The 113652-nt window shown below is 72.0% G+C and carries 105 protein-coding genes and 3 pseudogenes (2 of these 108 running past the window's edge); 61 read left to right on the top strand and 47 right to left on the bottom strand.

The features are described from left to right. Nucleotides 1–68 carry the 3' end of a pirin family protein gene (locus HTV45_RS00705; RefSeq protein WP_215203563.1) on the top strand. It extends 904 nt beyond the left edge of the window, so 68 of the gene's 972 nt are visible here — the last part of the coding sequence; its start codon lies off the left edge, out of view; its stop codon occupies nt 66–68. A 33-nt stretch (nt 69–101) separates the two neighbouring features. Here HTV45_RS00705 and HTV45_RS35140 read toward each other — a convergent pair whose 3' ends face one another. Beyond that, nucleotides 102–293, bottom strand: coding sequence for a helix-turn-helix domain-containing protein (locus tag HTV45_RS35140; protein WP_368860762.1), 192 nt, complete (start codon nt 291–293; stop codon nt 102–104). Between the two features lie 62 nt (nt 294–355). Between HTV45_RS35140 and HTV45_RS00695 the strand changes: the two genes are divergently transcribed. Further along, nucleotides 356–904, top strand: coding sequence for a TetR/AcrR family transcriptional regulator (locus HTV45_RS00695; protein WP_215203562.1), 549 nt, complete (start codon nt 356–358; stop codon nt 902–904). A 25-nt stretch (nt 905–929) separates the two neighbouring features. Continuing rightward, nucleotides 930–3098, top strand: coding sequence for an MMPL family transporter (locus tag HTV45_RS00690; protein WP_215203561.1), 2169 nt, complete (start codon nt 930–932; stop codon nt 3096–3098). A gap of 133 nt (nt 3099–3231) precedes the next feature. On the opposite strand, the gene HTV45_RS00685 is transcribed toward HTV45_RS00690, so the two are convergent. Continuing rightward, nucleotides 3232–4062, bottom strand: a complete 831-nt coding sequence (locus HTV45_RS00685; RefSeq protein ID WP_215203560.1) for an alpha/beta fold hydrolase — start codon at nt 4060–4062, stop codon at nt 3232–3234. A 174-nt stretch (nt 4063–4236) separates the two neighbouring features. Between HTV45_RS00685 and HTV45_RS00680 the strand changes: the two genes are divergently transcribed. From HTV45_RS00680 to HTV45_RS00670, 3 genes are all read left to right on the top strand, one after another. Continuing rightward, nucleotides 4237–4839: a DUF998 domain-containing protein gene (locus tag HTV45_RS00680; RefSeq protein ID WP_215203559.1), complete on the top strand. Its 603-nt coding sequence runs from the start codon at nt 4237–4239 to the stop codon at nt 4837–4839. 91 nt (nt 4840–4930) lie between these two features. Continuing rightward, nucleotides 4931–5254 carry a helix-turn-helix transcriptional regulator gene (locus HTV45_RS00675; RefSeq protein WP_215203558.1) on the top strand — a complete coding sequence of 108 codons (324 nt, stop codon included), beginning with the start codon at nt 4931–4933 and terminating at the stop codon, nt 5252–5254. Beyond that, nucleotides 5220–5606 carry a VOC family protein gene (locus tag HTV45_RS00670; protein ID WP_215203557.1) on the top strand — a complete coding sequence of 129 codons (387 nt, stop codon included), beginning with the start codon at nt 5220–5222 and terminating at the stop codon, nt 5604–5606. The genes HTV45_RS00675 and HTV45_RS00670 overlap by 35 nt, the downstream gene beginning before the upstream one ends. 276 nt (nt 5607–5882) lie before the next feature. On the opposite strand, the gene HTV45_RS00665 is transcribed toward HTV45_RS00670, so the two are convergent. After that, the gene (locus HTV45_RS00665) at nt 5883–6122 is read right to left on the bottom strand and encodes a hypothetical protein (RefSeq protein ID WP_215203556.1); all 240 of its coding nucleotides are present in this window, start codon (nt 6120–6122) and stop codon (nt 5883–5885) included. A gap of 318 nt (nt 6123–6440) precedes the next feature. Here HTV45_RS00665 and HTV45_RS00660 point away from each other — a divergent pair, with 318 nt between their 5' ends. Genes HTV45_RS00660 through HTV45_RS00640 form a run of 5 tightly spaced genes read left to right on the top strand, consistent with a single transcriptional unit; the run spans nt 6441 to nt 19177 of the window. Further along, nucleotides 6441–7295, top strand: coding sequence for a DUF4132 domain-containing protein (locus HTV45_RS00660; protein ID WP_215203555.1), 855 nt, complete (start codon nt 6441–6443; stop codon nt 7293–7295). Then, on the top strand, nt 7292–12355 hold the full coding sequence (locus HTV45_RS00655) for a hypothetical protein (RefSeq protein WP_215203554.1): 5064 nt from the start codon (nt 7292–7294) through the stop codon (nt 12353–12355). The genes HTV45_RS00660 and HTV45_RS00655 overlap by 4 nt, the downstream gene beginning before the upstream one ends. Before the next feature lie 35 nt (nt 12356–12390). Then, entirely contained in the window at nt 12391–13560 is a 1170-nt protein-coding gene (locus tag HTV45_RS00650; RefSeq protein ID WP_215203754.1) for an AAA family ATPase, read from the top strand. A gap of 5 nt (nt 13561–13565) precedes the next feature. Then, complete coding sequence (locus HTV45_RS00645; RefSeq protein ID WP_215203553.1) at nt 13566–17384, top strand: DUF5682 family protein; 3819 nt, start codon at nt 13566–13568, stop codon at nt 17382–17384. Further along, on the top strand, nt 17381–19177 hold the full coding sequence (locus HTV45_RS00640; RefSeq protein WP_215203552.1) for a hypothetical protein: 1797 nt from the start codon (nt 17381–17383) through the stop codon (nt 19175–19177). Before HTV45_RS00645 ends, HTV45_RS00640 begins: the two co-directional genes overlap by 4 nt. Before the next feature lie 132 nt (nt 19178–19309). On the opposite strand, the gene HTV45_RS00635 is transcribed toward HTV45_RS00640, so the two are convergent. Further along, entirely contained in the window at nt 19310–21004 is a 1695-nt protein-coding gene (locus tag HTV45_RS00635) for an ABC-F family ATP-binding cassette domain-containing protein (protein WP_215203551.1), read from the bottom strand. Between the two features lie 256 nt (nt 21005–21260). Here HTV45_RS00635 and HTV45_RS00630 point away from each other — a divergent pair, with 256 nt between their 5' ends. The 6 genes from HTV45_RS00630 (at nt 21261) to HTV45_RS00605 (ending at nt 26351) form a co-directional block, all read left to right on the top strand. After that, on the top strand, nt 21261–21692 hold the full coding sequence (locus HTV45_RS00630; protein ID WP_215203550.1) for a DUF2809 domain-containing protein: 432 nt from the start codon (nt 21261–21263) through the stop codon (nt 21690–21692). 155 nt (nt 21693–21847) lie between these two features. Continuing rightward, on the top strand, nt 21848–23029 hold the full coding sequence (locus tag HTV45_RS00625) for an NAD(P)/FAD-dependent oxidoreductase (protein ID WP_215203549.1): 1182 nt from the start codon (nt 21848–21850) through the stop codon (nt 23027–23029). A gap of 78 nt (nt 23030–23107) precedes the next feature. After that, nucleotides 23108–23323, top strand: a complete 216-nt coding sequence (locus HTV45_RS00620) for a hypothetical protein (protein WP_215203548.1) — start codon at nt 23108–23110, stop codon at nt 23321–23323. A 43-nt stretch (nt 23324–23366) separates the two neighbouring features. Further along, nucleotides 23367–23861, top strand: a complete 495-nt coding sequence (locus HTV45_RS00615; RefSeq protein ID WP_215203547.1) for an NUDIX hydrolase — start codon at nt 23367–23369, stop codon at nt 23859–23861. 490 nt (nt 23862–24351) lie between these two features. Next, nucleotides 24352–25242 (top strand): DMT family transporter, encoded by an 891-nt coding sequence (locus tag HTV45_RS00610; RefSeq protein WP_215203753.1) that lies wholly within the window; start codon nt 24352–24354, stop codon nt 25240–25242. 35 nt (nt 25243–25277) lie between these two features. Then, nucleotides 25278–26351, top strand: a complete 1074-nt coding sequence (locus tag HTV45_RS00605) for a P1 family peptidase (RefSeq protein WP_215203546.1) — start codon at nt 25278–25280, stop codon at nt 26349–26351. A 49-nt stretch (nt 26352–26400) separates the two neighbouring features. On the opposite strand, the gene HTV45_RS00600 is transcribed toward HTV45_RS00605, so the two are convergent. Next, a complete protein-coding gene (locus tag HTV45_RS00600) occupies nt 26401–27219 on the bottom strand; it encodes a trans-aconitate 2-methyltransferase (RefSeq protein WP_215203545.1) in 819 nt (272 codons plus the stop codon). Nucleotides 27220–27365: 146 nt separating this feature from the next. Here HTV45_RS00600 and HTV45_RS00595 point away from each other — a divergent pair, with 146 nt between their 5' ends. After that, nucleotides 27366–27806: an OsmC family protein gene (locus tag HTV45_RS00595; RefSeq protein ID WP_215203544.1), complete on the top strand. Its 441-nt coding sequence runs from the start codon at nt 27366–27368 to the stop codon at nt 27804–27806. Nucleotides 27807–27936: 130 nt separating this feature from the next. Here the strand turns inward: HTV45_RS00595 and HTV45_RS00590 are convergent, their stop codons facing one another. After that, a complete protein-coding gene (locus tag HTV45_RS00590; RefSeq protein WP_215203543.1) occupies nt 27937–28779 on the bottom strand; it encodes a hypothetical protein in 843 nt (280 codons plus the stop codon). A gap of 239 nt (nt 28780–29018) precedes the next feature. Here HTV45_RS00590 and HTV45_RS00585 point away from each other — a divergent pair, with 239 nt between their 5' ends. Beyond that, nucleotides 29019–30545 carry an MFS transporter gene (locus HTV45_RS00585; protein WP_215203542.1) on the top strand — a complete coding sequence of 509 codons (1527 nt, stop codon included), beginning with the start codon at nt 29019–29021 and terminating at the stop codon, nt 30543–30545. Between the two features lie 352 nt (nt 30546–30897). Here the strand turns inward: HTV45_RS00585 and HTV45_RS00580 are convergent, their stop codons facing one another. After that, nucleotides 30898–31515: a TOPRIM nucleotidyl transferase/hydrolase domain-containing protein gene (locus HTV45_RS00580; protein ID WP_215203541.1), complete on the bottom strand. Its 618-nt coding sequence runs from the start codon at nt 31513–31515 to the stop codon at nt 30898–30900. 214 nt (nt 31516–31729) lie between these two features. Between HTV45_RS00580 and HTV45_RS00575 the strand changes: the two genes are divergently transcribed. Next, complete coding sequence (locus HTV45_RS00575; protein ID WP_215203540.1) at nt 31730–32620, top strand: trans-aconitate 2-methyltransferase; 891 nt, start codon at nt 31730–31732, stop codon at nt 32618–32620. A gap of 17 nt (nt 32621–32637) precedes the next feature. Here HTV45_RS00575 and HTV45_RS00570 read toward each other — a convergent pair whose 3' ends face one another. The 6 genes from HTV45_RS00570 to HTV45_RS00545 all read right to left on the bottom strand — a co-directional run bounded on the left by HTV45_RS00570 (nt 32638) and on the right by HTV45_RS00545 (nt 37368). Further along, on the bottom strand, nt 32638–33171 hold the full coding sequence (locus HTV45_RS00570; protein WP_215203539.1) for a DoxX family protein: 534 nt from the start codon (nt 33169–33171) through the stop codon (nt 32638–32640). Next, nucleotides 33168–33527, bottom strand: a complete 360-nt coding sequence (locus HTV45_RS00565) for a hypothetical protein (RefSeq protein WP_215203538.1) — start codon at nt 33525–33527, stop codon at nt 33168–33170. The genes HTV45_RS00570 and HTV45_RS00565 overlap by 4 nt, the downstream gene beginning before the upstream one ends. Further along, on the bottom strand, nt 33524–34387 hold the full coding sequence (locus HTV45_RS00560) for an extradiol ring-cleavage dioxygenase (protein WP_215203537.1): 864 nt from the start codon (nt 34385–34387) through the stop codon (nt 33524–33526). The genes HTV45_RS00565 and HTV45_RS00560 overlap by 4 nt, the downstream gene beginning before the upstream one ends. 1 nt (nt 34388) lies before the next feature. Continuing rightward, nucleotides 34389–35228, bottom strand: a complete 840-nt coding sequence (locus HTV45_RS00555) for a citryl-CoA lyase (protein ID WP_215203536.1) — start codon at nt 35226–35228, stop codon at nt 34389–34391. Between the two features lie 59 nt (nt 35229–35287). Next, on the bottom strand, nt 35288–36472 hold the full coding sequence (locus HTV45_RS00550; RefSeq protein WP_215203535.1) for a CaiB/BaiF CoA-transferase family protein: 1185 nt from the start codon (nt 36470–36472) through the stop codon (nt 35288–35290). A 92-nt stretch (nt 36473–36564) separates the two neighbouring features. Then, complete coding sequence (locus HTV45_RS00545) at nt 36565–37368, bottom strand: IclR family transcriptional regulator C-terminal domain-containing protein (RefSeq protein ID WP_308308931.1); 804 nt, start codon at nt 37366–37368, stop codon at nt 36565–36567. A gap of 243 nt (nt 37369–37611) precedes the next feature. Here HTV45_RS00545 and HTV45_RS00540 point away from each other — a divergent pair, with 243 nt between their 5' ends. From HTV45_RS00540 to HTV45_RS00525, 4 genes are all read left to right on the top strand, one after another. Continuing rightward, nucleotides 37612–39078, top strand: coding sequence for an amidohydrolase family protein (locus HTV45_RS00540; RefSeq protein ID WP_215203534.1), 1467 nt, complete (start codon nt 37612–37614; stop codon nt 39076–39078). 153 nt (nt 39079–39231) lie between these two features. Beyond that, nucleotides 39232–39396 carry a 50S ribosomal protein L33 gene (gene rpmG, locus HTV45_RS00535; RefSeq protein WP_215203533.1) on the top strand — a complete coding sequence of 55 codons (165 nt, stop codon included), beginning with the start codon at nt 39232–39234 and terminating at the stop codon, nt 39394–39396. A gap of 48 nt (nt 39397–39444) precedes the next feature. Beyond that, a complete protein-coding gene (gene ykgO / locus HTV45_RS00530) occupies nt 39445–39567 on the top strand; it encodes a type B 50S ribosomal protein L36 (RefSeq protein WP_019525784.1) in 123 nt (40 codons plus the stop codon). 142 nt (nt 39568–39709) lie between these two features. Beyond that, on the top strand, nt 39710–40774 hold the full coding sequence (locus tag HTV45_RS00525) for an NAD(+)/NADH kinase (RefSeq protein WP_215203532.1): 1065 nt from the start codon (nt 39710–39712) through the stop codon (nt 40772–40774). Here the strand turns inward: HTV45_RS00525 and HTV45_RS00520 are convergent. From HTV45_RS00520 to HTV45_RS00490, 7 genes are all read right to left on the bottom strand, one after another. Further along, nucleotides 40707–41123 carry a nuclear transport factor 2 family protein gene (locus HTV45_RS00520; protein WP_308308927.1) on the bottom strand — a complete coding sequence of 139 codons (417 nt, stop codon included), beginning with the start codon at nt 41121–41123 and terminating at the stop codon, nt 40707–40709. The genes HTV45_RS00525 and HTV45_RS00520 overlap by 68 nt on opposite strands. Nucleotides 41124–41156: 33 nt before the next feature. Then, nucleotides 41157–42698, bottom strand: a complete 1542-nt coding sequence (locus HTV45_RS00515) for an FAD-dependent oxidoreductase (RefSeq protein WP_215203531.1) — start codon at nt 42696–42698, stop codon at nt 41157–41159. A 50-nt stretch (nt 42699–42748) separates the two neighbouring features. Next, nucleotides 42749–43663, bottom strand: coding sequence for a diiron oxygenase (locus tag HTV45_RS00510; RefSeq protein ID WP_215203530.1), 915 nt, complete (start codon nt 43661–43663; stop codon nt 42749–42751). A gap of 279 nt (nt 43664–43942) precedes the next feature. Beyond that, nucleotides 43943–45511, bottom strand: coding sequence for a mucoidy inhibitor MuiA family protein (locus tag HTV45_RS00505; RefSeq protein ID WP_215203529.1), 1569 nt, complete (start codon nt 45509–45511; stop codon nt 43943–43945). Between the two features lie 7 nt (nt 45512–45518). Then, entirely contained in the window at nt 45519–47564 is a 2046-nt protein-coding gene (locus HTV45_RS00500; RefSeq protein ID WP_215203528.1) for a DUF4139 domain-containing protein, read from the bottom strand. A gap of 186 nt (nt 47565–47750) precedes the next feature. Continuing rightward, nucleotides 47751–48035: a hypothetical protein gene (locus tag HTV45_RS00495; RefSeq protein WP_215203527.1), complete on the bottom strand. Its 285-nt coding sequence runs from the start codon at nt 48033–48035 to the stop codon at nt 47751–47753. Nucleotides 48036–48967: 932 nt separating this feature from the next. After that, on the bottom strand, nt 48968–49381 hold the full coding sequence (locus tag HTV45_RS00490) for a DUF4190 domain-containing protein (RefSeq protein WP_215203526.1): 414 nt from the start codon (nt 49379–49381) through the stop codon (nt 48968–48970). A 207-nt stretch (nt 49382–49588) separates the two neighbouring features. Between HTV45_RS00490 and HTV45_RS00485 the strand changes: the two genes are divergently transcribed. Then, nucleotides 49589–49978: an ASCH domain-containing protein gene (locus HTV45_RS00485; RefSeq protein WP_215203525.1), complete on the top strand. Its 390-nt coding sequence runs from the start codon at nt 49589–49591 to the stop codon at nt 49976–49978. A gap of 71 nt (nt 49979–50049) precedes the next feature. Here the strand turns inward: HTV45_RS00485 and HTV45_RS00480 are convergent, their stop codons facing one another. Continuing rightward, nucleotides 50050–50511 (bottom strand): DoxX family protein, encoded by a 462-nt coding sequence (locus tag HTV45_RS00480; protein WP_215203524.1) that lies wholly within the window; start codon nt 50509–50511, stop codon nt 50050–50052. Nucleotides 50512–50722: 211 nt separating this feature from the next. On the opposite strand from HTV45_RS00480, the gene HTV45_RS00475 reads away from it, so the two are divergent. From HTV45_RS00475 to HTV45_RS00440, 8 genes are all read left to right on the top strand, one after another. After that, nucleotides 50723–52663: a glycoside hydrolase family 5 protein gene (locus tag HTV45_RS00475; protein ID WP_251690859.1), complete on the top strand. Its 1941-nt coding sequence runs from the start codon at nt 50723–50725 to the stop codon at nt 52661–52663. A 127-nt stretch (nt 52664–52790) separates the two neighbouring features. Next, entirely contained in the window at nt 52791–53864 is a 1074-nt protein-coding gene (locus tag HTV45_RS00470; RefSeq protein WP_215203523.1) for a hypothetical protein, read from the top strand. 27 nt (nt 53865–53891) lie between these two features. Next, nucleotides 53892–54143, top strand: a complete 252-nt coding sequence (locus HTV45_RS00465; protein ID WP_215203522.1) for a hypothetical protein — start codon at nt 53892–53894, stop codon at nt 54141–54143. A 95-nt stretch (nt 54144–54238) separates the two neighbouring features. After that, nucleotides 54239–55297 carry a DUF3533 domain-containing protein gene (locus HTV45_RS00460; RefSeq protein WP_215203521.1) on the top strand — a complete coding sequence of 353 codons (1059 nt, stop codon included), beginning with the start codon at nt 54239–54241 and terminating at the stop codon, nt 55295–55297. Between the two features lie 271 nt (nt 55298–55568). Next, nucleotides 55569–58424 (top strand): lectin, encoded by a 2856-nt coding sequence (locus HTV45_RS00455; RefSeq protein ID WP_308308923.1) that lies wholly within the window; start codon nt 55569–55571, stop codon nt 58422–58424. A gap of 18 nt (nt 58425–58442) precedes the next feature. Further along, entirely contained in the window at nt 58443–60209 is a 1767-nt protein-coding gene (locus HTV45_RS00450) for a lectin (protein WP_215203520.1), read from the top strand. 275 nt (nt 60210–60484) lie between these two features. Next, the gene (locus tag HTV45_RS00445; protein ID WP_215203519.1) at nt 60485–60934 is read left to right on the top strand and encodes an SRPBCC family protein; all 450 of its coding nucleotides are present in this window, start codon (nt 60485–60487) and stop codon (nt 60932–60934) included. A gap of 258 nt (nt 60935–61192) precedes the next feature. After that, nucleotides 61193–61435, top strand: coding sequence for a DUF6411 family protein (locus HTV45_RS00440; RefSeq protein ID WP_215203518.1), 243 nt, complete (start codon nt 61193–61195; stop codon nt 61433–61435). A 610-nt stretch (nt 61436–62045) separates the two neighbouring features. On the opposite strand, the gene aztA is transcribed toward HTV45_RS00440, so the two are convergent. Further along, nucleotides 62046–62789 (bottom strand): zinc ABC transporter ATP-binding protein AztA, encoded by a 744-nt coding sequence (gene aztA / locus HTV45_RS00435; protein WP_215203517.1) that lies wholly within the window; start codon nt 62787–62789, stop codon nt 62046–62048. A gap of 16 nt (nt 62790–62805) precedes the next feature. Here aztA and aztB point away from each other — a divergent pair, with 16 nt between their 5' ends. From aztB to HTV45_RS00410, 5 genes are all read left to right on the top strand, one after another. After that, nucleotides 62806–63660 (top strand): zinc ABC transporter permease AztB, encoded by an 855-nt coding sequence (gene aztB, locus HTV45_RS00430; RefSeq protein WP_215203516.1) that lies wholly within the window; start codon nt 62806–62808, stop codon nt 63658–63660. A gap of 15 nt (nt 63661–63675) precedes the next feature. After that, nucleotides 63676–64923, top strand: a complete 1248-nt coding sequence (locus HTV45_RS00425) for a hypothetical protein (RefSeq protein WP_215203515.1) — start codon at nt 63676–63678, stop codon at nt 64921–64923. Further along, nucleotides 64920–65885 (top strand): zinc ABC transporter substrate-binding protein AztC, encoded by a 966-nt coding sequence (gene aztC, locus HTV45_RS00420; protein WP_215203514.1) that lies wholly within the window; start codon nt 64920–64922, stop codon nt 65883–65885. The genes HTV45_RS00425 and aztC overlap by 4 nt, the downstream gene beginning before the upstream one ends. A gap of 98 nt (nt 65886–65983) precedes the next feature. Further along, nucleotides 65984–67195 carry a zinc metallochaperone AztD gene (gene aztD / locus HTV45_RS00415; protein ID WP_215203513.1) on the top strand — a complete coding sequence of 404 codons (1212 nt, stop codon included), beginning with the start codon at nt 65984–65986 and terminating at the stop codon, nt 67193–67195. 307 nt (nt 67196–67502) lie between these two features. Beyond that, nucleotides 67503–67868 (top strand): transglycosylase family protein, encoded by a 366-nt coding sequence (locus HTV45_RS00410; RefSeq protein ID WP_215203512.1) that lies wholly within the window; start codon nt 67503–67505, stop codon nt 67866–67868. A 42-nt stretch (nt 67869–67910) separates the two neighbouring features. Here HTV45_RS00410 and HTV45_RS00405 read toward each other — a convergent pair whose 3' ends face one another. Further along, nucleotides 67911–68306 (bottom strand): RidA family protein, encoded by a 396-nt coding sequence (locus HTV45_RS00405; RefSeq protein WP_215203749.1) that lies wholly within the window; start codon nt 68304–68306, stop codon nt 67911–67913. A gap of 136 nt (nt 68307–68442) precedes the next feature. On the opposite strand from HTV45_RS00405, the gene HTV45_RS00400 reads away from it, so the two are divergent. Further along, nucleotides 68443–69426: a YafY family protein gene (locus HTV45_RS00400; protein ID WP_215203511.1), complete on the top strand. Its 984-nt coding sequence runs from the start codon at nt 68443–68445 to the stop codon at nt 69424–69426. A 155-nt stretch (nt 69427–69581) separates the two neighbouring features. Beyond that, nucleotides 69582–70055, top strand: coding sequence for an SRPBCC family protein (locus HTV45_RS00395; protein ID WP_215203510.1), 474 nt, complete (start codon nt 69582–69584; stop codon nt 70053–70055). 65 nt (nt 70056–70120) lie between these two features. Here the strand turns inward: HTV45_RS00395 and HTV45_RS00390 are convergent, their stop codons facing one another. The 4 genes from HTV45_RS00390 to HTV45_RS00375 form a co-directional block, all read right to left on the bottom strand. Further along, nucleotides 70121–70627 carry an N-acetyltransferase gene (locus HTV45_RS00390; RefSeq protein ID WP_215203509.1) on the bottom strand — a complete coding sequence of 169 codons (507 nt, stop codon included), beginning with the start codon at nt 70625–70627 and terminating at the stop codon, nt 70121–70123. 130 nt (nt 70628–70757) lie between these two features. Beyond that, nucleotides 70758–71588: an ammonia-dependent NAD(+) synthetase gene (gene nadE, locus HTV45_RS00385; RefSeq protein WP_308308920.1), complete on the bottom strand. Its 831-nt coding sequence runs from the start codon at nt 71586–71588 to the stop codon at nt 70758–70760. 103 nt (nt 71589–71691) lie between these two features. After that, nucleotides 71692–72507, bottom strand: a complete 816-nt coding sequence (locus HTV45_RS00380) for a hypothetical protein (RefSeq protein ID WP_308308919.1) — start codon at nt 72505–72507, stop codon at nt 71692–71694. Then, nucleotides 72504–73136, bottom strand: coding sequence for an ABC transporter ATP-binding protein (locus HTV45_RS00375; RefSeq protein ID WP_215203508.1), 633 nt, complete (start codon nt 73134–73136; stop codon nt 72504–72506). Before HTV45_RS00375 ends, HTV45_RS00380 begins: the two co-directional genes overlap by 4 nt. A gap of 511 nt (nt 73137–73647) precedes the next feature. On the opposite strand from HTV45_RS00375, the gene HTV45_RS00370 reads away from it, so the two are divergent. Beyond that, the gene (locus HTV45_RS00370; RefSeq protein ID WP_215203507.1) at nt 73648–74823 is read left to right on the top strand and encodes a PP2C family protein-serine/threonine phosphatase; all 1176 of its coding nucleotides are present in this window, start codon (nt 73648–73650) and stop codon (nt 74821–74823) included. A 292-nt stretch (nt 74824–75115) separates the two neighbouring features. Next, nucleotides 75116–75679, top strand: a complete 564-nt coding sequence (locus tag HTV45_RS00365) for a dihydrofolate reductase family protein (RefSeq protein WP_215203506.1) — start codon at nt 75116–75118, stop codon at nt 75677–75679. A gap of 147 nt (nt 75680–75826) precedes the next feature. On the opposite strand, the gene HTV45_RS00360 is transcribed toward HTV45_RS00365, so the two are convergent. Together HTV45_RS00360 and HTV45_RS00355 are read right to left on the bottom strand one after the other, a co-directional pair. Beyond that, complete coding sequence (locus HTV45_RS00360) at nt 75827–77371, bottom strand: fused MFS/spermidine synthase (protein ID WP_215203505.1); 1545 nt, start codon at nt 77369–77371, stop codon at nt 75827–75829. Between the two features lie 115 nt (nt 77372–77486). After that, complete coding sequence (locus HTV45_RS00355; RefSeq protein ID WP_215203504.1) at nt 77487–78353, bottom strand: hypothetical protein; 867 nt, start codon at nt 78351–78353, stop codon at nt 77487–77489. Nucleotides 78354–78700: 347 nt separating this feature from the next. Between HTV45_RS00355 and HTV45_RS00350 the strand changes: the two genes are divergently transcribed. The 4 genes from HTV45_RS00350 to HTV45_RS00335 all read left to right on the top strand — a co-directional run bounded on the left by HTV45_RS00350 (nt 78701) and on the right by HTV45_RS00335 (nt 83817). Continuing rightward, nucleotides 78701–80527 carry a glycoside hydrolase family 3 protein gene (locus HTV45_RS00350; RefSeq protein WP_215203503.1) on the top strand — a complete coding sequence of 609 codons (1827 nt, stop codon included), beginning with the start codon at nt 78701–78703 and terminating at the stop codon, nt 80525–80527. A 190-nt stretch (nt 80528–80717) separates the two neighbouring features. Next, nucleotides 80718–82058, top strand: coding sequence for a radical SAM protein (locus HTV45_RS00345; protein WP_251690855.1), 1341 nt, complete (start codon nt 80718–80720; stop codon nt 82056–82058). Continuing rightward, the gene (locus HTV45_RS00340) at nt 82055–83068 is read left to right on the top strand and encodes an aminotransferase class I/II-fold pyridoxal phosphate-dependent enzyme (protein ID WP_215203501.1); all 1014 of its coding nucleotides are present in this window, start codon (nt 82055–82057) and stop codon (nt 83066–83068) included. The genes HTV45_RS00345 and HTV45_RS00340 overlap by 4 nt, the downstream gene beginning before the upstream one ends. Next, entirely contained in the window at nt 83065–83817 is a 753-nt protein-coding gene (locus tag HTV45_RS00335; RefSeq protein WP_215203500.1) for a bifunctional 2-polyprenyl-6-hydroxyphenol methylase/3-demethylubiquinol 3-O-methyltransferase UbiG, read from the top strand. Before HTV45_RS00340 ends, HTV45_RS00335 begins: the two co-directional genes overlap by 4 nt. 247 nt (nt 83818–84064) lie before the next feature. Here the strand turns inward: HTV45_RS00335 and HTV45_RS00330 are convergent, their stop codons facing one another. Then, complete coding sequence (locus tag HTV45_RS00330) at nt 84065–84547, bottom strand: Asp23/Gls24 family envelope stress response protein (protein WP_215203499.1); 483 nt, start codon at nt 84545–84547, stop codon at nt 84065–84067. A gap of 203 nt (nt 84548–84750) precedes the next feature. Here HTV45_RS00330 and HTV45_RS35135 point away from each other — a divergent pair, with 203 nt between their 5' ends. The 3 genes from HTV45_RS35135 to HTV45_RS00320 all read left to right on the top strand — a co-directional run bounded on the left by HTV45_RS35135 (nt 84751) and on the right by HTV45_RS00320 (nt 87134). Beyond that, the gene (locus HTV45_RS35135) at nt 84751–84885 is read left to right on the top strand and encodes a DUF6069 family protein (RefSeq protein WP_368860764.1); all 135 of its coding nucleotides are present in this window, start codon (nt 84751–84753) and stop codon (nt 84883–84885) included. A 93-nt stretch (nt 84886–84978) separates the two neighbouring features. After that, nucleotides 84979–85557 carry a GNAT family N-acetyltransferase gene (locus tag HTV45_RS00325; protein ID WP_215203498.1) on the top strand — a complete coding sequence of 193 codons (579 nt, stop codon included), beginning with the start codon at nt 84979–84981 and terminating at the stop codon, nt 85555–85557. 707 nt (nt 85558–86264) lie between these two features. Continuing rightward, nucleotides 86265–87134, top strand: coding sequence for a GyrI-like domain-containing protein (locus HTV45_RS00320; RefSeq protein WP_215203497.1), 870 nt, complete (start codon nt 86265–86267; stop codon nt 87132–87134). Between the two features lie 256 nt (nt 87135–87390). On the opposite strand, the gene HTV45_RS00315 is transcribed toward HTV45_RS00320, so the two are convergent. After that, on the bottom strand, nt 87391–87990 hold the full coding sequence (locus HTV45_RS00315; protein WP_215203496.1) for a lytic transglycosylase domain-containing protein: 600 nt from the start codon (nt 87988–87990) through the stop codon (nt 87391–87393). Nucleotides 87991–88454: 464 nt separating this feature from the next. Between HTV45_RS00315 and HTV45_RS00310 the strand changes: the two genes are divergently transcribed. Further along, on the top strand, nt 88455–89060 hold the full coding sequence (locus HTV45_RS00310; protein ID WP_215203495.1) for a GPP34 family phosphoprotein: 606 nt from the start codon (nt 88455–88457) through the stop codon (nt 89058–89060). A 238-nt stretch (nt 89061–89298) separates the two neighbouring features. Then, a complete protein-coding gene (locus tag HTV45_RS00305; RefSeq protein WP_215203494.1) occupies nt 89299–90324 on the top strand; it encodes an alcohol dehydrogenase catalytic domain-containing protein in 1026 nt (341 codons plus the stop codon). Between the two features lie 126 nt (nt 90325–90450). On the opposite strand, the gene HTV45_RS00300 is transcribed toward HTV45_RS00305, so the two are convergent. The 3 genes from HTV45_RS00300 to HTV45_RS00290 form a co-directional block, all read right to left on the bottom strand. Then, nucleotides 90451–91371 (bottom strand): LysR family transcriptional regulator, encoded by a 921-nt coding sequence (locus HTV45_RS00300; RefSeq protein ID WP_308308916.1) that lies wholly within the window; start codon nt 91369–91371, stop codon nt 90451–90453. A 294-nt stretch (nt 91372–91665) separates the two neighbouring features. After that, nucleotides 91666–92604, bottom strand: a complete 939-nt coding sequence (locus HTV45_RS00295) for a sigma-70 family RNA polymerase sigma factor (protein WP_215203492.1) — start codon at nt 92602–92604, stop codon at nt 91666–91668. Between the two features lie 10 nt (nt 92605–92614). Continuing rightward, complete coding sequence (locus HTV45_RS00290) at nt 92615–93805, bottom strand: NAD(P)/FAD-dependent oxidoreductase (RefSeq protein ID WP_215203491.1); 1191 nt, start codon at nt 93803–93805, stop codon at nt 92615–92617. A 483-nt stretch (nt 93806–94288) separates the two neighbouring features. Here HTV45_RS00290 and HTV45_RS00285 point away from each other — a divergent pair, with 483 nt between their 5' ends. After that, nucleotides 94289–94954, top strand: a complete 666-nt coding sequence (locus HTV45_RS00285) for a maleylpyruvate isomerase family mycothiol-dependent enzyme (protein WP_215203490.1) — start codon at nt 94289–94291, stop codon at nt 94952–94954. Between the two features lie 267 nt (nt 94955–95221). Here HTV45_RS00285 and HTV45_RS00280 read toward each other — a convergent pair whose 3' ends face one another. Next, nucleotides 95222–95578 carry an STAS domain-containing protein gene (locus tag HTV45_RS00280; RefSeq protein ID WP_251690853.1) on the bottom strand — a complete coding sequence of 119 codons (357 nt, stop codon included), beginning with the start codon at nt 95576–95578 and terminating at the stop codon, nt 95222–95224. A gap of 136 nt (nt 95579–95714) precedes the next feature. Between HTV45_RS00280 and HTV45_RS00275 the strand changes: the two genes are divergently transcribed. After that, nucleotides 95715–96074 (top strand): helix-turn-helix domain-containing protein, encoded by a 360-nt coding sequence (locus HTV45_RS00275; RefSeq protein WP_215203488.1) that lies wholly within the window; start codon nt 95715–95717, stop codon nt 96072–96074. A 753-nt stretch (nt 96075–96827) separates the two neighbouring features. On the opposite strand, the gene HTV45_RS00270 is transcribed toward HTV45_RS00275, so the two are convergent. Next, nucleotides 96828–97700, bottom strand: a complete 873-nt coding sequence (locus tag HTV45_RS00270) for an SGNH/GDSL hydrolase family protein (RefSeq protein ID WP_215203487.1) — start codon at nt 97698–97700, stop codon at nt 96828–96830. Between the two features lie 253 nt (nt 97701–97953). Between HTV45_RS00270 and HTV45_RS00265 the strand changes: the two genes are divergently transcribed. Continuing rightward, nucleotides 97954–98511: a TetR family transcriptional regulator gene (locus HTV45_RS00265; RefSeq protein WP_215203486.1), complete on the top strand. Its 558-nt coding sequence runs from the start codon at nt 97954–97956 to the stop codon at nt 98509–98511. 152 nt (nt 98512–98663) lie between these two features. On the opposite strand, the gene HTV45_RS00260 is transcribed toward HTV45_RS00265, so the two are convergent. Next, a complete protein-coding gene (locus HTV45_RS00260; RefSeq protein WP_215203485.1) occupies nt 98664–99092 on the bottom strand; it encodes a nuclear transport factor 2 family protein in 429 nt (142 codons plus the stop codon). 94 nt (nt 99093–99186) lie between these two features. On the opposite strand from HTV45_RS00260, the gene HTV45_RS00255 reads away from it, so the two are divergent. Further along, nucleotides 99187–99756, top strand: a complete 570-nt coding sequence (locus HTV45_RS00255; RefSeq protein ID WP_215203484.1) for a PadR family transcriptional regulator — start codon at nt 99187–99189, stop codon at nt 99754–99756. Continuing rightward, nucleotides 99743–100558, top strand: a complete 816-nt coding sequence (locus HTV45_RS00250) for an SGNH/GDSL hydrolase family protein (protein ID WP_215203483.1) — start codon at nt 99743–99745, stop codon at nt 100556–100558. The genes HTV45_RS00255 and HTV45_RS00250 overlap by 14 nt, the downstream gene beginning before the upstream one ends. Before the next feature lie 323 nt (nt 100559–100881). Here HTV45_RS00250 and HTV45_RS00245 read toward each other — a convergent pair whose 3' ends face one another. Next, a complete protein-coding gene (locus HTV45_RS00245) occupies nt 100882–101466 on the bottom strand; it encodes a transcriptional regulator (RefSeq protein WP_215203482.1) in 585 nt (194 codons plus the stop codon). A 72-nt stretch (nt 101467–101538) separates the two neighbouring features. Between HTV45_RS00245 and HTV45_RS00240 the strand changes: the two genes are divergently transcribed. Next, complete coding sequence (locus HTV45_RS00240; protein WP_215203481.1) at nt 101539–102117, top strand: dienelactone hydrolase family protein; 579 nt, start codon at nt 101539–101541, stop codon at nt 102115–102117. Between the two features lie 271 nt (nt 102118–102388). Here the strand turns inward: HTV45_RS00240 and HTV45_RS00235 are convergent, their stop codons facing one another. Further along, the gene (locus HTV45_RS00235; protein WP_215203480.1) at nt 102389–102868 is read right to left on the bottom strand and encodes a GNAT family N-acetyltransferase; all 480 of its coding nucleotides are present in this window, start codon (nt 102866–102868) and stop codon (nt 102389–102391) included. 203 nt (nt 102869–103071) lie between these two features. Further along, nucleotides 103072–103518 (bottom strand): DUF1772 domain-containing protein, encoded by a 447-nt coding sequence (locus tag HTV45_RS00230; protein ID WP_215203479.1) that lies wholly within the window; start codon nt 103516–103518, stop codon nt 103072–103074. A 91-nt stretch (nt 103519–103609) separates the two neighbouring features. Here HTV45_RS00230 and HTV45_RS00225 point away from each other — a divergent pair, with 91 nt between their 5' ends. Further along, nucleotides 103610–104188 (top strand): TetR/AcrR family transcriptional regulator, encoded by a 579-nt coding sequence (locus HTV45_RS00225; protein WP_215203478.1) that lies wholly within the window; start codon nt 103610–103612, stop codon nt 104186–104188. 674 nt (nt 104189–104862) lie between these two features. Next, a complete protein-coding gene (locus HTV45_RS00220; protein ID WP_215203477.1) occupies nt 104863–106353 on the top strand; it encodes a hypothetical protein in 1491 nt (496 codons plus the stop codon). Nucleotides 106354–106518: 165 nt separating this feature from the next. Here HTV45_RS00220 and HTV45_RS33830 read toward each other — a convergent pair. The 6 genes and pseudogenes from HTV45_RS33830 to HTV45_RS33820 all read right to left on the bottom strand — a co-directional run. Then, nucleotides 106519–106614 (bottom strand): annotated as a pseudogene (locus HTV45_RS33830) (IS5/IS1182 family transposase); the annotation flags it as partial. Nucleotides 106615–106719: 105 nt separating this feature from the next. Further along, nucleotides 106720–106779 (bottom strand): annotated as a pseudogene (locus HTV45_RS33825) (hypothetical protein); the annotation flags it as partial. Between the two features lie 82 nt (nt 106780–106861). Continuing rightward, complete coding sequence (locus HTV45_RS00210; protein WP_215203476.1) at nt 106862–107572, bottom strand: bifunctional 2-polyprenyl-6-hydroxyphenol methylase/3-demethylubiquinol 3-O-methyltransferase UbiG; 711 nt, start codon at nt 107570–107572, stop codon at nt 106862–106864. Between the two features lie 377 nt (nt 107573–107949). Then, nucleotides 107950–109941 carry an ABC transporter ATP-binding protein gene (locus HTV45_RS00205; protein WP_308308912.1) on the bottom strand — a complete coding sequence of 664 codons (1992 nt, stop codon included), beginning with the start codon at nt 109939–109941 and terminating at the stop codon, nt 107950–107952. 823 nt (nt 109942–110764) lie between these two features. Continuing rightward, on the bottom strand, nt 110765–110932 hold the full coding sequence (locus HTV45_RS35130; protein WP_368860763.1) for a hypothetical protein: 168 nt from the start codon (nt 110930–110932) through the stop codon (nt 110765–110767). 130 nt (nt 110933–111062) lie between these two features. Then, nucleotides 111063–111289: pseudogene (locus HTV45_RS33820) on the bottom strand (hypothetical protein); the annotation flags it as partial. A gap of 291 nt (nt 111290–111580) precedes the next feature. Here HTV45_RS33820 and HTV45_RS00200 point away from each other — a divergent pair. Continuing rightward, nucleotides 111581–112522 carry a helix-turn-helix domain-containing protein gene (locus HTV45_RS00200; RefSeq protein ID WP_215203746.1) on the top strand — a complete coding sequence of 314 codons (942 nt, stop codon included), beginning with the start codon at nt 111581–111583 and terminating at the stop codon, nt 112520–112522. A 358-nt stretch (nt 112523–112880) separates the two neighbouring features. On the opposite strand, the gene HTV45_RS00195 is transcribed toward HTV45_RS00200, so the two are convergent. Further along, nucleotides 112881–113066, bottom strand: a complete 186-nt coding sequence (locus HTV45_RS00195) for a hypothetical protein (protein ID WP_215203475.1) — start codon at nt 113064–113066, stop codon at nt 112881–112883. On the opposite strand from HTV45_RS00195, the gene HTV45_RS00190 reads away from it, so the two are divergent. Beyond that, nucleotides 113065–113652: the 5' portion of a hypothetical protein gene (locus HTV45_RS00190; RefSeq protein WP_215203474.1), read on the top strand. The gene runs 30 nt beyond the window's last position; 588 of the gene's 618 nt are visible here — the first part of the coding sequence; its start codon is at nt 113065–113067; its stop codon lies off the right edge, out of view. The two genes, HTV45_RS00195 and HTV45_RS00190, sit on opposite strands and share 2 nt — an antisense overlap.

The raw sequence follows: 113652 nt of genomic DNA, 5'->3' as shown, positions 1-113652 counted from the left end.
ACGGGGCTCCGCTGCCCGCGCCCGAGCTGCCGAACGCACCCTTGAAGCCGCGAGGCAGGGCGCGCTGAGGCAGCGCAACCCGGATGCCGGGCCGCGGGGTTTCACGCCGAGGGCGGCCGCTGTCGTGCCTGGTTCCGGAACTGCGCGGGCGATGAACCGGCCACCCGGCGGAACGCGGTGCTGAACGCGCTCTCGGACAGGTGGCCGGTGGACCGTGCCGGCTCGGAGACCGACGCGGTGCCGCGGGCCAGGGCGTCGCGTGCGAGGCTCGTGCGCCAGGAGAAGTGACGCACGCCATAGCGACCGGGCTGTCCGATCGGTCAGAACTGACCGATCGGACAGTTACGGTGGGGGAATGGCACGCTCCGCCTCCGCCATGCGCGGGCAGATCCTCAAGTCGGCACTGCGGCTGTTCTCCGTGCACGGCTTCCGTGGCACCTCATTGCAGGACATCGCCTCGGACGTGGGCTGCTCGAAGGCGTCGCTCCTCTACCACTTCGCCGGCAAGGAGAAGATCCTCACCGAGCTGCTGACCCCGACTCAGGACGCCCTCGCCGAGCTGCTCGGCCGCGTGGCCGGGCTGACGGGCGGTCGGCTGGTGGAGGAGACCGTCGTCGGCTACGTCGATGTGACGCTGCGGTTCCGCCGCGAGATCCGGCTCCTCTTCGAGGACATCACCGAGATGTCCTGTCACCAGGACCTCAACGTCATGGAGTTGGCGGACGGCCTGCTGGACGCGCTGGCCGGCCGCTCGCAGCGGGCGCCGGCCCGGGTGGCGGCGTGGATGGTGCTCGGCGCCGTCTTCATCACCAGTGCCGCCGACGGCGAGGTGGCGCCCGACGAGGTGCTGCGCGCCGAGATGATCCGCAGCGCGCTGCGGACGCTTGACCACACTCCCAGTTGACCCCTCACGGAAAGACCCCTCCTCCATGGCGACCTTGCTCTACCGGCTCGGGCGGTTCTCCTTCCGCAGAAGAGGCCGAATAGCCGCGGTCTGGCTGCTCCTGCTGACCCTCCTGGGTGTCGGAGCCGCCACCCTGATGAGCCCGACCAGCGACAAGTTCTCCATGCCGGGCACCGAGTCGCAGCGGGCGCTGGACGATCTCGACCGGCAGTTCCCCCAGGCCGGCGGAGCCACCGGCACCATCGTCGTCGTCGCGCCCGAGGGCGCCGAACTGGCCCCCGCGGCCGTCGCGCCCCTGGTGAAGGAAGCCTCCGGGCTCGACGGAGTCACCGCCGCCATGGACCCGTTCCGGACCGGCGCCGTCTCCCCGGACGGCCGCTACGCACTGATCCAGGTGCAGTTCGACAAGGCCGCCGACGAGGTCACCGACGAACAGAAGTCGGCCTACGAGGCGGTCGGTGCCGACACCGAGGGCCTGCGGGTCGCACACGGCGGCGAGGTCATGGGCGGAGAGGTGGAGATCGGCTCCACCGAGGCGCTCGGAGTCCTGGTCGCCGCCGTGGTCCTGGTCATCACCTTCGGTTCGCTGGTCGCCGCCGGCATGACCCTGCTGAACGCGCTGATCGGCGTCGCGGTCGGCATGGCCGGCCTGTTCTCCCTCACCAGCGTCATCGAACTCACCTCCACCGCCCCCATCCTGGCGCTGATGCTGGGCCTGGCCGTCGGCATCGACTACTCGCTCTTCATCACCTCCCGCTACCGCCAGTACCTCGCCGAGGGCCACCAGCCCGAGGAGGCCGCCGGCCGTGCGACCGGCACCGCCGGCTCCGCCGTCGTCTTCGCCGGCGCCACCGTCGTCATCGCCCTGGCCGGTCTCTCCGTCGTCGGCATCCCCTTCCTGGGCGTGATGGGCCTGGCCGCGGCGGGCACCGTCGCCGTCGCCGTACTGGTCGCCCTCACCCTGCTGCCGGCCTTCCTCTCCTTCGCCGGCAGGAGGATCCTGCCGCGCAAACAGCGCCGGGCCGACGGGGACGGCGACGGTCGGAGCACCGGCGCCGAAGGCTTCGGCTTCACCTGGGGCCGGCTGGTGACCAGGCTGCGGGTCCCGCTCCTCGTCGTCGGGATCCTCGGGCTGGGCGCACTCACCCTCCCCGCCCAGGACATGCGCATAGCCCTGCCCGACGCGGGCACCGCCGCCGAGGGTTCCCCCGCACGCGAGGCGTACGACCTGACGTCCGAGGGCTTCGGCGAGGGCTTCAACGGCCGTCTGGTCGCCGTGGTCAACGGCGCGGACGCACCGGCCACCGGGACGGCCGTGGAGAAGGCCACCGCCCTCATCAAGGACACCGACGGCGTCCTCACCGTGGCTCCGCCGCAGCTGAACGAGCAGGGCACCACCGCCCTGCTGGCCATCATCCCCGAGGCCGGTCCGACGGCCGTCGCCACCGAGGACGCCGTCCACGACATCCGCGACCGTGTCGCGGACATCGAGGGAGCCGACATCGCCCTCACCGGCGCGACCGCCCTGGGCATCGACGTGTCGGAGAAGCTCGCCGACGCCCTGCCGGTGTACCTGCTCCTCGTGGTGGGCCTGTCCATCCTGCTGCTCATGCTGGTGTTCCGGTCGTTCCTGGTGCCGCTGAAGGCGGCCCTGGGCTTCCTGCTCACCGTGGGCGCGACCTTCGGCGTCACCGTCGCCATCTTCCAGGAGGGCCACCTCGCCGGCCTGGTCGGCATCGACACGCCCGGCCCGCTGGTGAGCTTCCTGCCGATCCTGCTCATCGGCATCCTGTTCGGCCTCGCCATGGACTACGAGGTCTTCCTCGTCTCCCGCATGCGCGAGGACTTCGTCCACGGGGCCGACCCGCAGGCGGCCACGGTCAGCGGCATGGGCCACAACGCCCGCGTCGTCACGGCCGCCGCACTCATCATGACGTCGGTGTTCGGAGGCTTCGTCCTGATGGACGACCCGATCATCAAGTCCATCGGATTCGCCCTCGCCGTCGGCGTGGTCATCGACGCCTTCGTCGTCCGTATGACGCTGGTCCCGGCCGTGATGTCGCTGCTCGGCCGTGCCGCGTGGTGGCTGCCCAGGTCCGTGGACAGGGCTTTGCCGGACCTCGACATCGAGGGCGAGAAGCTGAACGCGCAGCCGGTCCCGGACACGCGCGACAAGACCCCCGTCAAGGTCTGACCGGCGCACCGGCCGCGGACGGGAGCACCTGGGGGACGGGACCGCTCGACGGTCCCGTCCTCGCCCGTCGTGGCCTGCCTCCTCACCTGTCCGGGCCTCCTCCGGGGGTCCTCCCTGGTATCCGGCCGCGGCGCTACGACTTGACGAACTCCAGGATGTCGCGGTTGAGGACGTCCGGATGGGTGGCCGGCATGCCGTGGGGGAACCCCTCGTACGTCTTGAGGGTGCCGTGCTTCAGCAGCCCGGCCGACTTCGGCGCCGAGTCCGCGTACGGCACGATCTGGTCGTCGGTTCCGTGGGCCACGAGGACCGGGACGTCGATCCGCTCGAGGTCCTCGGTGAAGTCGGTCTCGGAGAAGGCCTTGATGCACTCGTAGTGGGCGTTGGCCGCACCCGCCATCCCCTGCCGCCACCAGTTGTCGATCAGGCCCTGGGAGACGTCCGCGCCGGGCCGGTTGAAACCGTAGAAGGGACCCGACGGCAGGTCGATGTAGAACTGCGCGCGATTGGCGGCGAGGGACGCGCGGAGTTCGTCGAACACCTCGATCGGCAGTCCGTCCGGATTGCTCTGCGACTTGACCATGACCGGCGGAACCGCGCCGAGTAGCACCGCCTTGCCGACCCGGCCCGGCTTGGCGCGCGCCACATAGCGCGTGACCTCTCCGCCGCCGGTCGAGTGTCCGATGTGTACGGCCTCCCGCAGATCGAGCGCGTCCGTCAGTACGGCCACATCGGCGGCGTAGGTGTCCATCTCGTGGCCGGTCGGTGACTGACTGGAGCGGCCGTGGCCGCGCCGGTCGTGAGCGATCACCCGGTAGCCCTGCGCGAGGAAGAACAACATCTGGTTGTCCCAGTCGTCGGCGCTCAGTGGCCAGCCGTGGTGGAAGACGATGGGCCGGGCGTCACGAGGACCCCAGTCCTTGTAGAAGATGGTCGTGCCGTCAGGGGTGCTGACCGTGCCCATGGTTGATCCTTCCGCGTGAAAGGCTGAAGGCCCTGTGTCCGCGGCGGCCCGGCGGCCGCGGCCGGAGACACGGACATCACCCTACGCTCTGGTCCGTACAGTCTCATCTCGTGATATCCGACGCCCTACGTGTACAAGAGCCCCGTCTCACCTTTCGGGTTCTATCGTTGCCGGATGCCGACTGTTCCCCGATGGGTGCTGTTCTCGTCCGGGTGTGCGCCCGTGCTGCTGATCGCGGGATGGCTGGTCGCGGCGTTCCTTGAGGGAGCGGGGTACGACCCCGTCAGTCAGACGATCAGTGTGCTCGCGGCCTACGGGGCGGCGGGATTCTGGGTGATGACCGGCGCGTTCCTCGCCCTGGGCGTCTGCCACCTCCTCACCGCCTGGGGGCTGAGGCCGGCGGCGGCCGCCGGACGCGTGGCGCTGGCGGGTGGGGGACTGGCGGCGGTGTTGGTGGCGCTGATCCCGGCGCCGAGCAGTGGAGGGTCCCTGCGTCACGGCTCGGTGGTCGTCATCGGATTCGTGCTCCTGGCCGTGTGGCCGGTCCTGGCCGCCGACGGCAGCGGCGCCGCTCCCTGGGCCCTGCGGCCCGCGCCGTCATGGGTGGCGACCGCCGTGATGGTCGCCGGCGCGGTGTGGTTCCTGATCGAGTTGCAGGGGCAGGGCGCCGCCGGGGTCGCGGAGCGCGTCGTGACGGCCGTTCAGTCACTCTGGCCCTTCGTGGCCGTCGTCTCGAGCCTCCGCCATTGCGGGGGTGGCGACGGGGCCCCGGGGTGAGCACCGGCCGGAGCCGGTGGGCCGGCGGCCGGCCGCGGGAAGCGCGGGTGCCGACTTGATAGGCAAGTGATTACTTGCATATGGTGGGGGTATGGCGGAGGACGTCTTCAAGGCGCTGGCCGATCCGACCCGCCGGCGCATCCTCGATGAGCTGGTGGAGCGGGACGGCCAGACCTTGTTCGAGATCTGCACCCGGCTGGTGACCAGGTACGGCCTGGGGCTGTCCCGCCAGGCGGTCAGCCAGCACCTCGCCGTACTCGAATCCGCGGGCCTCGTCACCACGCGACGCCGGGGCCGCTACAAGTTCCACGATCTGAACACCGGTCCGCTCGAGCACATCGTGACCCGGTGGCTCAGGTCCCACACACCGGAGAGTCCTCATGAAGATCCACCTGACCAGCGTCTTCGTCGATGACCAGGGCAAGGCGCTGCGCTTCTACACCGACATCCTGGGTTTCGTGAAGAAGCACGACGTCCCGGTGGGGGAGGACCGGTGGCTGACCGTGGTCTCCCCCGAGGACCCCGACGGGACCGAACTGCTGCTCGAGCCCTCCGGGCACCCCGCGGTCGGCCCGTTCAGGGCGGCGCTGGCACAGGACGGCATCCCGGCCGCCTCCTTCGCCGTGGACGACGTACCGGCGGAATTCGACCGGCTGCGCGGACTCGGCGTGGTCTTCACCCAGGAGCCGCTGGCCATGGGGCCGGTCACCACCGCCGTGCTGGACGACACCTGCGGCAATCTGATCCAGATCGCGCACAGCGCGTAGCCGGCACCCGGCGGGTGGACGACCGGTCGCGCCCGGGGCCACGCCGTCGGCCACGCCCACCACCGGCCGCCGCTCCCGGGCCTGTCCGGCGGGTCGGGCCGCAGCACTGACGCGGTACCTGTCGGCGCCGGTGAGCGGGGTCCGGGGCGTGCGGCTGCAAGGCGGAGGAGGGCGTCGACGCGATGGAGGTCCCCCCCCCGCGAGCGAAGCCGAGCGTGGGGGAGTCGGCAACCGACGACAACGCCGCGGACGGGCGTGGAAGAGCCCGCGTCTGCGTCATGATCCGCCGGGCAGGGGGTTCTGACCCGGTTCGTTCCCGAGGACGCGGCGGGCCGCCTCCGCCTCGGCCGCCGCCGGGGACAACTCGTCGAGGGAGTCGAGTTCGGTGTCGGTTTCCAGTTCCCGCTCCCAGTCGGCCGCGAGCCGTTCCTGTTCCCCGCGCGCTCTGGCCTCGACGGCTTTCCGGTGCTCCGGGTCCAGAGCCGTCAGGAATCGTCCGACCGGGTCCGTGGCCATGCCGTGCTCCTTGTCGCGTGGAAGGGCGCCTGCTCCGCCTGTCGTGACCCAGCATGGCCAGCGGGCTCCGGCGCGGCCGTCCGACACGGCCTGTGACCACCCTGATGGCTCCCGGCGCACTGCGGAACCGCCGCCGCCCGCCGGACCGGAGGCGAAGCGGCCCGCCTCGCTCCCGGCGGGGAACAGCACGGCGGCGGTGAGCCGTTGGCGCGGAGGGGACCACACCACCCGGGGCGGGCGTCCCGCGCGGCCACCGCGTTGTCAGCGGCCTGCTCTACAGTTCCCGTCACTTGATCAGTGTGGATGCGGGAGGCACGCATGGGGTGGGTGTCGGCCGGCGGCTATGAAGTCGCCCTCGACGACGGCAAGGTGGTGTGCCGCAACGCGGCGGGACGGCGGCTGAAGTCCGTACCGTCCAAGATCACCGAAAATCCGGCAGTGGTGGGGCTGCGCCAGCTCGCCGAATGGCTCGAACGGCACGAACGGCAGTGCCTCGCCGACGTCGAGCGGTGGATGGTGCGCTCCCTCCCGGTGCCGTTCCCGGTCCTGGCACGGGTCTGGCCGGACCCGGCCTGGCAGGCCGCCCTGCGCGACATGGTGGTCACGGGCGCCGACGGCGTGGTCGCAGGGTTCCTGCGGGACGCCGACCTCGGGCGCGGCCTCGGCCTCGTCGACCTCGACGGCGACACCGTCCGGATCACCCCCGGCCTGGTCCGTCTGCCGCACCCGGTGCTGCTCGAAGAGCTCGAGGACCTGCGCGAGTTCGCCGTCGAGATCGGCATCGAACAGCGCGCCCATCAACTGTTCCGCGAGGTGTGGCACCGGCCCGCGGCCCTGGACGCCGAAGCCCGCTCCGTCGAGGACTACGCGGGCGGCGTCTTCAGGGAACTGAGGTTCCTGCACGGCCGCGCGAGCCAACTGGGATACCGCGTCCGCGGCGGCCACGCCGTGTGCTCCGTACTGGAGGACGGCCGCGGTGTCGAGGCACGGGTATGGGTCGGCGACTACGACGGCTACTCCGAGACGGAGACCGGACCGCTCGTCTTCACCGACGCGGCCGGCCGGTCCCTGAAACTCGGTGAGGTCGGGCCGGTGGCCTGGTCGGAGGGCATGCGCATGGCGGCCGCGCTGTACGCCGGACGCGACATCGAGGACGAGGAGCGTGCGGCATGACGACCCACGAGTACGACGGGTTCACCTTCGACGAGACCGCCTCGGCCGCGCTGCTCGACGCCGGCGCCGTACTGCCCCCGGGCGTCACGGACCGGGAGGACGCCGATGCCCTCACCGTGCGGACGTACACGCACACCGCGCTGGAGGAGCGGAAGGTCGTACGACTGGTACCGGGCACCCTCGGTGAGGCCGAGGACCTCGCCCTGGACTTCCTCGGACTCGCCCGGGAGCCGGAGACCCCCGAGGTCGGACAGGTCCGCCGGGAGACCCTCGGCTTCCCCGCCTGGGCGCTCGTCAACGACCCGGCGAACGGACACCACGCCCTGGCACTGGTCAGGGACATCGAGCGGCTCGCCCGGCAGGCCAAGTCCCGCCCCGGCACCGCCAAGGACGGCTTCGAGGCGCTCGGCGAGCAGCTCGGGCGGGCCGTCCCGCACTTCCTGCCCACCTTCTACGAGCAGGCCGCCCGCGTCTTCCTCCAGTACGAGAACACCACCTACGCGGCGGCGTTCTTCGGCAGGGCCCGTGCGGCGGAGAGGGTGCACGCGCTGACCGTGGACGAGGAGCGGCAGCGGGCCGTCTTCCTGGAGTTCGCGTTCGCCGGAGCGCTGACGGTCAAGGCGCTCAAGGAACATGTGAAGGCCCTCGCGGCACGGCTCACCCCGGCCGAGGCCTGGGCCCAGTTCCGGCAGCTGACCGTGGAGCGCTGCGCCGCCGGCATGCCGCCGTACGCGTCCCTGCCCCAGGACGCCCGCACCCTGATCAGGGCGGCCGGGCTGGACCGCCTCACCGAGGAGTGCGGCCTGGTCGCGGACCTGCTCGCGTCACCCGCGGCCGTGCGCGCCCCCGCGTCCTTCTGGGACACCTACCGGGCGACGCTCTCCGCCCTCGCCGAGCGGCAGCCCGGGGTGCGGGCCCGGCTGCTGGAGATCATGCCGGCCGCACTGGGCGGCTCCGTGAAGGGCGACGAGTTCTGGCTCGCGCTGCTCGCCGAGACCGGCGCCGGCCGGCTGCTGACGGACGACGGCGGGACCGGGGCCACCGGCGGGGCCGACGCGGCGGACTGGCTGAGCCGCTGGTCACTGCACCGCAAGCACGGTGGCCCGGTCGGCGATCGCTCACCGGCCACCCTCGCGCTCGTGGAGCGCATGGCTCCGCGTCTTCGCGCGCAGGGCCGTCCCGTGGACCTCTTCACCGGCCGCTGGCACGCGGGCGCGGACCTCGACCTGCTGGACCTGTGCGTGGCCGAGAACATTCCGCTGACCTGGCCCGCCCCCGGCACGGACGTCCACCTCGACCTCGGCCGGTGGGCGCAGGACACCCGGCCCGGAGGGCGCGACCTGACAGCCGTCGCGGCCCACCCGCACGGCCGCCGCCTGCTGTACGACGCCGTCGGCACCATGCACCGCCGGCGGGCCGGCACCGTGACGCTGGAGAAGGTCGCCGCCCACACCGTGCTCGCCGGGGTGCTCCGCGAGTGGCTGGACGACGCCGCCGCCGAACTGGACGGCGCGGCCGGTCTCGCGGACGCCCGCGCGGCGCTGGAGCGGCTGCGTCCCTTCCGCACGGTCGCCGCACGGATCAGCCCACAGGCCGTCGCACGGGCCGCCGCACTCGACACCGCGCCCCTGCTCGGCAACACCCTGCGCGCCGGCATCCCGGACGAACTGGGCTGGTCCGCCCTCGAGGAGGCGGTGCGACGGCTCGATGCCGAGACCCGGCGCGGCAGCGACGACTCCCTCACCGTCCAGGAGGCCTGGCCGGCCCTGATCCTCGCCCGCGGACACAAAGCCGTCGTGGTGGGGCCGCAGGACATTCTGCTGGAACACGACCTGCGGCTGCCGGTCGGACCGGACCGCCGGCAACGGCCCTGGTTCCGCTACACGGACGGCGAACTGCTGGTCATGTGGCGCGACGGCGGCAGCCAGTACGGGTACTGGTCGTCCCGCCCGGCCGAGGTGTTCCCGCTCGGCGGCGAGCTGCTCCCGCCCTGGTACGGCACCGGTGACGCCGGCGAGACCTCGATCCCGATACCGGACGGCGGCCGCGCCACCGGCGGGCGCACCCTGCACGCCGGTGACACGGTCCTGCCGCCCGGCCGGCCCGTCATCGCGGACGGCACCTCGTACTGGCGCCAGGGCCGGCAGGGGGTACGGCAGGTGTGGCTCGAGTACGACCCGGTCACCGGCACCCACGGCCGTGCCTCACTGCCCGCCTTCCTGCGCACCGGCATCCGCGACGGCGCCACCCTGCTCCAGCAGCACTGCACGGTGCTGCCGCTCCAGCCCGGCCTGGAACACAGCCCGTTCGGCACCGACGGCAGGGTTCTCGGCCGCTGGGTACGCACCGAGAAGGAGGGTGACGAGGTCCGCACCACCGTCGGCACACCGGACGGCCGGACCGTCACCCTGCCGGCGTCGCACAACCGGATACCGGGCGTTCCGCTCGGCGCGCTGCGGCTGCCCGGCGGCGTCGCACCCGTCGCCGCCGGCCACGGCCGCCAGATCATCCTGTACACGGCGGACGGCACCAGGGGCGTGCGGGAACTGGGCAGGGTGGCAGCGCTGCAGCGCGGCGGCGAGTTCGCCGCCGGCACACCACTCGTGCCGCCGGCCGACTTCTGGCACGCCCTGCGTCCGCGTGACGAGAGCGCCTCGGCGATCCTGCGCGCGCTGACCGACGAGCAGGCCCGGGAACTCCTGCGCGCCGGGGCCCGTGTCCTCGCCGAACGGCAGGCCGGGATGGAGGCGGCCAAGCAGGCCCACGCCGCCTCCGGGACCGGCGACAGCGGGGCCACCACCGCCGGAGATCCCGTGTTCCCGAGCGCCCAGGACGTCCTGCGCAAGGCTGTCTCCCGGGCCCTGCCCGCTCTCACCGAGCCGCGTGTACTCACCGGCGTCACCGGTCTCGTGCACGCGGTTCTGCGCACCGCCGAGTCCGTGACCGCGTTCGTCGAACCGCCGGCACAAGTGCCCAGGGCGGAGGCGAAGTGGGTCGTCGGCATGTTCGCCGACTACCGCCCCGAGGACGGCGACGACCAGACGCTGCGCGACGCGACCGCCGGACTCGCCGAGCAGCGCGGATGGTGGGGCGGCGGGCAGCGGTGGAGCGTGCTGCGCCAGATCCGCGCCGTCAACCACGTCCTGAGCGGGAAACCCGCCGAGGGCAAGGCCCTGCCCGCCGCCGCCCGGCTCACCGGCCCCGCCGACGGCTGGACCAGCGACGCGCGCACCGTCCCCGCCGAGGGCCCGGCGTGGCCGTCCCTGCTGGACGCGCTGCGCCCGCTCGCCTACCGCGCGGCCTCCTCCGCCCTGACGCAGGCTCACCGCAGAGCTCTCCTGCTGCTTTTCGAAGCCGTCGCCCAGGGCCCGCTGGCCGCACCCGGAACGGTGCTGCGCGAGGTGGTGCTGAGCGAGCCGCGCGGCAAGCAGGACCGCGCGGGCCAGGTGCTGCGCCGCGACGGCCGCACCGTCGTCGTCATCGCCTGCCAGAGCGTCGACCACGGTCACGAGCGGGTGAACTGGCTGGCACTGGACCACGATCCGACAGGCGCGTTCGGTGCTGTTGCGCACTTCACCTCGGGACGGGAGACGGCACACCCGCCGGTCTTCCCGGCCGAGGCGCTGGCCGCGGTGACCGCGCTCGTCCGGGACAAGGGTCCCGCGCCCTGGCAGCCGGAAGCGCCCGCCGCCCTGGCCGCCGCCACACACGGCGGCGTGGGCCCCGTACAGGCCGCCCTGCTGGTCGCCGGAAAGCCGCAGCAGCTCACCGACGAGGTGCGCGCCGCGACGGATCTGAAGCCGCGGCAGAAGCAGTTGGGCGACGCACTGCTCAGCTCACTGGAGCCCGGCGACCGGGCGGCCCTCATCGGCGCCCTGCTGCCCGCGAACCCCGCTGATCTGTGGACCGCCGGACCGGACATCGACGCGGCGGCCCGTGTGTGGGCCGAGCGCCTCGGCGGTGTCGTCCGTCTCCCCGAGGATCTCGCCGGTGATCTCTCCCTGCCGGGACTGACCACCGGAGCCGTCGAGGAGGTGCTCAACCCGCGCCGCACCCCCTGGCTCAGCCGCACCACCGTGCAGAGGCCCGACGAGAAGGGCAACCTCGTCCCCGAGGACCCCCGGGCGCTGCCCGGACGGTACGGCCTGGCACACGCCGTGTCCTCGCTGGCCGGGCTCGCCTACTCGCTGCCGTACGGCCACCCCCTGCGCGCCGCGCTGCCGGAAGGACTGGCCGCCCTGCGCCACCGCCTCAGTGACCCGGGGCTGCTGATCGACCTCGATTTGTCGTGGACCGAGAAGGGTTCGCCGGCCGCCGTGGAGCTGCGCAAGGCGTACGGACTGCCCGCCACCGGCGGCGCCGGCGCACACGGCCTGACACCCGTCGGCGAGGCGCTGGTACTGCGCCCCTCGTACGGGGACAAGGAGGCCGTCCTCGTCCGCACCGCCGCGCTCGACCGCGCGGACGATCCCCTGTTCGGCCTCGTCGAGGGACTCGTCGGACCGGGACGGGGCGACGGCCTGCGGGCCCTGCGGACGATCCTGGACGACGAACTCGCCCGCGCCGTCGCGGCCGGAACGCAGCCGCAGAGTCCCACCGGATATGTCCAGAATCCGTCCGTCGGTGCGCCCGAGCTGGTCACGGAGGTCGCCGCGGCGCACGGCCTGGGCGAGGACGCGGCCGTGCTCTACCTGCAACTGCTCGCCCTGCCCGACCCGACGGACCGCAACTGCGCCCGCTGGACCGGCTGGAAGCCCGCCCGCATGAAGAAGGCGCGCGCCGAACTGGCGGCCGCCTCCCACCTGGTCGTCGAGGCGAAGCGGGCCCGGGCCGGACGCACGCTCTTCCTGCCGTGCGGCTGGCTGGACCTGAAGTCCCCCGCGCTCCCGGTGGAGGTCTGGAAGCAGGGCCTCTACCCGGTGCCGGGCAACGCTCCCGCGGTGCCGCTGCTGCCGGTGCCCGAACTGTTCCGGCGCGCGTGGGACCGGGCCCGCACCGGTGACGCGCCCGCCTACGAGGAACTCACCACCCGCGCCCCCCGCAAGGGCCGCCGCCGATGACCACCGTCCACCCGCACCTGGAAGAACCCGAACCGATGACCACCACCCTGTCCCCCTCCCCGGCCCGCCAGATCGTCCCGCCCGAGGACCGGCACGCGACCGAACTGGCCTTCCTCGCCGCCCACGACGACGGACCGCGCCCGCCCGCCTGGCGGCTCACCCCCCGAGCGGTGGTCACGTTCGTCATGGGCAGCGCCGGACGCGCTCTGAAGCTGCCGGACGACATCGACGTTCCCGACGGGGTGCCCCGCCGTCTCGTGATCGAGGACAAGTTCGTCGGCGACCGGGCGCTGGTCGAGCGGTGCGTGGTGACCCTCGCCGGGGAGCGCGGTCTGCTGCTCGTCGGCGAGCCCGGAACCGCCAAGTCGATGCTGTCGGAACTGCTCTCCGCCGCCGTGTGCGGCACCAGCGCCCTGGTGGTGCAGGGCACCGCGGGCACCACCGAGGACCAGCTCAAGTACGGCTGGAACTACGCGCTGCTGCTGGCACAGGGCCCCACCCGGCAGGCACTCGTGCCCTCGCCCGTGCTGACCGCCATGTCCCGGGGCGCCGTCGCCCGCGTCGAGGAGGTCACCCGCTGCCTGCCCGAAGTGCAGGACGCGCTGGTGTCGTTGCTCTCCGAGCGGCGGATCGCCGTCCCCGAACTGGCCGGCAGTGAGGACGCCCTGGCGCACGCCGCGCCCGGCTTCACCCTCATCGCCACCGCCAACCTCCGCGACAAGGGCGTCTCCGAGATGTCCGCGGCTCTCAAGCGCCGCTTCAACTTCGAGACCGTCGGCCCCATCGGGGACCTCGACGCGGAGACCGCACTGGTGCGCGGCCAGGCGCGGGCGTCCGTGGAGCGGGCCGGTGCGCCCTTCCAGGTCGACGACGCGGTACTGGAGGCCCTGGTCACCGCGTTCCGGGACCTGCGCGAGGGACGGTCGGCGGAAGGCTGGGAGGTCGAGCGTCCCTCGACGGTGATGAGCACCGCGGAGGCCGTGTCCGTCGCCGGCGCGCTCGCCCTCGCCGCGGCGTACTTCCCCGGCGACCGCGACGTGCTCGGACTGCTGCCCGGGCACCTGCTCGGAGTGGTCCGCAAGGACGACCCCGCCGACGCCGCCCGGCTGCGCGGCTACTGGGACGGACCCGTCCGGCGCCGCGCCGAACAGGGCTCAGCCACCTGGCGCACCCTGTGGGACCTGCGCACGGTCCTGGAGGGCTGACGGCCGTGTCCCTCTCCCACCGCGCCGGCGCGCACGGCCCGGCCGTCCCGCCGGACGAGGCCCTCGCCTCCCTCACCGACCCGTCGGCGCCCTATCTCGTCGGTGTGCGGCACCACGCCCCCTCCCTGGCCGCGGCCCTGCCCGCACTGCTGGCCGACGCGGAACCCCAGGTGCTGCTCGTCGAGCTGCCCGCGGAGATGCAGCAGTGGCTGTCCTGGCTGGGACACGAGGAGACACGGGCCCCGGTGGCGCTCGCCGCCGCTCCCGTCGACGGGAGCGGCGGGGGGCCGGCGTTCTACCCGTTCGCCGACTTCTCGCCCGAACTGGCCGCCGTGCGCTGGGCCGCCCGGCACGACGTACCGGTGGTCGCCTGTGACCTGCCGCTCGCCGACCCCGCCTGGGCCGAAGGACGGCGGGTCGTGACGGCGGAGACCGGTGGCCCAGGGCTGGCCACCGCGGTGCGGGCGCGGCTGACCGGCCGCACCGGGGACGACCTGTGGGACCGGCTGGTCGAGGCGACCGCCCCCGGCTCCCCGCCCGAGGCACTGCGCAGGGCCGCCCTGCTCACGGGGTGGGCCCTGCGCCAGGACGCGGCCGCCTCGGGCGGCGTGCCGGAACTGGATCTGCGGCGCGAGCGCTGGATGCGGGCCCGGCTCGCCGAGGCCACCGCACGGGGCGAGCGGGCCGCCGTGGTGGTGGGAGCCTTCCACGCGCCGGCGCTCCTGGAGCGGAAGGACGGGGAGGCCGGGGAGGACGCGGCACCGCCGACCGGACCGGTCACAGGGCCCCCGGGCTGGACCACCTCGCTGATCCCCTACACCTACGCACTGCTCGACGAGAGGTCCGGCTACCCGGCCGGTATCCGGGACCCCGAGTGGCAGGACATGGTCCTGCGCGCGGAAGGAGACCCCGCGGCGCTCGAGGAAGCCCTGATCAGGGCGGCCGTACGCGTCTGCGCCGAACTGCGCGGACTCGGACACCCCTCGGGACCCGCCGACGCACGGGAGATCAGCCGGCTCGCCTCCGACCTCGCCCGGCTGCGCGGCCTGCCCGCGGCCGGCCGGGGCGAACTGGTCGAGGCCGTGCAGACCGTGCTCGCTCAGGGGGAGCCGTACGGGAGGGGGCGGGCCGTGGCACGGGCGATGGAACGCGTCCTCGTCGGCACCCGCGGCGGACGCCCTGCCCCGGGGGCGCCGCGCAGCGGCCTCGCCCCCGCGGTCGAGGCCGAGGTGGCACGCCTCGGCCTGCCCGGCCCGCAGACGGACGGCCCCGGTTCCGCACGGGATCTGCGGCTGGACCCGCTGCGTTCCGGGCTGGACCGGCGCCGTGAACTGCTGCTGCGCCGGCTGACGGTGTGCGGGGTGCCCTACGGGGAGGCCGGGGATGTCGCCGGCGCGGGCGGCGCCGAGGCTCTCACCTCCCGCTGGGAGGTGCGCTGGACACCCGCCACGGCGGCCGTGCTGACCGCGGCCGGCATGCGCGGAGTCACCCCGGAGCAGGCCGCGGAAGGCGTGCTGCGGGAGCGGCGGCGTCAGGAGTGCGACGAAGGCGGGCCGACGGCCGAGCAGGCCCTCGAAGGGCTTCTGCGAGCGGCGGAATGCGGCCTGCACGCGCTCGCGGACGAACGGCTCGGCGACCTCGCCGACGTCCTGCCCGGCGCCGGTACCCTGCCGGAACTCCTCGCCGGACTGGCCTTGCTGGACCGACTGCGGGCCGGTCATGTCCCAGGGCTCGACTCCGACGCGGACCGTGTGGCCCGGGCGGCCTCCGTCGCGGAGCTGCTCACGGCGGCGGCGGTGCGGCAGGTGGACGGTCTGACCGGATCCGAGGACGTGGCCGACGCCCATGCCCTGCTCGCACTCGCCCATCGGGCCGACCTGCTGGGCGGCATCCGGCTGGCCGACGCCCTGGCCCGGCTGTCCGCCGGCGGCTCCCCGCTGATGCGCGGTGCCGCCGGAGCGGTCCGCGTCCTGCTCGGACACGAGGACGCGCGGGCCTTCGGCGACCGCGTGGCCTCCTGGATCGACGGGGCCACCGACTCCGGCTCGCGCTCCGCGCTCACCGCCCGGCTCAGCGGGCTGCTGTCCGCCGCCGGCCCGCTGCTGGAGACGGCGGAGCCCGCCCTGGAGCCCCTGCTCGTCCGGGTGAGCGAACTGCCGGACCGGGAGTTCCTCGACCGGCTCCCCGCGTTGCGCGGCGGCTTCGACACCCTGAGCCCCGCGGCCCGCGACCGGCTCCTCGCCTCCGTCGACGAACGCCTCGGCACCGCGCGCGTCGCGGACACCGACGGCGTCGACCCGGTCGCCCTCGCCGCCTGGACCGCGGCGGACTTCGCGGCCCGCGAGCGGCTGCGGTCACTGGGCCTGCCGACGGGCAGGGGCCCGGCCGAGGACCACCCGTCCGGCGGCATCCCGCGAGGCGACGCTGCGGCACCGTCCGCGCCGGGTGTCAGGCCCCGGCCCGGGCAGGATGCCGCTACGGCCCCCGGGCCCGGCCTCGCGGTGCGTCCCGGGCCGGCAGCCAAGGCACCACACGGAGCACGGGGCATCACGGACCTCCGGCCCGGAGCAGAGGCGGACGCCGCGCCGGGTGTCCAGATGCAGCCCCGGCCGGACGCCCGGGCGCACCGCGGGCCGGAGGACACGGTGCGATCCGGACCGGGGAGGAGAACCGGGAACGGCTCCGCAGCGGCCGACGTGCCCGGCGCCGGGGGCAACGTCCTCGCCCCCGCCGACCGCTGGCGTCTTCTCCTCGGCCGTCGCACCGACGCGCTGCCGAAGTCCGCCGCGCCGCTGGCGACCGCGCTGGACGAGCTGTACGGCAGCGGACGAGGTGAGGGCAGCCGCGGCGATCTCGCCGGCCGGGGATCCGGCGGAGGACGCCAGGCTCCGTACCCGGGAGTGCGGGAGTGGTCGGAGGAGCTCGCCGCGCTGTTCGGGCCCGGCATCCGCGAGGAGGTGCTGGCGGCGGCCGCCGCGTCCGGCCGCAGCGATGTCCTCACCGAACTGGACGCGGACGCGGTGCGCCCGTCGGTGGACCTGCTGCGCACCGTGCTGCGGCACGCGGGCGGCCTGCCCGAGGCCCGGCTGGCCGCGCTGCGGCCGCTCGTACACCGACTGGTCGACGCCCTGGCCCGGGAACTGGCCACCCGGCTGCGCCCCGCCCTGCACGGCACGGCCCTGCCCCGCCCCAGCAGACGGCCCGGCGGCGGCCTCGACCTGCCCCGCACACTGCGGGCGAACCTGGCGACGGCGCGCCGGGCCCCGGACGGCACGGTGCGGGTGATTCCCGAACGGCCGGTCTTCCGTACCCGGGGCCGCCGGGCCGCCGACTGGCGGCTGGTCCTGGTCACGGACGTGTCGGGCTCCATGGAGGCCTCCACGGTGTGGGCGGCGCTGACGGCCTCGGTGCTGGCGGGGGTGCCGACCCTCTCCACCCACTTCCTGGCGTTCTCCACGGAGGTCATCGACCTCACCGGGCACGTGGAGGATCCGCTCTCCCTGCTGCTCGAGGTCAGTGTCGGCGGTGGCACCCACATCGCCGCAGGGCTGCGGCACGCTCGTGACCTCGTCACCGTCCCGTCGCGCACCCTCGTCGTGGTCGTCAGCGACTTCGAGGAGGGCTATCCGCTCGGCGGTCTGCTCGCCGAGGTCCGCGCGCTGGTCTCGGCCGGCTGCCATGTCCTGGGCTGCGCGAGCCTCGACGACACCGGCCGGCCCCGCTACTCGACGGGGGTAGCCGGCAGGCTCGTCGCCGCAGGCATGCCCGTCGCCGCTCTCAGTCCGCTCGAACTCGCCCGCTGGGTAGGGGAGAAGATCGCATGAGCCCGGACCTCCCTCCGGTCGTCCCGTCCGTCACCGCCGAACTCGTCGGAGCGCTCTCGCCCCGGCTCCGCAAGCGCCTGGACGCGGCCGTCACCAAACTCCTGACGCGTCCGGCCACCCGGGACGGCGACACCGTACGGATCGCGGTGGACGAGGGGACCGATGTCGTCCTGCACGCGCCCGGCGGCGCGGTGACGGGCGTGGACGCGGTCCGCTGCGGGTGTCTGCTGGCCCCCGACTGCCTGCACCGCGCGGCGGCCGCCTCGGCGGCCCCCGTCGCCGACGACGCCCCGGCCTCCGGCCTCGCTGACGCCCCGGACGTCCCGGACGCGACAGCGCAGGCGACGACCGGAAAACCGGAGGTACGGCCGGGCGGGTCCGCCGGGGAATCGGGACCCGAGACCGCCACCACCGCCCAACAGGACGCCGCCCGCGCGGTGTTCGACGCGGCAGCCGCCGTCCTGGAGACCGGCGCGGACGGCGCGGGCGCCGTGCTCCAGGCGGAGCTTCTGCACGCCGCGCACACCGCCCGCCTCGCCGGCCTCCCCAGAGCCTCCGCCGCGGCGGTCTCCGTGGTGACCGCGGTCCGGGCGGCCCGCTCCGCGGACCCCGGGTACCGGCTCACCGGCCTCGCCGGCGCGCTCGCCGACGTCCTCTCCGTCGCCCACCGCCTTCCGCACGCCACCGGCCCCGACCTGGGCGAACTGCGCGGTACCGTCCGCCGGCCGTACCGTCCCGACGGGTCCGTGCGGCTGTACGGCATCTTCTCCGAACCCGTCCTCACGGCCACCGGCTACGCGGGCGCCGTCACCTGGACCGCCGATGCCGACGGCCGCCTGTTCACGGTGTCCGACGTGGCACCCGGCGGCGCCTCCCGGGCGTCCGGAGCCGCCGACCGGACCGTACGCATCGGTGACACCGCCCTGACCCACCGCGAACTGTCCCGGGCGGGACTGGCCGTCTCCGGCGCCACCGTCTCCCCGGACGGGCGCCTCGGCGCGGGCGCCGGCGTCCGGGCGGTCCGCGCGTCCGGCGTGGCCTGGCGCGACGATCCGCTGGACCGGCTGTGGGCCGTGCCCGCCGCGGAACAGGTGGCGCGGGCCCTGGGCGGCGCGCGGGACCTGCTGTTCCTCGAGGTGACCCTCACCGGCACGGTGCGCGAGACGGCGGGCGACTGCCTGCTGGCCGACTGCGAGGGCGTGCCCCTGCGCCTGGCCGGCGCCCACGACGATCCCGCACTGCCCTGCCGCGACAACCTCCGCCTGCTCGCCGCCGCCAGGGGCAGCCGGCTGCGGATCGTCGCACGCCTGGTGCCGGGACCGTACCCGCGTGCCCAGCTGCTGGCCATCGAGCATCCCGCCGGCCCCGGGGCCCGGGTCGACCTCGGCCTGGACCGCCTCCAGCGCGCCGATCTGCCCCCGGCGGCCCCCGTGCCCCCGGCCGCGGCGGCCGGTACCGGGGACGAGGCCCCGCTGCACCTGCTGCGCCGCCGCGTCCACCAGGCGGTGCCGGGGGGCCGCCGGGTCCTCGCCCTCGCCGGGAACGCACCGGGCGACGCCGCCGGGCTGCGCCGTCTCGGCCTGGCCACGGCGGCCGGCCTCCTCGAGGACCTGCACGACGCCGCCGCGGATCGCACCCGCGACCACTTCGGCCGTCTGCTCCCGGCCGACCGAGGCCGCTTCGCCCGGTCCTGGCTCGCTGCCGCGCTCTACACCGGCCTGGTCGAAGAGGCACTGTGCGCCCATGCCTGGGGAGCCGTCACCGGCGAGGAGGCCGCGCCGGCGAGGACGTGACGACAGAATCCGTACGGCCCGCTCGGGCGGGCGCGCCCCGCGGCGGCGCGCGGTCGCCTCCAGTGCCGCCCCCGGCAGGGACGGCGGAGCTTCACCCCGGCGCCGGCGGCCGGGGCAGTCCCTGGAGCCCGGTCATCCGCGCGACCGGGACCGGGACAAGGGCGGTGCCGGAGCATCCCGTTCCACCCGCAGCAGGGGCCAGTCGGCCAGGTCCCGCGACAGCTGCCGGTCGTGCGTCGCGACGACGACGGCGGCGCTGGTGCCGCGGATCGCGTCGGTCAGTTCGTCGACCAGCCGCGCCGACAGATGGTTGGTCGGCTCGTCGAAAAGGATCAGGGTGGGCCGCCCGGACAACGCCAGCGCCAGGTCGAGGCGCCGCCGCTGTCCCTGCGACATGCGTCCCACCGGTGTGCGCGCCGCCTCCGGGTCGAGCAGCCCGAGCGCCGCGAGCGGCACGGTCCGCGCACGGTGCGGCATCCCACCGGCCGTCAGGCGGCCCACGTGCCGCTCGTACACCTCCCGGGCGGTGAGCAGGGGGTCGTGCCCGGAGGTCTCCTGGCCGACGTGGACGATCCGTGCCCCGTCCGCCGCCCTCACATACCCGTCCGTAGGCCGGAGCGAGCCGGCCAGCACCGTGAGCAGTGTGGACTTCCCGGCACCGTTCGGGCCGGTGACGAGAAGCCGGTCACCGCCGTCGAGGGTGAGGCCGGCCGGTCCGGCCAGCCGCCCGTCCACGGCCACGCCGTGGGCCCGCAGCTGCGGTGTGCCCGGCCGCACGTCCGGTTCCGGCCAGCGCAGCGCCGCGGGCGGCTCCGGGACGTCGATCCGGTGCGCCAGCAGTGCCTCCTGCTGCCGGGTCAGGGCCTGTACGACGCCCGGTGCCCGGGACTGGCGCTGGTGCTTGCCCGTCCCCTTGTCCGGCCGCCAGCCGGTGGAGAGCCGGGCACGGGCCTGCGACACGGCGTCCCGCAGCCGCAGGTGTTCGGCCTGCTGCCGTTCGTAGTCCTGCTCCCAGCGCTCACGCTCACGGCGCCGGGCGTCCTGCCAGGCGTCGTATCCGCCGGCGTACAGGCGCGCCGTTCCCTCACGGGCCGGGTCGAGGTCGACGAACCTCTCGGCGACGTCGCGCAGCAGCGCCCGGTCGTGGCTGACGAGGGCGTAGCCGCCGTGGTGTTCGCGCAGACGCCGGGTGAGGAAGTCCAGTCCGCCGGCGTCGAGGTGGTTGGTCGGCTCGTCGAGCAGCAGGACGTCGTGCCGGGCGCCGAGCAGGCAGGCCAGCCGGACCCGGTAGCGCTGCCCGACCGACAGCGTCGACAGCGGGCGGTCGCGGTCGGTGCACGCGCCGAGAGCGCCGAGGGCGACGTCGACCCGGCGTTCGGCGTCCCAGGCGTCCAGGCGGGTGGCGGCTTCCAGTGCGGCGGCATAGCGTTCGCCGGCCGTGGTCTCACCCCCGGCCAGGGCGAGAGCGGCGGCGTCCAGCGCGCCGAGTGCCGCGTGCGAGGCCTCCAGTGCGGCGGACGTGAGGGTGCCGACGGTCTCGCCGTCACGCGCGGAGAGTTCCTGCCTGGCCAGGCCGACGGTGCCGGTCCGGAGGACGGAGCCCTCGTCGGGCGTGATCAGTCCGGCGAGGACATGCAGCAGTGTCGTCTTGCCCCGGCCGTTCTCGCCCACGACGGCGATCCGGGAACGGGCGGAGACGGTGACCGAGAGGTCGTTCAGGACGCGCCGGGACCCACGGGTCACGGTGACGTTCTCGGCGCGGACGTGCGCGCTGCCGCCTGCCTCGACGGGCAGCGACATGGCTTCTGGGGTGAGGTCGGAATGCAACGGACGCTCCGCGGCTCGCAGGGGAGCCGGGCAGCAGAGAAGGGCCGCCCGGCGGGACCGGAACGGCGTGCGCGGATTCAGCAGGGAAGGGCGCCGCCGTCAGTGGGCGGAGCGGACCTTCTGCGACCAGATGCCTCGTGCCATGCGCGCAGGCTAACAAGACCGGTGCGCTTGTCGCACCCGCGTTTCGGGCGCCGTGCGCCATGACGGCCGCCGGGGGCGGGAGCGCTGCCGGGCGGCCAGCAGAATGACGGACATGATCTCCCCGCTCCGCACCCCCGACGGCACCAGGAACGATCCGATGCGCAGGCGCCTCGCGGCGGCCGCGGCCACGCCGGCCGTCATCGGCGCGGGGCTGGGGCTCAGGGCCGTGGCCACGGGGGACGTGGCCAAGTACGGCGGGAGCGCCCTGTACACGCTGCTCATGACCGCCCTCGTCGTCCTGGTGGCACCGCGCGCGACGCCCGCGCGGGCCGCCGGCATGGCGCTGGCGGTCAGCTGGGGCGTCGAGTTCCTGCAGCTCACCGGGGTGCCGGCGGAGCTCGCACGGCACAGCGCCGTCGCCCGCCTGGTCCTCGGTTCCACCTTCAACGCACCGGACCTGCTCTGGTACGCGGCCGGAGCGGCGGCCGGCTGGCTCGTGATGAGGGGATGCGCGGCGCCGCGGACAGACCCCACCCCTTGCTGAACCTATCGAATTTCGATAGTTTCCCATCGTCATTCGATTGAAGCGTCCGTCTTCGGTGCGTGAGTGTGACCGACCAGCGTGACGACCCACGTCACGACATGCGCCCCCGGCGCGACCCCACCGGCCCCTGACGGACCGGCCCAAGGAGCACAGCCATGCCCGGAGCAGCCCGCACAGCCCCCCACCTCACCGGCACGGTCGGCACCGACGTCCTGGTGATCGGCGCGGGGCTGGCCGGCCTGCACGTCGCCACCCTCCTCGCCCGCCAGGGCCACGACGTGATCCTCGCCGACCGGCGGACCACCCTGGCCGGAGCGATCCGCACCACGGGCATCTTCGTGCGCAGGACACTCGACGACTTCCCGCTTCCCGACGAGCACCTCGGGCCCCCGATCCGCCGCGTCCTGCTCTACCCACCGGGCCTGCGCCGACCCGTCAGCCTCGTCAGCGACCGCGACGAGTACCGGGTGGGCGACATGGCGGGGCTGTACCAGGCGTCGGCCGCGACCGCCGCCGAAGCCGGCGTGCGGATCGTCCTCGGCACGCGGTACACCGGCCGGCGCGACGGCACCTTCCACCTCACCGGCCGCGACGGTCCGGCCGCGGTCCGGGCACGGTTCGTCGTCGGCGCCGACGGAGCCCGCTCGACCGTGGCCCGTGACCTCGGCCTCGACCGCAACCGTCAGCTGCTGGTGGGCGCCGAGGAGGTGTTCGAGGTCCCCCCGAACGGCGAACCACCGACCTTCCACTGCGTCCTCGACCCCTCGATCGCCCCCGGATACCTGGCCTGGGTGGTCCACGACGGGCGGCACGCGCATGTCGGCACCGCCGGCTACGCCGACCGCTTCCCCGAAGGCCTGCGCCGCGCCCTGGAACGCTTCAGCGCCTCGGCACCGGGCCTGTCCGGAGTGAACCGCCCCGAGACGGTGGAGCGACGCGGGGGCCCGATACCCGTCGGCGGCGTGCTGCGCCGCATCAGCTGTGCCGGCGGACTCCTCGTCGGGGACGCGGCGGGCGCGGTCTCCCCTCTCACCGCCGGCGGCCTGGACCCCTGCCTGCGCCTGTCGGAACTGGCCGCCTCCGTCCTCGACGACGCGCTGAAGGGGAGAGCGGAGGCGCTGGAGCACTACAGCGGCGCCGGTCTGCGCGCCGCGTTCCGAGGACGGCTCTCACTGCGCCGGGGACTGTCCCAGGTACGGACGCCGGCTGCGACCGCGGCGGCGTTCACCCTGCTGCGTACGCCGCCGGGCCGGGCCGCGGCCGGCCGGATCCTCTTCGGCGACCGGTCCTTCCCCGGCCACCCCGCCGCTCCCCGCCTCCACACCGCGCACCGGTGACGGCGGGGCACGGTCCCGCCCCCGGCCGGGGGGACGGGCCCGCATGCGGGCTCATGCCACCCCGTGCACGCTGGACCCATGGCGAGCGACCAGCCCATCGTGATCTACCCGCCCGGTGAGGACGGCGGCCGGCGCGTCCGCGCGGGCGCACATTTTCTGGGCATGGCGTACGGGCTGCTGGATGTGGTGGAGTTCCTGCGCCTGGCCGGTCTCGACGACGTCGACGACGACTGGATGCGGCAGTCCGCACTCGTCGAGTGGCGGGGAGGCGGCCCGGACACATGGAGCACGTGACCCCGGACTGCCGGTGTCGGTGCCGTCCGCCACGATGTGGCCCATGGGCGAACACGTGGAACGGGTCGACGAGCACGACGAGGTCCTCGCCGTCGTCAGCAGGAGTGACGCGATACGCAACGGATGGCTGCACCGCATCGCGACGGTCGTCTGCCGCGACACCGCCGGGCGGACCCTCGTACACCGACGCCCCCACGGCGTCTCGCGCTTCCCGGGGCAGTACAACTGGATGCTCGGAGGCGCCGTGGACGTCGGTGAGTCCTACGAAGAGGCCGCCGCGCGGGAACTGACGGAAGAGCTCGGTGTCCGGGCCCGCCCGGAGTTCGTGTTCAAGTTCAGGTGCGAGGGCGCGATCAGCCCGTACTGGCTCGGCCTGCACGAGACCGTGCTGGCCGGGCCCGTCCGTCCCGACCCGCTGGAGATCGCCTGGCACGACTGGCTGACGGACCCCGGACTCGCCGCACTGGTCCGCGACGAGGCGTTCGTCCCCGACGCCCGCGAGGCGTTCGAGCGGTACCTGATGCAGGGCGGACGGTGAGCTGTCGTGCCGCGCCCGACCACCCTCGTCCCGACACGATGTGGAGGACCGCCGTAGCGCCACGGCGTCCGGCCGGGCCGGGGGCCGTGCGGCGTCTGCCGTACCGCCGCAGGAGTCGCCGCCCCCGTGGGCACGGAGCACCGTGACACATCCCTGCCCCGGCCCCCTCGCCCCTCCCTCGGACGATCCGGAGCCAGACCTCACCGCATACTCGATCATGTCCGGGCCGACCGCGGTCACGGACAGGGACGCCGGACCGGCCTGGCCCCCGGAACGGATCGTCACCGGCTCCGACACCGTGATCCCGCAGTCCCCGTCCGCGCAGGCGCCGATGTCGCTCCCGTAACGGTCGGGAGTCTGCCCACCCGCCCCGTCCCGTCCCGTCACACGCTCACAAGGGTGACGGAGCGTGCGCTCACCGCGAGGGCGGGTCACCATGGCAGGGAGCGGGGGGCCGTCTCGTCGTCCCGGAGGATCCCCCACGGTGGACATGCTGCTGCCGCTCCTGTTCGCGGTGGGTGCCGCACTGAGCAACGCCTTCGGCACCGTCCTCCAGCGCAAGGCCGCCCTGAGCGTCCCCCGCTCCGACAAGCTGCGGGCGGGACTGATGCTCGATCTGCTGCGGCGTCCGGTCTGGCTCGCCGGCATCGCCGCCGTCATCACCGCGGCCGTCTGCCAGGCCGTGGCGCTCGCGACCGGACCGATGACGATCGTTCAGCCGCTGTTCGTCCTGGAGCTGCCGCTCGCCCTGGTCATCGCCACGGTGCTGCTCAGGGGGAGACTGTCCCGCACCGGCTGGGCGGCCGTCTGCGCCGTGGTCGCAGGGCTCGCCGTCGCCCTGCTCGCCGCGTCACCCGAGGGAAACCGCACGCATGCGCCCATGGACCACTGGATCCCGGCACTCGCCGTGTGCACCGCCCTCCTCGCCGGCCTCGTGCTCGCCGCGCTCCGCAGGCCGCAGGGCCGGGGGCGCGCCGCCTGCTTCGGACTGGCCACCGCGGTCTCGTACGCGGTGACGGCGGCGCTGATGAAGACATCGATGCACACCCTCGACGACGGAGGTGTCACCGCCTTCCTCACCACCTGGCAGACCTACGGCTTCGCCCTGTTCGGCGCCGCCGCGCTGTTCTTCCTCGAGAACGCGATGCAGTCCGGACCGCTCGTCGCCTCCCAGCCCGCGATCACCCTCGGTGACGCCGTTGTGAGTCTGGCCCTCGGGATCACGGTCTACGCCGAGTACGTCCGCGGGGGCTGGTGGCTCCCGCTCCAGCTGCTCGGGGCCGCGCTGATCGCCGCGGGCGTACTGGCACTCTCGAAACTGCCCCTCGCCCGCGCCCTGACCGGCGAGGAGGGTGAGGCCGCCGCTGCCGAGGCCCCGTGAGGCGCCGCCCGCGTCCCTGTGTACCGTCGGGCCGTATGGACCAGCCGCCCCGCCCTCCGTCCGCACCGGGTGCCGGGTGCCGCTCCCGTGACCTCGGCATCGTCATCGGGGACATGCCCACCGGCCCCCTCGACGCGATCACCGACGTGCCGGGCGTGCGGGTCGGTCACACCACGGTCCGCCGGCACCCCGACGTGCTCAGCGGAGTCACCGCCGTGGTGCCCGACCGGGTGAGCCCGCTGACACCCCTGCCCGCCGGGGTGTTCACCGGCAACGGCTACGGCAAACTCGTCGGCACGACCCAGCTCACCGAACTCGGCACGCTGGAGACCCCGGTGCTGCTGACCTCCACCCTGTCGGCGTTCCGGGTCGCCGACGCCCTCGTCGGCTGGATGCTCGGACGTCCCGGCTGCGAGGAGACACAGAGCCTCAATCCCGTCGTGGGGGAGTGCAACGACGGCTTCCTGTCCGACATCCGCTCCCGGCCCGTCCGGGAGGAGCACGTACGGGCCGCCCTCGACGGAGCGTCGGGCGGACCGGTGGCCGAAGGCTGCGTCGGCGCGGGCACCGGCACGGTCGCCCTGGGATTCAAGGCCGGCATCGGCACCGCCTCGCGCACGCCGGAACAGGGAGCGCGGCGCCACACCGTGGGCGTCCTGGTGCAGGCCAACTTCGGCGGCACCCTGCGTGTGCTGGGACGCACCGTCACCGCACGGTCCCTGGGCCTCGCGCCCCGCGGCCCGGCGCCCGGGGCGGAGACCGGCTCCTGCATGATCGTGGTGGCCACGGACGCTCCCCTCGACGCCCGGCAGCTCACCCGGGTCGCGCGGCGGGCTGTGTTCGCCCTCGCGCGCACGGGTGCGGCGTACGGCCATGGCAGCGGCGACTACGCCGTCGCCTTCGGCACGCGGCCGGACACCGGTGCCCGCGTGGCCGACGCCGAACTGGGACCGCTGTTCGAAGCGGTCCTGGACGCAGTGGAGGAGGCGGTGCTCAACTCGCTGCTCGCCGCCACGACGACCACCGGACTCCACGGCCGGACCGTGCCGGCCCTCCCGGCGGATCTGCTGCTCGACGCTCTCGACGCCCCCGCCGGTGGCCGCCGGTGACCGGGGCCGCCGGTCCCGCTGCGGGTGCGAGTGCGCCGGCCGGCCCTGGTCAGGGCCGTTGCCCCCAGGCCATCGCCATGCCCGGCCCGAGCTCGGCGAGCCGCGGCGAGTCCAGGTGGGCGAGGGCCGCGTCGACGACATCCGAGTCGACCCTCCCCGTCGCCTCGAGCGCCGGCCGCATACGACTCCAGGTCTCGTACCAGAACCGGGCCTGCGGCCCGCCGGGGAGGAGGGGTGGGCAGCACACCTCCGCGGCGACGTTCCGCAGGCCCTCCTCCCTCAGGAAGCGCGGATACGCCGGCACAGCGGAGATGTCGGTGCCGATCGCCGTCCACAGGGCCTGCCACATGGCGTCCATGGTGCGCCGGTAGGCGGAGCCGGTGTCGAGGACGTCGGGCAGTTCCACCGCGTCGCCGAGCACCAGCGTCCCGCCGGGGCTCAGCCAGCCGGCCAGCCGCGAGACGATCCGCCGGCGGTCGGGCAGGTGCATCAGGACGAACCGGGCGTGGATCAGGTCGAACGTCCCCGGCCTCAGCCCCTCGTCCGCGAGGTCGGCGGTGAGCACCCGCAGCCCTGGCACGCCGAGGGAGGCGAGCGCTCCGGTCTCCCGGTCCAGGGCGACGACCTCATCGGCCCCCGCCTCCTCCAGCAGCCACCGGGCCACCGTCCCGGTGCCGGCGCCCACCTCGAGACAGCGCAGGCCGGGCCCCGCGCCCAGCATCCGAAGACGCCGTGTGGTGAAGGGGTCGTACACCAGCGCACCGGCATCGACGCGCCCGGACTCACCCGGGCGTTCCGGTTCGAACAGGTCTTCCCCGTACCGGCCTTCCCCGGCCGGAGTCCCGCCCGGGATCCGCGAGTCGGTCATGACCGGACCTCCTGGCCTGCGGCACGCGCCTGCGCGAGCCCCGCGCGGCAGAGCCCCCGCATCCACCGTCTCACGGCCTCGGCGGTGCGGCGCGTGGACGGCCCGTCCGCCGCCGCGCGCCTCTCCGGCGGTACTACTGTCGGCGCATGAGTGAAGAATCCCGGCGTTCCGTCGCCGTCGAACGGACCGGCCCCGGCCATTTCGTCGCCACCAACGCGCGCGGCGGCACGATCCGCTTCGGCACCGCCTCCGGCGACGGCCAGGACACCGGATTCACCCCGGTGGAACTGCTGCTGGCGGCCATCGGGGGCTGTACGGCCGCCGACGTCGACGTGGCGACCACCCGTCACGCAGAGCCCGAGGGGTTCTCGGTCTCGGTGACCGGCGACAAGATCAGCGACGAGCTGGGCAACCGTATGACCGGCCTGACGGTCGTCCTCGACGTCACCTTCCCGGACGGCGAGGGCGCGGACCGCGCCCGCGCGATCCTTCCCCGTGCGGTGCGGGCCTCCCACGACCGGCTCTGCACGGTCAGCCGCACGATCGAGACCGGCACGCCCGTCAGGGTCACGGTCGCAGACGTCTGACGCAAGCCGCCCTCCGGAGCGCGCCGTCGTCTCCGCGGCGCGGACCGCCGCGGCTCACCAATGGCCCGGACAGCCCGCCGGCCGTACGCCCGACGGTGCCGGACCCGGCGGGATGCCCGCCGGGATCCGTTCAGCCGACGCCGCTGGGCGTGGGCTGTGGGGTACGGCCGGCGAGTACGTCCTCGAGCCGCTTCGTGCCCTGCTCGACGGCGGTCGAGGTGGTGTCGTGGCCGGCGCCGTCGAGCCCGCCGTTGGTGACCGTGATCGCGTCCGCGCCGAGCTGGACGGCGGCGACATCCAGGGTGAGGGTCACGGGGTTGCCGTTGCTCTCGCCCTTGACCGTCACCGTCAGTCCCTGACGGAAGTCGCCGCTCTCGGGCAGCTTCAGTCCGATGACCTGGACCGTGCGGTCGCCGCCGGCGCCACCGGTCAGTGTGAACTGGTCGCAGGTGTCCGGAAGCGACCTCAGCCACTCCATGGAGTCGTCGAGGTCGGGCTTGTCGTAGGCGGCGACCTGGTAGAGCAGCCGTGAGTCACCCTCCTGGAATCCCGTGAGCGCCGACGCCCCCGCGGGACGCCCCAGCAGCGTCTCGTCGTAGAGCGCGTCGACGAGGCGCCGGCACTCCGAGGCGTCGCTCCGCCCGTCGAGGAACGCGGCGACGTCGACGCTGCCGACCAGCAGGGAGTCCCGCCACTCCTGCGGATTTCCCACCTGCGTCCAGTCGCCCTCGATGTCCTCCGAGGTGATCAGCGCGTCCCGCGCACCGCTCCCGGTGAGATCCGAGGAGGGCGAGGGGGAGGGCGAGGTGGTCCGGGCGGCGACGCCCCGCTCGGCGACCGCGGAGGCGGTCCCGGAGCCGGACGGCGCACCGGTGTCCGTACCTGAACAGGCGGCCGTGGCGAGCAGCGTGCCCACGGCCAGGACGGCGGCCAGGACACCGGCCGGACGGACGAGCGGACGAGGGGTGGTCACGAGTGCCTCCTGGGTACGGGACGACCGCCCGGCGCCGACCTGCCCCGGGCGTTTCCTCCCCCCGTGCCTCACCGCACCACCGCCGTGCCCGGGTGACCAGCGCAGCGGAGGCATACAGGTGAGAGCGGACGGCCCGGACCCGGAGCCGGCACCCACGGCGCCCCCGGGCTCCGCGACGACCGGAACGGGCCGCGGAGCGCGCTGCCGGGCGATCCACCGAAGACGCTGGTACGTTCCCTTTGCCACGGCATGTCCCGGAAAGGAACAAGGTCACGTCCCCCACCGACAACGGCCCGCCCGACACCGCGGCGGCCAAGCGGCACCCTGCCCTGTTCCGTGCCGTCCGGCGGCGCAAGAACCCGCGGCTGCGCCGGTCGGACATCACGGTGACGGACGAACGGGCGGTCAAGCGTGCGGTGAAGGCCGCCTCGCTCGGCAACGCCATGGAGTGGTTCGACTTCGGCATCTACGCCTATCTGGCCGGTACCATCGGCCGCGTCTTCTTCCCCTCCGGGAACGAGACCGCACAACTGCTGTCCTCCTTCGCCACCTTCGCCGTCGCCTTCCTCGTACGCCCGCTCGGCGGCATGGTCTTCGGGCCGATGGGGGACAAGGTCGGCCGCAAGAAGGTACTCGCGCTGACGATGATCCTCATGGCCATCGGCACCGCCGCCATCGGCATGCTCCCCAGCTACGCGGCCGTCGGCTTCTGGTCACCGCTGCTGCTGATCCTCTTCCGGCTGCTCCAGGGGTTCTCCACCGGCGGCGAGTACGGCGGCGCCTCCACCTTCATCGCGGAGTACGCCCCGGACCGGAGGCGCGGCTACTTCGGCAGCTTTCTGGAACTGGGCACGCTGGCCGGCTACACCGGTGCGGCGACCCTGGTCACGGGCCTCACCGCCTGGCTCGGCTCCGACACGATGGACGCCTGGGGCTGGCGCATCCCGTTCCTGGTCGCGGGGCCGTTGGGCATCGTCGGCATCTACCTGCGGCTGAAGCTGGACGACACGCCGGCGTACCTGAAGCTGGAGGAGGGCAACGTCCACGTCTCCGAGGCCTCGAACGCGGTGGAGAGCACCGCCCGCGGTGACCTCGCCAAGATCTTCCGGCAGCACTGGCGCATGCTGATCCTGTGCATCGCGCTGGTCGGCGCGTACAACGTCACCGACTACATGCTGCTGTCGTACATGCCGACGTACCTCTCCGACGAGCTGGACTACAGCGAGACCCACGGTCTGCTGATCCTGGTGGCCACCATGGTGGTCCTGATGCTGATCATCAACCAGGTGGGCCGGCTGAACGACCGGTACGGCCGCAAGCCGTTGCTGATGACGGGCATGCTGGGCTTCCTCGTGCTGTCCGCCCCGGCGTTCGTGCTCGTGCAGCAGGGCAGCCTGCTCGCCGTCTCGTCCGGCATGCTGATGCTGGGCCTGTCACTGGTCTGTCTGCTCGGCACCATGTCGGCCGCGCTGCCGGCCATGTTCCCGACGTCCGTGCGCTACGGCTCCCTGTCGGTCGGCTACAACCTGTCGGCCTCGCTCTTCGGCGGGACCACGCCCCTCGTCATCACCGCCCTGATCGGCGTGACCGGCTCGGACATGATGCCGGCGTACTACGCGATGGCCGCCGCCCTGGTGGGTGTCATCGCGGTGGCCTGTATGAAGGAGACGGCACAGCAGCCGCTCGAGGGGTCGCCCCCGTCGGTGCAGACCGCGGAGGAGGCGGCGGAGCTGGTGCAGTCGCGGGCGCCGACACCGAAGTTCTGACGACCCGGCCGCCGAAGCCGGACCGGGGCGGGCAGGGCGGACACCCCGGTGGTGATCGGGTACTGCCCGGGACCGGCCCGGCACGTCCGCCGGGTCGGCCGGGGCAGCGACCACGGGGAGAGCGTGCAGGCCGCCGACGGCACGAGCCCGACGGCCGGCGGGAGGCGATCCGCCCCGGGGCGCGCGGTACACCGCAGAGCCACTCCCCGAGCCCGCAGAAGCCCCGCCACGACCGTCGGTACCGCCGCACCGGTGCGGTGGACTGACGGCCCGTACGGGCCCGGTCCGGCGGGACGGGTGAAGCGGGGGCGGCGCGGCCGGACGGCGGGGGCCCCGGCACGAGCCGGCGCGGTCAGAGGCCCGCGAGCAGGCCGTCGAGCGGGGCGGGGACGCGCTCGGGGACGAGGGCCTCGACGAGGACACGGCCGTAGTGGATCTTGCGACCCTTCTTCGTGCCGAGGAAGCGCCGGAGCTGCTGCCGCGACGGGCGGCCGCGCTGTGCGGGCTGACGCAGGAAGGTCCGCAGCGCGCGGTCGTCACCCTCGGACCGGATGATCTCCTCCACCCGCGCCGTGCCCAGCGCCCGGATGAGCTCGTCCTCCAGATCCGCCGCGCAGACATGGAACCCGTGTTCCGGGGCGCCGGCCCGTTCCAGGCCACGGGCGTAGAAGCCGTGCTCCGCCTCGTCGCACAGCCCTGTGAGCCGCAGCCCCAGTCCGGGGGGCCCGACGAGTCCGGCGAAGCGTGCCACGCTCATCGCGCCGCCCATCGGCAGTACACAGACACCCTCGGCCGCCAGATCCCGTCCCCGGCTCGCGGCCAGCGCGCCGACCGCTGCCGCGTCGCTCAGCCCTTCGAGCAGGACGGCGGTGCGGACGTGCAGCTGCCCGGCCAGCTCCCGCGCGGTGTCTCCGGAGCCACCGGCCGCCCACGCGGTGACCGCTTCCCGGAACGCGCTCATGTCCGCCATGGGCCGAGTCTCCGCTCTTTCCGGCCGCCGCGGTAGCCGGTTTCCGCGGTGGCCCCCTGTCGCGCCCCCGGGAAGGTGGCGCTGCCGGCGCGGCCTTCACCTCCCGCCCTCTTCGTTCGGTCCGCCTTGCGCGTGCCGCAGTGCGCCCCGCCGTCATCTTGCGCATTCCGGGACGGTGCGTGCTCCGTGTGCACGGCCCGCTTAGCGTGGGCGGATGAGCCACGCCACCCCGCACCAGCCCTCCGGCACCACGCCCGCACACGCCACCCACCCTCACCGGCACGACCCCGGGCACGCCGCGGGCGACCAGGCGGACTTCCTCGACCTGGAAGCGACAGTGCTGGCCGAGGACACCGCGGCCGTCATCGCATGGCTGCCCCTCAAGACCGCCCCCCGCCACATCGTGGACCTCGGCTGCGGAACCGGAGCGGGCACCCTCGCCCTGCTCGAACGCTTCCCCTCCGCCGAGGTGACCGCCGTGGACACGTCCGCCGCCCATCTCGACCGCCTGCGGCAGAAGGCGGCGGCGGCCGGAGCGGCCGGCCGCGTCCGCCTCGTCCACGCGGACCTCGACGCGACACCCTGGCCCGGCCTCGGCACACCGGACCTGGTCTGGGCATCGGCCTCCCTGCACCACATGGCCGACCAGGGAAGCGCGCTGCGCACGGTGTACGCACTGCTGGCCCCGGGCGGGCTGTTCGCCGTCGTCGAGCCGGCCGGCTCGCCCCGGTTCCTGCCCCCGGACGCCCCGGAGACCGCGCCCGGTCTCGAGGAACGCTGCCACGCCACCGTCGCCCACCACCACGCCGCACACGTGCCCCACCGGGGTGCCGACTGGGGAGCGCCGCTGACCGGGGCCGGATTCACGATCGACGACGAACGCCGCCGCACGATCGATGTCGGCCCTGACCGCAGCGACGCGGTGGGCCCCTACGCGCTCCTCAGTCTGCGCCGCATGCGCGGCAGCGCGGCCGCCGCGCTCTCGGCGGAGGACCTGACCGCACTCGACCGTCTGCTCGACACCGGCGGACCGCACAGCATCCTGCGCCACCCGGGTCTGAGCGTCCGTACCGAGCGCACGGCCTGGGCCGCGCGGCGCCCCTGACCACCACCAGAACCGTCCTACGAGGGTGCCCCGGGAGTCCGTGTGGCCGCCGGACCCCGGTCGCGGAGGTTGCGCCGGCGCAGCAGCAGAGCGGGCGCCGCCGCCACCACCGCGACGGCCGCCACGGCCGGCGCCCAGAGAACGCCGGACATCCCGTCCGCGCCCACGGCGTGGTCCACCGACCAGGAGCCCGGTCCGGTCATCGCCAGGACCAGCGCCAACGCGCCGTACACGAATGGCACTTCGTAGCCGCCGAGATGCGCCCACGGACCGTTCGGCCAGTTGGGGGCAGCGGCGACGATCATGGTGCCCAGCACGACCGACGCGGCGAGCGGGGTGGCCGCGCCGGAGGCGAATAGCAGGGCCCCGGTCAGCTCGCAGGTACCCGCGAGGAGCACCATCGGCCGGCCGGGGCGAAAGCCCCAGCTCTCGAAGACCGCGGCGGTGCCCTCGGGACCCCCGCCGCCGAACCGGCCCGTCAGCTTCTGGGCCGCGTGCCCGAGGAGCAGCCCCGCCAGCAGCAGGCGCAGGAGCAGCAGACCGGCGTTCACGTCGTGATGTCCGGGTAGGGGAGGGCGAAGTGCGCCAGCCGCTCCGCGTACTGCTTCTGGTAGTCCAGCGGCTCGTGATCGCGCTCGAACATGGCGATGAACAGGGTGAGGGTGAGGAAGGGGTGGGCGCCGAGGGCGAAGAGGGCGCAGTGGTCGTGCGTGGCGAGCGCCTGGCGTTCGGCGTCCTCGAACCTCAGCCAGGTGGACGCCTCCTGGCCGACGCAGTTGAGGAGGGTGTTGGCCCGGGCGGTCTCCCACCATTCGACGGTGCCGCGCGGATCCTCTCGGTACCGCTCCACCAGCTCCGGATCGCGGTCGACGGTGAAGAGGAACTTGTTCACCAGGTACTTGCTCACGCCGGGACTCCCTTCGGATACCAGGTGAAGTAGGCCTCCATCGTGTGGAACAGGTCCAGCGTGTCGACATGGTCCGCTCTGACGCCCTCGCCGGCGACGCCCATCATCAGCATGAAGTCCATGAAGCCGTGTGTGGCGTTGCCGGGCCGGTGGAGGCTGTCGAGGGTGACTTCGGAGAGGCACCCCTCGATGTCGCCGCTCGCGATCCATTCGACGGCCTTGCGGTCGAACTCGGGGTCGGGTCCGTGCTCGCCGAACTGGCGCGGGCCGCCGAGTTCGAGGGAGAGGTGTCCGGTGCCGATGACGGCCACCCGCTGGTCGGCCGGCCAGCTCTCGATGATCTCCCTGATGGAGCGCCCCAGCTGGACGAACCGCTTCGGCCGTGGCAGCGGGGGCGCGAAGATGTTGGTGTAGACCGGGACGATCGGCAGATCGGCTTCCGGTCGCAGCGTGATGATCGGGCAGGTGATCGAGTGGTCGATCCGCAGTTCGTTGCTGAAGGCCAGATCGAAGCCGGCGTCCAGCCCTTCGCGCAGTACATGGGCGGAGAGTTCCTCGTGTCCCCGCAGCAGCATCCGCGGCAGGCCGAACTCGCGTTCCTCGTTGTAGAAGTTGGCGTCGTAGAACGGCGCCTTGCCGACCAGGAACTGCGGCATGTTGTCCAGCCACAGCTGATGGAAGTGGTCGGAGCCCACCATGACCAGTACATCGGGGCGGGCCCGGGTCAGGGTCTCGCGGAACTTCTCGATCTTGGCCACCCAGGCGTCCGCGAACGGGGGCCGGTCCTCGCCGGTCGCCGTGCTGGCCCGGTAGTAGAAGGGATGGTGGGTAGAGGCGATGACCGCCACCAGCTCTGCCATGTCATTCCTCGGTCGGTTGCCGTGCCGGATGCCGCGGGGAGAGGTACTCGGTGTTGCGGTCGACGGACAGGTAGACGTCCATGCCCAGCGGGGAGCGCTGTTCCTCGGCGAGGTGGCCGAGGAGGCCTGCGGCCCGCGCCAGCAGTGCGAAACCGCGCAGCAGTCCGACGGGGAGACCGAGGTCGGCCAGAGCCGCACCGCACACCCCGGCGCCGTTGAGCGGGAGGGTGCGGCCGAGCACCTGCGGGTGGACCCGGCCGACGGCCTCGAACAGCCGCAGGTGCGGGCCCTTGTGACCGTTCTCCTCCGCGATCCTGAGCAGCACGGGGGTGCGCGGGTCCTGGACCTTGTGGACCGGGTGCCCGAGCCCGGGGACCAGCCGCCGGCTGGACCGGGCAGCCCGCACCGTCTTGAGGGCCAGTGCGTTCCAGCCCTCCTCGTCCAAGTCGCCGGGCAGGTGTCCCGCGTGCTCTTCCACGGCCTCGTGCAGGAAGGCGCCGCAGTCCTCGGTCACCCCGAGGAAGCGCGAGCCGCCGCCGAGCAGTCCGGCCGCGAGGGCGCCCTGCACGGAGTCGGGGGCGGACAGGTAGGTGAGCCGGGCCGCGATCGCGGTCGGCGTGAGGCCGTGGTCGGCCAGGGCGACGAGTACGGCCTCGAAGACCCGCACCTCGCCGGGTTCCGGACGGCGCTGGGTCACCAGCCACAGGGCCAGCTCGCCGAAGCCGACCTGTCCCATGAGTTCGCCGGCCAGATCGTGGCCGAGCAGGGTGATGGTGTGGGCGTCGGAGGTGCCCAGCGAGGTCGGATACCGCGGCGGGCGGTCGTTCGACGGGTGCTGCACGATGGTGCTCCTCGGGAGGGTGTAAGGAGGACGGAGCCGCTCGGCCCGCGCGGTTCCGCTCAGTCGCGCGGGCCGGCGAGCCAGGCGCGCAGGGCGGCACCGTGCTCGTCCAGGCCCGGCGGCGGCAGCTCGTGACGTGCCGGGGTGGCCGAGAACGACACCGGGTGGCGCACCGAGGGAACGGCCGCGTCCCCCTCACCGACGACAACCACCGGGTCGAGGCCCGCTTCCTCGGCGAACGCGACACCCTCGTCGATGGTGTTGATGGGCGCGCACGGCACGCCGGCGGCCAGCAGTTCGTGGAAGAGGTCCTTCTTCGTGCGGGTCGCCAGCCGCTCCACCAGAAGCGGCCGGAGTGCCTCCCGGTTGGCCGTACGGTCCTGGTTCCGGGCGAACCGCGGATCGGCCGGCAGAGCCGGGAGGCCGAGGATCTCGCACAGCCTGGCGAACTGGCCGTCGTTGCCGGCGATGACGACGAGTTCGCCGTCGGCGACCGGCAGCGGTTCGTAGGGGAACAGGCTCGGGTGGGCGTTGCCCATCCGGTACGGGACCTCCCCGCCGGCCACATAGGCGCTGGAGTGGTTGACCAGTCCGGACAGCGCCGACGCGAGGAGGCTGACCTCGAGATGCTGCCCCGTGCCGGTCCGTTCCCGGTGGCGCAGCGCGGCGAGGATGCCGATCGTGGCGTGCATCCCGGTCATCACGTCGAAGACCGAGATGCCGGCCCGGTACGGCGGGCCCTCGGGGTCACCGGTCAGGCTCATCAGACCGGAGATCGCCTGCACCATCAGGTCGTAGCCGGGCAGGGAGGGATCGGCGCGGGAGCCGAACCCGCTGATGGAGGCGTAGACGACGCCCGGGTTCGCGTCCCGGACCGCCGGGTAGTCCAGGCCGAACCGGGCGAGTCCGCCCGGTTTGAAGTTCTCGATCACCACATCGGCGCGGGCGGCCAGTTCGCGTGCCAGCGCCGCGTCTGTCCCGTCCTTGAGGTTCAGCGCCAGTGACCGCTTGTTGCGGTTGACGCCGAGGTAGTAGGTGGACACCTCGCCGCGCACCGGCGGAAGCCAGCTGCGGGTGTCGTCACCACCCGGGCTCTCCACCTTGATCACTTCGGCGCCCATGTCGCCGAGCAGCATGGTCGCGTAAGGACCCGCGAGGATGCGGGAGAAGTCAGCCACCACCAGCCCGTCCAGCGGCCCGCGGGGGGTGTCGGTCTCGCCGGGCGGAGTCGTGTCGTGTGACATGCCTCGTCAGCTCCTGTCCGCTCTGCGGACTTGCGTCCGTAGAGCGGAGTCTGCGATCGGCGAGGCGCCGTGTCAAGACCCGCGCCCGCGGTTCACGCGACCGGTGTGCGGGGGATCGCGCCGTAGCGCGCGAAGTCGGCACTCACCTCACCGGCCGCCTGCAGGAGCAGCGGCAGATACTCGTCCCGGAGCGTCTCCACCGAGGTCTCCGCCGCGTGGACCGTGACGTTCATCGCCGCGATCACCCGGCCGTGACAGTCCCGCAGCGGTGCGGCCACCGAGCGGATGCCGGCGGCCAGTTCCTGGTCGGTCAGCGCCCACCCCTGGGCCCGCACGTCCCGCAGGGCCGCCTCCAGCCCGGCGCGGTCGAACCGGTGGCGCGGCTCGGCCCCGGACCTGCTCGGCTCGGCCAGCGCCCGCTCCAGCTCCGCCGTCTCCAGGCCGGCGAGCAGCGCCTTGCCCAGGGAGGTCTGCGGGGCGGGGAAGCGGGTGCCGATGGAGACCGCCAACGCGATGATCTTGGGGACGGCCACGCGTGCCACGTAGACGATGTCGGAGCCGTCCAGCTGCGCGATGGACGTCGACTCGCCGGTACGGGCGACCAGGCGCTCCATGTGCGGACGGGCCACGCCCCACAGACCCATGGACTGCACGTAGGTGAGCCCGAGTTCCAGCACGCGGGCGGTGAGGGTGAAGCCCCCGCCCGGCAGCGGACGCACGTACCCCAGGGACTCCAGGGTCAGCAGGATCCGGCGGGCCGTCGGCCGGGCGAGGCCGGTGGCGGTGGCCACCTCGCTCAGCGTCATGACGGGCGCGTGCGGATCGAACGCCTTGATCACGTCGAATCCGCGGGCGATCGCCTCGATGAAGTTCGGGTCGTCGTCGCGACGAGGCACGGCGGCTCCTGCCGTTCGGAGGTACGGGCACCACGTGAGATGCCCGCACCGAGCCTAGCCGCCCCTGTACGGCTGTCCGCGGGGAGCGTTCACCTTGTGGCGACGGTGTGGTGACGGACCCTTGACAGCCCCTTCACCGTCGACCCATCGTTACGCCACGTCGTGGTGTTCGTCACGCGGACATTCGTCCGCCGGGATGGCGAAGGTCGGCACGACACCCTGCGCCACGAGTCGGAGGACGTAATGGACACGGCCAGCAGAGCGGGCGGGTTCGACGGCGTTACGGCGGGGACCCCCGTGGTGTTCCGGGGCGGAACCGTTCTCACCATGGACGACCGGAGGACCGTCCACCAGCAGGCCGACGTACTGATCGTCGGCAAGCGGATCGAGGCGGTCGGCCCGTCCCTGGCCGTTCCGGAGGGCACCACCGAGATCGACGCCGGCGGCGGCATCGTGATGCCCGGCATGATCGACACGCACCGGCACATGTGGCAGACGGCCATGCGCGGATACGGCGCCGACTGGACCCTGACGCAGTACTTCGTCTGGTACTACCTCGAGCACGGCAAGCACTTCCGGCCCGAGGACGTGTACACGGGCAACCTGCTCTCGGCGATCGAGGCGCTCGACGCCGGCGTCACCACGACCGTCGACTGGTCGCACGGTCTGCAGACGGTGCAGCACGCGGATGCCGCCGTCGACGCCCTGGAGGAGGTGCCCGGCCGGTTCGTCCTCGCCTACGGCAACATCCAGGCGGCTCCCTGGGAATGGTCGGCCGCGCCGGAGTTCCGCGACTTCGTCGAACGTCGCTTCAGCGGCGGCGACATGCTCGGCTTCCAGATGGCCTTCGACGTCACCGGTGACCCGGCCTTCCCGGAGAAGGCCGCCTTCGAAGCGGCCCGCGAACTGGGAGCGCCGGTGACCACGCACGCCGGCGTGTGGGGCGCCACCAACGACGACGGCATCCGCCTGATGTACGAGCACGGCTTCATGGACCCCGGCACCGTCTATGTGCACGCCGCCACCCTCGGCGCCGATTCCTACCACCGCATCGCGGCGACGGGCGGCTCCGTGTCGGTGTCCACCGAGAGCGAGCAGAGCTGCGGCCAGGGCTATCCGCCCACCTGGGCGCTGCGCGCGCACGGCATTCCCGTCTCCCTCTCCATGGACACCAGTGTGTGGTGGAGCGGGGACCTGTTCTCCGCGATGCGGGCCACCCTCGGCGCCGACCGGGCACGCGAACACCTCGAGGCGCACGCCGGCGGCGACACCGTGACCCACGTCCACCTCCGCGCCGAACAGGTCGTGCGGTGGGCGACCCGCGGCGGAGCGAAGGCGCTCGGCCTGGACGACAAGGTGGGCAGCCTGGAGGCCGGCAAGAAGGCGGACGTCGTCCTGATCAAGAACGACCTCTCCCCGGTGATGTTCCCGCTGCTCAACCCCTACGGCCACATCGCCTTCCAGGCCCAGCGCGCGGACGTGCACACGGTCGTGGTCGACGGACGTGTCGTCAAGTACGACCACCGGCTGCTCGGCATCGACCTCGCCAGGGCACGCCGGAGCGCCGAGGCGACGGTCGAGCATCTGCGCGGACGGCTCGGCCCCGAGGCCTGGCAGCACGGGATGAACCCCGACGTCCCCGAGACGAAGATCCTGGACAACCCGTACACCTACACCGGCTACCGCAGCGCCACCACCCACGGAGGCTGACTCCGCGGTCGGCGTCCGGTCCCTGTGCTCCTACGCGTTCGCCCGGCAAGTCCGGGCGCGGATCCACCCGGAATAGCCCGCACACCGACGCCGTTGGACACCACGCCGGCATGCTCGAGTCAAAGGATCGGGCGCCGGCGGAAGGAGCACCTCATGGCACGCAGCACCACGCGGCCCGTCGTCAGGCTGAAGTCGGCAGCCGGTACCGGAGCCACCTACGTGACCCGCAAGAACCGTCTGAACGACCCCGACCGGCTGATCCTGCGGAAGTACGACCCGGTCGCCGGCGCGCACGTCCTCTTCCGCGAGGAACGCTGACACCCCCTTTCCCCGTCCCTCCGAGGTCCCGCGGAAGGAGACCCAGAGATGAAGGTACGCAAGTCCCTGCGCTCGCTGAAGTCCAGGCCCGGCGCCCAGGTGGTGCGCCGGCGGGGCGTGACCTTCGTGATCAACAAGAAGGATCCGCGGTTCAAGGCCCGCCAGGGCTGACGGCCCACCGCACCACCCGGACGGCCCGGTACCGCACGCGCGGCACCGGGCCGTCACGGCGTGGTGCCGCGCCCTGCCGGCGCTCGCCCCGCCAGGATGGGAGGGCACACGGACCGGCTGAGCGGATGTCCAGGAGGCGGAGATGGCGGTGGACCGGATTGGCCTGGTCGTACACGGCGGACGTCCCGAGGCCGCGCAGGCGGCACACACGGTCCGGGCATGGTGCGCCGAGCACGCCGTCGCCTGCAAGGACATCGACGTGTGGAACGACGGCGGACGGCACGGCGCCCGGGAGGAAGTGGCGGCCGCGGGCGACCCCCATCTCGTCGTCACCCTCGGCGGGGACGGCACCTTCCTGCGAGGGGCACGCCTCGCCGCCGCCATCGACGCACTGGTGCTGGGCGTCGACCTCGGTCGCGTGGGCTTCCTTACGGAGGTGCCGATGACCGGAGTGCGTGCGGCACTGGACGCCGTGCGCGACGACCGGATCGACGTGGAGCGCCGCATGATGCTGACCATGCGCGCCTCGCGCCGTCTGGAGGTGCCCTCGGACATCGGGGCACTCATGAGCTATGGCCGGGGCCCGCTGCTGCCCCCGACCAGGGTGCGGTCCGACTGCGAGACGGGCGGCGAGTGGGGTATCCCGCTCGACGTGGCCGCCCTCAACGACGTGGTCCTCGAGAAGCTCGCCAGGGACCGGCAGGTTTCCATCGGCGTCTACGTCGCGGGCCGGCTGCTGGCCTCGTACTCCGCCGACGCCCTGCTGGTGGCCACACCGACGGGCTCCACCGCCTACAGCTTCGCGGCCGGCGGCCCCGTGGTCTCACCGGGCGCCGAAGCGCTGATCTTCACCCCGGTGGCACCGCACATGGCGTTCAACCGCTCGGTCGTCGCCGCACCGGACGAGCCCGTAGGACTGCGGGTGCTCGAGCGCTCGGGCCGCGCCGCCGTCAGCATCGACGGACAGCTCCGCGGCGTGCTCGGCCCCGGTGACTGGATCGGCGTCTACGCCGCGCCGCGCGGACTGCGTGTCGCGCGGCTCGGTCCGATGGACTTCTACGGCCGCCTTCGTGAGCGGATGAACCTCACCGACGCGCCCGCCGCGGTGGCCGACGGCACCCCCGCACCGCTGTGGCCGGTCAGCAGCGCGCCGCCGGACGACCTGGCGCACCTCGCCATGCCCTCCCACCCGACGGCGGCCGGATGACGCGCGACACGGTCAGGGACCGCCGCCGTCCGCCTCGGACCGCACCGCCGAAGAACACCTGCACCTCCCGGATCAGCCCGTCCCGCACCCGGATCGCCTCCATGTCGCGGTACCGCTCACCCGTGGTGCGTTGGTACTCGTACAGCACGACGACGAGTTCCTCGTCCGCCGGGGTGACATGCAGCAGCCGCTGCCAGGACGTCCGCCGGGCGGTCGGGAAGCACCGTGCGAAGAACTCGGCCTTGTCGATGTGGCCGTCCTGCGCACGCGTGAACGAGCAGTCGTCGGCGTAGAGTCCGATGGCCGCGTCACGGTCCTGCGACCGGTAGCACCGGAACGCGGCCCTCACCACCCGCGGTGCAGGGGATGGGCGGCGGGCGATTCAGCGGCGCCGGCGGCGGACGAGGCGCCGGAACGCCTTCGGCCCGCCGGCCGTTGCGGGCAGGGTGCCCGCCACCGCGTCGGCCAGCAGGGAGCCGACGGTCTCGGCCGCGCAGGCGCGGTTCGCGCCGATCCCGCCCGAGGGCCCGCGTTTGCTCCAGCCGACCACGTACGTCCCTGGCCTGCCGCTCACCCGTCCGTGTTGGTGCGGCACGGTTCCGGTCGCCTCGTCGAACGGCAGCCCCGGCTGGGGCACCCCGCGGTGGCCGACGGCCCGCAGGACAAGTCCGGCGGGGATCTCCAGCTCCCCGGCGGCGCCGGTGACGCGCACGGCGCGGGTGTCCTCGCTGCCGGACACCGCCACGGGGGCGGAGAGGAAGCGGAACACGATGCGCCGTCGGCGCCCTTCCGCGCCCGGCGGCAGGGACCAGTCGACGTCCTCACGCGCCACCCCCCGCAGCAGCGCCGCCTTGTCGCCCGGCCGGGCGGCGTCGATCGCGGTGCCGACACGCGGGTCGTGGTCGTCGACGATCAGATCCACGCCGGGGAGGTGCTGCAGGGCGAGCAGTTCGGACCGGGTGCAGGCCGCGTCCTGCGGGCCGCGGCGTCCGAGCACCACCACCTCGCGCACCTTGCCGCGGCGCAGCTCCGCCAGGGCGTGGCCGGCGATTTCGGTGCCGTCCAGTGTCTCCGGGTCGGTGGCCAGGATCCGGGCGACGTCGAGCGCGACGTTGCCGTTGCCCACCACGACGACACGTTCCGCGGACAGGGCGACGGCGTCCGGCGGGACCTCGGGATGCGCGTTGTACCAGGCGACGAAGGTGGTCGCGGAGACACATCCGGTCAGGGACTCGCCCGGGATGCCGAGCCGCCGGTCCGTGGCGGCACCCACCGCGTAGATCACCGCGTCGTGGTGGGCGGCGAGTTCCTCCGCCGTGATGTGCTCGCCCACGTCGAGACCCAGGTACATCCGCACCCGCGGATGTGTGTGGAAGCGGGAGAAGGTCTCGCCCACCTTCCTGGTGGAGGTGTGGTCGGGTGCCACGCCGTACCGGACGAGCCCGCCGGCGACCGGGAGACGGTCGATGAGCGTCACCTCGGCCCGGGTGTGCAGCAGCAGGTCCCTGGCGGCGTACATTCCGGCCGGTCCGGTGCCGACGACGGCGACCCGCAGGGCCCCGAAGTCCGGGGGCAGGACCCGGTCGAAGGCCGGCCCGGACCAGGCATGGAGGTTCGGCCCCGTGGGCCGCGGTCGCGAAGTCTCCTTTTCCTGCGGGAACTTCGCCTTGTCGGGCTCGAAGTAGGCGGCGTTGATCCGCTCGTACTCGCGTTGCGCGGCGGGCAGCCGGTCGACCGGGAGGACGGCGTCCACCGGGCAGGCGTCGGCACATGCCCCGCAGTCGATACAGCTCTTCGGGTCGATGTGCAGCATCTCCGTGCTGCCGAAGCCCTTCTCCCCGGGGGCGGGGTGGATGCAGTTGACCGGGCAGACGGACACGCAGGTGGCGTCGCTGCAGCAGGTCTGGGTGATCGCGAAGGCCATGGTCGTCGTCCGCTCCGCTGAAGGCCGGGACAGGTGCAGGGTGCAGGTCGTCAGATGAGGTGGGCGCGCTGGTAGAAGAAGAGTGCGGGCCGGGTGAGCAGTCCCACCGAGGCGAGGAACTCCATCAGGCCCGAACAGCTCGCGCGCATCATCGACTTGTGGTGCTCGTTGGTCCTCGCCTCGCGCAGTGCGCGTTCCTCGTCCAGGCCGGCGTTCGCGTAGACCTTCCGGTTCACCATACTGGTGACGATGACGTAGGCCGCGACGGCTATGAGGACGGCGTGCACGCGGCGGCGGAGCCGGCCCGCGCGCGCGAGGTGCCTGCGGGTCTCGTCCCGGGCGAACTGCATGTGCCGGGACTCCTCGACGACATGGATGTTGTTGATGGTGCGGACGAACGGCACGACCCGCTCGTCGCGCATCCAGTCGCGCTGCATGACGTCCAGGACCTCCTCGGCGACCAGGATCGCCGCGTACGCCGCCTCACCGAAGGCAACGGTCTTGAAGAATCTGCCGAGTTCGACCGCCACCCGGTGCGGGCGGTAGGCCGGGGCCCGGAGCTTCTTCGCGCCGCGGGCGAACATGATCGAGTGCCGGCACTCGTCGGCGATCTCGGTGAGGGCCCACTGGACGGTGTCGTCCGTCGGGTCCTTGGCGTAGATGTCCCGCAGCACCATCTGCTGCAGGATCATCTCGAACCAGATGCCGGTGCTGGCGACGGACGCCGCCTCCTGGCGGGTCAGTGCCTTGCGCTGCGCGTCGGTCAGCTCGTTCCAGTACGGCGTCCCGTAGAGCGTGCTCCACTCCGGGCTGGTGCCGTGGAAGTCCGTGTCGAGAGGGGTGTCCCAGTCGACCTCGGTGAGCGGGTCGTAGGACAGCTGCGCGGACGAGTCGAGCAGCCGCCGGGCCGCGTTGTCGTCGCGGGACCCGCTCCGGGTCTCCGGCTGGAAGGTGCTGCTGGCCATGCTGAGGGCTCCTCCGGGTCGGGACCATGCGGGATTACCGCGGGTAACAGCCGCCGCTGTTGACGAACTGTATAGCAGGAACGGCCGGCTTCCTACCCCTCGGTAGGAAGCCGGCCGCAGCCGGATACGGATCGGGACACGGACGGTGTCGGGGCTGCCTGGACGTGACCGCACGCAGGTCCGCTCGGGGACCGCGCGCACCGGGCGGCGACGGGCCGGGGGCGCGGCGGAACCCTGCCGCGGCGGGGCACCATGGCGCGCCGGACTCCCGGCGTCGGCTCAGAGACCGGTGACCTTGCTGCTCGCCGATACGTCGTACACCAGGGTGACGGTGCGCCGGCCGCCGGGGCCCAGCGGGATGTTCCAGCGGACGATGCCGTCCGCGTCGACCGCGTCGGGCACCGGCGAACAGGCGTCCCGGCGCAGTCGTACCTCCACCGCCGAGACCTCGGAGACGGGGACGCGTTCGCGCAGGACGATCACCCTGTCGTCCTCCTCGCCGGGGGCGGAGAACCTGGACAGATGGAGCCGGACGGTCCGGGTGAGAACGGTCCGCTGGGTGATTCCGGCGGTCTCGCGGGTCTCCTCCGTCTCCCGCAGGACCCGGTGGTCGTCCCGGCTGCCGAAGGCGAGATCGACGGGCGCGCCGGGGGCGGCGAAGTCCAGGGTGCCGCGTCCCCCGAACCCGCTGCCGCCGATGAGATCGACAGGCCCGGCGAGCAGCGCGTGCCCGGACCGGTTGTCGAACCGCACCACCTGGCTGACCAGTGGCGACAGCTCGGGCGAGCAGGTGTACTCACTCTGCGCGGACGAGGTGAAGGAGGAGAGCGGCACACGGTGGGCGCGGCCGTCGGCCGGCACGGAGACCGGCGCGGGGGAGTGGAGCACCCGGACCTCGCCCCCGTCGTCCACTCCGGGCGGACCGGGCACGGGGGCCGGGCCGAGTTCCGTGATCTCCTCCTCGCGCAGGCCGACATGGACGGTACGGCGCTCCGCGGGAGAGCGGTCCGTGAGCGTCAGCCGGTCCTCGCCGAGCCGCGGCGGCCGGGTCGCCGACGCGGAGCGTGCGGTCGACAGGGTCAGCCGTACGTTCGGCCAGTCCTCGCCGGTGCGCTGCCAGACGATCGCGTCGGTGTCCAGGGTGAGGTGCTGTCCGTCCAGCACGGCCCGGTAGGCGGGCCGCCACAGGGCGCACGGGGTGAGATGGCGCACCCGCAGCTCGGCCTGCCCGTCGGCCGGGGCGTGGACGGTCAGCTCGACGTGGCCGGTCAGCTCCGCGGGCTCCGTCCCGTAGAGGTCCATGGCCCGGTGTGCTTCGGAGAGTTCGGCGGTGAGGGCGGCCAGCCCGGCCTCCACCTCGCGCAGCCGCTCACCGCAGGAGTCGCGTTCCCTGTCCACCCGGTCCAGTTCCCGGCTCCAGCGGTCGCGTTCCGTCTGCCCGCAACCGGCGCCCTCGCCGATGTCCCGCAGCAGGTCGGCGGCGACACGGCCGAGCAGCTCGGCCCGCGCCCGCAGCCGGTCACGCCGGTGTTCCCGTGCCGACCGCTCCTCTTCCAGGGCCGTCGCACGGCGGCGCAGCGCGGAGTCGCCCTCGGCGGGCCCCGGCCCGTGTGGGGTCCAGGCGCGTACGATCCGCACATCGAGCACGGTCGCGGAGACGCCGCCGGTCAGCTCGGCATGGAGGGTGCGGTCGACGGCCACCGGGCTGACCGGTCCGAGGCGCAGTCGCCGGGTGCCGGCCTTCAGATCGAGCACGGCGGTCCGCTCCACGTGGGCCCGGTCCTCCGTACAGGTGACGGCGGTGACGGGCAGGGCGATCAGGGGGATCGGCTCCGATGACGTAGACATGGCTGTGTCAGCTCCTGCGGTTGCCGCCGGTGAGGGCCTTGCCGGCCGGGATCCGGATCTCGTAGCCGCCGTCGAGTGCGGCGGTGCCACCGGCGGGCAGCTCGACCCGCCACAGGCGCGTGCCGGGCGCGTGCCGCTCCGTGTCCTCGTCGGGCGCCGTCCAGTCGGCCTGCTCCTCGATCCGGATGTCCGTGTCCGAGGTGACGGGCACACGCTCGCGGACCTCGACGCGGACGGGGACGGGGAGCCGGTTGGCCAGCTCCACGTGGACGCGGTGGTCGAGGACGGTGGTGTTGTTGCGCAGGCCGGCCGTCGACTCGTGCAGGTTCGTACGGCGGGTGACTCCGATGGCCTCGGCCGGTCCGAGCCCCACCCGGCACTCACCGCCCGGGGCGAGCGTGGGCAGGGAGGTGGTCAGCAGGAACTCCTCGTCCACGGTCACCTCCACCGGACCCGCCAGCAGGGCCTGTGCGGTGGCGTTGGAGAGCATCAGGGTGGTGTACACGGTCTGTTCCACGGACGGTACACAGATGTGTTCGGTCCGCAGGCCGACCGGGATCTCGCCGACCGTGACGGTGTGCCAGGTTCCGTCCGAGGGGATGTCGGCCGGCGCGGCCGCGTCGAACCGGTGGTCGAACGAGCCGGCGGACTCGCGGGGCCGCACGGCATGCCCGGGAAGCGGCAGCGCGGCCACTGTCTCGGCGCGGCGGCGGTGTTCGGCGGTCACCGGGTCGAACCCGGAACCGGGGAACAGCCGTCCCCGGCGGCCCTCCGGTTCGTCCGGTCCGCTCAGCACGAGCGCGGCGTAGTCGAGCTCCGCGCCGTCCGGCTGCGGCGGCCCGGTCGTGGGCGGGGGCGGCGGGGGCGCGGTGGGGCCGGCCGGTGCCCCGGGGGAGGGCGCCCGCCCGGGGGCCGAGGCGGCCAGGGCGGCGGCGGGCCGGGCGCCGGTACGGGGCCGGGCGCGTGTCCGGGGCTCGGACGGCGCAGCCGAAGCCCCGCCGCCGTAGGCCTGGGGAAGGGCGCCCTCCACGCCACCGGGGACCGGCGGCCCGCCGTAGCCCGCCGTTGCCGGGGCGGGAGGCGGTGGAGGGGGCCCCGCCACCGCGGCCCCGGCGAACGCGGGCGCGGCATCCGGCCGGGTGCCCGCCGCGTCGTAACCGGCGAAGAGACCGTTCAGCCCCGCCGGGTGCGCTCGCCAGCCGGACGGGACGGGAGCGGGCTGGCTGCGGCCGATACGGGCCGACCGGAGCCGGGGCAGATCGGTGCGCCGTCGCAGGTCGGCGGTGGCCAGGGCGATCCGCACCCCGGTCCAGTCCTCGCCCGTGCGCTGGGCAACCGAGGCCCGCAGCAACAGGCGTCCGTCATCCTCGCCCTGACGGCAGGACAGAAGGTAGGCGGGCACCCACACGGCGCCGTGCACTCCGTACTCCACCTCGACCTCCGCCTCACCCGTGCCGTCCAGGGTCAGGACCGCGCCGAACGAGGTGGCGACATGCGCTGCCGGCGCGTCGTCGGAGGCACGGGAGAGCTGCTCCACCGCCATGGTGAGTCGGTGCTCGACCCGGCGCAGCTCCTCCTCCAGCTCGCGGAGCCCGCTGTGCAGCCGGGTGAGGCGCTCGTCGACGAAATCGGAGAGCTCCAGCCACGCGTCGACCGGTGTCCGGCGATGGGGGTCGTCGCGTTTGCGGGCCGGCGGCACCGGACGTACCGCACTGATTTCCTCGATCAGGGCCAGCTGCCGGTCCCGGCGGCCCTGCGCCGCCGCACAGTCGTCGCGCAGCCGCTCCACCGCGCGCAGCAGGGTGTCGGGGCGGTCCGCGTCATGGGGCCCGGCCTCGACCTCCACCCGGGCCCCGGTGACCCGTGTTCCGGACGCGCCGATGACGCGGGCCCGCAACGAGTCCGGGTCCAGCGACCGGGGCAGACCTGTCACCCGTACCTGTCCGCCCGCTGGCACGGTGCCCCGGGCCAGACGGCGGCAGAGCGCGCCCTGCGCGTACACCACCACCGTGTCGAGTGCCGACTCCCACCTCGGGACCGTCCCAGCCGCCATGTGTTCCCCCAGCCGTGTCCGTGCCGAGGGCAGCCTACGCCGTGAGGCGTCGCTGATCGTGGGGGATGCCTGATGCCTGATGCCTGATGCCGAAGGCCCGTCCGCACAGGACAGGCCCTCAGCCGCTGCCCGCCGTTCCGCCGCCGGCCCCGGGCGGCGGAGGCGGCCACCGCCCGGACGCACGGGTCACCAGATCAGACACCAGTAGTCGCCGTGGTGCCCGATCCCGACACGGCTGCTCGGGGCGAGCAGGCGCGGGTCGGGCCGGCCCGCGGCCGCCATGGAGCACGCGGCGTCTCCGACCGTACCGGCCGCGGCCATACGCCGTGCGGCGGCGGTCGCGGCCGCCGAGGTGTACCACCGGGTGGTCCCCGGTTCGTCGCCCTCGGCCGTCGGCGCCGGCGTCGTCCCGGGCGGCCGTTGGGGTGAGGAGGACGACGGCGAGGGCTCGGACGGCGGAGTGGGCGCCACCGCTGCTGAGGTCCTGACGGGCGGCGGCGGTACGGCCCCCGGCGGCTTCGCCGTGAGGGACGGTGCCGGGTGCTTCGGCCCGGTGGGCCGGGCGGGTGAGACCGGCGTCGGTGCCGCTCCCGACTGCGGAGGGTGGGCAGCCGATGCTCCGGCGGACGCGCCGGCCGAGGCACCGGTCGGAGTCGGACGGGGGGCCGGCGTGCGGCTGTGCGGCGCCGTCCCGGTTGTGGGCCGGTGGCCGGGCGGAACCGCCTGAGCCGTCGGCTGCTGGGCCGGGGGCACTGGTCCGGGCGTCGGCTGCTGGGCCGGGGGCACCGGTCCTGGCGTCGGTTTCCCGACCGGCGGTACCGGTTCGGGCGTCGGTTCACCGGCCGGTGGTTCCAGGGCGGGCGTCAGCGGCTGGTCCGGTGGTGCCGGCCGCGTCGTCGGTCCCTGGCCCGGTGGTTCCGGCCGGGGCGGCAGCCGGGTCGGCGGAGCCGGTTCCCGGGAGCGGGACGTGGGGCCGGGCGAGAGCGACGGTGCCGGCGTCGGTGTCCGCCCTCCCGTGCTCGACGGCCCGGTCGTGAAGGTCCACGACGGCAACGGGTTCAGTGTCGGAAGGGACAGGTCGGTCGAGGCCGAGGGGGAGGGACTGGGGCTGTCGTCGTCCTGTGCGACCAGTACCCACACCCCGATGCCGCCGAGCACGAGCACAGCGGCACCGCCTGCGATCCAGGGGGCCCGCCGGGGTTCGCGTCGGTGGCGATTCATGGTCTCACTGTGCTACGCGTCCCGGCGGGGCGCCTGTCGCGTCGTCTGGAAGGCGTGCTTTCCACCCGCTTCCAGCGCCCGTACGGGTGACACGCGGAGTCTGTGGCAGCCGGTGCTCCGACTGCCACAGACCTCGAGGACGGCACGGACGGCGAGCCGCCACGGCACGCTCCGGTCAGCGGTCAGTTGTCGATGTCCCTGTTGAAGTCCTCGGCGCACGCGTCACGTTCGCTCTTCGTGTCGGCGTGCCGGACGCAGTCGTCGAAGTCCTTGAACTCGTCCGAATTGAGTATCGACGCGCCGATCGCGATGATCACCGCGGACCCGATGATCCCCAGGACCCCGAGCACGGCGCCGATGACCGACATCGTGCCGCGCGGAGCCCGGCCGCCCCGTGCCCTGCGCGCGCCGATGACGCCGAAGATCAGTGCCAGGAGCCCGAGCACCACACCGCCGATGACGGTCCAGAACAGGACGACCGCCAGGACACCGAGAACCAGCGCGGCGACAGCCAGTCCGTTGTTCCTCCGCACACCCGTGTCCGGATGGGTCGGCATGGAGTCGGCTCGCGTCTGGGGGTGTTCCGGGAAGGACATGTCATCACACTCATCTCTGCTTCAGCTCGGGTGAGTTGTCTACGGGCCGATTGCCCCCGTCCCGGCGGCGAATGCCTGCGTGCGGCCGTCCGGCAGCCCCGCACGACGCCCACCGCCGCCGGCGACGCCATAATGATCGTTCTGAAGCGTCTTGCGCTCCGCGCGATCGAGTGAGGTGAATGAGCGGTGTGGCCACGGGTCGACGGCATGCGTGCGATGGAACTGGGCAGCCCGGACGAGATGAGGGACCGGCTGAACTCCCTGGTCCTGGCCGGACGGAAGACGGCGACGACCGGTCTGCTGGCCGAGTACGCCGAGGAGACGGAAGGTCTCGAATTCGCAGGTGAGTGCCTGGCGCTCCTGGACAACGACGGCCGCCGCGTCGCGACTCTCGAGATCACCGGAGTCGAGCGGACGTCCTTCGCCGGGGTCACCTGGGACCACGCCCTCGCCGAAGGTGAGGGCGATACGTCGCTGGAGGAATGGCGGGCCGGTCACCGCCGGTTCTGGGAACGTGAGGGCACCCCGGTCGACGACGACACACCCCTGGTGTGTCTCACCTTCCGTGTCGTGGCCACGGCCGGCGCACAGCCCTGAGCCGGGTGCGCCGGCCGGTCCGCGGCGCCCCGCGGGGACCGCCGCCGTTCACGGCGCCGTCTCCGCCACCGCTACCTCACCTGGGTACCTTCCGCGCCTCCGGCCGGCGGGGACGCGGCGCTCGGCGCGGACCGGGGGCGGAGCAGCCCCGGCAACGTCAGGGCGCCCGGCCCGAAGAAGACCAGGAGAAGGAAGCCCCAGCAGAACAGTGCCGGCGCCAGGCCGCCGTTCTGCAGGGGGAAGACGCCGTCCTTCTGGTGCTCGGTGAAGTAGGCGAAGGCCATGGCGCCCGAGCTGAGGAACGCCGCACTGCGTGTCACCACACCGAGGAGGATGAGCACACCGCATACGAGCTCGATCACCCCGGCGTACCAGAAGGGCCAGTCACCCGCGGGGCTGGCCTCCCTGTCCAGCACACCGAAGAGCGTGGCGGCGCCCTCGCTGGTGAACAGCAGGCCGAGGACGATGCGGAACAGCCCCAGCACGAGGGGCTGATGGCCGGCGAGCCGGTCGCTCAGGCGGGTGGTGCTCATCGCTGCGTACTCCTTGCACGATCGGTGCGACGCAAAGTGGACCGCTCGGGCGAGCGGCCGTCCGCTCTCTATCTACGCGCGCGGTGCTCCGCTGGTTCAGCCGATCCGCTCACCGGTCGAAACCGGGTGCCGGACGCGGAGTGAGATGCCTGGACCAGGTGGCCTCCCATGCCTCATCATGACGCTGTCATGACAGCTCCATCCCGGCGCGATGACAACGGGGAAGGTGAGCATGCGCGGCTCCCTGGCCAAGGTGGTTCTCACCACCGTCCTCCTGCTGGCGCCCTTGGCGCCCGTACCCGCGGGAGCCGTCCCCCGCGAATCCGCACCCGGTACCGGAGGCACCGCCGCGGACACCTGGACGGCGCCGCTCAGCACGCGGGGCCGCTGGATCGTCGACGCCGACGGCGACCGGTTCAAACTCCGGTCCGGCAACTGGCACGGGGCGAGCGGCACCTGGAACGGCACCGGCAGTGCGGACGAGGACGCCAGCCATCACGCGGGGGAGAACTCCCACCGGATACCGCTCGGCCTCGACCGCGCCCCCATGGCCGAGATCATCGCCGGTTTCCAGGAGATCGGGATCAACAGCATCCGGCTGCCCTTCTCCAACGAGATGATCCACGACACCCGGCCCGTCACGGACGACGCCGTCACCGCAAACCCCGCCCTGAGGGGGCGGACCCCGCTTCAGGTCTACGACGCGGTCGTACGCGAACTCACCGACGCGGGCCTCGCGGTGATCCTCAACAACCACACCAACACGACCCGCTGGTGCTGCGGAGTCGACGGCAACGAGCGCTGGAACACGAGCCAGTCCGCCGGGGCGTGGGAGAACGACTGGCTCTTCATGGCCGCCCGTTACCGGCAGAACAAGCGTGTCGTCGGCGCGGACCTCTACAACGAGGTCCGCCGCACCGTCTGGGACGACCCCAACTGGGGCCTCGGTGACAACCACGACTGGTTCACCGCCGCCCAGCGCGTCGGCGACCGTATCCTGACCGAGGCCGATCCCGACCTCCTCATCATCGTCGAGGGCATCAACTGGACCGGCATTCCCGTCGACGGATTCCCGCACGGCCGGCCCACGCTCGAACCGGCGCGCGCGCTCTCCCACACCCTCGTCGACTCGGGCAAACTCGTGTACTCCGCCCACTTCTACGGCTACACCGGTCCGAACCACAGCGGCGCCACCGGGATCGGCGAGACCACCGACCCCCGCTACCAGGACCTTTCGCCCAGTGAACTGATCGCCGTGCTGAACCGTCAGGCGTTCTTCGTCTCCGCCGAACAGGACCGGCATTTCACCGCCCCCGTCTGGATCAGTGAGTTCGGTGTCGGCGGGCGGGAGGAGACGGGCGTCGCGCAGCGGGCCTGGTTCGAGAACTTCGTCGACCATCTGGTCCGCACCGACGCCGACTTCGCGTACTGGCCGCTCGTCGGCTGGCACGAGAACCGCAGGGGCAACGGCTGGGCACTGCTGCACTGGGATGCCGAGGGCCGGCGCATGGGGGTGCACGACGGTGACGACTGGCGGGCGGGGGCGTGGACCCGGCTGGTGCGGAGCGCCGGGCGCTCCGGACCCGTCGCCCCCGTGGCCGAATGGTCCATGCTCAGCCCCGACCACGGCGACTTCGTCGCCTCCCGCCGTATGCGCACGCTCCCCGACTGGGACTCCGGCGCGCGCAAGGCGGCATGTCCCGACGGGGAGCGCCTGCTCGGGCTCAGTCACACAGGCAACCGGGGGCTGTGTTCCGACGTGACTTCCGGGCACCTGTGGGACCCGGAGGGCCGGCACGAGGTCGTCAAGGACGAACGGCATGTCGTGCCGGGCGGTGACTGGGCATCCGGCTACACGAAGCTTCAGTGTCCCGCAGGGCACTTCCTCACCGGTTACAGCGTCCGGGGCGCCGCAGTCTCGGCCGCCCTGTGCGCGCAGGCCTCACCCGGCGGGGCCACCGGCACGAGCGGTCGCACGGTCTGGTTCGACCGGAGCGACAACCGGGGAGCCGAACCCGGGGGCGGCGATTTCGCCAGAGGCCACTACAAGGGGCAGTGTGCGGACGACGAGTACGCCGCCGGAATCGCCTTCACCGGCCGCATCGGCTCCGCGCGGACTCCGGACGCCCTGTACTGCCGCAAGCTCGGCTGACCTGCCGGCCTCGTGCGGGGACTCCCCGGCCGGCCCTGGACCTCGCGTGCCCCGCACGCCTCGCACAGGTTCGCACAATGGATCAAAATGGACGGAGGATGCGGCGGCCTCGTGGGAAGGCGCGGTGATGCACGACAAGGACGAGCACGTCGAGGAGCCCGTCGAGGAGCCCGGCGCGTACGACGGTGAACTCGACGCCGAGGACACCGACGAGTACGCCGGGTCCGCGTCGTACGACCAGGCGGCCAGTCCCGACGTCTTCCTGGACGTCCCCCTTCTGAAGGTCGACGAGATCGACCTGGACGTCGAGAACCTGCGGGCGCATGTATCGCTGCAGGCCGAGGTGCTGGACCTGCTGAAGCTGAACGTGGGCGCTGACGTCGCGCTCGGCCGGGTGCACCTGGGGATCTCCGGGGTGGAGGCCCAGGCGCAGCTCAAGGTCCGTCTGGACAACGTCGCGATGATCATCAACCGTGTGCTCACCACACTCGACCGCAACCCGGAGCTGCTGCGGGAGCTGGCGCGGGGGGTCGGGTCCGCCGTGCAGGACATCGGCGGCGGAGCCCGTCAGGCCGTGGGCGAGCTGGGCACGGGCGCCGGAAGGGCTGTCCAGGACGTGGGCCGGGGCGCCGGGTCAGCGGTGCGGGATGTGGGTGAGGGTGCCGGAACCGCCGTGCGGGACGTCGGCGCGGGCGCGGGGACCGCGGTGCGGGACGTGGGTGAGGGTGCCGGAACCGCGGTGCGGGATGTGGGCGAGGGTGTCGGCTCGGTGGCGGAGGATGTCGGCGGCGGAGCGGGCGAGGCGGTGCGGGAGGTGGGCAGTGGCGCCGGACGCACGGTGGAGGAGGTCGGCGGGGCGGCGGGGCGGGCCGGCGAGCGGGTGGGCGACGTCGCGCAGGGCGCGGTCGGCCGGGCTTCGGGCGTGACCGACGCGGCGGGCCGAACCGCCGCGAAGGCCACCGGAGCCGTCGCGGACGTCCCGCCCGTCACGGACGGCACCGCCGACGGAACCGCCGACGGAACCGAGCCGGCCGAGCCGCCCCGACGGCGTCCGCCGCGCAGGACCGCTGTCCGTGACCAGAACACGGCCGCACGCGGCCAGAGCGGCACCCGGCCGCGCCGGGTGCGCTCCGAGGACGGCACACTGCCCCCGCGGCCCAGCCGCCGCCGCGCTGCCGAGGAGCCGGAGGAACCGCCCTGAACGGGGGCCGCGGGACCGCGGGACCCCGTGTGGGACATCTCGTTCGGGTCGACGGTCCACGCCGAGCGGCTCCGGTTCACCGACGAGCCGGGGACCTCCGTCCGGTTCCCCGGCACCGGGACACGTGAGTCGACGAGCCACACCGACCGCACGCACCTGCCCGACACGGTGACCGCCGGCCAGGAGTACCGGGATGTCACCGTTGCCTACCGTCTCGCCACCCGGTGCACCGGGGAGCCCGGGGACGGACGGAGTGGTGACACCGGCGCGGACGGGTGACGAAGGCCGCGGCGGAGCATCCCGCCTCCGGGCCATCGGACCACCGACCGTTCCGAGCAGCCGCCCTTCCCGTCGACCGACAGATCCGAGGATGCATGAGTGACGGGACGAGCAGGGCGGGCCGAGTAGGCGCGGACGGCCCGGGAACGGTGCCGGCGGGCTCGGCGTTCCGGCAGGAACTGCGCGGCGCGGTGACCCCGCGGGCCACGATTCTGCTCTTCGGTGTGCTGATTCTCGAGATCGCCTTCGTCGTCTCGTTCATCGGCGCCTTCCACTCTCCCAGGCCCAGGGACCTCCCTCTGGCGGTGGTGGCTCCCGGGCAGGCACAGACACGCCTGATCGCCGAGCTCAACAGCCTGCCCGGTGCACCACTCGAGGCCCGGGCGGCGGACAGCGCGCGCGAGGCGAGGGCCATGGTGCTCGACCGACGGGTGGACGCCGCCCTGCTGGCGGGCTCCGGGCAGGGCCCGGACAGGCTGCTGGTGGCCTCCGCCGGCGGACCGGCCGCGGTGCAGTCGTTGCGGGCGGTCTTCGAGAAGACCGGGGGCGGCAGCGTCGTGATCACCGACGTCCGGCCGCCCAGCCCCTCGGACGGCCGGGGGCTGGCCGGCTTCTATCTGGTCCTGGGTGTCATTGTCGGCGGATACCTGGCCTCCGCCGCTCTCTCCGCGTCCTACGGAGCACGCCCCGCCGGCCCGAACCGCACCTTCATCCGGCTCCTGGCACTGGCCGCGCTGTCGATCATCTCGGGCCTCGGCGCGGCGATCGTCGTCGACCCGGTGTTCCACGCCCTGCCGGGGCACTTCGGAACCCTCTGGGGCATCGCGACCCTCATCACCTTCGCCGCGGCAGCCGCGGGGATGGCCTTCCAGGTGCTTCTCGGCACGGCCGGAATCGCTCTGTCGGTTCTGCTCTTCGTCGTCCTCGGCAACCCGAGCGCGGGGGGCGTGTATCCCACGACGCTCCTTCCTCCGTTCTGGGCGGCCATCGGGCAGGCGCTGCCGAACGGCGCCGGAGTGACGCTCGTACGCTCCTACTCCTACTTCGGCGGCCACCAGACATCCACGGCCTGGTGGGTCCTGGCCGCCTGGGCCGCGGGCGGTGTCCTGATCAGCGGGCTGGCATCGCTGCGAAGGCGTCCGGCAGCCGGCTGAGCATCCCCGGAGAGCGCCGTGCGTGAAGCTCCGGCCTCCGGGCTGCCCTCCTCGCGCACATCCGCACTTTGTCTCACGCCTGGAAGAAGACGAGAGATCGGACGCGAAAGGGGTTACGCGTTCGCGCGAGTACCGCTAACTTCCTTGAAATGAACCGGACATGAGCCCGTACGGGCGAACGTACCGGTGCTCGACGGCGCGACGGCGCGCGCCCGGACTTCTCACGGCAGGCCCCCGGGCCGCCGCAACCCCCCATAGTCCTGGAGATGCTGTGCGCACGAGACCGCTCGGACACAGACGTGTCCGCACGCTGCTGACAGCCATGGCCTGCGCGTGGGGCCTGACGCTGCCCATGGGCCCCGCCGTCGCCGCCCCCGCCCCGGCGGGACCGGGCCCCGCCGCCCGGGCCGCGGCCGAAGACTTCCAGCAGGTCACCCTCGCCAAGGGCGTCGCCGAGATGGGCGAACCCATGACACTGGCCGTCCTGCCGGACCGCTCGGTGCTGCACACCTCGCGCGACGGCACGCTGCGACGGACCGACGCGGCCGGTACCACCACCGTGGCGGGCACACTGGACGTCTACAGCCATGACGAGGAAGGACTGCAGGGCGTCGCCGTCGATCCCGCCTTCTCCGCCAACCGCTTCGTCTACCTCTACTACGCCCCCCGGTCGGGCACGCCGGCCGGTGACGCGCCGACCGACGGTACGGCCGCCGATTTCGCCCCGTTCGACGGCGTCAACCGGTTGTCCCGGTTCGTCCTGAGAACGGACGGAACACTGGACACCGGCAGCGAGAGGAAGATCCTCGACGTTCCCGCCTCCCGCGGCCTGTGCTGTCACGTCGGCGGCGACATCGACTTCGACGCGGCGGGCAATCTCTACCTGTCGACGGGCGACGACACCAACCCCTTCGCCTCGGACGGGTACACCCCCATCGACGAGCGTGCCTCGCGCAACCCCGCCTACGACGCCCAGCGTTCGGCGGGCAACACCAACGACCTGCGCGGCAAGGTCCTGCGCATCAAGGTGAACCCCGACGCGACGTACAGCGTCCCGGCGGGCAACCTCTTCGCACCCGGCACCGCCAGGACCCGGCCCGAGATCTACGCCATGGGCTTTCGCAACCCCTTCCGGATGAGCGTGGACCGAGCCACGGGCACCGTCTACGTCGGAGACTACGGACCCGACGCGGGCACCGCCAACGCCTCCCGCGGACCCGCCGGGCAGGTCGAGTTCAACCGGATCACGAAAGCCGGCAACTTCGGCTGGCCCTACTGCACGGGCCGGAACGACGCCTACGTCGACCGCGACTTCGCGACCGGCACCCCGGGCGCGGCCTTCGACTGCGCCGCACCGAGGAACACCTCGCCACGCAACACCGGCCTGACCGACCTGCCTCCCGCGCAGCCCGCCTGGATTCCCTACGACGGCGGTTCGGTCCCCGAGTTCGGCAACGGATCCGAGTCCCCCATGGGCGGGCCCGTCTACCGTTACGACGCGGGCTCCTCCTCCGAGGTGAAGTTCCCGGCCGAGTACGACGGGAACTTCTTCGCCGGCGAGTTCGGCCGCCGCTGGATCAAGCGGATCGAGGCCGGCGGCGACGGAACCGTGCAGTCCATCAACTCCTTCCCCTGGACCGGCACCCAGGTGATGGACATGGCCTTCGGCCCGGACGGCGCGCTCTACGTCCTCGACTACGGCACCGGCTACTTCAACGGGGACGCCAACTCGGCCCTTTACCGCATCGAGCATGTGACCGGCGGCCGAGCCCCGGTGGCCCAGGCGAGGGCGAGCACCACCTCCGGCGGGGCGCCCCTCACCGTCACCTTCTCCTCGGCCGGCACCTCCGACCCGGACGGCGACGCGCTGACCTACGCCTGGGCCTTCGGCGACGGCGCCACCTCCACGGCCGCCGACCCGTCCCACACCTACACCGCCAACGGCCAGTACACCGCGACACTGAAGGTCACCGACTCCACCGGCAGGTCCGCCACGGCCTCCGTCCGGATCACCGTCGGCAACACCGCCCCGACCGTGCGGATCGACACCCCCACCGACGGAAGCATCTACGACTTCGGCGCCGCCATCCCGTTCAGGGTGACGGTCACCGACCCGGAGGACGGCACGATCGACTGCGCCCGGGTGAAGGTCACCTTCATCATCGGTCACGACAGCCACGGCCACCCGCAGACCTCGGCCACCGGCTGCACCGGCACCCTGCGGACCCTGGCGGACGGCGAGCACGACCCCAATGCCAACATCTTCGGTGTCATCGACGCCGAGTACACCGACGAGGGCGCGAACGGACAGCCCGCGCTCACCGCACACGACCAGCACATCACCCAGCCCAGCCACCGCCAGGCCGAGCACTACGATGACTCCGCGGGCGTCGCGGTCATCGACCACACGCCCGCGCACGGCGGCAAGACGGTCGGTGACATCCACAACGGCGACTGGATCTCCTTCTCGCCCTACGCCCTCGACAACGCCACCGGGTTCACCGCCCGCGTCTCCTCGGGCGGCAGCGGCGGCACCCTGGAGGTCCGCGCCGGTTCCCCGGCCGGCACCCTGCTCGGCACGGCGACCGTACCGGTCACCGGCGGCTGGGAGACCTTCCAGGAGGTCACGGCCTCCCTGGCCGACCGGCCTGCCGGATCCACCACCCTCCACCTTGTCTTCAAGGGCGGCAGCGGCGCCCTGTTCGACGTGGACGAATTCTCCTTCACGACCCCCGCGGCCGATCCCCGTACGGGTGAGGTGAAGGGGGTGAACGGTAGGTGTCTGGATGTGGACAACGCGGGTTCGGCGGATGGTACGCAGGTGCAGATCTGGACGTGCAACGCGTCGGCGGCGCAGCGGTGGACGGTGGCGGACGACGGTGCGCTGAGGGCGTTGGGGAAGTGTCTGGACGTGTCCGGTGGGGGGAGTGCGGACGGTACGCGGGTGCAGTTGTGGACGTGCAACGGTTCGGGTGCGCAGAAGTGGGTGGCGCAGTCGGACGGTACGGTCCGCAATCCGCAGTCGGGCAAGTGTCTGGACGCCTCGGGCGGTACGTGGAACGACGGGACGCCGGTCCATCTGTGGGCCTGCCACACCGGACCCAACCAGAAGTGGACCCTGCCGTAGATAAGGAGGCGACCGACGATGCCCACCCTGCTCAGGACGGCGCTCAGCCTGTGTGCCGGCGCCCTGCTCTGTCTGACCCCCCAGGCCGCTGCGCTGCCCGGCGCCGCAGCGGCCCCCGACCCCGCCGCACCCGCACCGCACCGCACGGCCACCGCGGCGGCCGACCCCGCGTACAGGATCCTCGTCTTCTCCCGGACGGCGGGCTTCCGCCACTCCTCGATCGATGAGGGCATCACGGCGCTGCGCGACCTCGGAGCGGCGAACAACTTCACCGTCACCGCCACCGAGGACCCCGCGGCCTTCACCACCGCCCACCTGGCCCAGTACCGCACCGTGGTGTTCCTGTCGACCACGGGCGACGTCCTGGGCCCCGCCCAGCAGACGGCCTTCGAGCAGTACCTGGGAGCAGGCGGCGGATACGTGGGTATCCACGCCGCCGCCGACACCGAGTACGACTGGCCCTTCTACGAAGGACTGGCCGGCGCCCTCTTCCAGTCCCACCCCGCCATCCAGCCCGCGACCGTCAGGATCGAGGACCGGGCGCACGACGCCACCGCGCACCTGGGCCGCACCTGGCAGCGCACCGACGAGTGGTACAACTACCGCAGCAACCCCCGCACCACGGCCCATGTCCTCGCCTCACTGGACGAGTCCAGCTACTCCGGCGGCACCATGTCCGGCGACCACCCGATCGCGTGGTGCAAGGAGTACGCCGGCGGCCGCGCCTTCTACACCGGCGGCGGCCACACCGAGGAGTCCTACGCCGACCCCGCTTTCCGCAGGCATCTGCTCGGAGGCATCCGCTGGGCAGCCGGCACCACCCGGGCCGACTGCCGGCCGGAGACCGGCTACACGTCCCTGTTCGACGGCACCTCCACGACCGGCTGGAAGCAGGCGGGCCCCGGCGGCTTCACGCTGGCCGACGGCTCCCTCACCTCGCACGGCGGACTGGGCATGCTCTGGTACGACGCCAAGGAGTTCACCGGCGACTACTCCCTGAAGCTGGACTGGAAACTGAACGGTGACGACAACTCCGGCGTCTTCCTCGGATTCCCGGCCTCCGACGACCCGTGGTCCGCGGTGGACAACGGCTACGAGATCCAGATCGACGCCACCGACGCCGCCGACCGCACCACGGGAGCGGTGTACGGGTTCCGCTCCGCCGACCTGGCCGCTCGCGACGCCGCGCTCAATCCGCCGGGGGAGTGGAACACGTACGAACTCCGCGTCACCGGAGAGCGGCTCGAGATCTTCCTCAACGGACGGAAGATCAACGACTTCACCAACACGGACCCGGCGCGCAGCCTGGAGCAGGGCCACATCGGACTCCAGAACCACGGCGACGGCGACGAGGCGTCCTTCCGCAACATCCGGATCAAGCAGACCGGAGCCCCGGCCGATCCCCGTACGGGTGAGGTGAAGGGGGTGAACGGTAGGTGTCTGGATGTGGACAACGCGGGTTCGGCGGATGGTACGCAGGTGCAGATCTGGACGTGCAACGCGTCGGCGGCGCAGCGGTGGACGGTGGCGGACGACGGTGCGCTGAGGGCGTTGGGGAAGTGTCTGGACGTGTCCGGTGGGGGGAGTGCGGACGGTACGCGGGTGCAGTTGTGGACGTGCAACGGTTCGGGTGCGCAGAAGTGGGTGGCGCAGTCGGACGGTACGGTCCGCAATCCGCAGTCGGGCAAGTGTCTGGACGCCTCGGGCGGTACGTGGAACGACGGGACGCCGGTCCATCTGTGGGCCTGCCACACCGGACCCAACCAGAAGTGGACCCTGCCCTGACGATCGTCATGGCCGCCGGCACCGCCGGCGGCCACGGTTCACCCGGGTGGTGCGCCGGAGCGCCGACGCATCACCTGGGGGCCGGGGCGCCCGTCACGGGGCGCGGTACCCCGTCGACCGGCGATGCCCCCTGCCCGAGCTGACCGGCGCGTCGTGTTCCGGTTAGGGTGGATTCATCACCTCGGGCCGACGCCCCGACGCCCTCCCGCCAGGCCCCACCCCTTCTCGCCACTTCCTCGGCGCCGTGGCCCGGCCCGCCATCGCAGGGAGAGAACATGAGCACTCAGTTCGAGGTCGTCATCGACGTCGACCGGCCCATCGAGGACGTCTTCGCCTACCTCGCCGACGGTCGCCACGACCCGGAGTTCAGCCCCCGCGTGCTGGAGATCGAGAAGAGCCCCGAAGGCGCCACCCACGTGGGCACGGTCTTCCGCAGCACGGTCAAGGACGCCGGCAAGCGGTCACGGCGGGACTTCGAGATCAGCGAGCTGTCCGCGCCCCACCGCATTCGCTGGCACGAGGTCTCCCACAACTCCATCACCGCCGACGAAGGCGGTTACGACCTCGAACCCACCGAGGGCGGCGGCACCCGGGTACGGCTCTTCAACGTCCTCGAGGGGCATGGTCTGGGCAAGGCTCTGCTCCCCCTCGCGGGCAGCGCGGCACGCAAGGACGCCCCGGCCTTCGGCCGGCGCATCAAGACCGCCGTCGAGGCCTCGGCCTGATCGGACGGCACCCGGGGCACAGGCACAGACTCCACCAGAGACGGACGGCCCCCACGGGCGCCACCGACGGCCAACCGCTGACGTGGGACGACCGAACGGCCGGGGTGTCCGCGGGAGCGAGCGGGTGTGAGGCGCGGAGGAGCGCGGGGCCCGGTCGGCATCCCGTCCGGCCGAGGTCACGGGCGTGCCGACGGGAGAACGGGGAACGTTCCCGACGAACCAGCCGGTTCGGCGCCCCTATCCCGTCAGGAGACTCCCATGATGGTCGTCGGCATCATCGCTGTCTGCGTGGTCATCGCTGTCCTCGCCTTCTTCCTCCCGCGCTTCTCGCGGCGCCCCCAGAACGGAACGCAGCGCACCCTGGGCCTCGGCTCCCGGGCCGGATCCAAGGCTCCGGGCCCGCTCGGGCGCCTGTTCAGCAAGCCCTTCCGGTCGAGTTCGCGCGCGGTCGGCCGCAGCGGTTCCGCGGGCCGTCGGACGCGCGGCAAGCTGCCGTTCTGACCTCCGGGCCGGGTCCGCCACGTCCGTCGTCACGGGAACCCGCCCCGGAGTCCGCGCCGGCCCGACGGCTGGTCAAGGGCTCCGGGGCGTGCCCCCGGGTCCGGACACCACGCGTCCGCACGGGTGGCACGTCAACCGTGCAGGCCATGCCATGTCCCCCGGGGGCGGTGGATCAGGCTCTGCCACCGACTGGCGTGCTGACCCCATCGTGCGGAGCGGGGGGCGGGCTGGTCGATGTGCCGAACCGGCCGCTGTGCTCGGAGTGCACATGATGGTCACCGGCGCGCCACGTCCGACCGCGGGAGTCGCCACCGCGTGCTGGGGCGGCCACGTCTCGAGCTGATCGCAACACGGGCCGCCGGACCGGGAGAACACAGTCCGCAGGGTCCGGACCACGGCCGGGCCCAGGGACCATCCGGTGAACGGCCGGCGGTGATCCGCCTGGCGCGGCCTTGCCGCGCTACGGACGCACCTTGGCCCCCCGGCGAGTCCCACGCTGCCCGCCGCGGGCCAGGATCCGGCCACTCGCCACTCGCCACTCGCCACTCGTCACTCGCCTTTCGCCATTCGCGACGCGTCGTTCGCCGTTCGGGTCCCGAGCGTCCGTGCCTCAGGCCGGTTGCCGGATCCGGGCGAGTGCCGAGGGAGTGAGGACTCGGCCGGGACGGCCCTGTCCCGCCAGCCGTCCTTCGCTCAGCAGGATGCAGGCGTCGGCCGACCGGGCGGCGTCCAGGTCGTGTGTGGCGTGAACCACCGTCACACCGCCGGCCACCAGGTCCGTCAGCAGTGTCGCCGTGCGCTTTCTGGCTTCCGGGTCCAGTCCGGTGGTCGGCTCGTCCAGCAGCAGGAGGTCCGACTCCTGGGCGAGCCCCTGTGCGATCAGCACGCGCTGCCGCTGTCCGCCGGAGAGTTCACCGAGTTGCCGCGTGGCCAGACCGGAGATGCCGAGGCGGTCCATGGCCGCGTCCACCACGGCGTGGTCCCGGCCGGTCAGCGGGCGCCACGGACCGCGGTCGTTCCACCGCCCCATCCGCACCGTCTGCCGGACCGTCAGCGGCAGCAGGCCGCCGACCGCGGTGCGCTGGGGGACGAACGCCGGAGGGCGTCCCCCGCTTCGGTGCACCTCGCCTGCCGTGGGCCGGATCACACCGGCCAGCACACCGAGCAGCGTGGACTTTCCGCTGCCATTCGGTCCGACGAGCGCGGTGATCGCCGACGGGGGTATGGAGACGTCGAGTTGACGGAGGACCGGCCGGCCGGAATAGCCCGCGGACAGCCCGGCGACACGGATGCGGAACGCGGGGTCCCGGGGAGCGGCGATCGAGGGGCGGGGTTTATTGAACATGATTGTCATTGTAGTGTGTGGCTCCATGGAGTGGTTGACAGGCCCTTTCGAAGTGACCTTCGTGCAACGGGCCCTATGGGGCGGGATGTTGGTGTCGGCGATCTGCGCCCTGGCGGGCACATGGGTGGTGCTGAGGGGAATGGCCTTCCTCGGTGACGCCATGTCCCACGGGCTGCTGCCGGGGGTCGCGCTGGCCGCACTGCTCGGCGGCAACCCGCTGGTGGGGGCGGTGCTGAGCGCGGCTGTCATGACCGCCGGCGTCACCGTCCTGGGCCGTGCCCCGAGACTGTCGCAGGACACCGGCATCGGCCTGCTCTTCGTGGGGATGCTGTCGCTCGGCGTCATCATCGTGTCGCGCTCGCAGTCCTTCGCGGTCGATCTGACCGGGTTCCTCTTCGGTGACGTACTGGCGGTCCGCGAAGCGGATCTGATGCTGCTGGGCGCGGCGCTGGTGGCGGCCCTCCTCGTCTCCGTCCTCGGCCATCGCGCCTTCGTGGCGCTGGCGTTCGACGAGCGCAAGGCACGGACCCTGGGCCTGCGCCCCCGTCTGGCCCACGCCCTGCTGCTCGGGCTGCTGGCGCTGGCCATCGTGGCGTCGTTCCACATCGTGGGGACGCTGCTGGTGCTGGGGCTGCTGATCGCCCCGCCGGCGGCCGCGCTGCCGTGGGCGCGGAGCGTGCGCGGGGTCATGGCGCTGGCCGCGCTGTTCGGCGTGACCGCCACGTTCTTCGGCCTGCTGCTGTCCTGGCATCTGAGCACGGCGGCCGGAGCGACCGTCTCGGCCCTGGCCGTGGGCCTGTTCTTCCTCTCCCGTCTGGCATCCGGCATCCGTCACCACCCCGCACGTCCGGCCGGCCTCCGTCCGGCAGCCACCGACTGAGAGAGACCTGAAGCGATGTCACTGTTCGTCCGAGGAAACGTCACCGCAGCCACGCCGGCCGCGCTGGTGGCCCTCGCACTGATCACCACCGGCTGCGCGGGAGAGAGATCCGGCCCGGCAGCCCCGCAGCCGGGTCCGGCGACCTCCGCCCCCGGGCACGGACACGTCGAGGGAGCGCGGGAGACGGCGGAGCAGCAGTCCCGGCTGGTGCTCAACGACCCCGCGACCGGAGACACCCGGGTACTGGACCTGATCACCGGAAAGGCACACACGGTGGCTCCGGCGAAGGGCACCGCGGAACTCACCACGGACGGCAGATTCGGCTACTTCCACACCGCGGCCGGAACCCGTGTCCTCGACGGCGGTGCCTGGACGGTCGAGCACGGCGACCACGTGCACTACTACCGCGCCGCGATACGCGACGTCGGCCGCATACCCGCCGGCACCGGCGTCCGCGTCCGCAGCGACACCGCCGTGACCGCGGTGACCGACGCGGACGGACGTGCCGTCACCTACCGCCGCGCGGCACTGGAGAAGGGCCGCATCGGCGGCTCCCGCACGGTTCCCGGAACCCGGGCGGGTGCGGTGGTCCCCTACGCGGAGCATCTGCTGACCCTCACCGACGACGGGAAGGGCGTGCCGCGGGTCACCGCCCACGACCGTGCGGGCGGGCCGGCCACCGTCCCGCACGCCACCTGCGAGGAACCGGCGGGCGACGCCGTCACCCGGCGCGGCGTCGTCTTCGGCTGCGCCGACGGCGCCCTGCTGATCGGCGTCGACGGCGGGCGTTTCACCGTCGAGCGGATCCCCTACGACGGTGAGGTGCCCGCTGCGGAGCGGGCGACGTCCTTCCGTCACCGGGCGGGAAGCGACACCCTCACCGCGCCGGCCGGAGACCGGGCCGTATGGGTGCTGGACGTCACGGAGCGCACCTGGACCCGGGTGGAGACCGGCCCCGTCGTCGCGGCCAACACCGCCGGAGAGGGCGCGGCACTGCTCGTCCTGGAGACCGACGGGGCGCTGCACGGCTACGACATCGCCACCGGCAGGCAGATCGCCCGGACCAAGCCGCTCCTGGCCGGGGAACCGCGGGTCGGCACCGGCCCCGGCGGACCCGTGGTCGAGGTGGACCGCAGCCGCGCCTACGTCAACGACCCCGAGGGCGGACACGTGTACGAGATCGACTACGACGACGGCCTGCGCGTCGCCCGCACCTTCGACCTGGACATGGAACCGGAGCTGATGGTGGAGACCGGACGATGACGACACCGAAGGGGATCCTGCCGCGGATGCGCCGCCTGCTGTGGTCTCTGATCGCCCTCGCCTGCACCGGAACGGCCACCGCCTGCGCCGGCGCAGGCGGTGACGACCGGCCCCGTGTCGTGGTGACGACCAACATCCTCGGCGACGTCACCCGGGAGATCGTCGGCCGGGAGGCCGACGTCACCGTCCTGATGAAGCCCGACGCCGACCCGCACTCCTTCGGCCTGTCGGCCCGGCAGGCCGCTGAACTCGAGAGCGCCGACCTGGTGGTCTTCAGCGGGCTGGGCCTGGAGGAGAACGTACTGCGACACGTGGAGGCCGCCGACGACTCCGGCGTGGCCACCTTCGAGGTCGGCAATGCGGTGGACCCCCTCACCTTCCGGCCGCCGGCCGGCGGAGGACCCGAGGAGGGCGCCGGGCAGCCGGACCCGCACTTCTGGACCGACCCCGACCGCGTGCGCCTGGCCGCCGGCCTGATCGCCGACGAGGTGATCGAGAAGGTGGACGGCGTCGACGAGAAGACGCTCCGCGGCAACGCCGCCCGCTACGACCGCCAACTCGCCCGTCTCACCGCCTGGATGGAGAAGTCCTTCGACCGCATCCCCGAGGACCGGCGTTCCCTGGTCACCAACCACCACGTCTTCGGCTATTTCGCCGACCGCTTCGGCTTCCGGGTGATCGGCGCGGTCGTCCCCAGCGGCACCACCCTGGCGTCGCCCAGCTCCTCCGACCTGCGGTCACTCACCAGGGCCATGCGCGAGGCCGGGGTGCGTACCGTGTTCGCCGACTCCTCCCGGCCCACACGACTGGCAGACGTCCTGCGCGACGAACTGGGCGGCCGGGTCGAGGTCGTCGAGCTCTACTCGGAATCACTCACCGCACGCGGCCAGGGCGCCGACACCTACCTGCGGATGATGCGCGCGAACGCCACCGCCGTGACCCAAGGCCTCACCCGGCGCTGAGAACCCGGGCCACCACGCCGGCACCGGCGCGGCAGGCCCATCCGACCCGACCCACCACACCGACGCCGCCCACGCGCGGCCCGAAAGGATCACACAAAGTGAGCAAGCGCATACGAAACGCCAGAACCGTCACCGGTACGGCCCTCGCTCTGGCGGTGGCCGCCGTCCTGACCGCCTGCGGGGGAGGGGAGGGCGCCGTGTCCGACGCGAAGACGACGGAGACGTCGCAGAAGAGCGCAACGTCCACCACTCCGGTCAGGAATCCGCTGGTAGCCACCTTCGACGGCGGCCTGTACATCCTGGACGGCGAAAGCCTCGAGATCGCCGGGACCATCGCACTGCCCGGGTTCAACCGCGTCAATCCGGCCGGTGACGACGACCACGTCATCGTCTCCACCGACAGCGGCTTCCGGGTGCTCGACGCCGCCGGGCGGTCCCTCACCGGCATCACCTACCAGGGGGCCAAGCCCGGCCATGTCGTCCGGCATGCCGGGAAGACCGTGCTCTTCACCGATGGCACCGGAGAGGTCAACGTCTTCGACCCCGCCGACCTCAGCGGCGGAACGAAACCGGAAGGCCGCACCTACGCCTCCGCCGAGGCCCACCACGGCGTAGCGATCGAGCTGAGCAACGGCGAACTCCTCAGTACCCTCGGCACCGAGGAGACGCGCACCGGCGCGCTCGTCCTGGACAAGGACGGCAAGGAGATCACGCGCAACGAGAACTGCCCCGGAGTCCACGGAGAAGCCGCGGCAAAGGGCGAGGCGGTCGCCGTCGGCTGCGAGGACGGTGTCCTGCTCTACAAGGACGGTGAGTTCACCAAGGTCGACGCCCCCGACGACTACGGCCGCATCGGCAACCAGGCCGGCAGCGACGCCTCCCCGGTCCTTCTCGGCGACTACAAGACCGACCCCGACGCCGAACTCGAGCGCCCGACCCGTGTCTCCCTCATCGACACCGAGACGGCGAAGCTGCGCCTGGTCGATCTGGGCGCCAGCTATTCCTTCCGCTCACTCGGGCGAGGCCCTCACGGGGAGGCGCTCGTCCTCGGCACCGACGGCACCCTCCGGGTCATCGACCCCGCGACGGGCAGGGTCGAGAAGAAGATCACCGTCGTCGACGAGTGGCGTGAGCCCCTCGACTGGCAGCAGCCCCGCCCCACCCTCTTCGTCCGCGACCACACCGCGTACGTATCCGAACCGGGCCGGCGGAAACTGCACGCCGTCGACATCGAGTCCGGGGAGAAGCTCAGGTCGGTGACCCTGCCGAAGAGCACGAACGAACTCTCGGGCGTCGTTCCCGGCCACTGACGGCCCCACTCGGCACAAGCTCCCACGCACCCGGCCCGCCGGCCTCCCCGGCGCGGCCGGGTGACGCGGGCCGCGCACGCCTCGTGCGCAGGCTCCTCAGCGCGGGGTCACCCAGCCGGGCGTCAGCGCCCGCTGCTCCTGGACCGGACCCGGAGCATCTCCGGAGGCGGGATCGGCCCCTCCGGGGCTGGGCGGCACCCCGGCCGGTGCGATCCGGGCCCCCGGACGGGTGGATCCTCCCCTGTCCGGCCCAAGGAGAGCGCCCTCGGAGTGCGGCCGCCCCGACACCTGGAGTAACAGTCTCCCTATGACATGGAGAAGCAGCGCTCAGGCCGGCACCGCGTGCGGCACGCCCGGGAGCCGGATCCGTTCCGCCCTGGTCGTTCTGGTCGTCGCCGCCGCACTCGGCACGACCACCGAAGCGGGAGCCTCGCCGTCGGCGGCCCCGAAACCCGACTGGGACGCCATCGCCGCATGCGAATCCAGCGGCGACTGGCAGGCCAACACGGGCAACGGCCACTACGGCGGACTGCAGTTCACCCAGTCGAGCTGGGCCGCGGCCGGGGGACTGTCATACGCCCCCCGCGCGGACCTGGCCACCCGCGCTGAACAGATCGCCGTGGCCGAACGGCTCGCCCGCATCCAGGGGATGTCGGCCTGGTCCTGCGCCTGAGCCGGCGCCGTCAGTACGGGCATCGGGGACGGCAACGGCGCGTCACGCGACGGCGGTTCCCTCGAGTTCCACCATCTGGCCGGGCACCGCGAGCCGCACCACCCCGAGCAGGGTGGTCGCCGGCGCCGCTCCAGCGGCGCCGAGCCGCGCTGCCAGCACGCCGTAGTGCGGGAACAGCAGATCGACGTCGGTGGTGTACACGTTGAGCCGGACGAGGTTCGCGAGGGACATGCCGGCCTCCGCGAGCACGGCCTCGAGGTTGTCGAGGCTGAGTGCCAACTGCCCTGCCATGTCGCCGTCGTGCCGGGGCCTGCCGTCCTTGTCCATAGAGGTCTGCCCGGAGCAGTACAGGGTCCGGTTGTGCCCGGCGACGAGCTCGCCCTGGTTGAAACCCAACTCCACCGACCACGTCACCGGGTTGACCGCCGTTCGTTCCACTGCCACATCAGCTCCACTTCATTGACGGGATTACGTCCGTCGGCGCGGTGGTCATCACCCTCACCGTCGGCGTCTTGCTGACGAGGCTCCCAGGAATACATGACACCGCCGGTCATGTATTCGGTATCGTCTCCGTATGCGCGCCGACCGGCTGGTCTCACTGGTGCTGCTCCTGCGGCAGCGCGGCCGGCTGACCGCGGACACGCTCGCCCACGAGCTGGAAGTGTCCACCCGCACCGTGCTGCGGGACATCGAGGCGCTCTCCGCGGCCGGCGTCCCGGTCTACGCCGAACGCGGCCGGCACGGCGGGTTCGCGCTGCTGCCCGGCTTCCGGACGGAGCTCACCGGACTGAACCACGACGAATCCCTCGCCGTGCTCACCGCGGGATCGGGGCGCGGCGACCACGCGTTCGGTCTCGGCTCGGCGCTCGCCTCGGCCCTGCGCAAGGTGGTGGACGCGCTGCCCGAGAACCATCGGGTCACCGCGAGCGACGCGGCGCAGCGCATACTCGTGGAGCCGGAGACGGATCTGCTCTCCCGCCGCCCGGCCACCGAGCAGGTGCCCGACCCGACCATGAGCGAGATCCGGCACGCGGTGCTCACCGGACACAGACTGCGTATCCACTACGCGGCCACGGGCCAGGACCCCCAGTGGCGCACCGTGGACCCCATCGGCCTGGTCACCGTACGCGGTACGGGCTATCTGCTGGCCAGGCGATCCGGTGCGGACCGTACCTATCGGCTGTCGCGGGTACGGTCCGCCGAGGAACTCCCCGAACCGGCGGAACGACCGGACCGGGTCGACCTGGACCGGGTCTGGCGGGAACGCTGCGCGCGGTTCCTGTCCGAAGGCCATGTCGCCGTGCTGGTGCGGGTGCGCCCGGAGCGGCGGGAGGAACTGCTGAACACCGCGGTGGCCGTCCTCGGCGGGGAACCCGAAGCGGAACCCGGCGTGGACGGCTGGCTGCGGCTGGAGGCGACCTTCCAGGATCTGCGCCATGCCGAGTGGGCGCTGTGGCAGCTCGGCACGGATGCGGAAGCCCTCGCTCCACAGTCGTTGCGCCACGCCCTGCGGGACCGGGCCGCCGCGATCGCCGACCGCTATGGAGACCGCCCGTAGCGTGTGCCGGAAGGCGACCCGTCGAGGCCGGTCAACAGGCGGCCGACGGCGATCTTTTCACACCGGGTTTCCCGGGTACCCGCGGTCCTGGACAGGCACAGGGCCCGGCACCTTCCCCGTGACCGGCCCTGTCAGGAACGGACCAGGAGGGATCGATGAGCACCGTCAAGGACACCGTCGACGTGGACGTCCCGCTCCGCAGGGCGTACGACCAGTGGACGCAGTTCGAGGACTTCCCCCGCTTCATGGAGGGCGTCGACGAGGTCAGGCAGCTCGACGAGCGGCACAACCACTGGACCACCAGCATCGGCGGCGTGCGGCGCGAGTTCGACACGGAGATCGTCGACCAGCTCGTGGACGACCGGGTCACCTGGCGTACCGTCAGCGGCGACACACGGCAGCGCGGCTCGGTCCGGTTCGAGCCACTGGACGACACGCGCACCCGCGTGGAACTCACCATGGAGGTCGAGCCGACCGGCGTCGCCGAGAAGGGTGCCGACGCCCTCGGCCTGATCGGTCGGCGGGTCAAGGGTGACCTGGGCCGTTTCAAGGAGTACGTGGAGAGCGGCGGCACCACCGGTGGCTGGCGGGGACGTATCCGGCCGGAGAACCCGGCCACCGGCCACTGACAGCTCGCCACGCCCGTCCGGCCGCCCCGTCACGCCGAGCCGACCGGGCGGCCGGACGAGCGTGGTCATCCTGACGAAGCGTCCGGAAGCTTCAGCCACTCCTCCCAGGACAGGTCCCGGCCGATGAAACGCGGCCGTTCGAAGGGCCAGTCCGCGGCGATCCAGGCCGGTACGAACACGTCCAGCGCCCGTTCCAGCGCACCGCCCACCTCCTCGTCCACCACCCACCACGAGATCTCGGCGTCGGCTCCGGGCTTCTCCGGAGGATCGATGTAGACACAACCGCGCAGCGCGGTGCGGTCCTCGCTCTCGATCGTGTAGTTGAACGACTCGTGAGCCTCGATCTCCGCGGCGTGCCGCTCCAGATCGGCGAGGTTCGCCTCGTACGACATCGTGGCCGACGGCCAGCCCCACGCGGGTCCGAAGACCGACCACAGCCGCTCCCGCGAACCCATCACGGCCGGATAGTCCAAGGGGGCGTCCATGCCGCTGATGGGGCGCAGCCGGTGTCCCCCGCCGTCCGGTATCACGACGTGCGGAGGATGGACGAACTCAACGGGCAGCCAGGTCATGTTCGCGAGCCAACCACGCCGGGAGAGGACCGTGCAAAGCAATATGCGGGGCGCTGTCGGACCGCGCCACGGGCTCGCTGCGGATCCGTACTTCCGGCCGGCCGTCCGCCCTCGTGCCCCGGCCCGGGTCTCAGGGACCGCTGGGGAGTCGGCGCTTGTGGTCGGTCAGGCGATAGCGGTGAACGAGGGTGTCGAAGTCCCGCTGGTCCACGGTCTTGCCCTCGAGGAAGTCGTCGATGGCGTCGTAGGTGATGCCGAGTGCCTCCTCGTCGCTCTTCCCCGCGTCCAGGCTCTCCAGGTCGGCGGTGGGAGTCTTCCGTACCAGGCCGCTGGGGGCGCCCAGGGCCTCCGCGAGGGCGCGCACCCGCCGTTTGGTCAGACCGGCCAGCGGGACCAGATCGGCGGCGCCGTCACCGAACTTGGTGAAGAAGCCGGTGACCGCCTCGGCGGCCTGGTCGGTGCCGACGACCAGCCCGTCGTACGCGCCGGCCACCGCGTACTGGGCGATCATGCGCTGGCGCGCCTTGATGTTCCCGTGCACGAAATCCTGGTGGCGGACGTCGCGGAAGCCAACCCCGGCCGCGAGCGCGGCGTCGAGCGCGGCGTCGCAGGCGGGCTTGATGTCCACGGTCAGCACGTGGTCGGGCCGGATGAAGGAGAGCGCGAGCTGGGCGTCGTGTTCGTCGGCCTGGACCCCGTACGGCAGACGCATGGCATGGAACCGCGCCTCGTGTCCGGCAGCCCGCGACCGCTCCACCGCGAGCTGGCACAACCGGCCCGCGACGGTGGAGTCGACGCCGCCACTGATGCCGAGCACCAGGGCGCGCAGACCGGTGGACGTGAGCCGTTCGGTGAGGAAGGCCACCCGACGCTCGGTCTCCTGCTCGGCATCGAAAACCTTGTCGACGCCCAGTTGCCGGGCGATCTCCTGCTGCAGGGCGATGGACGCCGGCTCGCTCACGGCTGCTGCTCCCTTGCCTCGTCTGACGATGCTGCTGTCGGAGCACGGCTACCCGGGAGCCGCCCCGCGAATCGGTGAATCCCCGCGGGAAGGACGACGCTCGTCACCCCCGGCCCCGACGGCTCGGCCGAGCCCATCGGCGAGCGAGCCGCCACCGGTGTGCCGCGGGCAGCGTGGGACGGACGCGGGTGCGCAGGGCGAAGGCGGCGAGAGCGGTGGCCGTCATGGCGGTCAGCCAGGCCGTGCTGTGGAGCAGAGGGCTCAGCGTGGCGTTCCGGGTGAAGCCCGCGGCGAGGCTGGTCTGCAGGGAGCCGTAGCTCGGAAGCAGCTCGACCAGGGCCTTGTCGGCGGTGGTGCTGGCGACGGGATTCTGCGGCGCGAGGTCGATGATGCTGGTCATGATGATCGTGACCAGGCCCTCGACCTCGCCGCGCAGGAACAGGGCCAGACACATGCCCATGGCGCCGTAGACCAGACAGACCGCCAGGACCGCGAGGCCGAGAAGGAAGGGCTGCAGCGGGGTCCAGAACAGCAGCATCCAGGCGGTGGCGTAGGAGCTGACCAGCACCGCCGCAACGGCCAGCGTGGTCAGCTTCGCCCCGACGAGGGCGGTCCGGGGATAGCCGGCCGCCGTGAGGCGGCGGTCGAAGGCCTTGGTGCGGCGTGCGGCGCTGAACATCAGGAACCCGACGAGGAGGGACACGGCGTTCAGGGACCCGCTGATCATCGTGATCTCGTCGCCGCCGGCGCGCAGCCAGGTTCCGGTGGCGCGCAGCCGGAAGGGAAACGTCTTCGGCGTGGTGAGGGTCTTCGCGACGGTGATCCACATCGGGATGAAGACGATCAGCAGTACGGCGGCCAGCCGGTTCCTGGCCATGGCCAGCAGCGCGAAGCGGCAGGCGACCAGATAGGCGTTCACGTGGTGTCCGGCGGGGGTGAGGGGGAGAGGAGACCGTCGCGCAGCCGGTGCAGGACGTCCAGGCGTCCGGTGTCGTGGGCCAGGTGGGAGACGATGATCACGGTGCGGCCGTGGTCCTTCAGGACCCCGGCCAGATCCCAGAACCGCAGGTAGGTCTCCCAGTCGAAACCCTGGTACGGCTCGTCGAGCAGGACGACGTCCGGGTCGTGCATGAGGGCGAGCACCAGATTCAGTTTCTGCGAGGTGCCGCCGCTGAGGGCTCTCACCGGTGTGTCCAGATAACCGCCCGCGGAGAGGGAGTCGATGAGCCGGAGCGCGCGGCCCGGATCCGGCAGACGGTAGGCGACCTGGAAGAGGCGCAGATGCTGGCGCACGGTCAGTTCCTCGTCCAGGACGGGGCGCTGCGGGCAGTAGCCCCGGGTGCCCATCAGTTCGACGTGTCCGTCGTCCGGGCGCAGGTCACCGCTGAGGATGCGCAGCAGGGTGGTCTTCCCGGCGCCGTTCTCGCCGACGATGCCCACCAGTTGTCCCGCCCGCGCCTCGAAGCCGACCCCGCGCAGGACCTGCCGGGACCCGAAACTCTTGCGGACCGCGGTGACCCGCAGCACCACCGCCGGCCGCTGCCTCATGTCCGGCCCCGCGCGGCCGAGGCCGCGCCCCGGCCCCGGAGGGGCGCCGCGCCCCGGCCCGGTTCTGCGGACAGCGGGCTCGTTCTGGCCACCAGGGCTCCTTGAAGGCGGTGATAGGTACGGGTTTCGATCAGCCAACGACGCGCAGGCCCGTCGAGACACGTCAGGCACCCTTCCGGCGGAGGGGAGGGGACCGCGGTGGAGAGCGGGCAGGCCGACTCCGAGGGCCCTCGTACCGTTCGCCGCCCCGGTTCGTTCGCCCTGGTTCTCTGCCCCGCGGTGCCGTCGGCCCACTCGCGCGAGCGCGCTTCCGCTCCGTGTCCCGGCATCTGCCGGGCCGGCAGGCAGTCGTGGGGCTCCCACGGCATCCGCGCGTGGCCCTCGTCGACGCCAGAGCCTGACCGCGCCCCCGCACGGTGGCCTTTCCACCGCTCTGACCAGGTAATGCGCACACGGTGGGTGATGCCGCTCCATCTCGGGGAAAAAGATGCCCAGCCGACAGGAGGGTGTTGTGGAGGGTGGAGACGTGGAACTGGGCAAGCTGCTCGCCGCGGCGGAGACGGCGCCGCCCGGCGAGTCCGTCGACGTAGTGGCGCACGATCTGCGGAAGCGGTTCGGCGCGCAGGACGTGTCGTTCCTGTTCGCCGACCTCGTCGGCCGGCGGCTGGTACGGCTCACCGCGGCCGGCGGTGGCGCGGCGGAGTGCGACGAGCCGATCGACCTGCAGGGCAGCACCTACGACCGCGTCCTGCGCAGCCAGCGCCAGCATGTGGAACCGGACGGCGAGGGAGGACGGCGTGTCATCACGCCGGTCTCCAACCGGGGCGATTGCGTCGGCGTGCTGGAGGTGACCCTGCAGTCCGCCGACGACACGGTGCTGCGGCAGGTCCGCGACGCGGCACGTGCGCTGGCCTACATCATCGTCACGGACCGCCGCTTCACCGACCTCTACCACCTGGGCCGGCGCACCACCGAGACCAGCCTGGCCGCGGAGATCCAGCACCAGCTGCTTCCCTCGGCCCCCTGCTGCGAGGCGGAGCAGTTCACCCTCGCCGCCGGGCTGGTACCGGCCGACGACATCGGCGGCGACACCTACGACTACACCCTCGACCGCGACACCCTGCACCTGTCCGTCACCGACGCCATGGGGCACGACACCGATTCTGCCCTGCTGGCCACCCTGCTGGTCGGCGCACTGAGGCAGTCCCGCCGCAGCGGCTGCAACGCCCTCGCGCAGGCGAACCGCGCCCATCAGGCCCTGCTGCGCCACAGCCGGGGCCTCGCCACCGGACAGCTGCTCTGCGTCGATCTGGCAACCGGCGTCTGTGAACTGGTCAACGCTGGCCATCCCCGGCCCCTGCGCATGCGCGACGGCAGCGTCGAAGAGGTCGAACTCGCCGTCAACCTGCCCTTCGGCGTGTTGGCGCCGACTCCCTACCGGCTCCAGGAACTGCGACTGCGGCCCGGGGACCGGCTGGTGCTGCTCACCGACGGAATGCAGGAGCGCGGTGCCGCCGCCGTCGACCTGGCCGGGCTCGTCCACGACACCCGCGCGCTGCATCCGAGGGAGGCTGTCGGACGGCTGACCACCGCGGTGCTGGATGCCTGCCACGGCCACCTCAGGGACGACGCCACGGTCCTGATCCTGGACTGGCACGGAAGACGGCGCAGACCGGCGGAGCCGTGACCGCGCGACCATGACAGCCGCTGCCCGGGCAGGTTCCGGACACCGAGTCGTCCGGCCGCGACAACCGGCCCTCGCGCGGCGGACCGCCCGGTGACGGGCGGAGGGACCACCGCAGCAACAGCGTCTCCGGCCACCGGTACTCCGACGGCCCCGGAGCACGGACCCGTGAGATGAACGCCTTCGCGTGGAGTGCCGTTCCCGGCAGCCACCCCTGATGCACCCACCGCTCGCCGTGTGACTCCTGAGCGGCCGCGGCCGTATGGTCGGAGTCTGGCTTTGAGGAGGGCTTCCGATGCGCAAGGTGACCTACTCGATGGGTATGTCGCTCGACGGCTACATCGTCGGACCGGACGGCGGCTTCGACTGGACGGCGCCCGACCCGGATGTCTTCCGCTTCTGGATCGACGAGATCAGGCAGGTCGGCGTCCACCTGCTGGGGCGACGGCTGTACGAGACGATGCTGTACTGGGAGACCGCGGACCGGGAGGCGTCGCTCGACGACGCGGAACGCGAGTGGGCGGCGCTGTGGAATCCGCTGCCCAAGGTGGTGTTCTCCAGCACGCTGTCTGCGGTGCAGGGCCGTGCCCGCCTGGCCACGGGCGGACTGGCGGAGGAGATCGAGCGGTTGCGGACCGAGCCGGGCGAGGGCGAGATCGCGATCGGCGGCGCCACCCTCGCCGCCCAGGCGGCTGCTTCGGGTCTGATCGACGAGTACCGGGCCGTCGTCCACCCGGTGCTGGTCGGCGGCGGCATCCCGTTCTTCCCCCGTGGCGAGCGCCGCGAGAATCTCGAACTCGCCGGGACCCGCACCTTCGGATCAGGGGTCGTCCACCTCCACTACCGCGTGGTGCGCTAGGCGTACCGCCCTGTGAGGCCGGATCGACGCACGGGACAGGCAGGTGCGAGGGACCGGGGCCGCACCGGACGGCGCACCCACCGGGGCGCAGCCAGGGGCACCTCGCTCAGGCGCGCGCCGGCCGGCGGGGACCGGACACGTGTCCCGTCACCGTCCGCTCCGCCGGCTGTGGGGCTCGAGGAGTTGGTCGACGGGCGCGTAGTCGTCGGTGAGCAGCGGGGCGTCGCCGATCCAGGACGTGAGGTCGTCTCCGGTGGCGACCTTCCAGCCGGTCTGCCGGGCATCCAGCGCTTCCTGGACGGCGCGAAGGTCGACCGTCCGGTCGGAGGCGACCACCACCAGGTTGCCCCCGTCGGGGGCCGCTGTCCGCTCGAGACCGAGATCGACCGGTTCGCCGAGGACGACGACGTGGTCGAAGACCTCCCCGAGCGTGGCCGCTTCGGCACGCGCGAAGGCCAGATCTCCGTGATCGATGAGGTTGGCGACGTACAGGCCCTCCTTGTCGAGTACCCGCCGTACATCGGTCAGCGCTTCCACCGTCGTGAGATGCCAGGGAACGCTGACGCCCCCGAACGCGTCGCCGACGACGAGATCACGGCTGCCGGTGTCCAGTCGCCGCAGGCCCAGCCTGCCGTCCTCGGCACGTACGTCTATACCGGAAGGCGCCCCCGGGCCGAGTGTGCCGAGATCGAGACGCACGACCCCGCTGTCGATCTCCGACACCAGGCTGCGCGTCCCGGGCCGGGTGGCCGCGAGATAGCGGGGGAAGGTGAGCCCGCCGCCGCCGAGGTGGTGGGCGGCGAGTGGTTCGCCCTCGGGGAAGACGGCGTCCACCACCGACGCGAGGACGCGCACGTACGTGAACTCCAGATGGGTCGGATCGTCGGTGTCGACGTAGGAATGCCGCACCCCGTCCAGCACCAGGGTGCGGCCGCCGTCCCGGCCGGGGTCGGCGACGACCCGCGCGCAGTGGTACCTGGTCTCCGTGTCGCAGCCACCGGGCGCGACGGTGGTGGCGAGGCCGCCGGCAACCACCACCAGTGCCAGGGCGGGGGTGCCGCTCCACCCACGCGTACGCCACTCCACCAGCGCCGAACCTGCCACCAGCAGCGTGCCCAGACCGATCAGGATGCTGCTGACCGACAGCCGTGACACGAGGACGAAACCCGTGAAGACGGTGCCGAAGATGGCTCCGACGGTGCCGACGCCGGACAGTCTGCCGACGACCGTTCCCGTCTCGGCGAGGCTGGTGAGACGCAGCTTGGTCACGATCGGTGTCACCGCGGACAGCAGCGCGCCCGGCACCAGGATCGTCGACGCCGCGATCAGCAGGAGCATGGCCGGCGCCCACTCCGCGGTGGTGCGGAGCACGGCGGGGGTCAGCGCGACGACCGCTCCCGACAGCCCCAGGGAGGGACCCAGCAGCCGGGACGGATCGACCTGGTCCGCGACGCGACCGCCCAGCCAGGAACCGAGGGCGATCGCCGTGAGCGCGATACTGATCACCATGGTGCTGGTCTCGAGGGTGAGGCCGAGATACGGAGCCAGCAGCCGCAGAGCGACGATCTCGACCACCAGGACCGCGGCCGAGGACCCGAACACGAGCAGGGCGGCGGCACGGGAACCCAGGCCGTGGCCACGGGGCACGCCCTCGGCGACAGACGGGGAAGACGGTCCGGTCACGGGCGTCATCCTCCCATACCGGACGGGAGCATCCGCCTCGCAGTTCGCGGTGGGGCCGGGCACGCGCGGAGTGACGTCGCGTCATGTACCCAGAAGTCACCGTGAGTTCGCTGGTACCGACCCCTCACTTGTGCCGGCGGCGCTGCCCGATGACGAAGGCGAGGACGAGCCGGGAGATGGCCGGCGAGGTACCGGGTTCCAGGCGCAGCACCCATTCAGGCAGGCGGCTGACGCTCCGGGCCCGTAGCACGCCCCGGTCGTCCCTGAACTCGAAGGCACCCCACTTGATACCGGCGAAAGGCTGGATGGAGCCCACCGGTGTCCCGTCGAAAGCAAGCACAGTGCAGGCGCCGGGCGAGTCCGCGCCGGTGCTGCGGATGATGTGCCCGGACATACCGGAGGGGTCCCGGACCACGAGCTCCGGCGCGGATTTCCCGGCGCGGCGCTGCTCGACCCGGAACATGGGCTGTCCTGCGGGGTCGCGGACCTCCCAGTACGCCGTCTTCACCCCGGGCGTGGCGGGCGCGGGCCAGGGGAGCGTGACCACCGACGCGCAGCGCCGGCCCTCCAGCGTGCGCGCGCCCTTGCCCGTGACGATCAGCAGATCCCCGGGGGCGCCGGGCTCCGCGAGGAGCCGGCGGGCGCGTCTTCCTACCCGGACCTGCTGTACGGTCAGGACACCGAACGAGGCCAGCCAGAACAGCGACAGGGAAACGGGCACAGCGGCAGCCCCGAGGCCGGGACGGTACGGACCCAGCGGGCCGACGCGCACCTCGACGGCGTGTCCCGCGTCGCTGCGGCGGAGGCCGTAGATGCCGCCGGAACCGGTGTCGCCGTCGGCGGTCCGCCATGTCCCCGAGCACTTGAGCGGGCTGCGGCCGCCCCCGTGATGGCACTCGGCGACCTGAGCGGTGGCCCGCTCTCCGGCCAGGAAGGTGTAGGCCAGCACTGTGGGCCAGAAGAGTCCGCCCATCAGTGCCAGGGGTATCACGGCACGGAGCCACCAAAATCTCATGGTGCAGCAAACCACAGTGGCCGACCGGGTCGGCGCGCGGCCTTGAGTCCCTGCCCAGCCCGCCCGCAGAAGCCGGACGTACGTCTCTCCGCCGAGGGCCCGGCCGGAACGCCGGCCCCACTGCGGCTCGCGGAGGAGTGATGAGCGGTGGGCACGGGCGAGGGATGTCCGCCTGGTGCCCCGGCAGCGGCTGAGAGCACCCCTCATTTTGTCTAGACCTATTGCTCTGCCCCGGCTCCGCGGGCTACGTTTCCGGCAGTTCGGAAGTCCTCGACGTTTCCTTCAACTCCCTTGACTTGCAAGGCTGGAAGGGGCATGTCCGCATGCAGGACCGGAGTCTGTCCAGACGAACCGTTCTCGCCTCCGCGACCGTGGTCGCCGCGAGCGCAACAGGCGCTGTGGATGCGGCGGCCACCCCCGCGAGGGTGCACCGGCGCGATGGACGCCTCAGGAGAATCATCTCAAGGATGAGCATCGAGGCGAAGATCGGCCAGCTGTTCGTGCCGTACTTCTACGGCTCGTCGGCGACTTCTCCCAGCCAGTTCGACCAGGACCGCAACCTCAGGGAACTCGGCGTACGCACCGTGGCCGAACTCATCGCCAAGTACCACCTCGGCGGTGTCATCTACTTCCACGGCTGGACCAACAACATCCATGACCCCCGTCAGGTGGCGGATCTGACGAACGGTGTGCAGAGGGCCTCGCTCGCCCTGCCCACCCCCATCCCGTCCCTGATCTCCATCGACCAGGAGCACGGGGTCAACGTCCGTATCGGCAGCGGCGTCACCCAGCTGCCGGGCGCGATGGCGCTCGGCGCGGGCCGCTCACTTTCCGACGCGCGCACCGCCGGCCGCATATCGGGCACCGAACTGGCCGCCCTGGGCATCCACCAGAACTTCGCCCCGGTCGCCGACGTCAACGTCAATCCGGCCAACCCGATCATCAACATCCGCTCCTTCGGCGCCGACGCCCGTGAGGTCAGCGGCATGGTGGCGGCCCAGGTGACCGGTTATCAGCAGGCCGGCGTCGTGGCCTGCGCCAAGCACTTCCCCGGACACGGGGACACCGCGCAGGACAGCCACACCGGACTGCCCGTGATCACCCACACCCGCGAGGAGTGGGACCGCATCGACGCCCCGCCCTTCAGGGCCGCCATCGCCGCCGGTGTCGACTCGATCATGACCGCGCACCTGCAGGTCCCCGCGCTCGACCCCAGCAACGAACCGGCCACCCTGTCGCCCACCATCCTCCAGGGCGTACTGCGTGACGAACTCGGCTTCGACGGCGTGATCGTCACCGACGCCCTCAACATGGCCGGCGTGCGCACCAAGTACGGCGACGACCGCGTCCCCGTCCTCGCCCTCAAGGCCGGCGCCGACCAACTGCTGTTCCCGCCGGACATCGGCGTCGCCTACCACGGCGTCCTGGCCGCCGTCCGCAGCGGAGAGATCAGGGAGGACCGGCTCGACGCGTCGGTCCTGCGCGTTCTGAGGGTCAAGGAGAAGGCCGGTCTGCTGAGCGGCAGTCCCTACGTCTCTCCGCGGGAGGTGGACCGGGTCGTCGGCTCCCGCGGTCACCGGCGCGCCGCCGCCCGGATCGCCGAGCGCACCACCACCCTGCTGGCCAACAGGAAGAGGACGCTCCCGCTGCGCCGCGGACAGAGGAAGCTGCTCGTGGTCGGCGCCAGCCCCGCCTTCCCGACCGACGACACCCGCACCACGGTGCCCGAGCTGGCCCGCGCCTTCGGCGAACTGGGCTACCGCGCCACCCACCTCGCCACCGGCCGGGCACCCGACGCGGCGAAGATCGACGAGGCCGTGGCCGCGGCACGGGGGCGGGACGCGGTGGTGGTCACCACCGAGAACGTCGACGCCACCAGCGCTCAACGCACCCTGGTCTCCCGGCTGCTCGCGACCGGCGTTCCCGTCGTCCACCTCGCGGTGCGCAACCCCTACGACATCGCCCACCTCGGCGGCGTCCCGGCCTCCCTGGCCTCCTACTGCTGGACCGAGGTCGAACTGCGCGCCGCCGCCCGGGTGATCGCCGGCCGGGTCGACCCGCGCGGCAGACTGCCCGTACCCGTCCCGCGGGCCGACGACCCGGCCAGGACCCTCTTCCGCTCCGGGCACGGCCTGTCGTACGACGACTGACTCCCGCGCCCCCGGCGCCCGGACCTCGGCCACACCGGGCCGAGGTCCGCGGTCTCCGCCTCACCGGCCGCCCTGCCGCGGACCGCGACAGGGCGGGGCGTGTCACTGCCGGCGGATCGGAACCGGGACGCCGAGTTCCGTACGCACTTCGGCATATATCCTCCGGGGTCCCCTCATGCATGATGACGGGATGCATCACAGTGACCAGCGCTTCCACGTCATCGTGCTGTCGAACTTCGCGAGAGGCTTCGACAAGTACGCGTTCACCTACGGTAAGGAGGGGATTCCGGAGAGCACCCACCCCGACCGGTTCCACCTGCTGACCCGAGCGGAGCTGGGAATCGGCATCCGTAAGGCGCGACGTCTGCTGGACCGCCTGGCCATTCCGGGCGACCGGCTGCTGGTGCTGGAAACCGCGGTGGATCCCGGCACGCTCGTCCCCAACGTGTCGACCGGCCTCGGCATGGAGCTGCACGAGCCTCGCATCCGGTTGTCGGCCATCCACGAGTGCGACACCGCGGGCGACGAGTTCACTCTGCGCCCGACAACCGTCGAGGACGCGATGGCGGCTTCCCTGAACCTGCACGGATCGGCGCGGCGCCGCTACCCGGACCTGCGACCGCGCTCGGTGTCGGTTCTGCCGGTCGCCGCCGCCTGTCAGGCCCGGTGTTCGTTCTGCTTCTCCTCGGCTTCGATCTCCAGCGACCAGACACCTGCACGGGTTCCGTGGGACATGGTCGGCCACTGGCTGGAGCGGGCCCGTGCGGCGGGTGCCGAGCGCGCGGTGATCACCGGCGGCGGGGAGCCCACGCTCATACCGTTCGAACAGCAGCTGCGGCTGGTGTCGGCCTGTTCGGAGGCCTTCCCGAAGGTAGTCCTGATCACCAACGCGCACACCCTGGCGAAAGGCCGGCACGCTGACCGGGCCGGCCGGCTGGCCGCCCTGAGCGCCGCGGGCCTGAGCGTGCTGGCCGTCTCCCGCCACCATCACGACGACGCCGTCAGTGACCGCCTGATGATGCTGAGCACGCCGGTGAGCTCCGTGATCGACACCTGGCGCAAGGGCCACGACCGCTGGCCGGGGCTTCGGACGAGGCTGATCTGCGTGCTCCAGCACGGCGGCGTGGCCGACGAGGCCGGCGTCGCCGACTACCTCTCGTGGGCCGCTGCTCTCGGCGTCGAGGAAGTCTGCTTCAAGGAGCTCTACGTCTCCACCAGCACCGAGTCGCTCTACTTCGACCGCACTGCCAACCTCTGGAGCCGAGAGCACCAGGTGTCGCTGTCCGTCGTCACCCGGTTCGCCGAGCAGCACGGCTTCGCACTGGCGAGCCGCCTGCCCTGGGGCGCGCCGGTCTACCAGGGCGGCTGGGACGGCCGGCCGATGCGGATCGCGGCGTACACCGAACCCAGCCTCCTCTGGGAACGCACCAACGGGATCGCCCGCAGCTGGAACGTCATGGCCGACGGACGCTGCTACGCCTCCCTGGAGGACACGGCCAGCGAGATCGTGCCGGAAGGCGCCACGGCATGAGGCATCACGAGTTCCAGCAATTCCGGCAGCGCCGGCTCGGTGCCGGATCGATTCTGGATGCCGCCGAGACCAATGTGTACCGGGCGCTCGCCCCGATGCGACCCGAACCGCCGACTGACATGAGTACGGTGCACCGGTGCGATCTCGCCCGTGCCTGGCTGCGGCGTTTCGCGCTCCCGGAGGAGTGGTCCGGCCGCGCCATGGTCGGTCGAGGGGTCCGGCACGGGCTCGGTGTGGTCTTCCACGGGCTGAGCGCCGCGCGGGCGCAGCTGTGGCTGCCCAGCGACGTGTACCCGGTCTACTTCGAACTGGCCCGCGCCGCGGGACTGGCGCCCGCGTCCTACCCCACGCTGCCGGCGCCGGCCCTGCCGGAGTCGCCGGCGGACGACCGACCCGAATACCTGTTGCTCGCCAACCCCAGCAAGCCGCTCGGCCGGTACCTGTCGGACGCCGAGTGCGACGCGGTGATCGCGTGGGTGCGGGAATCACCACGCCGCCGCCTGCTGATCGACAGTGTCTACGACCTGGGAGCCCCGTTCGCCGCCGGAACACGGCGACTGCTGGACACCGGTCGTGTGGTCCTGCTGCATTCGGTCACCAAGGGATGGCTGTGGCCGCGCACGTTCGGGGTGGTCCTGCTGGGTCCGGAGCACGCCGGATGGGCGGCGGCGTTCCGGGCGGATGCGCCGGCGCAGGCCGAACTCGGGCTCGCCGGCCGGCTGCTCACCGAGCACAGCGACGTGCCCCGGCAGATCGCCGACGAACTGGCCGCCCGAGCTGAGCGGTTGTTCGAGGCGTTGCCCGACGAGGTGCTCGGGGAGATTCCCGAGGCGAGCCGGACCTGTCCGGGCAACTACTTCTTCCCGGTCGGTATCCCGGCGAAGACGCTCCGGCGTGAGTACGGAGTGCTCGCCATGCCGGTCAGCGTGTTCGGGGAGAGCCGTTGGTCCGGCTCCGTCCTGACCAGTCTTGCCGACGCGTTCGGCTCGACTCCGGCGGTGACGCGGTGAAGCCGCTGGAGGACCTGGCCGTGTACGACGACGCGGACTTCTACGATCAGGAGTTCGCGGCGCGTACCCATGACATCCCGTTCTTCCTCGACCAAGCGGTCCGGGCGGGCGGGCCGGTCCTGGAAGTGGCCTGCGGAACCGGGCGCATCACCCTGCCGATCGCGCGGGCCGGTGTCGACGTCACCGGGCTCGACATCACGCCCTCGATGCTCGCGCGCGCCCGCCGGCGGGCCGAGGACGAGCGGCTGCCGGTCGAATGGCTGGAACAGGACTGCCGGGACATCCGCTCCGGCAGGCGCTTCGCCCTGGTGTTCTCGGCAACCAACGCCATGCAGCACCTGCACGACCTGGATTCCGTGGTCGCGTTCCTCGCCTCGGCGCGCAAGGTGCTGGAGCCGGGCGGGACCCTGATCCTGGACGTGTTCAACCCCGACATGGCGAAGCTGTGCAGGCTTCCGGAGTCGCCCTACCACCACAAGTCGGTCGTGGACCGGGACGGGGTGAGGTTCGACGTACGCGCGACGACCGGCTACGACGCCGCCGCACAGGTGCTGCGCTTCACGCTGGACTACCTGCGCGACGGCGTGTGCGTACGCACCAAGAAGGTCAGCATGCGCTGCTTCTTTCCCGAGGAGTTGGTGGCGCTCTGCCGGCTGGCCGGTCTCGACGTCGCGCAGCGGTACGGGGACTACGACCGCTCCCGGTTCACGAGCACCTCGCCGAAGCAGCTCCTGTTCTGCCGCCCCTGAACGGCCGACGGCCGGATCGGCGATCCGCCGCCGGTGCCGGCGACGCCCCGAGAACTTCGGTGCGTCCGTTGTCGGCCACGGTGACCAGGACGTTTCCCGACACGGTGGCCACTCGGTCGGCCGGGCCGGGAAACGCGTGCAACGGCCGCTGTGCGGATCGGGCCGACGGGAGCGCACCCTGGGCGGCCACCGCCGGCCGGCGGAGGGTGTCGTGCCCACCCGCCGTACGCCGGCGCGGATCCGACGGTCAGGCGACCCGCCGCTCGTCCTGCTGCGGCTCCTCCTCGTCCGGCAGGTGGACGTCGTCCACGGCGATGTTCACCTCGACGACCTCCAGCCCGGTCATCCGTTCCACGGCTTCGATGACGTTGGCCCGCACATCCCCCGCCGTGTCGGTGATCGATGCGCCGTATTCGACCACGACCTGCAGTTCGACAGCCGCCTGGCGCTCCCCGACCTCCACACTCACACCCTGTGTGACACTGCCGCTCTGGCCGGGCATGCGCTCACGCATCGCGCCGAACGCGCGGGCCGTCCCGCCGCCGAGGTTGTGGATCTCTGGAATCTCCCGGGCGGCCATGCCGGCGATCTTCGCTACGACGGCGTCGGCCACGGTGGTGTTCCCACGCCTGCCCGGAGGGGTGTCCGGGCCCCTGCTTCCCTGGAGTGTCGTCCCCTTCTCGCCGTGAGACTTCGGCTTCGAGTAGGGACGGTTCGAGGTCTCGGTCATGTCGGTCACCTCGTGATCATCGGTGCGTGTTCGCTGCGTGGTGTTCCCACTCCACACTAGTTCCCGGTGACAAAGGGGACTAATGCTGATGTAAGGGATGTGTAGAGGCTGGGCTGTCCCGACTCCGGGAGAGGGACCGGCCCTCGTGCGCCCGCACCGACCGGTCAGCCCGCATAGTCACCTGAGGCACCCGAGTCGCCGGTATCGCCTGTCTCCTGAGTCTGGACGCCGGCACCCGGCTCTCCCTCGCTGTGATGCACCTGGCAGTCGCTGCGGTACTGATCCCGGGGCTGGGCGGCGGATCCCTCGGGCCGGGAGCCGTATCCGGTGGTGTGTGAAGGACGAAGGGGGTCGGCCGGCCCGTCGAGAAACCCCGTTGCGAGCGCCCCTCATCGGATGTGTGACTGGTCGGCCACGACAAGGGAGGGAACATGAGGGCATCGCTGACTGCCCCCTCGTTGCACACCGCTCGTCTTCGACTGCGTTCCTTCAACGGCGCGGATGCGGACGACCTCTTCGCACTGCAGAGCAGCGGCCACATCCTGCGTTACTGGGACGCGCCACCGTGGAGCGAACGCTCGCGCGCCGAGAAGTTCATCGCTACGTGCCGGCAGATGGAACAGGAGGGCACCGGGGTACGACTGGCCGTGGACCGTGTCTCCGACGGGGCCTTCATCGGCTGGTGCACCCTGTGCGACTGGAATCCCGACTTCCGCAGCGCGTCGCTCGGCTACTGCTACGACGATGCGGCGTGGGGCCGGGGCTACGCGACCGAGGCCGCGCGTGCTCTGCTGGGGTGGTCGTTCGACACGCTGGAACTGAATCGGGTCCAGGCCGAGGCCGATACGCGCAACGCGGCTTCTGCCCGTGTGCTGGAGAAGCTCGGCTTCGTGCGCGAGGGGACGTTGCGGGAGGACTGCGTGGTCAACGGCGACGTCTCCGACTCGTGGGTCTACGGGCTGCTCAGGCGGGAGTGGCAGCCGTCGGCCGATCCGGCTCCCACCCGCTGAGTCCCGTCGTCCGGCACCCGGTGTCTTCACCGGCGACCTTACCGGCCCCGAGTCGCTGACCCAGGCCGCGCAGGTGAGTGCCATCGCTGACGCCCTGGGACGCCGGACCGCGTTCGCGGGCCGGCATCCTCGGCACGGCGCCGCGTTCGGGGACGGTTCGTGACCTTGTCGACCGCTACCTGTCGAAGACCTCGCGTCCGGGCCCTGAGGCGCCGTTCGGGCCACCCGAGCCGGCCCTTCAGGTGATCACCGGGCAGCGCACGAGCCGGTCGGCTGCCGCAGGGGTACGACGCCTCGGCGCAAGGCCAGACCGAAACGCGTGAAGGGCATGAGGATGTACGCAGCAGTCCGCCGTACGAAGGCGTCACCGATCCGGCCGAGGCCGCCCGTCCCGTGAACGGGGGATCGGTGCCGCTCCTGCGCCAGGTCCACCTCCGTACGCGACGCCCTCGCGTCACTGCCTCCCGGCCCTGCGGGGGTGATGGCAGGCGAGGTGGTGGCTTCCGCGTGACGGCGCCCGGGCCGGCGATGTGAAAGGAACTCCACGAGTCCTGACGGCCCGGACCGGATCGACCGTGAGCAAGCCGTGGACGGTCGTATGCGGGGGCCGCTCCCTCGCCGGTCCGGGCGCATGATCGGATCGGTTCGCAGCGATCGGGTACGGCTGGGGTGCCTGCTGCCAGGGTTGGAGCCAGAAGGGAGACCTCATGATCTCGGCACTCAACCGGCTGGTCGATCTCGTCGAGGAGTATCTCGCGGAGGAACTCGATGTCGACGGGCTGGCCAGGAAACTCGGCACCACCGGGTACCACCTGCGACGGATGTTCTCGTCATTGGCCGGTATACCGCTGTCGGAGTACGTGCGCCGGCGCCGCATGACCGTGGCCGCCGCCGACGTCGTCCGGGGCGAGCGGGATCTGCTGGACATCGCCGTCCGGCACGGATACGGCTCGAGCGAGGCGTTCGCGCGGGCGTTCCGCGCCGTCCACGGCTCCGGCCCCGGTGACGTCCGCCGTGATGGAGGCCCCTTGCGCACACAACCGCAGCTCAGGTTTCGCCTGACCGTCGAAGGGACTCTCCCCATGGACACCCGCCTCATCGACCGCCCCGCATTCCGGCTGGTCGGACACGCCGCCCGCGTTCCGCTGATCCACGAGGGCGTCAATCCGCACATCCAGCAGCACATCGCCGCGCTGCCCCAGGAGGAACACCTGCGGCTGAAGGCCCTCAGCGACACCGAACCGAAGGGGCTGCTGCAGGTCAGCGACGATCTCGATCCCGACGCCACGGAAGGCAGCGAACTGACCTACCTGCACGGAGTCGCCCTCGGCCGGGACACACCGGCCCCCGACGGGCTCGACGCCATCGAGGTGCCGGCCGGAATGTGGGCGGTCTTCCGTACCAGCGGACCGCATCCGCAGGCCCTGCAGACCGCCTGGGCGGCGACCGCGACCGAGTGGTTCCCCTCCAACCCGTGGCGACTGCGGCCGGGCCCTTCGGTCGTCGCCGTCCTGGAGCGCGCGGACGACTTCAGCACCGCCACATGCGAGCTGTGGCTTCCCGTCGAACCCGCGTGACGCGCCGGCGGGGTCGCACGCCGTTTTGAACGCCTGGGCTGTGGTGCCTCCGTCCTGAGCCGGCCGGTGGCACCACAGCACCCGGCAACGCACCCACTGGGCGGGCTCGCACACCCGGAGGCGATCGCCGCGCGGGTGCGGAGCCTGTCGCGCTGGTGTGCAACGCCGGGCCCCGGCTCGGTGACCGGCCCGAGCGCCTTCTCCTTCGCCCCGACCGAACCGGGCTGACCGGCGACGTCACCGATGCGCGGACGCGCTAGCCGGTGACCGCGTCGTGCGGCTCGCCGCCGTCGGCCGGGGATTCGGCGGCTGATTCCCGGTGGGCGCGGAAACGGCGCAGGTAGGACCGTGCCATCGGACCCGGCGGGACGCCCCGGGCGAAGGCGCGCATGTTGCGCTCACCCGTGTTGTAACCGAGGGCGAGGAGTTCGTCGCGGGTGTACCGGCGTACGTGCCGCTCGGGGAGGCTCCGGTCGAGGTCCGCCAGGTGCAGGGCAGCCGTGCGCACGGCGAAGGCGGGGTCGTCGCGCAGGTCCTGCCATCTCCCCGGCAGGCCGTGCGTCCGCCGGACCCGCTCGAACGTCGCGCGGTGCATGTTGGCCAGGCCGAAGGACGCCCCGGGTTTCCACCACTGCCACAGCCGCTCCAGCAGGGGATGGTGCGGCTTGTACGCCTCGTTGTGGAGCACGGTCATCACGAGCAGGGGGGAGACTCCGGCCTCCCGGGCAGTGCGCGTCACGACGGCCGCGTAGTCGGCCGGCGCATACTCGCCGGGACGCAGCGGCGGCGTCCGCGCGTCCGCGCGGCCCCCTGTGGGAGTCTCCCGCTTCGCCCCCGGCACCGACTGTTCGGCCATGCCGATCACCTTTCCTCCGTCCTTCCCCGCTCCGGGTGCACGTGCCCCCGCGATCACGCGCCAATCCGCCGACGATGGCCGGCGACTCGGTGTCCGCCGTCAAGGCGAGGGTCCGGGCGTCGAGTTCGCAGACCGCATGCCACGGTTCACTCCTGGAAGGCGGCAGGGGCTCGTCGTTCGTGAGGCGGGCTTCCGCCGCAGCGGGGACGGGGGGATGCCGAGACCGGACATGGCAGGGCCGGATGCACCCCGCACGGCCTCGTTCCGCCGTGGCCGGCGGTCCGCTTCCATGTGGTACCCGTGCCGGACCCCACGTCGCGCAGCGCGCTCGGCCACTCCCCGTGCCTATCGTGGTCGGGGAGTGGCCGGGTGCCCGGCCCCTTCCGCCGCCCGGTCGGCGGCCGACGCACTGAGCCGGACCGGCTCGCCCGGCCACGATCGCCCTGCCAGATCTGGAGTCGCCCATGACCACCGCCCGGGACCTCACGATCATCGCCGCCGGCCCGGAGACCCACCCCGCCGTGGAGCAGGGGGACCTCTCGCTCGCTCTGGCGGGAGCCGAACTGATCGACCTCATCGACTCCCGGACCGTCACCCTCGAGGGTGACCGGCTCGTGCCCGGCGCGACGCCGGAACCCGACGATCCCGTGCTGCGGGAAGCCGCATCCGCGCTCCTGCGGCAGACGCCGTACGAGACCGTGGAGGAGTGGCTGTGGCGCCGCGGACGCGACCTTGCCGCGCGCTACAGGGCCCTGCTCGAAGCGGAGGGGCTGGTGGCGCCCGCCCGCCCTCACCGTCTCCCGTTCCGCAGGGCTCGCCCGGCGTCGCCGGACGCCCCGGCGCTGAGGAGGGCGGCCGAGCGCTGGAGCACCGGCGAACCCGTCCTGCTCGGACTGGCGGCCGCGGTGGGTGTCACCGACCACGCGGACCACACCCCACCCACCGGCCTGACCGACGACCAAGGGGTCGTGGTGGGCACCGTCTACGACGCCGTCACTCAACTGGCCGCCGCACGGCAGCGCAGCTCCATCGAGCAGGCGGCCTTCGACAACATCTGGCGGGGTGAGTGACGCGAGGAGCAGTGGGCCGGGCAACGACGCCGACGCCGGAGACGGCTCACGGGCGGCTCGCCCGAGCACCTGTTGCCGGTCCCGCCGGGCAGTGGTGGGATGGATGTGCTTCCGCGTCGCACCGCGGGAGGAGGTGACCGCCCGGCGATGAGAGCCCGTCCTCACTCGGCCGCCCTTCCGGACGGCAGCAGCTGTGCAATGCAGAGGCCCGCCGCCGTACCAGGTCCCGGAGACCCCCATGAACACCTATCGAGTCGCCCAGGTCGCCACCGCGAACGGTCCCTTCGAACTCGCTGAGCGTGACACACCCCGCCCAGGACCCGGTCACGTACGGCTGGACGTCGAAGCCTGCGGCATCTGCCACAGCGACGACCTGTTCGTGAGCGCCGGCGTGCCCGGCATACGGTTCCCGCTGGTTCCGGGACACGAGGTCGCCGGACGCATCGCCGAACTCGGCGAGGGATCCGACAGCGGCGGGTGGAACGTGGGGGACCGGGTGACAGTCGGCTGGTTCGGAGGCAGTTGCCGTCACTGCGTTCCGTGCAGGCAGGGTGACTTCATCGTCTGCGACAACCTCAAGATTCCCGGCTGGGCCTACGACGGCGGTTTCGCCGAGACCATGGTCGCGCCGGCCGACGCCCTGGCCCGGATCCCCGACGCACTGTCGGCGGCCGACGCGGGACCGATGGCCTGCGCCGGCGTCACCACCTACAACGGTCTGCGCCGCAGCCCTGCCCTCCCTGGCGATCTGGTGGCCGTCCTCGGCCTCGGCGGCCTCGGCCACCTGGGTGTGCAGTGCGCGGCTGCCATGGGCTTCGAGACGGTGGCCATCGCTCGCGGAACCGACAAGAGCGACTTCGCCAGGCAACTGGGGGCCCACCACTACATCGACAGCACGTCCGGTACCCCGGTCGCCGAATCCCTCCAGTCCCTGGGAGGCGCCAGGGTCGTGCTCGCCACCGCCGGCAACGCCGACGCGATCGCGGCCACGGCCGACGGCCTGAGGCACAGGGGCGAGTTGGTGGTCATCGGAGCGTCGCCCGACCCCATGGGCATCAGCCCTCTCCAGCTGATCCTCCGCGGCAGGACAGTGCGCGGCCACCCGTCCGGTACCGCGCAGGACGTGCGGGAGACCATGGAGTTCAGCGTGCTGCACGGCATCCGGCCGATCGTGGAGGCCGTTCCGCTGAGCGAGGCCGACGCGGCCTACCGGAAGATGCTCTCCGGCGCCGCACGCTTCCGCATGGTCCTCACCACAGGCTGACCGGACCCGGCGGACCGCTGGACGGCCCGGCTGAGGAACACGTCGTGCCGGCCGGCAGGCAACGCGCGGTGTGCGGAGACGCCCCGGCCCCTGTCCGGCCTGTCCGCCCGATCCGGTGTGGAGCCGTCAACTACCGGACGCCTGGCGGAAATCGGCCGCGGGCGTCAGCCGCTCGGGCAGGTGATCGGCGAGGTGGTCGATGAGCGCGCTGACACGCCGCGGGATATGCCTGCCGTCCTCCAGCAGGGCGTAGATGTCCGCGGGCGGCGTGGGCACGTGCGGCAGCACCCGGACGAGTTCACCACGCTCGAGATGGGGTCGGACGTGCCAGTACGAGCGCATGATGATGCCGTGGCCTTCCAGCGCCCAACCGGTCACCACATCACCGTCGTTGCTCGACAAGGCGCCGTGCACCCGTACGTGCCGGGGATGGTCCGTGTCTCCGAACCGCCAGAGGGCGTAGTCGCTCTCCTTCTCGCGCAGCACGATGCAGTTGTGGTCGGCCAGGTCTTCGATGCTGGCCGGGGTGGTGTGTGCGGCGAGGTAGGACGGTGCCGCGCAGGGCAGGCGCCGGTTCCCGGCCAGCCGCCGCATGCGCAGAGAGGAATCGGGAGGGGTGCCGACATGGACGGCGACATCGAATTCCCGCCGGTGCGGCCGCAGGGGGAGCGCGGATGTCTGCATTCTGACGTGCAGTCCCGGATGGGCCGCGGCGAACGTCCCCAGCAGCGGCGCTATGTGGGCGCGGCCGAGTCCGGGGGTGGCCTCGACGACGACGGGGCCGCGCAGTCCGCCGGAACCGTCGGTGACGGTGTCCTCGAGTTCGTGCACCTGATCGAGGATCGCCTGTACGCGCGCGGCGTAGAGCCGGCCTTCGGAGGTGAGGGTCAGCCGTCGGGCGCCGCGCTGCACGAGCCGGACGTCGAGACGGCGCTCGAGCGCGCTGAGGCGCTTACTGACGACCGGCAGGGAGCAACCGAGTTCCCGCGACGCGGCCGTCAGGGTCTCGCTCGACGCGACCACGTCGAAGAACTGCAGGTCGTCCACGAGTGAACGATTCCTGTCCTGTCGCCGGCCGGAGCGCCAAGGGCCTTCCACGGCAGAAAGCCTACCTTGCCGCTCACGGTCGTATACGGCGCGTCGTGGCCGGCCACGGTGGGTGGACGCGGCGGCACGTTGCACGGAGCGTCTCGCCGTCCGTGAGTGGTGGATCCTGCCGGGATCGCCACCCGGTGTCGTTCCCGTCGAAGTTCGTCGGCGACGTCCTCTCCTTCATGTCCGCCCACCGCATGAGCATCCCGTGAACGGCTCCGGCGGGTCAGGGGAGAGCGGGGCCCCGGGTCACCATGCGCCGACGACCGGCGCGTCGGCTTCGTGCCGCGACCACGCCGCGTTCAGGCGTACCAGCCGGTCCGCGGCGGCGATGCCGCACAGGGACGCGATCCTCCCGTCGCTGACCTCAAAGCACACGGCGCCCACGACGCGGTCGTCGACCACGGCGAGGACCGCCGGGGAGCCGTTGACCAGCGCGATGTGGAACACGGGGGTGCCTCCGGCCAGCCGCAGCTTCGCCGGCGTGGGCTTGAAGCCGGCCCGCACGAAGGAGGCGACTCGCTCGGCTGTCCGGTACCGCAGGAGCCGCTTGCCCAGCCCGGCGCCGTCCGAGACCGCCGTCACGTCGTCGGTGAGCAGTGCCACCAGGCGTTCGGTATGACCCGACGCGGCGGCGGCGAGGAACTCCTCGACGACGCGGCGGGCGGACGCGGGATCGGTCCTGCCGCCACGGGTGCGGTCGGCGGTGACCCGGACCCTGGCCCGGTGGGCATGCTGCTGACTCGCGGACTCGGTGATGTCGAGGATCCCGGCGATCTCGGCGTGACTGTAGGAGAAGGCCTCGCGCAGGACGTAGACGGCCCTCTCGACCGGCGAGAGACGTTCCAGGAGGACCAGGAGGGCCAGGGAGACCGATTCGCGCCGCTCGAAGGTCTCGGCAGGGCCGAGCATCGGGTCGCCCTCGAGGAGCGGCTCGGGCAGCCAGGCGCCGGCCGTCCGCTCGTGGCGCATCTGCGCCGAGCGGAGCCGGTCGAGGCAGATGTTGGTGACGACCTTGGTCAGCCATGCCTCCGGCACCTCGACCCGTTCCCGGTCCGCGGTCTGCCAGCGCAGGAACGTGTCCTGAACGGCGTCCTCGGCGTCTGCGGCTGATCCCAGCAGACGGTACGCCAGCGAGGCCAGCCGGCCCCGGCTGGCCTCGAACCGGTCGATGGCTGCGCCGTCCATGAGCGGCAGCCTAGGCGACGGCCCTCACACCGGCCCGTCCAGGAGTTGGGGCGAGGCGGCGCCTGCGCTTCGGCATGCCGAAGGTGGGGTGGGCGATGCCCCATCCGGCCCCCGTGAGCACTCCCGACTTGAGGTGCGCGGCGGCCCGGCCGCCGAGGTACCAGGACTTCGACCGGGCGTCGCGGTCCACCATCTGGAAGATCGCGTCCCGTCGTCCGAGGCTGATGTGGTTGCCGTAGTACTTCAGCCCGGTGGACGGGACCTCGCTGCCCGTCAGGCGCGCGATGATGGCCGCGGTCGCCTGCATGTTGGTGAAGCCGGCCGAGGCGCACGACATCGGCAGCGGGCGGCCGTTCCCGCCCGTCGCGTAGGCGCAGTCACCCGCGGCATAGACGTCCGGGTGCGACACCGAGCGCATCGAGTGGTCGACGACGATCTGGCCCGTGTCGGCGACCGTCAGACCACTGGCGGCCGCGACGGGGTGTACGGCGAACCCGGCCGACCACACCGTCACGTCGGCCGGGACGGTGTGGCCGTCCGCGGCGATCGCCCGGTTCGTCTCGACGGCTCGGATACCGGTGTGTTCGTGGACGGTGATGCCGAGCCGGTCGAAGGCCCGGCGCAGATGACGTCGGGCCTTCGGGGAGAGCCGGCCTCCCAGTTCGCCGCGGGCGGCGAGGGCGACCGAGAGGTCGGGCCGGGACTCGGCGAACTCGGTGGCGGTCTCGATGCCGGTCAGCCCTTCCCCGACGACCAGCACGGTGCCACCCGCGCCCAGACCGGCCAGCCGCTCACGCAGACGCAGCGCCGAGGACCAGCCGGTCACATCGAAGGCGAACTCGGCGACGCCTGGAACGTCATGGTGGGCGACGGAACTGCCGAGGGTGTAGAGGAGAGTGTCGTACGCCAGCTCGTCGTCGCCCGTTGCTCCGGTCACGGCGACGGTCCCGCGCTCGGGATCGATTCCGGTGACACGCGCCAGACGCAGCCGCACCCCGGTGCCCGCGAACACGTCGGCGAGCCTTCGCGAGGTGAGGTCCCGGCCGGCCGCGAGCTGGTGGAGCCGCATCCGTTCGACGAAGTCGGGCACGGCGTTGACGACGGTGATCTCTGTGTCGGCGGGGGAGAGCCGGCGGGCCAGGTTTCCGGCGGCGAAGGCCCCGGCGTATCCCGCGCCGAGTACGACGATGCGGTGCTTCATCACGTTGCTCCTGTCTCGTTCGCGTGCGCCTTGAACGAGACGGCGCCCCGGTTCCTGACAGGGGCGCCCTGTGACGCCGGTCACATTGCGCGAGGAAGGCTCTGTGGCATCCGGTGTCACCGGTCCGGCCCCGGTCGCGGGAGCCGGCCGCAGCCACTGCGCGCCTCGATGTCCGAACCCGAAGGGGTGAACTGCGATGCTCCGCGCCGGAAGGCCGGTTCCACGACCCGGCACCACCCCGATCGACGCCGTCCGAGCCTGCGTCGCCGACGCGCGGTGGCTGCGTCTCGTACGAGTGCCTGTCCACGCGGTCGGCAGCGGCCCCTCCGGCCGCCTCCCTGCCCGCCGGCCACGCCGATTCCGCCGACTCGGGCGATGACATTTCCCCGGAGCGAGAGTCTGCTTCTCGAACGCAGGCGCACGGACGCCCGCCTTCCCGGCCTGGGTGCCATGCAGAGCGCGACCGTGACAGGAGATCCTCGAATGACCGACCCGGAACTGACAGCAGACCGCAGGCGCCGAACGGGGGCCTGGCCCTCGATCCACGCCGAGCGGGCTGCGCTCGCAGCCGACCTCAGGGGCCTGACGGACGAGCAGTGGGCCACGCCGTCGTTGTGCACCGGTCTCTCCGTGCGTGAGGTAGTGGCTCATCTCACCGCGGGGGCGAGCCTCGACGCCGGGCGCTGGCTGGCGGGGGTGATGCGTTGCCGGTTCGACTTCGACAAGCAGGTGGCCATGAGGCTGGCCGAGCAGCTGGGCGCCACTCCGTCCGAGACGCTCGACCGGTTCCGGCGCATCGTCCGGAGCACGACCAAGCCTCCCCTGCCCGCCGTGGCCATGCTGGGCGAGACGATCGTGCACGGAGAGGACGTCCGGCGCCCGCTGGGCATCCGTCACGATCCTCCGATCGAGGTCGTGACAGAGGTGGCCGAGTACTACCGGGGCTCGGACCTCGTGGTCGTGGCCAAGGGCCGCATCCGGGGGTTGAGACTCGTCGCGGAGGACGGCCCCTTCACCACCGGTTCAGGGCCGCTGGTGTCCGGACCCACCCTGGCCCTCGTGATGGCCATGACCGGGCGCTCGGTGTACTGCGACGACCTGCGGGGCGACGGTGTGGAGCTCCTGCACGAACGCAGCGGCACGGTGTGACACGAAGCCGGCCTGGCGCCACCGGCCGGCGGCTGCTCGCCGGGTGACACCGGGCCGCCTCTCCAGCGCCCGCGAGTGACGCCGGTCCCCGGCCCTGGTGGCCCGGCCGCGTCGGAGGTCGGCGGACCTCAGCGGCGATCGCCGTACGGTGACGCCGGCCGGGGGCGGCGGGCGACGCGATGGTCAGGTCTGACGGCCGTCAACGGGCGACGCGCTCGCGCACGGTCGCCACGGCCCGCCCGCCGCTCTGCGCCGGCGCCCCGTCCGTCAGCCGGCGGCGGCTTCCTCCACCGTCGCCCGCACTCTCAGGACGGTGTCGACCCCGGTAAGTTGCAGGAGTCGCTGCAGCTGAGGTGTCGGCCCGGCCACGTACAAGTCGGCCGCCTGATGAGTCTGGATCAGCAGGTTCAGCAGCGATGAGTCGGCGAAGGTGATGCCGGAGGCGTCGAGGATGACCTTTCGCGGCTTCTTGACTGCCAGGTCCAGTGCGTCTGCCAGGGGCGTGACCGACTGGATGTCGTAGGCGCCCCGCGCGCCGATGACCCACGCGCCGTCCCGCTCGTACTGCACCACCGTGGTGGTCTGGTCCAGGACCTGTGGCCGGCTCTCGACGACGTCGGTCAAGTGCTTCGTGACTGCTTCGTCCAAAGACACCCTCGGGTCCCTCCTGTGTCTGTCCCGGGCCGGATTATGTCATCTGTTGCATGAAAAGAATGTCATGCATCTGGTGTCGCGTAAAGGCGGTCCTAGAATGCACTGCATGGTTGCAGTGCCTGAATCTCACTCCGGATGGACGTTCCTCACCAATCACGCGCGCGTGTTGGCGGTCATTGCCGACAACCCGAACGTCCGGATCCGTGACATCGCCGCACACTGTCGGCTCACCGAGCGGGCGGTCCAGCGGATCATCTCCGACCTCGAGCAGGACGGATACCTCTCCCATACCCGTGACGGTCGCACCAACATCTATCGCATCAAAGCGGACACGGTGCTGCGGCACCCCGCGGAAGCAGGCCTGACGGTGGCCGCGCTGCTCTCCCTGCTCGTCCAGGACGAAACCGACCGCGCGAGAAAGCCCAAGAGCCAGACCGGCTTGGCCGACACCAACGGCACGCGGTAGCGGCGGATCGGATGCCCACCGCAGCCTCTGCCGTCGTGCAGCACCGCCGACCACCGCATCGCACAGGGAAGGGACGCATCGACCGCCCTCATCCGGGCGGTGGTGTCGGGATCCCGGTTCGGCGGCGCTGGATGTGCGGTTCCGGGACGCTGGTGACACGCGTGCTGGGTGCTATCGGGTGCAATCGCCTCCCATGACCATGTCGGAGATCCTGACCGAGATGATCCGGCCCGCCCTCGCCGAGAGGATCGCCGAGGGCGGACAGGACGCATGGCTGGCCGACTCCGCCGTCCCAACGCCCCGCTGATCGTTCAGCGGGGCGTCTGACACCTGCACCCGGGCTCCACGGTGCGGTCTCTGTGCCGCATCCGGCGGACGGATCCGTCGCGGCCCTGTGGGGCCGCCCGCCGATCGTCCGCACCCGCCTTGACGGTGAGCTGAACCACTCCACTCGCCAGGAACGGCCGTCACCCGACGGAAGCCTTGCACGAGGACCGCGCCCCGGTCCGGACGGCACCGGCACCGGCGGCTGAGCTCCGGGCCCCGTACCCGACCGGACGGGGACGCCGTCAGCCTCCCCCTCCCCCTCGCCGCTCAGCCCGGTCGGGATGGAAACCTCCCGGACATCCGGAGAAGCGGCGTTCCCGGGGCAGGGAGTTCCAGCGGCAGGTTCGCCGGCTAGGGAGATGGCCGCCCGCTCCGGTTACGCGTCGGCCCTGAGAGGTCCGGTCACCGAGGTGATGTGTGCCGTCGTCAGCTCAGGCCGAGAACCTTCATGGTGTGCTCGGCCATGCGCCGTTCTCCCAGGGCGTTGGGATGGACGGGTACCAGGCTGTGGCCGAAGAGCAGTGGTTCGATCCACCGGGTGCCTGCGGCCTTGCACGCGTCGTGGCCTTCGGAGATCCGGGAGAAGTCCACGTAGGTGGCGCCGGCCTCTTCGCTGGCGCGTTCGACCACCGCGTTCAGGTGTGCCTGTATGTCACGCAGGTAGGGCACATCACCGGCGGCGACGGGCAGTTTCACGAAGCAGGCCGGGTCGGCCTCGGCGGGTGTGATCCATGGGTAACCCAGAACCGCGACACGGGCGTTGGGCGCCTTGGCGCGTACCGCCCGCAGAGCGCTCTTCAGCGCGGGGTAGGTGTTCTTTTCGATCTGGTCGGTGAAGGAGGTGCCGTGCGTCTTCTTGCAGGGGCTGCCCTTGCCTGCGGTGAGGACGCCCGCGGTCCCGCAGGCGGTGATGGCGTTGATGAAGGTGCCGTTGTCGTTGCCGCCGATGGTCAGCGTCACGAGGTCGGTGTTCGCACCGAGTGCGTCCACCTGGGGCGCGACTCCGGGGTATTGCGATGCGGTGAAGTCCTTGGTCTGGGCGGCGCCGCAGGTCACGTCCTTCAGATGGGCGCCCGTACGGGCTGCGATCACATGAGGGTAGTTCGCGGTGGAACGCAGGCACAGAAGGTTGGTGGGATCCACGGGCAGCACGCCCGAGCCGGCGCTGTAGCTGTCGCCGAGGGCGACGTAGTCCAGTGAGGAGGAGGCGTGGGCAGTGCCGCCCGTAAGACTGAGAGCGAGTACACCGATGAGTGCGGATGATGTGCCCATGACAGTTCGGAGAATGTGCTTCGGCATGTGATCCCTCTCCTGAGGCGGAACTGCGAGGCGGCAGCGGTGGGGCATGCCGACGGCGGGAACGGCGGTGCGGACGGGAAGAGTGCCAGGCTGTGCGGCTACTGGACGGTTCTACCGTCAAGTAATGTGCAGGCCCTCCGGCGGCGAGTCAACATAGTTGACCGAACTTCTTGAAATGCTCACGAAATATCGGCCGGCCCCCGCGAACGCGTGAACCCGCAGGTGCGAAGTGTCGGCACCTATCCTGTCCCGCATGCTGCAGACCGGCTCCAGCGCCACGACCCGCGAGTCCATCCACTCAGCCGCTGCCCGGCTCTTCCGGACCAAGGGCTTCTCCAGGACCACCGTCCGTCAGATCGCGGCGGCGGCCGACACGGACCCCGCACTGGTGATCCGTCATTTCAAGAGCAAAGAGCTCCTGTTCCTGGAGACCATGCACCTGACGATCGACGACGAGCCCCTGCTCGATGTACCACTGGAGCGTCTGGGCGATCGACTCGCTGAACTCCTCGTCGAACTGGACGGTTCCGCGCGAGGCGTCTTCCTGGCCCTGGTCCACGGCAGTAACGAACCGCACATCCACGAGCGCCTGCGCGATACACACGAGCACCTCTTCGTCACGCCACTGCGCCGCCGCCTGTCCGGCCCCGACGCCGACGTCCGCGCGCGCATGGCGTCCGCCCTGGCAGGGGGACTGCTGTACGCACTGTGGGTGGCCGGGGACGAAGGGCTGCTCCGGATGGACCGCGCGGAACTGGTGTCACGGTACGGCGCTCTCCTGCAAGAGGTGTTGACTCCTCGGACCCACTGACGTCGCCGCGGCCCGTGCCCCACCTATGAGGACGGACGGCGAACGACGAGCGGACGGCTGCTCGGACGCGGGCCGTCGACGGGTCTTCGCCGGCCTCGGCGAAACGATCCCCGGCGCTTCGGGGACCTCCTGAGCCCTCCGCTGCGCGAAGATCACGCGGTGGGGGCTGCGGCCGCTCCGTCCCCGGTGAGGCCGGCGAGGACGGCCTCGCCCAGGGCGTGCACGGCCGACTGGGGCCTGACCATGACGGTGAACTCCTTGATCCGGCCGTCGTCGTCGAAGTGCAGCAGGTCGATGCCGTGGATCTCCTTGCCGCCCGCACTGGCGCGGAAGAGCAGCACCGCGGAGGGTGCTGTCGTGGCGTCGGCGCTGGTCTGCGCGGTGCCGGCGTGCTCGCCGATGTAGCGGAAGTCCTCGAAGGTCCGCAACAGGACCCTGAAGAGCCCCATCACCGCCGTTTTGCCCTCGAAGGGCGTGAACTTCACGGGGCTGTAGAGGCGGATGCCGTCGGTGAACAGGTCGTCCAGAGCGGCGAGGTCGCGGTTGTCGACGGCTGCGCGGAAACGGTCTGCGGTGTCCACGGGACACACCTCCACAGTCATGAACTGGAATAGTCATTTTCATGACTATCATGGTGGCCCGTACGGCAACAGAGGCATGTGAGGAGCCGATCCCATGGCACTACGGCACGCCGTGCTCGCGGCGCTGCTCGACGGCGAGCTCAGCGGCTACCAACTGGCCAAGGCGTTCGACGTCGGCGTCGCCAACTTCTGGTATGCGCAGCCGCAGCAGCTCTACTCCGAACTCACCCGGCTGGAGAAGGAAGGGCTGGTCGCAGGACGGGAAGTGGTACAGAAGACCCGGCCCAACAAGCGGTTGTTCCACGTCACCGACGCCGGCCTGGCGGAACTGGAAGCCTTCACGGCCGCGTCCGCCAAGCCGACCTTCATCCGTGACGACCTCCTCGTCCAGGTCCAGGCCGCAGACCGGGTGGACACCGACGCCCTCATCGCCCGGCTCACCGAACGCGCCCACGTCGCCCAGGCCAAGATCGACCTGTTCGGTTCCCTGCTGCACCGCCTGCGCGACAACCTCACGGAGGACGAGTTCCTGCGCCACGGCGACCGGATCGGCCCGTACCTGACCTGTCTGCGAGGCGTGGCCTTCGAGCAGGAGAACCGCGACTGGTGCGCGCGCACGATCACCGTCCTGGAAGAGAGGCGACAGCTCCATGCCGGGCTCTGACGTGGTGTATCTCCGCTATGTCGCTCTGGGCGACAGTCAGACGGAAGGCCTGGGTGACGGTGACGAGAGCGCCGGCCTGCGCGGTTTCGCTGACCGCCTCGCCGAACAGCTTGCCCGGATCGAGCCCGGTCTCCACTACGCCAACCTGGCCGTACGAGGTCGTGTTGCCGCACAGATCCACGCCGAACAGCTGGCACCCGCCCTCGCGTTGAAACCCGACCTGGCCACCGTCGTCGCCGGTGTCAACGACCTCCTGCGGCCCCGCTTCGACGCCGGCGAGGTCGCCGCCCACCTGGAGACCATGTTTGCCGCGCTCACTGCCCAGGGCGTTCACGTGGCCACGATCACCATCCCGGATCCCGCACGTATCAGCCCGCTCGCTCGCCCTCTGGTCCCACGCGTCACGGCCCTGAACCAGCACATCCGTCAGGCTGCCCGCCGCCACGGGGTCACGGTTGCCGAGACCGCGCTTCACCCGGTGGCAGGCGACGCCCGTCTGTGGAGCACCGACCGGCTTCACGCGAGCACCCTCGGCCACCAGCGCATCGCCGCCGCCCTCGCTCACGCCCTGCACCTCCCCGGGAGCGATGACACGTGGACGCACCCACTCCCGCCGGCTCTCCGGTCCACCGGCCGGCAGGCCACCGCGGCGGAACTCCGCTGGGCGGCGGGCTTTCTCGGGCCCTGGCTCGTCCGACGTCTGAGGGGTCGGTCCTCGGGGGACGGCCGGACCGCCAAACGCCCCCACCTCCTGCCGGTACGGGCGGAGGGCAGCCTTCCACCGGGGGCCGAGGTGCACTGATCACGCGAGCCGGTCCACCTCTGCCCCGCCCGGGTAGCGGACCCACAAGGGGATGACGAACACGGGAGGCAGCGCCCGCAGGGACGCGGACAACGGAAGGCGGCAAGGCCGCACAGGCGTCGCGTGCCCCCATCCGCCGCCCGGCACCAGGGCGGCGGAGTGTGCCCGCGGCCCCTCCGGGCAGCTGCCGGGCGGTTCGCGTCAGCGGCCTGTGCCGCGGTGGCATGTCTGGCGAACGGGGCGGGGTGCCGGCTGTCGGAGTCCGCGAGGCATGCCGGTCGGGGGCGCTGCTCAGGGCAGGCCGGAGGGGATGAGCGGAGACCTCAGTCCTGTTCCGCGCTCTCCCCGGTCGGCGGCAGGGTCGGGTAGTCGGGGATCGGATACACGCCGACGGCGAAGCCGTGGACCGTCTCGCCGGTACGCGGCAGTCTGTCGAACTCGTGGATCACCTGCTCGACCCGCTCCCAGAACTCGGCCGCCTGTTCTTCGGAGATCCGGGCCCGCCGAATGAACTGACGCAGCCGCCCGCTCTCGTGTGCCGCAGCCGATTCCCTCGCTGCCACCTCGAAGTCGTTGAAGTCGGGCGGCAGCGCTCCGCCGGCCTTCTGCCGGCCGAGGCCGACGAAGAACATCCGCGCGGTACGGCCGTAGAAGCGCTCCTCGACGGCCCGGACCCTGCGCGTCCGCACGACGCGCAGAAGACCGGCTCTGGACAGGACCGCGACGTGATGAGCGACGGTGCTTTTCGGCCGCTCGACCGCGGCGGCGAGCTCGGTGACCGTCGCTGCGCGCTCGTGCAGCAGCCCGAGAATGGTGGTGCGCAGGGGGTCGCTGATGGCCCGCACCTGCTCGGCGGTGGTGAGCTCGACCGTCTCGTCGAGGTCGTAGTCGGGAGTGTTGCTCGACATGATGGCATGAGACTAACATCGCCGAATGTTCGAGAAATATGGATCGTCCGACGAACCGGAAGCGGGCAGGCCATGGCCGAGGTTGTGCTGTTCCACCACGCTCAGGGGCTGACTGCCGGAGTCGAGGCTCTCGCGGCCGAACTCCGCCGGGCAGGCCATACCGTCCACCTGCCGGACCTCTACGAAGGGCGCACGTTCGACACCCTGGAGCAGGGCATCGCCTACGCGAGCCGGACGGGATTCGGCACCGTCATGGAGCGCGGGGTCGCCGCTGCACAGCCGCTCGGCGCCGAGGTGGTCTACGCGGGCTTCTCCCTCGGCGTCATGCCGGCCCAGCGCCTGGCCCAGACGCGCCCCGGCGCCAGGGGTGCTCTGCTCTTCTGCGCCTGTTTGCCGGTGTCCGAGTTCGGTGAGGCATGGCCGGCCGACGTCCCGGTGCAGGTGCACGGGATGGACGGTGACCCGTTCTTCGCCGACGAGGGCGACCTCGACGCGGCCAGGGAACTGACCGCCGGCGCTGCCCATGCCGAACTGTTCCTCTACCCCGGCAAGGAGCACCTGTTCGCCGACTCCTCGCTGCCGTCCTACGATCGGGCCGCGACGGAGCTGCTGACCAGGCGGGTCATCGAGTTCCTGGACGGCCTGCGGTAGCAGGGCTTCCTCGTCCGGCGCGCCCATCGATGCGGGCCGGGTTCTGTGTCCCTTGATCCGGTCGGTGCCGCACGGGCCGGCCGGATCAAGGGAAGTCGAACGGGCTTGTCCCGCAGGAGACCAGGTCCGCCGGCCCGCTGACGAGTAGGCGCGCCCCGGAGCCTGTGTGGTGGGCGCACGCTTCTCGCCGACATGGGCGATCCCGTTGTGTTGCGTCACTGTCGGGCTCACGGTGGAAGCGCGCTCGGCAGGATGCGGACGGGGTCGGCGGTTACCGGATCAGGAACTCCAGCTCGGGGCGCTCCCACGCCACCGCGGGAGGGTTGGCGGAGACGGTCCCGGTGAGCAGTGCGCCCACACTGCGGTAGAACCCCTCGGCCGGAGGGTGCGACACGACACGCACGCGGTCCAGTCCCGCCGCACGCGCCTCGGTCTTCATGTGCCCGACGAGCAGCCGTCCGATGCCGCGACCCTGGGAGCCGTCTGCGACGAAGAGCAGGTCCAGCTCCGGCGGCGCGAGGACCAGCGAGTAGAAACCGAGCACCCGGCCCGCGGGGTCGGTGGTGTCGACGGCCACGAAGACCCGGTGGGCCTCGATGTAGTCGGGACCGACGCGATACCCCGCGACCATCGCCGCGTACGGATCCCTGTAGGCCCGCGAGCCGCGCACGAGCCGCGTGAGCCGCTTGGCATCCCGGGCGACAGCCTGTCGTACGGCGGTCGCGCCAGGTGTGGGCGTCATGGTCGGCATCGTGTGGAGGGTACTACGCATCCAGGGTGGGGCCTGTGCGGTGAGGGGGTGACGGGCCGTCGTCGGCGCGCCAGGCGTGGTGACGGCCGTCCGACAGGGCGGACGAGATCGAGGCCCGGCACCGTCCGGACTCGCCTTCCTCGACTGCGCCCGGGGGAGTGAGGGTCGATCCTGCGCGGCCGGCGAGGTGTCGGTCCGCGGGCTCAGGCGGGGGCGGCGGCCAGCAGGGTGAACGCGGCGATGATGACGGCGACGCGGACGTAGTGCAGGCGGTCCCAGCGGTTCTTCTGCTCCTTCCAGTCCTCGGGCCGGTTCTCGGGCGTCCATGTCCTGCCCCGGTTGTTGATCGGGACGAGCAGCAGAAGCGACATGATCACGCTCACGATCAGCAGCCCGGCGGCGAGGACGACGAGGCCGGTGCCGGCATCGTGCCATCCGGCGACGGCCCAGACGGCGGTGAGAACGAGCGAGGCGATGTACCAGGCCGGCATGAGGGCGCCGAGCATCCGGGCCCCGTGGGCGCGGCCGAGCACGCCGCTTTCCTCGGGGAGCGCGTCGAGAATCGGGTTGATGACGAAGGCGACGGAGAACTCCACCCCCACCATCAGACCGACGAACACGATGGTGAACACCTCTAGTGCGTTGAGCATGACGACCCCTCCAGAGATCTAGCGGCGCTAGCTAGTGGAGCAACATTAGATCTGCTGCCGCTCGGTTGTCTAGCGGTGCTAGAATCGTGCCATGTCGCTACAGGAACGCAAGGAGCGCGAACGGGCGGGCCGCGAGCGTCTCATCGTGGCCACAGCCCGCGAACTCGCTGAGCAGCAGGGCTGGGACGCGGTCACCACCCGCCGGCTCGCCGAGCGCATCGAATACAGTCAGCCCGTCCTCTACAGCCACTTCCGCGGCAAGCGCGAGATCATCGGAGCCGTCGCCCTCGAGGGCGCCGCCGAGATGGCGGCGGCGCTGCGGGCCGCGGCCTCTGCCGCCGACGGCCCCCGCGCCCAGGTGACCGCCCTCGCCCGTACCTACCTCGACTTCGCCGAACGCAACCCGGCGGTCTACGACGCCATGTTCCAGCTCGACGGCGGCCTGCCCTTCGCGCACGACGACACCCCGGAGCCGCTGAAGGACGCCTTCGCCGCCCTGCTGGAGAGTCTCGGCCAGGTCGCCGGGGACGGCGTCCACCCCGCGCTGTTGACTGAGACGTTCTGGGCGGCCCTGCACGGACTGGCCACCCTGACCCGGGCACGGCGGCTCCCCCCGGGGGACACCGAGCGCAGGGTGGAACTGCTGGTGGACCGGTTCGCCGGAGCGTGAAACGCGAGGCCCCGGCGGGCCGCATGACCGGGGTGCGCCCGAGAGGTATCCAGAAGCGCTCCCGACGCCGGGGAGCATCCGTGGGCGGACAGGTGATCGTCAGCGTGAACGGGCCTTGACCGGTTTCCGGGATACCGGGTTCCCGCCCCGGGCCCGGCAGCGCACGCAGCCGTCCTCGCGATCGACGCAGCACCAGTACCGCCCGGCGGAACGGGCCCAGAGCGCGGGAGTCCTCGGGGCGCCGATCTCGTGCCGGTGGGCGGGCGGAACCGGGCGAGGCGTCCCATGACGTGGCGCGGGACGTCGAGCGCGGCAGCACAGCGACCCGAAAGCGGCGAGAGCCCTCTCCGGTGTGGGGCCGCTGGTCGTACGGGGGCCGCGTCTCATCCAGGTCGATGTGGGCGGCAGTCCTCCGCGCTGAAGAGGCCATCGAACGATGCGCACGGGACGGCCCGCTTGGTGATCTTGTCGAGTCCCCGGACGCTGACCCGGCCCGTCGACCGCGACACCGTCGACACTCTCGCCACCGTCGAGCAGGCATGGGCTGCCGCCGACGCGAGCGTTTTCAGCTCGCACTTCCGAACGCCGTCCTCAACCACCAGGGCCACTATCTGAGGGACCAAGGTCGTCGAAAACCAGAAGTCATGTCGTGACGTTCCAGGCAGGATGCCTCTGTGAACCATGTTCTGTGCGGGCTTGCCGCCAACGTCAGCCTGCCGTTCGAGCTGGTCGACCGGCTGATCGCGGTCGCGGACGCCGAGATCGCGGTGGACCTCGCTCATCGGGCCGACCTGAGTCACGCACAAGCGGTGGTGCTGGCCTCCCGTGTCGAGGAAAGCGCTGTGTCGCTTGCGTACGCAGGCCTGCTGACCGCCGCAGACATCGATCCCGTGAGGCAACCGGACGTCGCGCTCGCCCTGCTCGCCGAGCGTGCCGGACGCCCGGAATGGGCCCGTGACCTCGCGGAAGATCCAGTCGTCGAGCGCCGGGAGAAGCTCGCCGCTTGCCCCGGGCTTCCGCTCGATGTGGTGGAGATGCTGGCCACCGACTCGCACGTACAGGTCGTCGCAGAACTCGCGTTGTGGACGACACCGGAGACGGCCACCAGACTTTCGGCGCATCCGCATGCTGAAGTCCGTCGCGCGGCAGCGGCCAACGAGATGACGCCACCGGCCGTACTGGCGGCGCTGCTCACCGACGAAGGGCTGCCTCCCGCACACCGGTGCCTGGTCTGCGACCGCGAAGAGGTGCCGTTTGTGCACGATCCGCAATGCTCGCGACTCGACTGCGATCTGCTGGCCGGCGCCTCCTGTGACGGCTCCCATGAGTCCACGAGGCACGAGACGCAGCAGACAGCGATCCGAAACCCGGCTACACCCGTCGAAGCCGTCGTCAGCTTCGCCTGCCACTCCTCTTTGCTCACGCGCTGGGCACTCGTCGGCCGCACCGATCTACCACCGGACGTCTACGGTGTTCGAGCCGATCTTGCCGAGAATCCGGCGATCGACGACGTCCTGATTCGCCTACTGGCTGCCGACCGTGACCACGAAGTGCGGCGCAGGCTCGCCCACAATCCACTCGTACCCCTCGACGTGCTGATCCAGTTGGCCGGCGTGACCAGGATCGGCGCCGCCCTGCTGCCGCGGATTGCTTCCGCATCCACCGACGAGGTCGAGGAGCTGGCCGCATCACCGAACCCAGCCGCGCGGATGCTCATAGCCCAGCGCCGCGATTTGCCATCCCCCCTACGCGACGCGCTGGCCGCCGACTCCGACGCCAAAGTGCTCAAGTCCATCGCTCCACACCCGGGCCTCTCAGAAGGTCAACTGCGCGCCATGCTCGACCGGCACGGAGTTCGGGTCGCCGCTAAGGTGGCTGCCGATCCGGACGCGACTCCGGCACTGCTGGAGGACCTTGCCCGGCACGAGCCATCGGTCCAAAAGGCGTTCCGCGAGATCGCCCGGCATCGCAATGCGTCGGCACCGGCGCTGCTGGCCTGCCTGGCAGACACAGGGGCGAGGCGTATAGCCGCCAGCCACGCGGCACTTCCGCCGCCGATCATCGAAGAACTACTCGCCGACGCCGACTGGCGGGTGGTGGAGGCGGCAGCCGCCAATCCTTCACTGCCTATCGCTGTCATAACGGACTTGATGCCTCAGCTGTAACAACTCCCAACGCAATGACCGAGTCGAGGCTGCGTTCGGCTTCCTCCGAAGACCGGTGTCAGGTCGGAGGAGGCAAATCTCTTGGTCGCAGGGTGTCTCGAATCCGGAGGCTGCAAGCGTGATGGAGGAAGACGCAACCAGCTCGGGTGGTGCCCACAGCACGCCCAGGGGTCGATAAGTGATCAAGTAGCAGACGAGGTTGAGGAACGATTCGTGGATGTCGGCCCGCCGTTCCCAACGGGTTCGCAGACGTCGAGAAGCCGTGCAGCCATAGGATCGACGAGGGCTCCCAGGAGCCCCGCGTCCTCGGCGTGCGACCAGGCCGGTCTCCTCCGCGAGTTCGCGGATCACCGCGTCTTCGAGGGATTCCCGGGCCCCAACGCTGCCGCCGGGCAGTTCGAGGGCGCCGGGGCGCTGTCGGCCCAGCAGGATGCCCTCTTCGCTGAGCAGGATTGCTCCGACACCGACGGGCGCGTGTGTGGCCGACGCCCGGGTGCTGCGAGGTCGGCTAACAGACGCGTGCCGGCTGGTCGGGCAGGCACCGGGCGCGGATGAGCTGCTGGATGACCGTGGCGCTCTCGTCGGGGTGTGGGAGCAGGTCGACGGCTTCGACGCGGAAGCCGCACTCGGTGAGCAGGTCCTCCCACAGCTGCGGTGTCAGGACCCACATCTGTGTCGGCAGGGGCGGGTCGTCGCGCAGCAGGATCATCTGTTCGCGCGGTGTTACCTCCGTGGACGGGCCGTTGCCGTGCAGGTCGGTGTGCAGGAGCGAGAGGATCAAGGGGGCGCCCGGACGCAGGCCGGAGCGCAGGGCCGGCAGCGAGCGGTGCGGGTCGATGAAGGCGAGCGTCCCGATGGCGTACGCGGCGTCGAACGGCTCGGCTCCGTCCAGGTACTCGGTCACGTCTGCTTGCACGAATTCGACGCCGTCGACGTCCGCGTGGGCGGAGACGGCGCGCTCGTGCTGGGTCGGGGACAGCTCGATGCCGGTGACGCGCGCTCCATGTGCCCGGGCGAGGTGGACGGCGTGGTGACCGGCTCCTGAGCCGATGTCCAGGACCCGGCGGCCGGTGACGTCACCGAGGACTTCTGCCCCCGGTCCGATCCCTTCCCAAGGCGTCCAGCCGAGCCGCTCGGGGATCGGCGGGGTGTAGGCGCGGGCCAGTTGGCGCCGGCCGTAGATCTGCCAGGCTCGGGTGTTGGTGTTCTCGGCGGGCACGGTTCCTCCTGGGTGGGGGATCAGGTGTGCGTGATCAGGTAGGCGGGGCCTTCGCAGCGCCGGGCTCGTTCGATGGCATCGAGGCGGGCGAAGGCGCGCGGCGCCATCAGCTCCTGCCAGGTCGCAAGGTCGTGGACGGCCCACATGTCGTGCTCGGCGGGGTCGAGGCGGATCCGACCGAGCTGACCGGCGGTCAGCCGTCCTCCGTCGAAGACGAGCCCCGCCTTGTTCAGCGGCTGACGCGGGCCGGTGTGCAGGAAGTGCGTCAGGAGCAGCTTCGGTGTGTCCAGGCCGAGTTCGAGGCCCGTCTCCTCGACCGGCGTTGTCGAGGTCCGTGGTGGGCGGCGTGGTCACAGCGGGCCTTTCGGCCGAGCGGCTCATGCCTGGTCCGAGACGATGGGCGAGGCGGGACGGGGGATGGTTGCGCTCGGGGCGTACTGGGCGGCCTGGGCGTCGAACATGGCGGCGTACCGCCCACGGGCGGCGAGGAGTTCGTCATGGGTGCCGTGCTCGGCGAGGTGCCCGTTGTTCAGGACGTAGATGTGGTCGGCGTGGCGGACGCCGGACATGCGGTGGGTGACCAGGACTACGGCCCGGTTCGGTGCGGCGAGGCGCCGGATGCGGTCGAAGGCTTCGATCTCGGCTTCGGGGTCGAGGGCGGAGGTCGGTTCATCGACGATGAGGACGCCGTCTGCCTGTGATGTCGAGCTACGCCAGTGCGTGCGGGCCAGGCCCACTTTCTGCCATTCGCCGCCGGACAGTTCGATTGCGCCGCGGAACACGCGGGCCAGCAGGCTGCGCAGTCCGTCGGGGAGTTTGGCGATGACGGGGCCCGCGACGGCGTAGTCGACCGAAGGCTTGAGGTCGTCGTCCGTGGCGGGGTGGCCGGGGCGGCCGAGGCGGATGTTCATCGCGGCGGTCACGGGCCAGCGCTGGAAGTCCTGGGTGAGCAGGGAGACCCGCTCGAAGACCTGGGTCCGGTCGAGGCCGGTGAGATCCGCCTCGCCCCAGCGCAGCGTGCCGGAGGCAGGCAGCAGCATGCCCGAGAGAATTTTCATCAGGGTGCTCTTGCCGGAACCGTTCTCACCCACCACCGCGGTCACCGACCCCATCGGCAGGGTCAGGGACACCCCGTCCAGGGCGGCCATGTCCCGGTCGGGATACCGGTAGGTCACCCGGTCCAGGACGATCTCCTTGACCCGTTCCGGCACGGGAGCCCCGCCGGCGGGCAGCGTCCGCCGGTCGGCTTCGGCGAGGAAGCGGCCGTGATCGCGAACGTAGAGGCTTTCCTCGTGGAGCTGGTTGATGTTCATGACCAGTGCGCCCAGGCTCGCCGAGCCGGTCCGTACGGCGATGACGGCGGTTCCGGCGACGGCGAGGCTCATGTGCCCCGTCATGATCAGCCAGAACATGGCCCCGTAGGTCGCGGCCATCGCCAGGCCGGACAGTGCGGAGGCCACCCATTCGGTCAGGGCCTTGCTGGAGGCAAGGCGCTCCTGCTCGGCCTCGGCGCTTTCGGCCATGCGCTCGTAGCGGCTGAGGAGGAAGGCGCCGACGGCGTGGAGGCGGACTTCCTGCGCGGCGGTGCGTTCGGTGAGCAGGTTGCCGATCAGGCGGCTGGCCCGTACGTGCTCGATCCAGCTCATCACCGACACGTACCGCTCCTGTGCCACGCGCATGGCGCCCCAGCCGCGCGGCGCGGCGATGAGGAGCAGCAGGGGCAACAGCACCGGGTGGAGCACGGCCAGGACTCCCGCGGTGGTGATCAGGGAGATGAGTCCGTTCAGTGCGGCGACGCAGGAGCTGATCATGCGGCGGGCGGAGCTGGGCCCGTGCTGGGCGATGTCCACGAGGCGCCGGAAGTCGGGATCGTCGATGGCCTCCAGTTCCACCTTGGCTGCGGCGGCCAGGTACTGGGTGGTGGCGATCCGCTCCACCTTGGGTTCCAGCCGCCCGGCGCGGGAGGTGGACCAGGCGGACAGGGCGGAGTTGACGACGCCGATGACAGCGGCGGCCAGGAGGCCGGGCAGCAGGGCGTGCAGCCGGTCGGCAGCACTGCCGCTGCCGGCGAGGAGGGCGTGCATGACGGCGTTGACGGCGAGCAGGCCGGCGGCAGCGGCGATGCCCTGGCCGATCTCGCTGATCGCGACGGAGAGCAGGGCACGCCGGTCGGCCTGCCAGGCCATGCGCAGCGTGACGCCGACAAGCGTGGGCATGGAGCGCAGCGCCGACATCATGGTCAGGTCCAAGGTCGCGTGCTCGTGCTGGGACCAGCCCATGTCGTAGCGCAGGGGTCCGCCGAACAGCTCGTGTTCGGCGTCGGAGACCTGAGGGTCGGCCATCGTGACCGGACCGAAGAACCTCTTCACCGGGCGCCTCCCGCAGGCCAGTCGGTGGCCCGGTAGTACGAATCGTGGGTGAGCGGGTGGAAGATCGTGCCGATGGAGCGGCAGTCGGGCGACGCACTTTCCATGGGGCGCACACACAGGGCGGCGCCGTCGGACCGGAGCCGGACCTGGGTGGCATCGGCGGTCAGCAGGTGAGGCTTCTCGCTCCCGAACGGCCCTCCCGTACCAGGCGTTCGACGATGCCTCGGACTCCGGGCGGCCACGACGGCATCGCTGTGCCGGAGACCCTGGACGAGCGCGCTCACGGTATTGACTGCGACGAACGCTATCGGCTCCCGGTCCGGCGCGGCGGGCAGAGGGCGCTCATGCCCCTTGCCTTGAGGTGTCGGCCTCAGAGGGGCGATGGCGTGGCTCATGTCCGGTACCTCGTGTCCCGTCGTGACCCACGGATGGGCAGGGTGTCTCCGTCGGTTGCGGAGTGCGGAGGGGCGCCTGAGGAAACAGTGGTGTTATCGAACGCGGGATAAACAAGCGCAGGACGACGTACGGTTTTCGTGGGGACTCCTTGGCGTGCGATGCGGACGGGTGATCGGGTAACGACGGTTCCCGTATCCCCGTAACGGGTGGAGGCGGGCGAAATCTAGGACGAGAATTCGAATATTGGGTCCTCTTCTTCTGTGGCCGGGTGAAGTGGGTCGTGATGCTCTGTTCGATCACTCATGTGGGTTGCGCTACCTCCTTCGGGGGATTGCCTGGTGCCGCCTTGGCGTCCTGGAGAAGTCGCATCGCGGGGATGTGAGGTCGGCGAACTTTCTCAGGTGCTCGTCGGTCCGGCCTCGTGCGATCAGCACTGCGGGCTTGTGTGTCGGGCGCACCCCGGAACGGCGGCTGTTCCCTGGTGCGTCCTTGGAAACCGCGCACATGCCTGAACGCAGTGCTGGCGCGGGAACAACAGCGGGTCGGAGCGATCTTCCCGGCTGAGACCGTCGAACCGTTCGATGCCCTCTGGCATCGGGCGCAGCTCTTGCGCGATCTCGTTGAACAGGACGTCGCGTTCGCTCATGACTGCCTGCTGCGGGACGGACGCTGTTCCGCAGCGGTGATCAGCATTGCGAGCAGCACCGCCAGGTCGGCCGCGCCTTCACGACCTGTGGTCCGCCGAGCGGCACATCCCGCACCGTTCGGCCGTGATACCCATGGACCCGCCCCGTCACGACCTCGCACACCGGACGGGGAACGGGAGCATCCCGGGTCCGAGGCGTAGCCCGGTTGGTTCGCCACCGCCCGCCACATCCTCGATGACCAACGCCAACAGACCCGCTCGCTTGACAGACCCATCACCCGGGAGAGTGCGCCTCTCGCGTCCGATCCGGGGCCGATCCGTAGACCTTGAGGCCTCTGTCGTGCGTGCAGGAGAATCGGTAGGTAGCGCACTGAGTAGCGCACCGCCTGGCGTCGACGCCGCACTACGCGAGGGTCCGGCGCGCCGGACGAAGCCGTTGCGCAGTGAGATCGAATCCTGCCAAGCTGAGGGCGGGAACTGTCCGTGTCGGGGGTGAGGGCTTGTGGTGGAGCGGGCCGGGGGATGGTCAGGTCGGCCATATGACAACAGCGGGCGAAGGTCTGCCCCGTGAGCCCGGCTGTTCTGGACACGGCGTTCATGGCACCGCGTGACCGGGAGGAAGTGGTTCGGAACGCCGTGCGGGATTCCGTGGTGGCGGTCGACATCGATCACCGTCTTTCCGCTGAGGACCTCTCCGTTCGTATAGGGCTCGGTACCGTCGGACCTCTCAAGATCTGTTCCGCGCGGGCGACCGCGGTCACGATCCGTCGTACGACGCGGCTGGCCCGGGAGGACGAGGAGCCTGCGGTCTTCCTCGGCCTGCAGGTGACGGGCACCAGTCTGGTGGTACAGAACGGACGCGAGTGTGTACTGGGACCGGGGGAATTCGCCGTCTACGAATCGACCGCTCCGTACACGCTTCTCTTCGACGAGGGAGTCGACCACCACTTCCTGCGCTTCCCCCGTTCGGTACTCGCGCTCCCCGACCGGCTGTTGCGAGACACCGGCTCTGTCACCCTGGGACCCGACAACCCGATTGCGCGCGTCGCCTTCACCTACTTCTCCGAACTGGCCGTCAATGAGGAGGTTCACCGGAGTGTGCGCGCAGACGCCGTCGTGGAGCCCAGTGTCGAACTCCTCCGCGCCGTCCTGACCTACCAGCACGGCGACGCGGGCTTCGCCAAGGGCCCGTTGGAGTCGACGCTCGGCCTGCGGATCACTCAGTACATCCGGGAGCACCTGGCTGATCCCGATCTGTCGGCGGCGCGGATCGCCGCCGCACACGATATCTCCGTACGTCATCTCTACGCAGTGCTGTCCGGGTTGGGCATGAGCCTGGGCGACTGGATCCGTACACGCCGCTTGGCGGAATGCAGGCGTGAGTTGGCCGGCCCGAACAGCCGGTTGCGGACCATCGCGGCGATTGGGCGAAGGTGGGGCTTCGTGAACGCGACCCACTTCAGCAAGGTGTTCAAGCAGGCATACGGACTCTCGCCCCGGGCCTGGCGCGACCAGAATCACCCCCGCTCCTCCGCGTAGTGGTCGCTGCGCGGCCACACAGCTGGAGCGCCTGGCCGGTCGGCTGCCGGAGGGCCCAGAAGGTCTTCAAGCAGCTGACGCGCGCTCATCGGCCGCTGCCGAAGCGCGGGCTGGGGGCCGTGGGAAGGGATCTGACCGAGGGCCGCCCCGGCGTGCCGCCCGTGGTGGCTGGACGTGCTGACGTCCTCGACGTGGTGAGCCTGGTAGGGGTGCCGACCGGTCTCCTTCACCGGCCCGAGGTCGTCCCCCGATCGGCTCGTGCTCCGGAGTGCGCCCTGCCGACGTGGACCTCGAGTCAGTCCGCGCCGTGCCGGACCTCGTCGTAGAGGTCGGCGGTGTAAGCCGGAGGTGATGTCGGTCATCTGCCGTGGCCGGGGCGGTCCAGCGGCCGGTAGTCGGTCTCGGCCTGACCGCCGGCGCTGCGGATCCGGCCGTCGGGGATGACCTGCTTGTAGCTGTCGCCGGTGTTGTTGGCGTAGACGGCGACCGACGCCACATGCCGGTCGGGCCACCCTACTCTGGCACTCCGGTGGAGGATACGCATGGACTTCGTGGTACTTCCCGACCATTCGGCCGGCGCCGAAGCCCTCGCACCGGCGCTGTCTCCCGGGCTGCCGCGTCCCAAGGTGATCGAGCACCACTCAGGGCGCCCGTGGCTGGTGGGCGACTGGCTGGACGACGAGATCGTGCGTGTCTCCGCAGGCCCTCGCCGTCTTGTGCTGCTCGGCTGCACGACCGTCCACCCGGACGTCCTGAGGGCCCGGTTGAGCAGGGTCCGGTCCTTGACGGACCTGGATGACATCGCCCGACTACCCAGCGGGAGCTTCCACCTCGTGGCCTCGCTGGACGGCGACGTCCGGGTCCAGGGCGCGCTGTCCACCGCGTGCCAGGTCTTCTACGCCCGGGCCGCCGGTGTGACGCTGGCGGCCTCCCGGGCGGAAAGCCTGGCCGGACTCATCGGCGCGAGCGTCGACACGGAACGCGTGGCGCTCGAACTGCTCTCCCCGTTCGGGCCCCGAGCCACTCAGCGAGGGTTCGGTGTGGCGCGGTGTGCGCAGCCCGCGCATCGGATACTGCCTGGAGATCAGTCGCGACGGCGCCGGGCGCACCCGGCGTTGGTGGACGCCGCC

Origin of the sequence: Streptomyces sp. CHD11, assembly GCF_018638295.1 — a bacterium.
In the GTDB taxonomy this organism is placed as follows: Bacteria; Actinomycetota; Actinomycetes; order Streptomycetales; family Streptomycetaceae; genus Streptomyces.
This window is presented reverse-complemented; position numbering and strand designations above follow the sequence as displayed.

Coding starts and splice junctions, on each gene's coding strand:
- HTV45_RS00665 (WP_215203556.1), bottom strand. CDS start 6,122: ATGGCCACGGACCCGGTCGGACGATTCCTGACGGCTCTGGACCCGGAG.
- HTV45_RS00475 (WP_251690859.1), top strand. CDS start 50,723: ATGACAACGGGGAAGGTGAGCATGCGCGGCTCCCTGGCCAAGGTGGTT.
- HTV45_RS00575 (WP_215203540.1), top strand. CDS start 31,730: ATGAGCCACGCCACCCCGCACCAGCCCTCCGGCACCACGCCCGCACAC.
- HTV45_RS00345 (WP_251690855.1), top strand. CDS start 80,718: ATGCATCACAGTGACCAGCGCTTCCACGTCATCGTGCTGTCGAACTTC.
- ykgO (WP_019525784.1), top strand. CDS start 39,445: ATGAAGGTACGCAAGTCCCTGCGCTCGCTGAAGTCCAGGCCCGGCGCC.
- HTV45_RS00685 (WP_215203560.1), bottom strand. CDS start 4,062: ATGGGCACGGTCAGCACCCCTGACGGCACGACCATCTTCTACAAGGAC.
- HTV45_RS00255 (WP_215203484.1), top strand. CDS start 99,187: ATGGCACTACGGCACGCCGTGCTCGCGGCGCTGCTCGACGGCGAGCTC.
- HTV45_RS00390 (WP_215203509.1), bottom strand. CDS start 70,627: ATGACCTGGCTGCCCGTTGAGTTCGTCCATCCTCCGCACGTCGTGATA.
- HTV45_RS00365 (WP_215203506.1), top strand. CDS start 75,116: ATGCGCAAGGTGACCTACTCGATGGGTATGTCGCTCGACGGCTACATC.
- HTV45_RS00270 (WP_215203487.1), bottom strand. CDS start 97,700: ATGCCGAAGCACATTCTCCGAACTGTCATGGGCACATCATCCGCACTC.
- HTV45_RS00630 (WP_215203550.1), top strand. CDS start 21,261: ATGATCTCCCCGCTCCGCACCCCCGACGGCACCAGGAACGATCCGATG.
- HTV45_RS00525 (WP_215203532.1), top strand. CDS start 39,710: ATGGCGGTGGACCGGATTGGCCTGGTCGTACACGGCGGACGTCCCGAG.
- HTV45_RS00250 (WP_215203483.1), top strand. CDS start 99,743: ATGCCGGGCTCTGACGTGGTGTATCTCCGCTATGTCGCTCTGGGCGAC.
- HTV45_RS00200 (WP_215203746.1), top strand. CDS start 111,581: ATGGCACCGCGTGACCGGGAGGAAGTGGTTCGGAACGCCGTGCGGGAT.
- HTV45_RS00485 (WP_215203525.1), top strand. CDS start 49,589: ATGCGTGCGATGGAACTGGGCAGCCCGGACGAGATGAGGGACCGGCTG.
- HTV45_RS00660 (WP_215203555.1), top strand. CDS start 6,441: ATGGGGTGGGTGTCGGCCGGCGGCTATGAAGTCGCCCTCGACGACGGC.
- HTV45_RS00230 (WP_215203479.1), bottom strand. CDS start 103,518: ATGCTCAACGCACTAGAGGTGTTCACCATCGTGTTCGTCGGTCTGATG.
- HTV45_RS00225 (WP_215203478.1), top strand. CDS start 103,610: ATGTCGCTACAGGAACGCAAGGAGCGCGAACGGGCGGGCCGCGAGCGT.
- HTV45_RS00290 (WP_215203491.1), bottom strand. CDS start 93,805: ATGAAGCACCGCATCGTCGTACTCGGCGCGGGATACGCCGGGGCCTTC.
- HTV45_RS00690 (WP_215203561.1), top strand. CDS start 930: ATGGCGACCTTGCTCTACCGGCTCGGGCGGTTCTCCTTCCGCAGAAGA.
- HTV45_RS00620 (WP_215203548.1), top strand. CDS start 23,108: ATGGCGAGCGACCAGCCCATCGTGATCTACCCGCCCGGTGAGGACGGC.
- HTV45_RS00340 (WP_215203501.1), top strand. CDS start 82,055: ATGAGGCATCACGAGTTCCAGCAATTCCGGCAGCGCCGGCTCGGTGCC.
- aztB (WP_215203516.1), top strand. CDS start 62,806: ATGGAGTGGTTGACAGGCCCTTTCGAAGTGACCTTCGTGCAACGGGCC.
- HTV45_RS00360 (WP_215203505.1), bottom strand. CDS start 77,371: ATGACGCCCGTGACCGGACCGTCTTCCCCGTCTGTCGCCGAGGGCGTG.
- HTV45_RS00350 (WP_215203503.1), top strand. CDS start 78,701: ATGCAGGACCGGAGTCTGTCCAGACGAACCGTTCTCGCCTCCGCGACC.
- aztC (WP_215203514.1), top strand. CDS start 64,920: ATGACGACACCGAAGGGGATCCTGCCGCGGATGCGCCGCCTGCTGTGG.
- HTV45_RS00395 (WP_215203510.1), top strand. CDS start 69,582: ATGAGCACCGTCAAGGACACCGTCGACGTGGACGTCCCGCTCCGCAGG.
- HTV45_RS35130 (WP_368860763.1), bottom strand. CDS start 110,932: ATGCCAGAGGGCATCGAACGGTTCGACGGTCTCAGCCGGGAAGATCGC.
- HTV45_RS00580 (WP_215203541.1), bottom strand. CDS start 31,515: ATGGCGGACATGAGCGCGTTCCGGGAAGCGGTCACCGCGTGGGCGGCC.
- aztA (WP_215203517.1), bottom strand. CDS start 62,789: ATGACAATCATGTTCAATAAACCCCGCCCCTCGATCGCCGCTCCCCGG.
- HTV45_RS00560 (WP_215203537.1), bottom strand. CDS start 34,387: ATGGCAGAGCTGGTGGCGGTCATCGCCTCTACCCACCATCCCTTCTAC.
- HTV45_RS00240 (WP_215203481.1), top strand. CDS start 101,539: ATGGCCGAGGTTGTGCTGTTCCACCACGCTCAGGGGCTGACTGCCGGA.
- HTV45_RS00605 (WP_215203546.1), top strand. CDS start 25,278: ATGGACCAGCCGCCCCGCCCTCCGTCCGCACCGGGTGCCGGGTGCCGC.
- HTV45_RS00510 (WP_215203530.1), bottom strand. CDS start 43,663: ATGGCCAGCAGCACCTTCCAGCCGGAGACCCGGAGCGGGTCCCGCGAC.
- HTV45_RS00640 (WP_215203552.1), top strand. CDS start 17,381: ATGAGCCCGGACCTCCCTCCGGTCGTCCCGTCCGTCACCGCCGAACTC.
- HTV45_RS00310 (WP_215203495.1), top strand. CDS start 88,455: ATGACCACCGCCCGGGACCTCACGATCATCGCCGCCGGCCCGGAGACC.
- HTV45_RS00450 (WP_215203520.1), top strand. CDS start 58,443: ATGCCCACCCTGCTCAGGACGGCGCTCAGCCTGTGTGCCGGCGCCCTG.
- HTV45_RS00610 (WP_215203753.1), top strand. CDS start 24,352: ATGCTGCTGCCGCTCCTGTTCGCGGTGGGTGCCGCACTGAGCAACGCC.
- HTV45_RS00375 (WP_215203508.1), bottom strand. CDS start 73,136: ATGAGGCAGCGGCCGGCGGTGGTGCTGCGGGTCACCGCGGTCCGCAAG.
- HTV45_RS00550 (WP_215203535.1), bottom strand. CDS start 36,472: ATGTCACACGACACGACTCCGCCCGGCGAGACCGACACCCCCCGCGGG.
- HTV45_RS00195 (WP_215203475.1), bottom strand. CDS start 113,066: ATGCGTATCCTCCACCGGAGTGCCAGAGTAGGGTGGCCCGACCGGCAT.
- HTV45_RS00500 (WP_215203528.1), bottom strand. CDS start 47,564: ATGGCGGCTGGGACGGTCCCGAGGTGGGAGTCGGCACTCGACACGGTG.
- HTV45_RS00615 (WP_215203547.1), top strand. CDS start 23,367: ATGGGCGAACACGTGGAACGGGTCGACGAGCACGACGAGGTCCTCGCC.
- HTV45_RS00600 (WP_215203545.1), bottom strand. CDS start 27,219: ATGACCGACTCGCGGATCCCGGGCGGGACTCCGGCCGGGGAAGGCCGG.
- HTV45_RS00460 (WP_215203521.1), top strand. CDS start 54,239: ATGAGTGACGGGACGAGCAGGGCGGGCCGAGTAGGCGCGGACGGCCCG.
- HTV45_RS00515 (WP_215203531.1), bottom strand. CDS start 42,698: ATGGCCTTCGCGATCACCCAGACCTGCTGCAGCGACGCCACCTGCGTG.
- HTV45_RS00540 (WP_215203534.1), top strand. CDS start 37,612: ATGGACACGGCCAGCAGAGCGGGCGGGTTCGACGGCGTTACGGCGGGG.
- rpmG (WP_215203533.1), top strand. CDS start 39,232: ATGGCACGCAGCACCACGCGGCCCGTCGTCAGGCTGAAGTCGGCAGCC.
- HTV45_RS00695 (WP_215203562.1), top strand. CDS start 356: ATGGCACGCTCCGCCTCCGCCATGCGCGGGCAGATCCTCAAGTCGGCA.
- HTV45_RS00235 (WP_215203480.1), bottom strand. CDS start 102,868: ATGCCGACCATGACGCCCACACCTGGCGCGACCGCCGTACGACAGGCT.
- HTV45_RS00505 (WP_215203529.1), bottom strand. CDS start 45,511: ATGTCTACGTCATCGGAGCCGATCCCCCTGATCGCCCTGCCCGTCACC.
- HTV45_RS00680 (WP_215203559.1), top strand. CDS start 4,237: ATGCCGACTGTTCCCCGATGGGTGCTGTTCTCGTCCGGGTGTGCGCCC.
- HTV45_RS00285 (WP_215203490.1), top strand. CDS start 94,289: ATGACCGACCCGGAACTGACAGCAGACCGCAGGCGCCGAACGGGGGCC.
- HTV45_RS00675 (WP_215203558.1), top strand. CDS start 4,931: ATGGCGGAGGACGTCTTCAAGGCGCTGGCCGATCCGACCCGCCGGCGC.
- HTV45_RS00320 (WP_215203497.1), top strand. CDS start 86,265: ATGATCTCGGCACTCAACCGGCTGGTCGATCTCGTCGAGGAGTATCTC.
- HTV45_RS00245 (WP_215203482.1), bottom strand. CDS start 101,466: ATGTCGAGCAACACTCCCGACTACGACCTCGACGAGACGGTCGAGCTC.
- HTV45_RS00265 (WP_215203486.1), top strand. CDS start 97,954: ATGCTGCAGACCGGCTCCAGCGCCACGACCCGCGAGTCCATCCACTCA.
- HTV45_RS00295 (WP_215203492.1), bottom strand. CDS start 92,604: ATGGACGGCGCAGCCATCGACCGGTTCGAGGCCAGCCGGGGCCGGCTG.
- HTV45_RS00315 (WP_215203496.1), bottom strand. CDS start 87,990: ATGGCCGAACAGTCGGTGCCGGGGGCGAAGCGGGAGACTCCCACAGGG.
- HTV45_RS00425 (WP_215203515.1), top strand. CDS start 63,676: ATGTCACTGTTCGTCCGAGGAAACGTCACCGCAGCCACGCCGGCCGCG.
- HTV45_RS00655 (WP_215203554.1), top strand. CDS start 7,292: ATGACGACCCACGAGTACGACGGGTTCACCTTCGACGAGACCGCCTCG.
- HTV45_RS00670 (WP_215203557.1), top strand. CDS start 5,220: ATGAAGATCCACCTGACCAGCGTCTTCGTCGATGACCAGGGCAAGGCG.
- HTV45_RS00595 (WP_215203544.1), top strand. CDS start 27,366: ATGAGTGAAGAATCCCGGCGTTCCGTCGCCGTCGAACGGACCGGCCCC.
- HTV45_RS00330 (WP_215203499.1), bottom strand. CDS start 84,547: ATGACCGAGACCTCGAACCGTCCCTACTCGAAGCCGAAGTCTCACGGC.
- HTV45_RS00410 (WP_215203512.1), top strand. CDS start 67,503: ATGACATGGAGAAGCAGCGCTCAGGCCGGCACCGCGTGCGGCACGCCC.
- HTV45_RS00325 (WP_215203498.1), top strand. CDS start 84,979: ATGAGGGCATCGCTGACTGCCCCCTCGTTGCACACCGCTCGTCTTCGA.
- HTV45_RS00275 (WP_215203488.1), top strand. CDS start 95,715: ATGGTTGCAGTGCCTGAATCTCACTCCGGATGGACGTTCCTCACCAAT.
- HTV45_RS00445 (WP_215203519.1), top strand. CDS start 60,485: ATGAGCACTCAGTTCGAGGTCGTCATCGACGTCGACCGGCCCATCGAG.
- HTV45_RS00625 (WP_215203549.1), top strand. CDS start 21,848: ATGCCCGGAGCAGCCCGCACAGCCCCCCACCTCACCGGCACGGTCGGC.
- HTV45_RS00470 (WP_215203523.1), top strand. CDS start 52,791: ATGCACGACAAGGACGAGCACGTCGAGGAGCCCGTCGAGGAGCCCGGC.
- HTV45_RS00400 (WP_215203511.1), top strand. CDS start 68,443: ATGCGCGCCGACCGGCTGGTCTCACTGGTGCTGCTCCTGCGGCAGCGC.
- HTV45_RS00490 (WP_215203526.1), bottom strand. CDS start 49,381: ATGTCCTTCCCGGAACACCCCCAGACGCGAGCCGACTCCATGCCGACC.
- HTV45_RS00480 (WP_215203524.1), bottom strand. CDS start 50,511: ATGAGCACCACCCGCCTGAGCGACCGGCTCGCCGGCCATCAGCCCCTC.
- HTV45_RS00440 (WP_215203518.1), top strand. CDS start 61,193: ATGATGGTCGTCGGCATCATCGCTGTCTGCGTGGTCATCGCTGTCCTC.
- HTV45_RS00305 (WP_215203494.1), top strand. CDS start 89,299: ATGAACACCTATCGAGTCGCCCAGGTCGCCACCGCGAACGGTCCCTTC.
- HTV45_RS00650 (WP_215203754.1), top strand. CDS start 12,391: ATGACCACCACCCTGTCCCCCTCCCCGGCCCGCCAGATCGTCCCGCCC.